The sequence below is a fragment of the Mesorhizobium sp. WSM4845 genome (assembly GCF_055811455.1).
The window spans coordinates 97,058-208,178 of the sequence record NZ_JBVVQA010000004.1; the positions used below are offsets into that span (position 1 = coordinate 97,058).

Sequence of the window (111,121 nt, forward strand, 5' to 3'; positions counted from 1 at the left end):
GCCTAGCAGCTCGACACAACGATTTTGAGGGGCCGGAAGCCGGGCGGACGTCGACCGCCACAGGGTCAGCCCAGGAACCTGGCGATGATCGCGTCGCCCATCTCAGCGGTGCCGACCTCGGTCATGCCAGGGGAAAGAATATCCCTGGTGCGCAAGCCCTGGTCGAGCACGGCGGCGATGGCGCTTTCCAGGCGGTCGGCCTCGGCCACCATGCCGAAGGAATAACGCATGCACATTGCGAAGGAGGCGATCATGGCGATCGGGTTGGCGATGCCCTTGCCCGCGATGTCGGGCGCCGAACCGTGCACCGGCTCGTAAAGCGCCTTGCGCTTTTTCGTCTTGACATCCGGCGCGCCGAGCGACGCCGAGGGCAGCATGCCGATCGAGCCGGTCAGCATGGCGGCGATGTCGGACAGCATATCGCCGAACAGATTGTCGGTGACGATGACATCGAATTGTTTCGGCCAGCGCACCAACTGCATGCCGCCCGCATCGGCCAGCATGTGGTCGAGCTTGACGTCGCCATATCTGGCCTTGTGCGTCTGCGTGACGACGTCGTTCCACAACACGCCCGACTTCATCACATTGCGCTTTTCCATCGAGGTGACGTGGTTCTGGCGGGTGCGTGCCAGCTCGAAGGCGACGCCCGAGATGCGCTCGATCTCGAACGTGTCGTAGACCTGGGTGTCGATGCCGCGCTTCTGGCCGTTGCCGAGATCGATGATCTGCTTCGGCTCGCCGAAATAGACGCCGCCGGTGAGCTCGCGCACGATTAGAATGTCGAGCCCCTCGACCACTTCCTGCTTGAGCGAGGAGGAGGCCGCCAGCGCCGGATAGCAGATGGCCGGCCTGAGATTGGCGAACAGCTCCATGTCCTTGCGCAGCCGCAGCAGTCCGGCTTCCGGGCGCACCTCATACGGCACCGCATCCCATTTCGGCCCGCCGACGGCGCCGAACAGCACCGCGTCGGCGGCCATCGCCTTGGCCATGTCGGCATCGGAAATCGCCGCGCCATGCGCGTCATAGGCGCAGCCGCCGACCAGCCCCTCATCGGTGACAAAACCGCTGTCGAGCTTGACGTTCATGGCGGCGATCAGCTTCTTCACTTCGGCCATCGCCTCGGGGCCGATGCCATCGCCGGCGAGCAGGAGAAGATTTTTCGAAGCCATCCTGAACCATCCTAACAGTGGCGCATGAAATCGGAATCGATTTCGCAAAGCATCATGCGCAGAAACAAAATTCTACAGCGTCCTTTGCGCGTCTAAAGGATGCGCGGCGCTGTCGTGAGCCGCGGCCTTGCTAAACGCCAAGTGGACTATGCGCAAGCCTTTGGCATGTTTGTTGATGATCGCGCCTCGACAAGGTCGCGCAAGCTCCTGCACCGTCGCCGAACTCAGCGCTTCAGTGCCGTCACTTCGATCTCGATCTTCATTTCCGGCTTGTTGAGCTGACAGACGATCATCGTCGCCGCCGGCCTGATGTCGCCAAAAGCCTCGCCGAGGAGCGGAAAGACGATGTCGACGAAAGCCGCGTCGGTGATGTAGTAATGCGCCCGCACCACATCGGCCATCTCAAAACCGCCGTCCTGCAACGCCTTGGCAATCGTCGCCAGGCAATTGCGCGTCTGCGCCTCGACCGTCTCCGGCATCGACATGGTCGCATAGTCGTAGCCGGTCGTTCCGGAAACGAAACACCAGTCGCCCTGCACCACGGCGCGCGAATAACCGGCGGCCTTCTCGAAGGGCGAGCCGGTGGAGATCAGTTTCCGCATGGTTCCCTCGCATTTTCCTTAGGAAGGTTGAGCCGAAGAAGTGCCTTCCCGCCATAGGCCAGACAGGGCGGATCGACGGGACAAAAAACCTTTGATGTGAAACGACGGTAGAGACATCGAGCACAATGCGCGTAGCCAGCGCCTGACCCGTCACTTACCCTTAATGACCTTCCAAATCTCGGTCGGTTGATTGAGCTGCAGGCTGTTGATGTCGGACGCGGTAATTCGGCCACTGAGCACCGCATCGCGCAGGCGCTGACAGAAGAGGCTTGGCATGCGTTCCTGGGACACACCCATGAAGGCGGAGGTCTCATGTTTGAGCGTAATGCTCCATACAGCGACAGCGGCGATGCAGCGGTTGTACCCAGCCTCGGGATTCTTCTTCGCGGTGTCCTGCCCAGTCTGGCAACCTGCCAGCGCGCCGACCATCGCCGGCAAAATCAAAAACCTCAATCTCATAGCAAATTCCCCTGCCCATTGCGAAAGCAGTTGGACAAGATCGCCGAGAGGTCAAGCGAGAAAGCATCTGGTCTAGTCTTTTGATGTCGGTATATTAGGGGATACAAATAAGGAACCCGGCTTTCACCGGGTTCTACATGTCCTATTCTGGTTAGCTCTTTCGGCCCCGCGCCGCCAGCGTCCGCAACCTCAGCGCGTTGAGGCGGATAAAACCTTCGGCGTCCTTCTGGTCGTAGGCGCCGCGGTCATCCTCGAAGGTGACCAGCGCGTCGGAATAGAGCGTCTTTTTCGACTTGCGGCCGGTGACGATGACGTTGCCCTTGTAGAGTTTCAGCCGCACCGTGCCTTCGACATCTTCCTGGCTCTTGTCGATCATCGCCTGCAGCATCAGGCGCTCGGGCGCGAACCAGAAGCCGTTGTAGATCAGCTCGGCGTAGCGCGGCATGAACTCGTCCTTGAGGTGGGCGGCGCCACGATCGAGCGTGATCGATTCGATCGCCCGGTGGGCTGATATCAGGATGGTGCCGCCGGGGGTCTCGTAGACGCCGCGCGATTTCATGCCAACGAAACGGTTCTCGACAAGATCGAGCCGACCGATGCCGTTGTCGCGGCCGAGATCGTTGAGCGCCGCCAGCATCGTCGCCGGCGACAGTTTTTTGCCGTCGAGCGCGATCGGATCGCCCTTCAGGAATTCGATTTCGATCTCGGTGACCTTGTCCGGCGCGTCCATCGGCGAGATGGTGCGCTGGTGGACGAATTCCGGCGGCTCGCTCCACGGGTCTTCCAGCACTTTGCCTTCGGAGGACGAATGCAGAAGATTGGCGTCGACCGAAAAAGGCGCGTCGCCCTTCTTGTCCTTCGGCACCGGGATCTGGTGCTGCTCGGCGAAGTTGATCAGGTCGGTGCGCGACTTGAACGACCAGTCGCGCCATGGCGCGATGACCTTGATGTCGGGATTGAGCGCATAGGCCGAAAGCTCGAAACGGACCTGATCGTTGCCCTTGCCGGTGGCGCCATGCGCAATCGCATCGGCGCCGGTTTCTTTTGCGATCTCGACCAGGTGCTTGGAGATCAGCGGGCGGGCGATCGAGGTGCCGAGCAAATAGGTGCCTTCATAGACGGCGTTGGCGCGGAACATCGGGAAGACAAAGTCGGAGACGAACTCCTCGCGCACGTCGACGATGCGGATATCCTTGATGCCCATCATCTCGGCCTTGCGCCGCGCCGGCTCCAGCTCGCCGCCCTGGCCGAGATCGGCGGTGAAGGTGACCACCTCGGCGCCAAGCTCGGTTTGCAGCCATTTCAGGATGATGGAGGTGTCGAGGCCGCCGGAATAGGCGAGCACGACCTTCTTGACGGCTTTTGCTTTCGACATTTGGCTGTTCCGCGACAGAGGTTCTCGTCGGGCGAGGTATCACGGCCTTTCCGGGCTGCGCAAGAGACGAACGGTGATCAGGCCGCCGGTGCAGCTGCCGATCTCTCCCCACAAGGGGAGATCGGATGTCCCTGCGCCTTCGCCAACTCCAAGGCGCCGTGCTGGCGAGCAGCTGGCGTCTATAAGGCACCTGCGCTATAGGCTGCGCTTTCTTTATCCAGGGGCCCGCAGATGTCCTTCATTCCCGACACCACCACGCTGATCCAATTCGCCATCGCCACCGTGATCCTGGCGATCACGCCAGGCCCCGACATGACGCTGTTCGTGTCGCGCACGCTGAGCCATGGCCGCGCCACCGGCTTTGCCTCGATGGCCGGCGCGCTGTTCGGCACGCTGATCCACACCACGCTTGTGGTGGTCGGCATCTCGGCGTTGATCGTCGCCTCGCCAGCGGCCTTTTTTGTCCTGAAGATTCTCGGCGCTGCCTATCTCGTCTTCCTGGCCTGGCAAGCGATCACCAAGGGATCGGCGTTTTCACCCGAGAAGAAGAGCGGGCCGGAGATTTCACTGTTCCGTGCGTGGGCGGCAGGGCTCGGCGTCAATCTGCTCAACCCGAAGATCATATTGTTCTTCATGACCTTCCTGCCGCAGTTCGTCTCGGCCCATGATCCCAACGCGCCCGGAAAACTGTTCTTCCTCGGCGCGATGTTCGTCGTTTTGTCGATCCCGGTAACAGCGCCGATGGTCTTTGCGGCAGAAAAATTCTCGGCCGCGATGAAAGCAAGCCCGCGGGTGACGCGCGCCGTCGACTATCTGTTCGCCGGGGTGTTTTCGGCCTTCGCGCTCAAGATCCTGACCGCCCAGGCGAAGTAGACCTTCCGGCTTGGCGCCAGCTTCCGGCCGAGCGCCCGGCGCTCAGCCAGTAGAAAATGCCGCCGACCATGCCGCTGCCGATCACGGCAGCGACGACGCGCGGGTCGGTGATCTCGAAATCGGCGTCGGCGGTCTGGTGGGCGAAGCCGAGGAAGACCGCCGCGACCACCGCGCCCGCCAGCGCATAGAACAGCCAGTCGCGCCGTCCGAGGATTTCCGAGACGAGAATCGCCACCGCTGCCGGCATAAAGGCGAAATAGGCGACGAACAGCGCAACGAAGGGGATTGAAAAAAACAGCGAGGCCGTCGCCGCCGGCTGCACATGCTCCGGCGTAAAGCCCAGCGACGCCAGGAACATGACGTTGAGGAAAGCGCCGGCCGCCAGCGCGGCAACGCCATAACCGATCAGGATGATGGCGAAGCGGATGAAGTAGGCGACAAGGCGGGTCACGCCTCGCCGTGCCCCGCGATCATCATTGCTTCCAGTGCGAGCCGATCGACCTTGCGCATGCGCTCGGATTCCGACTTGAGCTGGCCGCAGGCGGCGAGGATATCGCGGCCGCGCGGCGTGCGGATCGGCGAGGCATAGCCGGCATTGTTGATGTAGTCGGCGAATTTCTCGATCGTCTCCCAGTCCGAGCACTGGTAGTTGGTGCCCGGCCACGGATTGAACGGGATCAGATTGATCTTGGCCGGAATGCCTTTGAGCAGCTTGATCAGTCCCTTGGCGTCCTCGATCGAATCGTTGACGTCCTTCAGCATCACATATTCGAAGGTGATGCGGCGGGCGTTCGACAGGCCGGGATAGGCGCGGCAGGCGGCGATCAGCTCTTTCAAGGGATATTTTTTGTTGATCGGCACCAAAAGGTCGCGCAGATCGTCATTGGTGGCGTGCAGCGAGATCGCCAGCATGACACCGATCTCGTCGCCGGTGCGGAAGATCTCCGGCACGACGCCGGAAGTCGACAGCGTGATGCGTCTCTTCGACAGGGAAAGCCCGTCGCCGTCGGACGCGATCAGCAGCGCCTTCTTCACCGCCTCGAAATTGTAGAGCGGCTCGCCCATGCCCATCATGACGATGTTGGACACTTTCCGGCCCTCGGCCGGAACGACGGCGCCATCGGGCGTGTCGCGGTCGGGGAAATCGCCGAGCCGGTCGCGGGCGGTCAGAAGCTGGGCGAGGATTTCCTCCGCGGTCAGGTTGCGCACCAGCTTCTGCGTGCCGGTGTGGCAAAAGGAGCAGGTCAGCGTGCAACCGACCTGTGAGGAGATGCAGAGCGTGCCGCGGCCTTCTTCGGGAATGTAGACGGTCTCGATCTCGACCGGCCGGCCGGCGCCGCGCGGCGGAAAGCGAAACAGCCATTTGCGCGTGCCGTCGGAGGAAATCTGCTCCTCGACGATCTCGGGCCTGGCGACGGTAAAATGCTTGTCGAGCTCGGCGCGCAGATCCTTGGAGATGTTGAACATACCGGCAAAGTCGGAGACGCCGCGCACATACATCCAGTGCCAGAGCTGCTGGGCGCGCATCCTGGCCTGGCGCTCCGGCACGATGCCTGATGCAACGAGCGCAGCGCCAAGCTCGGCGCGGGTCAGGCCGATCAGCGACGGTTTTTCCGCCGGCGCGGCGCGGGCACGCAACGCGTCACGGGCGCCTTCAGTGGTAAGGTCGAATGAGAGGGTCATTGTTGCGCCAATATAAGCGATTTACGGCCGATTACAGCATCGTGCCCGAAATGAAGCGCGGCGCATAGCACAGCTTGACGGCGGAGTCATGCAGGGGCGATCTTTACCCTCTTCCCACAAGGGGGGAAGGGAGAGCCGTGCCAGGCCCGGACCCGGCCGCTCACTCAAACCCGGCTTTGGCTATTTGCACTTGGCGATGGACGACAGCGCCGCCGAAATGCCTTTCAGCGAAAAGACATAGGTGGTGGTGTTGCCGCGGCCGGACTTCGCCTGCACCTTCATGTCGCTGCCGGTTTTCATCGCGGCGATCAGCACCGGCTCCTCGGCGGCGTTTTCGACCCAGGCCGACTTGCCGCGGGTGAACATCGAAAAGCTCTTGCCGTCGATGATGACGGTGGCCTTGGAGTTTTCCTGGAAATTGTAGCCGGCGATGAATTGCGGCTCGTAAGACACTTGCTGTCCCGGCCGCTGGCTGACGAAGAAGAACATGTCGCCATGGTCAAGCGTCGGCGGCTGCTTGTCGGTCGGCACGGTCAACACATAGCAAACCTTGCCGCCCGACGCCTGGTAGCTGTAGGTGCCCCAGGCATTGTGCTGGCCGATTTTGGTTGCCGACTGCGCCAGAGCCGGCGCTGTCATGGCCACCAGTGCCAGGCTCGAAATTGTAGCAATCAATCCGCGCATCGCTTTTCCCATATATGGTGCGGAGGCAGGCCGGCTCGGCGTCCTGCCCGTCGCTTCATTTTGATTTAATCTGGGTTACCAAACGGTGAAGTTCCCTCAGGAAAAGGACATCCACCCCAGGAAACCGCCGCCATCCTTGCGCCCGTCGCTCGAAAGCGGCAGTTGCAACGTCCCTTTCGCGACTTGGATGCCACGAAAGCGGCAAGAGTTTGACTTTTCTGCCTTATCGCCGGCTCAGCCGTTGTCGGCAATCGCCTGTTTGGCGGCGAGCCGATGCGCCGATGTGATGTGGGCTTTGACGGTGGTGATCGCGGCGGTCAGCACGGCGATGTCGTCGGTAAAGCCCAGTCCGAGGACGAAGTCGGGGATGACGTCAGCCGGCAGCACGAAATAGCCCAGCGCCGCCACCAGGATGCCCTTGGCGCGCAGCGGCGTGTTCTTGTCCATGGCGCAGTAGTAGGCGGCGACCAGTTCCTCCATGAACGGGATCTGCCGGGCAGCCCGTTTGGCCGTGCGCCAGAATTTCTCGCGCACTTCGCTCTCGTCGCCCGGCTTGCCGCCAAAGCCGAAGAAATCAAAACCTGATTTTTGCGCCATCAGTCTCTCCTAACGAGGCTGCGCATGGCGTTCCACGCGCGCCTGCCAGCGGAAAATGTGGTGAAAGCGCCAGTCCACTACAAGAGCCCGGTTCCGCGGCCTGAAAAATCAGGCTACGGCGTCGACAGATCTCCAACGACCTGACCGAAATAGCGGCTCATCGTTCTGGCCAGTTCGAAGTCGAGCGCGGTCAGGCCGCCGGCATCATGGGTGTTCAGCGTCACGTTCACGGTGTTGTAGACGTTCGACCAGTCGGGGTGATGGTCGATCGTCTCCGCCGCCAAGGCGACGCGGGTCATGAAGGCGAAGGCTTCGGAAAAATCGCTGAAGGTGAAGCTGCGCGTGATCGAGCCGCCATCCTCGGCCAGCGACCAGCCGTCGAGCCCGGCCAGCGCCTCGGCGACCGCCTCCCTGCCCAGTTTCTCTCTCGCCATGGTCGCTTCCCGTGCTATCTGGATTTGCAGTCTTCAGCATAGTGCCGGATCGATGAGCGCCAAGCCGATAAAATCCATTCTCTTTGTCTGTCTCGGCAATATCTGCCGCTCGCCACTGGCGGAGGGCGTGTTGCGCGCCGTCCTGGCAGAGCGCGGCCTCGATCGGGATATCCTGCTCGATTCGGCCGGGACCAGCGACTGGGAAGCCGGTTCGGCACCCGACCCGCGCTCGATCTCGATCGCCAAGCGGCACGGCGTCGATATTTCCGGACAGACGGCGCGCAAGCTGGCGTCGGACGATTTTTCGCGTTTCGACCTCATTCTCGCCATGGACCGATCGAATCTCCGGGATCTTAAAGCGCTGGTGCCTGCCGCCATGCGCGACCGTGTCCATCTGTTCCTTCAGTTCGCCGAGGGAAAGGTGGGCGACGTGCCGGACCCCTATCATCAGGGGCCGGAGGCATTTGCCTCGGTCTACCGCATGATCCGCGAAGCGTCGGAGGCGCTGGCGACGCGGCTCGAGGCACGGCTGTCGGCGCCCGACAGCGGCCAGGCCTCCTCGACGATGTAGGGTCCGCCGCCGACCGAATCGCGCGACGACATCAGGACGAAGCGGCCGACACGGAAGGGCAGCGTCGAAAAATTGCCGCGCGCCGAGAGATACTGGGCGACGTCGAGCGGGCTCGAATTGCGCAATCTGGCCAGCGTCACATGCGGCATGAATTTGCGCGGGTCGGCGGGGATGCCGAGGCGCTGGCAGATGCGCTCGATCTCGGCTTGCAGCGCCGCAAGATCGGGCGAGAAGGAGACGCCGGCCCACACCGCGTGCGGTTTTTTCTGGCCGAAGGCGCCGACGCCGGACAGTGTCAGCGCGAAGGATGGGCGGTGGACACGGTCGAGCGCGTTGGCGATCTCGTCGGCGACATGGCCCTCGACATCGCCAATGAAGCGCAGCGTCATATGGTAGTTCTCGACGTCGATCCAACGGGCTCCGGGCAGGCCGCCCCGGAGCAGGGACAGCGAAAGGGCGGCATCACGCGGTATTTCGAGGGCGGTGAAAAGACGCGGCATGGCAAGCCTCCTGTCCTCGAATCGAACTCTGCCCCTAGCGAATCATCGAAAATCGAGCGGGGCAAGCGGTTTGTTGGTTGCACCTGGCCTAAAATCAAATCGTGCGGGGAATGCGTGGCATCATCGAATCCGGTCCCTTCAAGAGTTGCCCTTAACCACGGCAATGGCTTTCTCGACATCCGGCAGTATGCGCTCGACCATGCGGTCGATGCCCTTGGCATTGGGGTGCAGGCCGTCCTCAAGTTGCATGGCTGGTTCGCCGGCGACGCCGTCGAGAAAGAATGGATAGAGCGGGACGCCGTGTTTTTCCGCCAGTTTCGGGAAGATCGCGTCAAAGCCGTTCTGGTAGTCGGCGCCGAGATTGGCGGCGGCGCGCATGCCGGCCAGCAGCACGGCGATGTTGCGCTGCTTCAGCTTCGCCAGCATGGCGTCGAGATTTTTTTGGGTGATATCGGGAGAAACGCCGCGCAGCATGTCGTTGGCACCGAGTTCGAGAATGACAAGCTGCGTGCCGTCCGGCACCGACCAGTCGAGCCGCGACAGGCCGCCACTCGACGTATCGCCGGATACGCCGGCATTGGCGACGGTCACATCGTGGCCCTTGGCGCGGAGTGCTGCCTCAAGTTTCCGGGTGAAGCCTTCGTCCGGTCCGAGGCCAAAGCCTGCCATCAGGCTGTCGCCGAAGCCGACGATCTTGAACGGCTCGGCGCGCGCCGAAGAAATGGCGCCGCAAATTCCGAGGAAAAGGACGAAGGCTGCGGCAAGTCGGTGTTTGAAAGCCATGCGGCAGGGCCCCATATGACCGAGAACATTATACTGGCGGTAGGCGGAATTCTGCCCTCCCTTTCCCATATAGGACGATTTTATTTTGACAGAAGCCGTCATCGCGCTGAAAAACGTATCGCTGACGCTCGGCGAAGGAGCGTCTTCCGTCCATGTCCTGAAAGGCGTCAGCCTCGACGTAGCAAATGGCGAGGCGACCGGCATCGTCGGGCCGTCGGGCTCGGGAAAGTCGACGCTGCTGATGGTTTTGTCCGGTTTGGAAAGGGTCGATTCGGGTACGGTACGAATTGCCGGCGAACTGCTGAACGGCAAGAGCGAAGACCGGATCGCATCGTTTCGTGGGCGAAACATTGGCATCGTTTTCCAGTCCTTCCACCTCATTCCCAATATGACGGCGCTCGAAAATGTCGCAGTGCCGCTGGAACTAGCCGGCCATGCCGATCCGTTCGGGGTGGCGGCGCGGGAGCTTGAGGCGGTGGGCTTGAGCGACCGCGTTACTCACTATCCCGGCGAATTGTCCGGCGGCGAACAGCAGCGTGTGGCGATCGCCCGGGCACTGGCGCCTTCGCCGCGCATCCTGATCGCCGACGAGCCGACCGGCAACCTGGACCAGGCGACGGGACGGCAGGTCGCCGATCTTCTGTTCGCCAAAGCGGCCGAGCGCGGCATGACGCTGGTGCTGGTCACCCACGATCCGGCGCTCGCCGCACGCTGCTCCCGGCAGGTGTCGATGCGGTCGGGCCGGATCGAGGATGCGCCAGAATCAGCTCCAAAGCCTGGCAAGGTGCCGGCCTGATGCCGCTGTCGCGCACGCTGAAGCTCGCCTTCCGCTTCTCGCTGCGCGAGATGCGCGGCGGGTTGTCCGGCTTCCTGATCTTCCTTGCCTGCATTGCGCTTGGCGTCGCGGCGATCGGCGGTGTCAATTCGGTGGCCCGGGCGATTACCGCCGGTGTCGCCAACGAAGGCCAGTCGCTGCTCGGCGGCGATCTTCGTTTTCAGCTCAATCAGCGCGCCGCGACACAAGCCGAGCACGTCTTTCTTGACGGGCTGGGCACGGTCTCGCACAGCGCCAATATGCGCTCGATGGCGCGGCTCGATGACGGCTCCGACCAGGCGCTGGTCGAAGCCAAGGCGGTCGACGGCGCTTATCCGCTCTATGGCGCGCTGCAGACCGAGCCGGTGCTGTCGAAGCAGGAATTGTTCGGCGAGAAATCCGGTGTTTTCGGCGCCGCCGCACCCGACCTTTTGTTCGAGCGGCTGAACCTTCGGATCGGCGACCGGCTGAAGCTGGGCAGCGCCACCTTCGAACTGCGCGCCCGGCTCGTCAACGAGCCGGACGCGGTATCCGACGGCTTCGGCTTTGCGCCGCGGCTGATGATCTCGACGGACGGGCTTGCCGCTTCCGGTTTGATCCAGCCCGGCAGCCTGGTCGAGAACGCCTACAAGGTCCGCCTGCCCGGCGGCACCGGCGAGACGCGCATAAAAGCCATTCAGGATCAGGCGGCGGAGGAGTTTCCCGAGTCCGGCTGGTCGATCCGCACGCGCAGCAATGCAGCACCGGCGTTGTCCGCCAATATCGAACGGTTTTCGCAGTTCCTGACGCTGGTCGGGCTGACGGCGCTGGTGGTCGGCGGCGTCGGCGTCGCCAATGCGGTGCGCGCCTATCTCGACGGCAAGCGCGGCGTCATCGCCACCTTCAAGAGCCTGGGGGCTTCGGGCGGTTTCGTCTTTGCCGTCTACCTGGTGCAGATCCTGATGATCGCCGTGCTTGGCATCACGCTCGGCGTCGTGCTTGGCGCGCTGATGCCGTTCGCGGCGAGCGCGGCGCTCCAGTCGATCATTCCGGTGCCGGCGGAAGGCGGATTCTATCCCGGCGCGCTCGGCATGGCGGCGCTGTTCGGGCTGCTGGTGACGCTGGCTTTCGCCTTGCTGCCGCTCGGCCGGGCGCGCGACGTGCCGGCGACGGCGCTGTTTCGTGAAATGGGTTTTGAGGGCCGCGGTTTTCCGCGCCCGCTCTACACGGCGGCGGCGCTCGGCATCGCGCTGCTGCTGGCGGCGCTGGCCATTCTGTTTTCCGGCGACCGCTACATCGCCTCGATCTTCGTCGGCGCCACCATTTTTGCTTTTTTGGTGCTGCGCCTTGTCGGCGCGCTGGTGCAGTGGGCCGCCAAAAGGAGCCCGCGCGTTGGCTCGACGGTGCTCAGGCTCGCCCTCGGCAACATCCATCGGCCGGGCGCCTTGACGCCCTCGGTGGTGCTGTCGCTGGGACTGGGGCTGACGCTTCTGGTGACGCTGGCGCTGATCGACGGCAATCTCAGGCGGCAGATTTCCGGCAGCCTGCCGGAGCGGGCGCCGAACTTCTTCTTCGTCGATATCCAGAGCAGCGATGTCGATGCGTTCTCGGCGCTGGTCGGCAGGGAGGCGCCGCAAGGCACGCTGGTCAAGGTGCCGATGCTGCGCGGCCGGGTGATGGCGCTGAACGGCGTCGACGTCGACAAGGTCAAGGTCCCGGCGGAAGGGGCCTGGGTGCTGCGCGGCGATCGCGGGCTGACCTACGAGGCCAGAATTCCTGCGAATGCGACGCTGACCGAAGGCACATGGTGGCCGGACAACTATGCCGGCGAGCCGCTGGTGTCGTTCTCGGCCGAAGAAGGCAAAGAGATCGGACTGAAACTCGGCGATACCGTCACCGTCAACGTGCTCGGCCGCAACGTGACGGCGAAGATCGCCAATTTCCGCCAGGTGGAGTGGGAGACGATGGGCATCAATTTCGTCATGGTGTTCTCGCCCAGCACATTTGCCGGCGCGCCGCACAGCTGGCTGGCGACGCTGACCGAAAAGGGCGCGTCGCCGGCCGACGATGCCCGTCTTCTCAACGCCGTCACGCGTGCCTTTCCCGCGGTGACGACGGTCAGGGTCAAGGACGCGCTCGACATCGTCAACCGGCTGGTGGCGCAACTCGGCACCGCGATCAGGGCCGCGGCCGGCGTGGCGCTGATCGCCTCGGTGCTGGTGCTGGCCGGCGCGTTGGCGGCCGGCAACCGCGCCCGCATCCACGATGCGGTGGTGCTGAAAACGCTTGGCGCGACCAGGAAGACGCTGATCGCGGCCTTTTCGCTGGAATACATGCTGATCGGCCTCGCCACTGCGATCTTCGCGCTGGCGGCAGGCGGCATTGCGGCGTGGTTCGTTGTCGCGCGCGTCATGACACTGCCGTCGCATTTCATGCCCGACGTGGCGGTGGCAACCATCGTCTTTGCCTTGCTGGTCACGGTCGGCATCGGCCTCGCCGGCACCTGGCGGGTGCTGGGCCACAAGGCGGCGCCGGTCCTGCGCAATCTCTGATCTGCAAGGATCGGCAAGCTCAACGCGACCGGGATTCGGTTAAATCTTGTTAATGTTGGGCTTCGGACGGCCGATAAATCCGGATTTTTGCTACTTCACGAAGCATTACGCGCGGTTACGGTCTTGTTCTTGACGCCAATAACCATCATATTTCGCGGCAGGCATGCTGGAGCCCCGCCAGCGGCGCCTCGGTCCAAATCGACCGGACACCGGACGGGGCAGAAGCAATATGAGGATTTCCATGGCTGAACCCGTTCGCAATTATCAGACGCGTGCCGTGCCCGGCGTCGGCGTCGATGCTGCTATCGACCAGGGCCTGCGCGCTTATATGATCAAGGTCTACAATCTGATGGGGCTTGGCCTCCTCATCACCGGCCTCGTCGCGGTCGGAACGATCATGCTGGCCACCACCACCGATCCGGCTTCGGCGGTCGCTACGCTGCCGAACGGCGATATGCTGACATCCTTCGGCTACGCGATCTTCGGCTCGCCGCTGAAATGGCTGGTGATCTTTGCCCCCCTGGCAGCGGTGCTGTTCCTGTCGTTTCGCGTCCAGTCGATGAGCGTTTCGGCCGCGCAGACGACGTTCTGGGTCTATGCCGGCCTCGTCGGCCTGTCACTGTCGTCGATCTTCCTGGTCTACACCACCGCCAGCATCTCGCAGACCTTCTTCGCCACCGCCGCCGCCTTTGGCGGACTGTCGCTCTACGGCTACACGACCAAGCGCGATCTTTCCGGGCTCGGTTCGTTCCTGATCATGGGCCTGGTCGGTCTGATCATCGCAAGTGTGATCAACATCTTCCTGCAGTCGTCGGCGCTTTCCTTCGCCGTTTCGGCGATCGGCGTGCTGATCTTCGCAGGGCTGACCGCCTACGACACGCAGAACATCAAGGAGATGTATTTCGAGGGCGACGAGACTGATGTCGCCGGCCGCAAGGCTATCATGGGCGCTCTGAGGCTCTATCTCGACTTCATCAACCTGTTCATGTTCCTGCTGCAGTTCATGGGCGATCGCCGTTAACAACGGCCCCTTGAGTCTGTGGACCAGCGAATTTGGAAAGGGCGGCCCAACGGCCGCCCTTTCCTTCTGTGCCGGCCTTTGCTGTTATAGAAGGCAGATGAACGGCTTGCATAAATTATGAGCACCATCACGATACGCGGCGCGACAGCGGCCGATCTCGACCGGATCACCGCCATCTATGCCGATGCGGTGATCCACGGCACGGCGAGCTACGAACTGGAGCCGCCTGATCGTGCCGAGATGGGCGAGCGCTTCGACAGTTTGATAGCGGGCGGCTTTCCCTATCTGGTGGCGGAAAAAGCCGGCATCGTGCTCGGTTATGCCTATGCCGGCGCTTTCCGGGCGCGGCCTGCGTACCGGTTTATCGTCGAAGATTCTGTCTATGTCGCGCCCGAGGCCAAGGGCCATGGCATCGGGCTGAAGCTGATGCAAGGGCTGATCGCGGCGGCCGAGGCGGCGGGCTTCCGCCAGATCATCGCGGTGATCGGCGACGGTCGGCCGGACAGTGCCTCGGTCCGGCTGCATGAAAAGCTCGGCTTTCGCCATTCGGGCCGTCTGGAAGCCTCCGGCTACAAGCTCGGACGCTGGCTCGACACGGTGTTCATGCAACTGCCGATCAATGGCGGGTCTCAGGTTCCGCCCGATCCCAACTCACTGCCGGAACGGAGATTCCGGAAGCACAACAAGTAGTTAGGCCTCGACAAGTTTCATCGTGCGGTCGAACACGCCAAGCACGCGGCCAAGCTCCTGGCCGCGCTTAAGGATGCGGCCGCCGGCGGCGATGACGGCGAAAGCCCCTTGCCGGCGCGCCAGCTTCGGATCCTTGACGATCTGGAACAGCGGCACCTCGCTGGTGCGACGGAAGACGGAAAAGACGGCGCGGTCGGCAAGATGGTCGATGGCGTAGTCGCGCCATTCATTGGCGGCGACCATGCGCCCGTAAAGCCTCAGGATCTGGTCCAATTCACGCCGGTCGAACCGCACCGGCTGGTCGAGGCGTTCACGTCTTGCCTCATGCAGCGGGATCAGTATTGCGGATGCGTCCCCATCCTCCGTGCCACTGCCGTGATCAGTCATGCCTCGATCCCTTCGAATGAATCTTACATTAATCAAAGTTGGCGCTTTCGCCATGGAATTGCAAGCCCGGCTGGGAAAAGGCTGGCGGCGCAACGTTTCCGCGGTGTCCAGTCACGTTTATAAAAACGCCCGTTGAAATTGGTGATGCTTTGCCACAATCCCGCCTTCTTTTAACCGCGCTAAAGCCCCAATCTCCGACGAATTTACGGATGTTGCCTGAGACGGTTCGGTCCGGCACTGGCTCGTAAACCCCAAGCCCCCCGCCCACGGGTCTGCGTCGGATCGAACCAACCTCGGTTTCTCCCTTGGAGAAATCGAGTGCGACGATCCCAAAACCTAAATGACCGGCGTCAGAAGCAAGCTGACGTCGGTTTTTTATTTTATTGGCCGAGTGAATGCGCGGCCTTCCCTTCTCCCCTGTGGGAGAAGGTGTCGCCGATGGCGACGGATGAAGGATGTTGCAGCTTGGCAATTTGCTTGAAATCGCCGCTGCCTCATTCCTTCGACGTTGCGCGCCGATCCACCACCCGGGGCGAGTCGTGGGCCTCGCCCGCCCTTCGGGCCTCACAAGGGGAGAAGGAGAGGGCGTTCAGGGCTTGTGGATCAGGGCGGCGCCCAGGATGGGACCCGGCATGCCGTCTTTGCCCACCGATTGCAGCAGCACGGCGCAGCCGCCTTTCTTGGCAATCACGCTCATCGGCAATTCGTAGCGCTGCGCCTTGCCGTGCCACATGCCGGCGGTCTGGATGCCGGAGACGGCGTTCCAATAAGTCATGCTGCGGCCGGTGTTCTCGCCCTTGCCGATCTTGATGGTCTGCGGCGGGTCGAAATAGACGATGACGACATGGGCATCGCTGGGGCCGCTGCCGGCATCGCCGGCGTCGATGATGACGCGGTCGCTGGTCCGGCTGACGTCGATGGGGACCCGCATGCCCTCGCCGGATATTTTCATGCGGGCGAGCGCGCCGTCGACTTCCTCGCGGCGGGCGCCGTTGACATGGCTGCGGCCATTGATGACGGCCTGCGGCGTATAGACCGAGCGGCTGCCGAAGGCACGCATATATTCATACTGCCGCTCGGTGTTCTCCTTGCGGCTCAGCGTGTCCTTCCAACCGAGATAATCCCAGTAGTCGACGTGATAGGCGAGCGCGACGATGTTCTCCTTGGCGGCAAGCTCGGCGAAAAATGCATCGGCCGGCAGGCAGGAACTGCAGCCTTGGCTGGTGAAGAGCTCGACCACGCCCAAGGGCTGGCCGACCAGGGATTTATCTGTCTGGGAGCGGTCGGCCTCGCCGGCAAGCGCATTGGCGGCAAGTCCAGCTCCGGCAAGCACCGAGAGGGCCAGCGCAAACGCCGCAAGCCGCAATGGTCTTCGAGGTGTCATGGCCGTTTCGACTCCCGCCGGTGATGGCCGGCTTTGTTCTGGTTGGCGAAATATGTGGCAGAAGCGGCAGTCAACGGGAAGTCACGTTGCGGTGAAATTCTACCGTTGCGACAAACTGCAAGGGCGCAACAGGATGGGCTACACTTCAAGGTAGTTACCGATTCGGGCGACAATCAGCATGTGGCAAACTCTCCTGACGCCGGTCGACCTGTACTGCGAGCGGGTCGGGCCAGAGTTCTGGGCCGAGCCGGTCAACGCACTGACCAATCTGGCTTTTCTTGTCGCCGGGCTGTGGGGTGTCCGGGAGGTGCGCCGGCGTGGCACAGGCATCTTCGCCGAAATGCTGGCCTGGTGGGTGGTGGCGATCGGCATCGGCTCGGCGCTTTTCCACACCTTTGCCAACCATGCCACGGTCTGGGCCGACGTGCTGCCGATCGCCGGGTTCACGCTGGCCTACACGCTGTTCAACCTGCGCCGTTTCCTCGCTATGCAATGGGGCAAGGCGATCGCCATCTTCTTCGCCTTCTATGCCGTCACCGGGTTGTTGACTTGGGCCGTGCCGGACTGGCTGCGCCAGGCATCGAACGGCACGACCGGCTACCTGCCGCCCTTCCTGGCGCTCGCCTCCTTCGGCGCCTGGGTGGCAGCGAGCGGCAACCGCGCCGGCTGGTACAATCTGGCGGGCTCGGCGATCTTCGTCGTGTCGGTCATCTTCAGGACGATCGATCCGCTGGTCTGCGGCAGCTTCCCGCTCGGCACGCATTTCCTGTGGCACTTCCTCAACGGGCTGATGCTCGGCGTGCTGCTGGCGGCGGCGGCGCGGTTCGGAGGGCCGAAATTAGGGCAGTATGGCAGTAGGGCAGTAGGGCAGTAGGAGTAGGGAATAGGACGAGGCAGCGGAGGCGACTTTTCCCCTGCTGCTTACTGCCCTACTCCCCTATTCCCTTCACATTATGCGGCCAGATCGCGCAGCACATATTGCAGGATGCCGCCGTTCTTGAAGTAGTCGAGTTCGTCCAGCGTATCGATGCGGCAGATGATCGGAATGTTCTTCACCGTGCCGTCGCCATAAGTGATCTTCGCGATCATCTTCTGACGCGGCTTGATGGCGCTCAGTCCGTCGATTTCGACCAGTTCGTCGCCCTTGAGGTTGAGCGAGGCCCATGAGGTGCCTTCCTCGAAGACGAAGGGGATGACCCCCATGCCGACCAGGTTCGAGCGGTGGATGCGCTCGAAGGACTGAGCGATGACGGCGCGAACACCCAACAGGTTGGTGCCTTTGGCCGCCCAGTCGCGCGACGAGCCGTTGCCGTATTCGACACCGGCGAAGATGACCAGCGGCACGCCTTCCTTCTTGTACTCCATGGCGGCGTCGTAGATCGATTTCTCTTCCTTCGACGGATAGTGGATCGTGTAGCCGCCCTCGCGGCCGTTCTCACCCAGCATGTGGTTGCGGATGCGGATATTGGCGAAGGTGCCGCGCATCATCACCTCGTGATTGCCGCGCCGTGTGCCGTATTGATTGAAGTCGGCAACGCCGACGCCATGATCGATGAGGTACTTGCCGGCCGGCGAGGCCGCCTTGATCGAGCCGGCCGGTGAGATGTGGTCGGTGGTGATCTTGTCGCCGAACAGGCCGAGCACGCGGGCGCCCTTGATGTCGCCGATCGTGCCGAAGCCCGATGTCATGCCAGCGAAGTAGGGCGGGTTCTGCACATAGGTCGAATTGTTGTCCCAGGAATAGGTCTGGCCTTCCGGCACCCTGACGTTCTGCCAGTATTCGTCGCCCTTGAAGACGTCGGCATATTTGCGGGCGAACAGTTCGCGCGTCACGTTCCTCTCGATGAACTCCTGGATCTCGACCGAGCTCGGCCAGATGTCCCTAAGGTAGACCGGGTTGCCGTCGCGGTCCTCGCCGAGCGGTTCGGTGGTCAGATCCTTGGTCACGGTCCCGGCCAGTGCGTGGGCGACGACCAGCGGCGGCGAAGCGAGGTAGTTCGCCTGCACGTCGGGCGAGACGCGGCCTTCGAAATTGCGGTTGCCGGAAAGCACCGCGGCAGCAATCAAGCCCTTGTCGTTGATGGTTCTGGAGATCGGCGCCGGCAACGGGCCGGAATTGCCGATGCAGGTGGTGCAGCCGAAGCCGACCAGATTGAAGCCGATCTGGTCCAGTTCCTTCTGCAGGCCGGATTTCTCCAGATATTCGGCGACGACCTGGCTGCCCGGCGCCAGCGATGTCTTGACCCACGGCTTCTGCTTGAGTCCGAGCCGGTTGGCGTTGCGTGCCAGCAACCCGGCGCAGATCAGCACGCTCGGGTTCGACGTGTTGGTGCAGGAGGTGATGGCGGCAATGACGACGTCGCCATGGCCAAGGTCGTAGTCGGTGCCCTCGACGGCATAGCGCTTGTCGATTTCGACCGCCTTCTTGTATTCGGTTTCCATCGCCTTGACAAAGCCGGCCGGAATGCCTTCGAGCGCGACCCGGCCCTCTGGACGCTTGGGGCCGGCCATCGACGGCACGACACTGCCGAGATCGAGCTCGAGCAGGTCGGTGAAGACCGGATCGGCCGACCCGGTATCGCGCCACATGCCTTGCGCCTTGGCGTATGCCTCGACCAGCGCGATGCGGTTTTCCTCGCGGCCGGACATGGTGAGGTAGCGGATGGTTTCGCCATCGACCGGAAAGAAGCCGCAGGTCGCGCCATATTCGGGCGCCATATTGCCGATGGTGGCGCGGTCGGCCAGCGTCATGTTGGACAGACCCGGACCGAAGAATTCGACGAACTTGCCGACGACGCCCTTCTTGCGCAGCATCTGGGTGACGGTGAGCACGAGATCGGTGGCGGTGACGCCTTCCCTGAGCCTGCCGGTGAGCCGGAAGCCGATGACTTCGGGCAACAGCATGGAGACGGGCTGGCCAAGCATCGCGGCCTCGGCCTCGATGCCGCCAACGCCCCAGCCGAGCACGCCAAGGCCGTTGATCATGGTGGTGTGCGAATCGGTGCCGACGCAAGTGTCGGGGTAGGCGGTGGTTTCGCCGCCTTCGGAGTTGGTCCACACGACCTGACCGAGATATTCGAGATTGACCTGGTGGCAGATGCCGGTGCCGGGCGGCACGACGCGGAAATTGCGGAAGGCCTGCTGGCCCCATTTCAGGAATTTGTAGCGTTCCTCGTTGCGCTCGTATTCAAGCTCGACATTCCGGGCGAAAGCCAGCGGCGTGCCGAACTCATCGACGATGACCGAGTGGTCGATGACCAGGTCGACCGGCACCAGCGGATTGATCTTTTGCGGGTCGCCGCCGAGCGAGGCCATGGCATCGCGCATGGCGGCCAGGTCGACCACGGCCGGAACGCCGGTGAAATCCTGCATCAGCACGCGGGCCGGGCGATAGGCGATCTCGACCCCGGCGGTGCCCCTGTCGGTCAGCCAGCCGGCGACCGCCTGGATGCTCTCCTTGGTGACGGAACGGCCGTCCTCGTTGCGCAACAGGTTCTCCAGCAGCACCTTCATCGAATAGGGCAGTTGGGCGATGCCGGTGAGGCCGTTCTTCTCGGCCTCGACGAGGTCGTAGTAAACATAATCGGAGCCGCCCGCGGTAAGCGTGCGGCGGCAATTGAAACTATCGAGGGATTTTGACACGTGCGATCCGTCCTTGTCTGTTCAGCCTGAAAGGGAACGGACGCCGATGGCATGCAATCACGCGCAAAGGTGCGGGTACGGCCATTTCCGCTGTCCGTTCCCAGCCAACCCGAGCCGTTCAAGGCGGCGCGTGCGCTGGTTCGGCGCTAATTCGCTTCCCGTGCCGACCGCTGGCACGGATGCCCCGCATATAGAGAATTTCCTGGAATAGTTCTAGACAGTCGAACGGCTATTTTGTGCGATGCGGCAGCTGCCGTGGCGCGATGTTTTCGGGACGGGCATGGAATGCGGCTGATCGCCGAAAATCTGGGCGGCGAACGCGGCGGCGAGGCGGTTTTTTCCGGCCTCGACTTTGCCCTTGGCAAAGGCCAGGCGCTGATCGTCACCGGGCCGAACGGCGCGGGAAAATCGACACTGCTCAGGGTCGTTGCCGGGTTGCTGCCGGTGGTGGCAGGCCGTTTGCTTCTCGAAGGTGGCGGTGAGGATTTTCCGTCGGTCGCCTCGGCCTGCCACTATCTCGGCCACCAGAACGCGATGAAGACGGCGCTGAGCGTGGCGGAGAATCTGCGCTTCTGGCGCGATTTTTCGGGCGCGGATTTCTTGAGCGCCGAAGAGGCGCTGGCAATGGTCGGGCTTGACGGTATCGGCCATCTGCCGTTCGGCTATCTCTCCACCGGACAACGCCGCCGCGCGGCGATCGCAAAACTGCTGGTCAGCCGGCGGCCGCTGTGGCTGCTCGACGAGCCGACGGCCGGATTGGACAAGGCTTCGGAAGAGCGATTCGGCCGGCTCATGCGGGAGCATCTGGACGAGGGCGGAATCATTATTGCGGCGACGCATCTGCCACTGGGGTTGGAGGGGGCACAGGAATTGAGGATGGGGGAAACTCGGTAATGTCGGCGTTCCCGCCCACCCCCCTCTGTCCTGACAGCCAATCTCCCCCCTTGCGGGGGAGATGTCCGGCAGGACAGAGGGGGGTGCGAAGGATCACTGCGGGCGAGCATATTCTTTCTGGACGGGAGCTTTCATCTGTTCGGCTTTCTTCGCATCACCCACCCCAGCCTTCGCCCATGCCTCCGATCGCGGCCACGTCCTGCTTCTGCCCACCGGCTACTACGTCGCCGGCGGCGCGTTCGCGGTCGCAGCCAGTTTTCTTGTCCTGGCGCTGCTGCCCTCAGACTTTCCTGCCCGCTTCTGGCGGCGGCGCCTGCCGCTGTTCGCATTCGGCGACCGCGCGCGGGCGGTCGTCAGCTTGATATCCTTTGCCGGCTTTGTAATTCTGATTGCGGCCGGCCTGTTTGGCAGCCGTGATCCGCTCTCCAACCCGCTGCCGCTGGCGATCTGGACGCTGCTCTGGGTTGGCCTGGTGTTACTGCAGGGGCTGTTCGGCAATCTCTGGTCATGGCTCAACCCGTGGTACGGGCCCTGGCGTGTCATTTCGCGCCTGTTCGGCAATCGCAAGGTCGTCAATCGCAAGACATGGCGACCGCCTGCGTGGCTCGGCTGCTGGCCGGCTTTCGCGCTGTTCTTCGCCTTCGCCTGGTTCGAGTTGATCGACCCGGCGCCCGACGACCCGGCGCGGCTCGCCTGGGCCGCCGGCCTTTATTGGCTGCTGAGTTTTGCCGCCATGCTGGTGTTCGGCTACCGCGACTGGACCCGGCGCGGTGAGTTCCTGACCGTCTTCCTCGCCATGGTTGCGCGCTTCGCCCTGCTTGAGCGCGACGAAGGCAAGCGCAATGAAGGCGGGCGCAATGAAGGCGGGCGCAATGAAGTCGAGCGCAAGGAAGGCGGTCGGCTCAGTCTGTGCTGGCCGGGCGCCAAGCTCGGCGATGCCGCGCCGCTGTCGCTCAGCGGCATTGCTTTCCTGCTGCTGGCGCTGTCGTCGGTGTCGTTCGACGGCCTGTCGAAAACCTTCTTCTGGCTCGGCCTGTTCGGCATCAATCCGCTGGAAGTCCCGGGCCGCACGGCGGTGATCGGCATCGGCAGCTTCGGGCTCGTGCTGACGTTCGTCTTGCTTGCAGCCGCGTTCATCATTGCCATTGTCCTTGGCCAGCATCTTGCCGGCAGCCCGAATTCCCTCAGTCAGGCCGCAGGGCTGCTGGTCTGGTCGATCGTGCCGATCGCGCTCGCCTATCATGTCGCGCACTATCTGACCGCGCTGCTTGTCGATGGCCAATATGCGCTGGCTGCGCTTTCCGACCCGTTCACGCTTGGCTGGAACCTGTTCGGCACCGCCGACATGCCGATCGAAGCCGGCGTCGCTGCCGGCGCCGGCTCGGCATGGTGGCTGTGGAATTTCCAGGCCGGCGTCATCATCATTGGCCACATGCTCGCCGTGCTCGTCGCGCATGGCCTCGCCTGGCGATTGCATCCGCGTCCCGCGGGCGCCGCGCTCAGCCAGTTTCCGCTCACCGTGCTGATGATCGCCTATACGGTCTTCGGCCTGTGGTTGCTTGCCACGCCTTCGGTCGGGTGAGACAAAACCCGGCTTCGATGACGTCGATCAGTCCCCGGGGGGAAAGCTCGCTTGCCACGTCAGGGCTTTGATGATTTAGTTTGTACACATGCAATTTCGGCGCTCTCACCAAGAGTGGCCCGTCTCGCTACAGCCATTGGTCAAACTCAAAAACAAGGGGAACTGCCGTGACTGACAAGAATGGGTTTTTCGATCTCTCCAAAACCGGTCTCACCCGCCGCACCGCGCTCAAGGGATTGGCCGCGGGCGCCGGCCTTGCCGTCGCGCCTGGGTTCGTGCGCTACAGCCAGGCGCAAAGCTCGGCGCCGATAAAGATTGGCTTCCAGTGCCACCGCACCGGCATCGGCGCCGCCTATGGCCGCTGGTACGAGCGGACCACCGCAGCCGCGGTCAAGGCGATCAACGAAGCCGGCGGCATCAACGGCCGGCCGGTCGAGGTGATCATCGAGGATGACGGCACCGATCCCGGCCGCGGCGCCGAAGTGGTCGGTAAGTTCGCCACCCAGCACAAGACCGACATCGTCTACGGCACGCTGTTTTCGCATGTCGTCATCGGCTCGGCGCCGGCCGTCGGCGAGGCCAAGATGCCCTATTTTGTCGTCAGCGAAGGCCACCACGTCGCCTCGACCAAGCTCAACCGCTACGTCTTCCAGCCCGGCATCACCGACGTGAAGAGCCAGATCCAGGCGATGGCGCCGTGGATCGCGGCGAATGCCGGCAAGAAGGTGACGCAGATTTTCCCCGATTTCGCCTTCGGCTACGACCATCGCGACTACCTGCCGCCGGCGCTGAAGGCGCAGGGCGCCGAGGTCATCGCCCAGATCGCCATCCCGCCGACGGAATCGTCCTTCACCAAATATTTTCCGCAGATCCCGGCCGAGACCGAGGTGATCTACCACGTCATGGTCGGCCCGGCGGTGCTCACCTTCGTCAAGGAACTCGGCGAATTCTACGGCTCCAGCCGGCCGCAGCTGTTCGGCTTCATCGATTCGCTCGAAGCCACCGACATCAACAGCCCCGGCCTCGAATTCCTCGACGGCAGCCATTTCTGGGAAGGCTCGCCGCGCTACGCGCAGCCAGATGATTCCCCCGCGCAGAAGGCCTATCGCGCCGCCGTCGGCATCGACGACAATGGCGCCGCCGTCGGCGATCCGAAGGACGTCTCCACCGCCGCGCACATGTTCGGCTGCTGGGAAACGCTCTATGTCGTCAAGAAGGCGATGGAGGATGCCGGCTACAAGGGCCCGGAAGACCGTGCCAAGCTGGTCGAGGCGACCGAGGCCTTGACCGAGTTCGCCGAGGGCCCCGAGCATCCGCAAGGGCCGAAGACCTTCAACGGCAAGATCCACCAGTGTTTTGGCATCCAGAACATCTCCAAGGTCGAAGGCGGCCGGCTGAACGTCGTCCACAAGACCAAGATCGAGGACGGCCTCTACGAGCCGGAAGGGGATTACACGACGCAGGCGCTGTGAGCTTGCACCCCGCCAGCGTATAGCCGATGCACTTCGGACCTCATCTTCTTCTCGCTGCCCTCGAAGGCCTCGTCACCTCCGCCGTGCTGGCGCTGACGGCGCTTGGCCTGTCGCTGGTGTTCGGCGTCATGCGCGTCGTCAATGTCGCCCATGGCGAGTTCTTCATGCTCGGCGCGGTGCTTGCCTGGGCGATCTCCACGGCGATATCAGGCCATCCGGCGCTCGGCTTCCTCGCAGCCCTGGTGCTGGCGCCGCTGATCGTCGGCCTGATCGCGCTGGTCTCCGAACGGCTGGTGCTGCGCCGGCTGAATTACAATCCGGAAGCCACCATCGTCGCCACCATCGGCATGCTCTACATCATCCAGCAATTGGCGCTGACCTTTTATGGTCCGGAGGCACGGCCAGTGGAGCCGCCCTTCAGCTACCGCATCCTTTTGCCGTGGTTCGGCTACTCCGGCTACAAGCTGTCGATCATCGCCGCATCCGCGCTTCTGCTGGTGGCGACCTGGTTCGTGCTGACGCGTACGAGAATCGGCCTCGTCATGCGCGCCACGCAATATGACAGCGAAACGGCGCAGGCCTTTGGCATTCCGGTCGACCGCGTCTATGCCGGCGTCTTCGCGCTCGGCGCCATGCTGGCGGCGGTGGCCGCGGTGCTGATCGTGCCGATCAGCCAGGCGCATTACCTGATGGGACAGGACCCGCTGCTGCTGTCCTTCATAGTCGTCATCATCGGCGGCCTCGGCTCGCTGCGCGGAACCGTGGTCGCCGCCGTGCTCATCGGCCTGTCGGACGGCATCATCTCGGTGTTCTTCTCGCCGACGCTGGCCAAGATCATCGCCACGCTGCTGGTGGCCATGGTGCTGGTGTTCCGGCCGCAAGGCCTGTTCGGGACGGCATCGCGATGAAGGAGGCTTCACCGTCAAAGGCCTATGCGTTGCATCTGGGCGTCATCGTCCTGCTGTTCGCCCTAAGCTTCGTCCTGCCGGAATATCACCACGGGCTGCTCGCCCGCATCATGGTGCTGGCGGTTTTCGCCATGGGCTACAACCTGCTGTTCGGCTATGTCGGGTTGCTCAGCCTCGGCCACGCCATGTTCTTTTCGGCTGGGCTCTATGGCGCAGGCCTTGCCGTCATCCACCTCGGCTGGAGTGTGCCGGCCGCCTTCGCCGCCGGCCTTGCCTGCGGCGCGCTTCTCGCGCTGGTGATCGGGTTGCTGGCGCTGCGCACTTCCGGTGTCGCCTTCATGATCGTCACCATGATGTTCGCGCAGGTGTTCTATCTGATAATCCTCTATCTCGCGGCCTGGACCGGCGGCGATCAGGGCCTGGTGGTGCCGCAGTCGGCGCGTGTGCTTGTTTTGGGCGACACCTCGCTCGGCCTCACCAATCCGACCGTGCGCTACATGAGCGCGCTGGTCCTGTTCTCGATCGTGCTGCTGGTGACGCTCGGCATAGTCCGCTCCAGGTATGGCCGTGTGCTGGTCGCCATCCGCGAAAACGAGGAGCGGACCAAAATGCTTGGCTACGACATTTTTTCCAACAAGCTTGCCGCGGTCGTCGTCTCCGGCACCATCTGCGCGGCATCGGGCGCCGCCTACGCGCTGCTGTTCGGTTATGTCGGCTCGACCTTCGCCTCGGTGCAATATTCCATCCTGCCGTTGCTCTGGGTGCTGCTCGGCGGTGCTGCGACCACGCTCGGTCCGCTGATCGGCACTCTGTTCATGTACTATGTCGTCGACGTCACCAGCGGCTACACCTCGGCCTATCTGCTGATCGTCGGCATCGCCCTCATCGCGCTGGTGCTGTTCTTCCCCAGGGGCATTCTCGGCACCGTCCGTCAGCGCTGGCTCGGATGGCTGCCATGATGCCGCTGCTGACGACCAAAGGCCTGTCCCGCAATTTCGGCGGCCTGCGCGCTGTCGATGGTGTCGATTTCGCCCTCATGCCGGGCGAGATCCGCGCCGTCATCGGCCCCAATGGCGCCGGCAAAACCACCTTCGTCAGCCTGATCAGCGGCCGCATCCAGCCGTCATCGGGCATTATCGTCTTCGACGGCGCCGACATTACCAACCTGCCGGCCTACGCCAGGGTCCGCCTTGGCATCGCCTACACCTTCCAGATCACCAGCGTCTTCGCCAACCTCACCGCCTACGACAATGTCGCGCTGCCGGTGCAGCGCACGCTGACCGACGGCCGCTCGAAAGGTGCTGTGCATGCCGGCGTCATGGCGGCGCTGGAGCGCACCGGCCTTGCCGACCGCGCCCATATGCCGGCCGGGCAATTGTCCTATGGCCATCAGCGCCTGCTCGAAGTGGCGATGGGGCTGGCGCTGAAACCGCGCCTGCTGATCCTCGACGAGCCGACGCAGGGGCTGGCCGACAGCGAGATCGACAATTTCATCGGGCTGGTGTGCGAGATCGCCAAAAGCGCCACCGTGCTGCTGATCGAGCACAACATGCCGGTGGTCATGCAGCTTGCCGACCGCATCACCGTCTTCAACGCCGGCAAGATCCTGGCCGAAGGCACGCCCGAGCAGGTCCGCGCCAATACGCAAGTGCAGGACGCCTATTTGGGGACGACCCCATGACGCAACCGCGGGCTGAAGCACTGACCATTTCCGGGCTCGACTGCTTATACGGCGAGGTCCAGGTCCTCTACGGCCTCGACCTCGTGCTGAACAAGGGCGAGGTGCTTTGCCTGTTCGGCCGCAACGGCGCCGGCAAGACGACGACGCTGAAGGCGATCATGGGACTCGTTCCCACACGCGCCGGCTCGATCAGGCTCGACGGCAGGGAATTGACCGGCCTGCCGGCGCACGACGTGCCGAAGGCCGGCGTCGCCTATGTGCCGCAGGGCCGGCGGCTGTTTGCCGAGATGACGGTGGCCGAAAACATCGAGATCGGCCTGATGGCCCGCGGTAAGGGCAAGGTGACGCGCGAAAACGTGCTCGACCTTTTCCCGCTGCTGCGCCAGCGGCTGAGACAACGCTCCGGCACGCTGTCGGGCGGCGAGCAGCAAATGCTGGCTATGGCACGTGCCCTGTGTCTCGAACCGCAGGTGCTTCTGCTCGACGAGCCGACCGAAGGGCTGATGCCGTCGATGATCGCAAAAATTCGCGAGACGGTAGCGAAGCTGCGTGTATCAGGCGTCTCGACGATCCTGGTCGAGCAGCGCGTCGATGCCGTGCTGTCCGTCGCCGACCGGGTCTCGTTCATCGAAAACGGCCGCAACCGCGAGACCGTCGATGTCGAGGAGCTTCGCGCCGATCCGTCGGCGGTTCGCCGCTATGTCGGCGTCGGCTGATCAGCGAAAGAACAGAAAACCCGCGATCAGGAATATCGGGACCAGCACCGCGCCCGACCATGCCATGTAGCCGAAGAAGCCCGGCATTTTTACGCCGCGATGCCTGGCAATGGCGTAAACCATGAAATTCGGCGCATTGCCGATATAGGTGTTGGCGCCCATGAACACCGCGCCGGCCGAGATCGCCGCCAGCGTCGAGGCGAAGGTGGTCATCAGATGCTGCGGATCGCCGCCGGCGAGCTCGAAGAACACCAGATAGGTCGGCGCATTGTCGAGGAAGGAAGACAGCGCTCCGGTCATCCAGAAATAGGCCAGGTCGTTGGGCTCGCCCGTTGGCGAACTGACCAGCGAGACCAGCGGCGCCAGCGCGCCGTCGGCACCGGCCCTGAGAATGGCGATGACCGGAACGATGCAGATGAAGATGCCGGCGAACAATTTTGCCACTTCGGCGATCGGCTCCCAGTGGAAGTTGTTCGCCCGCCTGTGGCTCTTGCTTGAGACAGCGAGCGAAAGCAAGGCGAGGGCCAGGATGATGGCGTCGCGCACAAGGTTCTGCAATTCAAGGCTCACGCCCTGGACGGAGAACGCCACGCCCGGCTTCCAGGTCGCGGAAAGCAGGATCGCGCCGATCACCCCGGCCAGCAGCGGGAAGTTGGCCAGGCCTCGGATGCGCACCTTGGTGTCCGGTGTCGGATCCTTGATCTTCGGCGCACCGGCCTCGCGGCGATGCAGGATGATGTCCATGGCCAGGAAGACGGCCAGCACCAGGCCGCCAACGAACAGTGTCTCCTGATAGAGATTGGTGGTGGTCCAGAAGAAATCGACGCCGCGCAGGAAGCCGACGAACAGCGGCGGATCACCGAGCGGCGTCAGCGAGCCGCCGATGTTGGACACCAGGAAAATGAAGAAGATGACGACATGGGCGTTGAACGGCCGGTTGTCGTTGGCGCGCAGGATCGGCCTGATCAGGATCATCGAGGCGCCGGTCGTGCCGATAACCGAGGCGAGAATCGCCCCGATCAGCAGCAGTCCGGCATTCACCAGCGGCGTGCCGTGGATGTTGCCGGCGACGAGGATGCCGCCCGAAATGGTGAACAGCGCAAACAGAAGAATGATGAACGACATGTATTCGGTGAGCAGCGCATGCAGCACCGCCTCTGCAGCCGAAGCCATGCCGAACGCCAGCGCCAGCGGCACGACCGCAAGCGCCGCCCAGAACAAGGTGATCTTGCCGTAGTGATGCTCCCAGACATGGTGGAAGAGCAATGGCCCGGTGGCGATCGACAGAAGCAGGCCGGCAAAGGGCAGCGCCCACCACAGCGACATTGTTTCGCCCGGCAGTTCGTGGACCTCGGCTGCAAGCACTGTTCCCGGAAACAGGGTTGCGACTGCCACCACAGCGCCCGCCGTCAAAGCCGCCGCAAACCGCATAATGCCCCCTCTGGAATTGTGTCGAATGCGATTGGTGATGTTCAAGCCAGCGTCACGCCGGCATCGCGCATTCGGTTCAGCATCGTCTCGAGTGAGCCATTGAGATCGATGCCGCGGCAGGCGTCGAGCCGCACTGTCGTGTGAAAGCCGTGCTTGACCGCGTCGAGCGCCGAGAAGGCGACGCAATAATCGGTCGCCAGGCCGACCAGGGTCAGCGTGTCGATGCCGCGCTCCTTGAGATAGCCGGCAAGGCCGGTCGGCGTCGCATGGTCGTTCTCGAAGAAAGCCGAATAGCTGTCGATCTCCGGGCGGAAACCCTTGCGGATCACCAGTTCGGCCCTGGTCCAGGCAAGGCCCGAATGGAAATCCGAACCCAGGCTGCCCTGGATGCAGTGGTCGGGCCACAGCGTCTGCGGGCCGTAGGGCATCTCGATCGTTTCGAACGGCTGCTTGCCGGGATGATTGGAGGCAAAACTCGAATGTCCGGCGGGATGCCAGTCCTGCGTCAGCACGACATGTTCGGTCCGCCGGATCAGGTCGTTGACCAGGGGCACGATCTCGTCGCCGCCGGCCACCGCCAGCGCGCCGCCCGGACAGAAATCGTTCTGCAGGTCGATGATGACAAGCGCTTCGTCGGCCATGGAGCCTCCCTCTTGTTTGTCCCGGAGGCATGAAGTCTGCCGAAACGTGGAATCCGGTGTTCGAACCCGCCGAAAATGCCGCTGACGCAACGGATGCAGAAACTTGACCAGATGGCCGGCTGCGTCAACTCCAACGGCATAACAAATGCGTGCCGTCGCGCCGATGCGGATAGCGGCTCGAAACTCTGGCTTTGACAATTCCTGCCGGCTTGATATCATTTGCATACGAATGAATTTGACCGGCCCGAATGCCGGAAGGACTCCCTATTTTTGGGAAGGCCCATTTTTTGGGAAGGCGGGCGTGATCCGTTACGCGAAACCCACCACGGTCGACGAGGCGCTCGCTCTGCTTGGCGAGGCTCCGTGGCGCATCCTTGCCGGCGGCACCGATTTCTATCCGGCACAAGGAGCCAAGCCTTTCCGCGAAAACGTCCTCGACATCAACGGCCTGGCGACGCTGCGTGGTATTGCTGAGACCGACAGCCATTGGCGCATCGGCGCGCGCACGACCTGGACCGATCTTGTCCGTCATCCGCTGCCGGCGGCCTTCGACGCGCTGAAGCAGGCGGCGCGGGAAGTCGGCTCCGTCCAGATCCAGAACGTCGCCTCCATCGCCGGCAATCTCTGCAACGCCTCCCCGGCGGCCGACGGCGTGCCGGCGCTGCTCGTCCTCGACGCCGAGGTCGAGTTGCGCGCGGTGGCGATGGTCCGCCATCTGCCGCTGGAAAAATTCATCCTGGGGAACCGCCGCACGGAACTGCAGCCGGGCGAAATGGTCACCGCCATCCGCGTGCCGAAAAACGCGGCCACCGGCACGTCGGCTTTCGAAAAACTCGGCGCGCGCCGCTATCTCGTCATTTCCATAGCCATGGCGGCGGCTCGCTTGACCATTGAGGATGGCATCGTCGCCAACGCCGCCGTCGCCGTCGGCTCCTGTTCGGCGGTCGCCAGCCGTCTTGCAAGTGTCGAAGCAGCTTTGCGCGGCGTCCCGGTCAACAACGCTCTCGTCGCTGCGATCCAGTCCGCACCGATGGACGAGCTTTCGCCGATCGACGACGTGCGCGGCAGCGCCGAATACCGGCTGGACGCCGCGCGCGAGATTGTCGCCCGCGCCGTTCTCGGTGCCGCGGGTCACGCGTCGGTCGAGAAGGTAGCGGCGGCATGAGCCAAGCTCAACCTGGCATGACCAAAACTCAGCCTGGCATGAGCGGAGCTCAGCCTGGCATGAGCGGAGCTCAGCCTGGCATGAGCGGAGCTCAGCCTGGCATGAGCAGGGAGCGCGCCGACATCGCCTTCGAGGTCAACGGCGCCGCCGTCTCTGTCTGCGTGCCGCCGGTTCGCCGTCTCTCTTCGGTGCTGCGTGACGAATTGCGGCTGACCGGCACCAAGGTCGGCTGCGACGCCGGCGACTGCGGCGCCTGCACGGTGCTTGTAGACGGCGAACCTGTCTGCGCCTGCCTGATGTCTGCGGCTTCTGCCGCTGGCACCGTGGTGACCACGGTCGAGGGTCTCGCCAACGGCAAATTGTCGGCGCTGCAGGCCTCGTTCCTCGACCATGGCGCGGCGCAATGCGGCATCTGCACACCCGGCCTGCTCATCGCGGCGACAGCGCTTCTGGACAGCAACCCCAATCCAACCGAGGCCGAAACCCTGGATGCCCTGGGCGGCGTCCTCTGCCGCTGCACCGGCTATCGCAAGATCATAGCTGCGGTGATGGATGCGTCGCGCCATGCAGATGACCTCGACCATCGCATGCCACAGTCCGGCCACGCCGTTGGTTCATCCCCGATCAGGCTCGACGGCCCGCCGAAAGTCACCGGCGGCGAAAAATTCGGCGGCGATTCCTTTCCGGCCGAAGCGCTGGCGGTGCTGGTGATTCGCTCGCCGCATTATCACGCCCGCTTCGCCTTCGGCGACCTCGACGCCTGGGTGAAAGTCCATCCCGGCATCGTCGGCGTCTTCACCGCTGCCGATATTCCGGGAAAGAACTGCTTCGGCGTCATTGCGCCTTTTGCCGACCAGCCGGCGCTGGCCGAAAATTTTTCGCGCTTTCGTGGCGAGGCGGTGGCGCTGGTTGCCGGCGAGCGCGAGGCCATCCTCGATCTCGACCTTGCGGATTTTCCTGCTCGTTGGACCGAGTTGCCGCATGTCCTGCAGCCAGCCGAGGCGCAAGCCGGCGGTGCGCAGCTGATCCACGAGAACCGGCCGGCAAACCTGCTCACATCAGGCTTTGTCGAGCGTGGTGACCCCGACGCCGCCCTTGCCGGCGCCGCCTTCACTGTTTCCGGCGCCATGGACACGTCCTATGTCGAACACGCCTATATCGAGCCCGAGGCCGGCTATGCCTATATGGACGGCGACACGCTGGTCGTCGTCGCCTGCACGCAGGCGCCCTATATGGACCGCGACGACGTCGCAAAAGTGCTTGGCCTTGCCGTCGACAAGGTGCGGATCGTGCCGACCGCCACCGGCGGCGGCTTCGGCTCCAAGCTTGACGTTTCGTTGCAGCCGCTGATCGGTCTGGTCGCCATGAAAACCGGGCGGCCGGCAGCACTTGCCTACACCCGCAATGAATCGATGATCTCGACCACCAAGCGTCATCCCGCCGAGATGAAGGCGACGATCGGCGCCGATGCCGATGGTCGCGTCACCGGCATGGTCTTCGCAGGCGATTTCAACACCGGCGCCTATGCGAGCTGGGGACCGACCGTCGCCAACCGCGTACCGGTGCATGCCTCCGGTCCCTATGCGACGCCGAATTATCGGGCCGAGGGCCGCGCCATCCATACGAATGGCCCGATCTCCGGCGCCTTCCGCGGTTTCGGCGTGCCGCAGGCGACGATCATGCAGGAGACGCTCTATGACGAGCTTGCCGCAAAGCTTCGGCTGGACCGGCTCGATTTTCGCCTCCAAAACTGCCTTCGTAACGGATCCGAAACCGTCACCGGCCAGAGGCTGGAATCGGGCGTCGGCATCGCCGAGTGCCTCGAAGCGCTGCGTCCGCATTGGATGCGTGCGCTTGTCGATGCCGATGCGTTCAACAGTGCCAATGACAGCACGAAACGCGGCGTCGGTGTCGCCTCCTGCTGGTACGGCTGCGGCAACACCTCGCTGCCCAATCCGTCGACCATCAGGGTCGGCATTTCGGCTGAAGGCGATGTCGTCCTGCATCAGGGCGCCGTCGATATCGGGCAAGGTTCGAACACGGTCATTGCGCAGATCTGCGCCGACGCGGTCGGCCTGCCGCTCGAAAAATTCCGCTTGAAAAGCGGCGACACGGCGATCACGCCGGACGCCGGCAAGACGTCCGCCTCGCGTCAGACCTTCGTGACCGGCAAGGCCGCCGAAAAGGCCGGCCGTGCATTGCGCGAGACGATGCTGCGCTTCGCCAATGTGTCGGAGAGAGCGGCGATCGCTCTGGATGGCGCAAGCCTGGTCATCCGCGAGGGCGAAGCGACACGGCATATCGATTTGTCCACGCTGAAGGCCGACGCCGATGGCTTGGTCTTTCGCGCCGAGGAAAGCTATGACCCGCCGACCCTGCCGCTCGACGCCAAGGGCCAAGGCAAGCCTTATGCCGTCTATGGCTACGGCGCGCAGATCGCCGAACTGGAGGTCGACCTCAAGCTCGGCACGGTCAAGCTGATCAAGATCACCGCCGCGCATGATGTCGGCAAGGCGATCAATCCGCTGCTTGCCGAAGGCCAGATCGAGGGCGGCATCGCGCAAGGCATCGGCATGGCGCTGATGGAGGAATACATCCCCGGCCGCACCGAGAATCTGCACGACTACCTGATCCCGACGATCGGCGACGTGCCGCCGATCGAGACCATCCTGATCGAAGTTCCGGATCCGGAAGGACCCTTTGGCGCCAAGGGCCTGGGCGAGCATGTGCTGATCCCGACGGCACCGGCGATCCTCAATGCCATCCGCCATGCCACCGGTGTCCTGGTCAGCAAAATTCCGGCGACGCCGAGCCGCATCCGCGCCGCGATCCGCGACAAGGAGGCACGCCGATGAGCGAGCTTGCCGAACGTTTCGAGACGCATGATCCCGGCGAGAAGCAGGTGGCGGAAAAGATCCGCTGCGATGCCTGCCCGGTCATGTGCTACATAGCAGACGGCCGCACCGGCGCCTGCGACCGCTACGGCAATGTCGGCGGCAGGATCGTGCGGATGGATCCGCTGACCATCCTCGACCACGCGACCGAGGCCGGCGGCGCGGTCGTGCCGTTTGTCGCTGAGGGCGAAGAATGGGACGGCGAACTGGTCAACACCGGCCGCCGCTTCGTCACCGCGATCGGCGCCGGCACCACCTATCCCGACTACAAGCCGGCGCCTTTCATCGTCAGCCAGGAGGTCGAAGGCGTCGATCTCGTCACCGTCGTCACCGAGGCCATCTTCTCCTACTGCGGCGTCAAGGTGAAGATCGACACCGACCGGCATATCGGCCCCGAAACGGCGACGGTCCGCGCGGCGGGCGAGGCGATCGGCCATGTCACGACAGGCGAATACGGCTCGCAGATGCTGTCGCTGGGCGGCGTGCATCATCTGACCGGCGGCTCGAAAGCCGAAGGTCGTGCCACCTGCGATGCGCTGCTCAATCTGTGCAACCGCAAGCCGGTCGAGCTCACCATCGACGGCGGCGCTGTGGTCATCGTCGAAGCCGGCAAGCCGCCGGTCATCGACGGCAAGCTCGAGCAGCGTATGCGCGTCGGCTGCGGATCTGCCACCATCGGCATGTTCGCCACCCAGTGGCGCGGCCTGGTCGACGAGGTGGTGGTGGTCGACGATCACATCACCGGCGTCGTCTCCGAGCATCAGGCAGGCAAGGTGCTCGGCTGGCAGGACACCGGCATAAAAATCATCGGCCGCCGTTCGACGCCGGGCCGCTATTTCAAGGTGTCGGAGCCCGGCCTCGGCTGGGGCGGCACCAGCATTTCCGATCCGCTGTCGATCCTTGGTGAGTGGAATGCAAAGAAGGGCGCGCGTCCCGGCCTGTCGCTGCTGATGGTTTCGACCACTGGCGAGCAGTTCGCCTATTACGAGCTCAACGAGGAGTTGAAGCCGGTGCAGAAACCGTTCCCCGAGCGGCTGCAGAAATCCGTCGGCCTGATCGAGGACAATTGCGAGCCGGCGCTGTGCACCGTGCTGTTCGTCGGCGGCGCCGGCGGCTCGCTGCGCGCCGGCGTCACCGAGAACCCGGTCAATCTGACCCGCTCGGTGCAGGGCCTGACGACCTATGTGACGGTCGGCGGTGCACCGGTCTATGTCTGGCCGGGCGGCGGCATCACGCTGATGGTCGATGTCGCCCGCGTGCCGGAAGGCGCCTTCGGCTATGTGCCGACGCCGGCGCTGGTGGCGCCGATCGAGTTCACCCTGCGCCGCGACGATTATATCAGGCTCGGCGGCTACGAAGCCGAGATCCGCAGCGTTGACGACATTCTCGCCAAGGGCGGCGAGTATCTCAACCCGCGCCGCGGCACTGGCGCGGCAGCCAGCAATCCGTGGCCGCCGCTGGCACAGTTGCGGCGTGCAGCGGCAGACGGGGCCAAGTGATGAACGGCCCGCAGGCACATTGGCTTGAGGACGGCAGCCGGCTGCATCTCAATCATGGCCCGATCGACCTGATCGTCGAGGCATTTGGCGAAGCGGACGAACGCCGCGCCGCCTATGGCCAGGCGGTGGCGCGGTTTCAAACAATCCTGCAGGAGCTCGCCGACGAACTGCCAGAACTGCGCCGGCCGGCCTCGTCGCGACCACGTGCTTTCGCTGGCCCGACGGCCCGACGCATGGAAGCAGCGATTGTTCCGCTGGCGAAACAATTCATCACGCCGATGGCTGCGGTCGCCGGTTCGGTAGCCGACGAAATGCTTGGCGCGCTGCTGGCCGGGCGCCGGCTCGATCGCGCTTACGTCAACAATGGTGGCGACAGCGCGATCCATCTCGGCAATGGCCGGTCCATGACGCTTGCCATCGCCGGGACAGGCCATGGACTGGCAGACCGTATCACGATCCGTGCCGAAGACGGGATCCGCGGCATCGCGACCAGCGGCTGGCGCGGCCGTTCCTTTTCGCTCGGCATCGCCGACGCAGTTACCGTGCTGGCGCGGACCGGTGCTGAAGCCGATGCCGCCGCGACCCTGATCGCCAACGCCGTCGACCTGCCCGGTCATGGCGCCATCGAGCGCATGCCGGCGCGCGATCTGGCGCCCGACAGCGACCTTGGCGATCGCCTGGTCACCCAGGGCGTCGGCGCGCTTTCTGCCAGCGAAATCGCCGCCGCGCTGGACCGAGGGCTCGCCGCCGCCGAAGATTTTCGGCGACATGGCCTGATTGCCGCTTCAGCCTTGTTCCTTGCCGGTCAGGCACGGATCGCCGGTCCCATGGCGCTCATTGCGCCCAACGAGAAATCGAGGAAGGAAATTGCCCATGCCTGAGTTTGCGATCCGCAAGGTTGCGGTGCTGAACGAGGAGATATTTCATGAGGGCGGGCCGGTGGCGAAGGTGCCGCGCCGCCGCGCCGCTGCCATGGCGGTGGTCAACAACCCATTCGCTGGCCGTTACGTAGAAGACCTGCAGAGCGCCATGGACGATCTGAAGCCGCTCGGGCTGCTGCTCTCCGACAAGCTGATCGCCGCATTGGGTGGCGACTTGAAACAGATCGACGGCTACGGCAAGGGCGCCATCGTCGGTATCGCCGGCGAACTGGAGCATGGCGCGCTGTGGCATGTGCCTGGCGGCTATGCCATGCGCGAGCGGCTCGGTGACACCAAGGCGATCGTGCCGTCGGCAAAGAAGGTCGGCGCCTTCGGCGCGCGGCTCGACGTGCCGCTCGGCCATATCAACGCCGCCTATGTGCGCAGTCATTTCGATGCCATGGAGGTCGGCATCAGCGACGGGCCTCGTCCCGACGAGATCCTGTTCTGCCTCGCCATGACCTGCGGCCCGCGCGTGCACGACCGCATGGGCGGTCTCGCGGCAAAGGACATCAAGGCATGGGACGGACTGCGGTGAGCGCCGAAGACATCAAGCTCAAGCTGGTCGAGGCCGAGGAGCCCGACGAGAACGATTACCGCCTGCAGGAGCAGGTCGGCTTCATCCTGCGCAAGGCGCACCAGCGCCATGTCTCGATCTTCGCCGCGCACATCGCCGACCTGACGCCGCCGCAATTCGCCGCGCTGGCCAAGTTGCACGATGTCGGCGAGACCTCGCAGAACCAGCTTGGCAGCCTGATCGCCATGGACGCGGCGACGGTGAAAGGCGTCATCGACCGGCTCAAGGCGCGCGGCCTGGTCGAGCTTTCCAAGCATGAGGTCGACAAAAGGCGCCTGCTGGTCAATCTGACCGCTGAAGGCCGCAAGGCCGTCGAGCGGCTGATCCCGATCGCCCGCGAGATCACCGAGGAAACGCTGGCGCCGCTTTCATCCAAGGAGGCGGCGATTTTCATGAGGCTTTTGGCCAAGCTGGCGTGAGCGCGGCCTTGGTCAGTGCTGCCCCTCACCTGCCTGCCGGCATCCTCTCCCCGTAGAACGGGGAGAGGGGCGCCGTCATCGACGACTTCGTCTCAGAGCCCGTGCTCCTTCAGGATCTGGGCGGCATTCTCCTTGGTGATCTTCTGCGTCGGCAGCGTGATGGTCTTTTCGACCTTCTCGCCGTTCAGGAACTTGATCGCCTGCCGCAGCCCTTCGGCACCCGGCGTCACATAGGTGAACGTTGCCGTCAGCTCGCCATTGGCAACAAGCTGCACGCCTTCATTGGGCAGGCCGTCGATGCCGATGAACTTGATGTCCTTCTCGCGGCCGACATCCTTGGCGGCAAGATAGGCGCCGTAGGCCATCGGGTCGTTATGACCATAGACGAGGTCGATCTTCTCGTTGTTGCGCAGCGCCGTGGCCATGATGTTGTAGGCCTGGTCCTGTTTCCAGTCGCCCGACTGCTGGTCGAGCAAATATTTTATGCCCGGTTCCTTGTCGGTGAATTCATGGAAGCCGTCATGGCGGTCATGTGCCGGCTGGGTGCCCATGCCGCCCCAGATCTCGACGACATTGCCTGATGCCTTGCCCTTGCCGCCGAGCAATTCGACGGCGTATTCACCGGCAGCCCGCCCGATCAGCTTGTTGTCGCCGCCGACGAACTGCGTGTAGTCCTTGGTTTCGACATTGCGGTCGAGCACGAAGACCGGGATCTTGGCGTCGATCGCCTGCTGCACGACGCCGGTCAACCCGGCGGATTCCTTCGGTGACACCAGCAGCGCATCGACTTCCTGGCGGATCAGGTTCTCGACATCGGCGACCTGCTTTTCCGTCTTGTCCTCGCCGTCGGTGACGATCAGCTCGACTTCCGGATGCTTGGCGGCCTCGGCCAGGATGTCCTTGTTGAACTGGGCGCGCCACGGCTCGATGGTCGTCACCTGCGAGAAGCCGATCTTCCACTTCTTGTCCTGCGCGTAGGCGTTGCCGCTGGCCAAAAGCGCGGTCGTGGTCAGCAGTGCCGCGGTGACAGCGGCAAGCTTCAACAATTCACGTCGTTTCATTTCTTGTTTCCTCCAAGATTTAGAGACGGGGTCTCTTTTGACGGCCGCTTTGCTGCGGTCGTTTCCTTTTGCGCCGTTTTTCCAAAGGGCAGGCGCAGATAGTAGAGAAGATCACCGGCATTGCGTTCCTGGACGAGCACGGTGCCGATGATGATCATCCCCTTCAGCACGAGCTGAAGGTTCGAATTGATGTTGTGCAATTGCAGGATGTTCGAGAGCAGTCCGAAGATCAGCACGCCGCAGAATGTGCCGATCAGGCTGCCGCGTCCGCCCGTCAGGCTGGTGCCGCCGATGACCACGGCGGCGATGGCATCGAGCTCCAGCCCGGCGCCGGCATCCGGCTTGCCTTGCCTGTATTGCGCGACATAGAGCACTGCCGCCACGCCGGCCAGCAGCCCGGATACCGCGTAGGTGGCGATCTTGACGCGGCCGGCGGCGATGCCCGACAGCCGCGCCGCCTCTTCATTGCCGCCGATGGCGTAGACGTAGCGGCCGAACGGGGTGAAGCGCAGCACCGCGCCGTAGATCAGGATCGCTCCGAGGAAGAACAGGCCCGGCATCGGGATCACGCCGAACACCAGCGAGCGCAGCATTTCGAAATCGGCGGTGGCGTTCGACCCGGTGTAGACCGGCAGCACTGCATTGTTCTGGCCGGCGGTCAGCCGGGCGATGCCGAGCGCCGTCACCATCATCGCCAGCGTGACGATGAAAGGCTGCAGCCGCCCAGCAACGATGATGAAGCCGTTGAGCGCGCCGAACAGCAAGCCGACGCAAGGCGCCACCAGCAACACGCCGAGCACGCCGAATTTCGAGCCGACCTGCGGCAGCAGGAACCACAGCACTAGACTGCAGAGGATCACCCCGACAATGCCGGGCGTGACCAGCCCACGAACGCTGTCCAGCCTGATGGCGTGGGTGGCCTGCGGGCCGGCGCGCGATTTTTCGATGTTCAGGAAGATGAAGCGGGTGACCAGAATGCCGAGGCAAAGGGCGACCACGGCAACTGTCGGCACCCCCAGCACCGCCGCCGGCGTGACGCCCGGAACCGTCAGCAGCATGGCGCAGACCACGGTGCAGATCGCCATCAGCGAGCCGACGGAAAGATCGATGCCGCCGGTGATTATCACCGCCGTCATGCCGGTGGCTATCAGGCCGGTGGTCGACACCTGACGCAGCACATCGAGCAGATTGCCGTAGGACAGGAAGATGTTGTTGCCCTTGGAGCTGATCGGCGAGCCCAGCACGCCGATCAGGAAGATGGCGATCAGGCCCCAATAGAGCTTCGTCCGGGACAGGATGTTCAAGATGCTCATGCTGCGGGTCTCGTCATGGTCCGGCGCGGCGCCGCGAGCCGCATGATGGCCTCCTCGCTGGCTTGCGCGCGCGACACGATCCCCGTCTGGCGACCATCGGCCATGACCAGGATGCGATCGGAAAGAAGCAGCAGCTCCGGCAATTCCGAGCTGATGACGGCGATGGCGAGCCCGTCTCGCGCCAGCTTGAAGATCAGGTCGTAGATCTCCCGCTTGGCGCCGACATCGATGCCGCGTGTCGGCTCGTCCAGCAGCAGCACCCGCGGCCGCGTCGCCAGCCACTTGCCGATGACGACCTTCTGCTGGTTGCCGCCGGACAGGGTGCCGGCCGGCTGCTCGATGGTCCCGCAGCGAATGCCGAGCGCCTTGACCGCCTGCCGCGCCAGGCCTTGCTCGGCGGCCCGCGAGCGAAGCCCGAACCGCGCCAGCGTGCCGACCAGCGGCAGCGCGACATTGTCGGTGATCGACGCCTGAAGATGCAGGCCCTGCGTCTTGCGGTCCTCCGTCACCAGGGCGATGCCGAGCCGGCGGGCGTCGCGCGGCGAACGAATTTCCACCGGCTCGCTGTCGAGCCGGATTTCGCCGCCGGCGCGGCCGCCGCTGGAGCCGAAGATGGTCTCCAGGATTTCGGTGCGTCCCGAGCCGAGCAGTCCGCCTATCCCCAGAATTTCGCCTTCGGCAAGATCGAAGGCGACGCCGTCGAGCGCGGTGCGCCAGCCGTGGCGGTCTGGTTTCGACAGCGATAGGCCGCCTACGGAGAGAACGACCTTGCCGCTGGGACCACGCTCTTCCTGGGAAGAGGCAAGCAGGTTGCGCCCGACCATCGCCGATATGATGGTATCTTCGTCGAGCTTTGCCATCGCCTCGGTCAGCACGCGGCGTCCATCGCGAAACACGGTGACCCGGCTGGCCAGATGCATGACCTCGTCGATGCGGTGCGAGATGTAGATGATCGCCACGCCGTTGTCGGCGAGCTGGCGGATGATCCGGAACAGCCTCTGGCATTCGGCCGGCGAAAGCGCGGAGGTCGGCTCGTCCATGATCAGGATGCGCGCCGACATCGACAATGCCTTGGCGATCTCGACCAGCTGCTGCTCGCCGACACGCAGGCTGCCGACCCGCGCTTCCGGGTTGAGCTCGATGCCGAGCCTCTGCAGCAGGGCGCCTGCGGCATGGCTGCTTGCCTTGCGGTCGACGATAAGTCCGGCGATCAGCTTCTCGCGCCCGAGGAAGATATTATCGGCAACGCTGAGCTCGGGAACGAGATTGAGCTCCTGGTGGATGATGGCGATGCCGGCATGCTCGGCGTCGCGCACCCCGGCGAAACGGACCGGATGGGCATCGACATTCACCGTTCCGTCGTAATCCGTATAGATGCCGGAGAGGATTTTCATCAGCGTCGACTTGCCGGCGCCGTTTTCCCCCATCAGCGCATGGATCTCGCCGCGCCGCAGCTCGAAGCCGACGTCGACAAGTGCGGCGATGCCACCGAAGGTCTTGGAGATGTGCTCGGCGCTCAGAACGACAGCCGAGCGGCCGGCGGCCGCATCATCTCCGGACGTGATGGAATTGCCATGCTCCATGACAAGAACGGCCTCCCTTCCGTTGTCGTCGAACATCTCAAACGCTAATCTAAACGTTTCGAACATGTCAAGTCGCTATCTAATGAGGCGGGATTGATGCATTTCAATTCTTGCACAAATCCGCAGGATTCCTTAGGTATTGCAGCCAGAGGGCGATGAAACGTTTCGAAAATGATGGCGTCAGGACGAAAAAAGCAGCGAAAGTCCACGGCCCCCACCATGCTGCACGTGGCTGAAGTGGCGCGTGTTTCGGTCGCCACCGTCTCGGCGCTGATCAACGGCACCGCGACCGTCAGTCCCGAGCTCAGCCAGCGCATCGAACAGGCGATCCGCGACATCGGCTACAAGCGCAACGCGATCGCCCGCAGCCTGAAGATGGGCACGACCCGCACCATCGGGCTAACCGTTCCCCACATCACCAATCCGTTCTTCACCGATGTCGTTTCGGTCATCCAGCAGGCATTCGACCGCGCCGGCTATGCGGTCATGCTGTGCTGCACGGACGAGGACCTGAACACGCAGGACGACCAGATCAGGCTGCTGCTCGACCGAATGGTCGACGGACTGATTGTTGCGCGCGTCGGCGACGGCGCGATCCTGAAGAGAATTGTCGACGACGCCAACGTGCCGGTGGTGCTGCTCGACCGCGTTTGCGAAGGCGTCGATACCGACGCGGTCGTTCTCGACAACCAGCGCGCGGTGTGCGACGCCATCACCTATCTGATCGATCTCGGCCACCGGCGGATCGGCTACATCTCCGGCTCGTTCGACATCTCGCCCATGCATGATCGCATGACGGGATATCGCGAGGCGCTCCAGGCTGCCGGCCTGCCGGTCGAGAGCGAGCTTGTCCGCTTCGGCAATTTCCATGAAGTCGACGGCTACAACGCGACAATGCAGCTGCTTTCGCTGCACGACCGCCCGAGCGCGATCTTCTCGGCCAACAACCCGATGGTGATCGGCACCATGAAGGCGATCCGCGATATCGGGCTGTCCTGCCCCGAGGACATTTCGGTCGCCTGCTTCGACGATTTTCCGTGGTCGGACGTGTTCCAGCCGCAACTGACCACGGTCGCACAACCGGTCAAGGCGATCGGTGAGCAGGCGGCCAATCTGCTGCTCGACCGGCTCGCCGGAAACAGGGACGCGCCGCCGCGCAAGCTGACGCTCAAGGGACGCCTGATGATCCGCAATTCATGCCGGCCCCTTGGCGCGCCGCTGGGGGCGATCGCACAAAGCGTCAGCGCCTAACGCGCCTTCGCAGCCTCGCAAAAAAGTCAGGCAGCTTCCGACAGCGATTTGTGGACGTCGGCCAAGATCTCGAAGGATCGCACCCGCGCTGCGTGGTCGAAAATCTGCGCGGTGACCATCAGCTCGTCGGCGCCGGTGCGCTGCACGAACGCCTCGATGCCTTGCCTGACCGTTTCCGGGGCGCCGACGACGGCGCAGGACAGCGCTTGGCCGAGCATGGTTTTGGCCATCGGGTCGAGGTCGCGCTCATATCCGTCGACCGGCGGCGGCAAGCGGCCGGGCCGGCCTGTGCGCAGATTGACGAAGGCCTGCTGCAGCGAGGTGAACAACAGCCGCGCTTCGGCGTCGGAGGGTGCAGCGAACACGTTGAGGCCGAGCATGACCTAGGGCTTGTCGAGCTGTTTCGACGCCTGGAAGCGCGAGCGATAGATCTCCAGTGCGTGGTCGAGTTCGGCCGGCGCGAAATGCGAGGCGAAGGCGTAGGGCAGGCCGAGCATGGCTGCGAGCTGCGCACCATAGAGGCTCGAGCCCAGAATCCAGATCGGCACCTGCTCGCCCTCGCCGGGCACGGCGCGGATACGCTGACCGTCTTCGGCCGGCTGGAAATAGCCCATCAGTTCGATGACATCCTGCGGGAAACTGTCGGCGCCGGCGTCGAGGTTGCGGCGCAGCGCACGCGCCGTGTCCATGTCGGTGCCCGGCGCCCGGCCGAGGCCGAGGTCGATGCGGCCTGGATGCAACGCGTTAAGTGTGCCGAACTGCTCGGCAATGACCAGCGGCGAATGGTTGGGCAGCATGATGCCGCCGGCTCCGACGCGTATCGTTGTGGTGCCGCCGGCGACATGGGCAATGACGACGGAGGTGGCGGCGCTGGCGATGCCCGGCATATTGTGATGCTCGGCCAGCCAATAGCGCCTGTACCCCAGCCGCTCGGCATGGCGGGCGAGATCGAGCGAATTGGTGAGCGATTGCGAAGCGTTGCTGCCTTCGACGATCGGCGACAGGTCGAGAACCGAAAGTGCGGTCATGGGCGGGGATCCTGTGGACGGGAGGGATGTAGGAACCTACCGCGACGGCCGCAAATTCAAAAAATTGAACTGACGCCCATGAGTCCACTCAAGCAAAAAGGGACGCTCTGGAATTTAGTATCCACGGCTGCCTGCCGCAGCTTATCCCGCTTCTCGGATCATGCGCCCGCAGCCGTGTCGGTTTCTGAAATCTCTTCGTCCTCAACCGCCGTATGTTGCGCCGCCAAGAAATTGCCGACATGGCTGAGCTCGTCGAAATGATCGCAGAACACCTTGATGACGACCAGCAGCGGCACCGCCATCAGCGCGCCGACGAAACCCCACAGCCAGGACCAGAAGGCAATGGCGATGAGGATCGCCACGGCGTTGATCTCTAGGCGCCGGCCAACCACCGTCGGCGTCACGAATTGGCCCTCGACGGTATCGCACAACAGCACGAAGGCCGGCGCCAGCAGCGCGTAGGAGATGCTGTCGAAGCTGATCAGCGCGATGATCGTGACAAGCGTGATTGTAATCAGCGCCCCGATATAGGGCAGGAAATTGAGCAGAGCCGCTGCTGCGCCCCAGACCTGCGGGTTGGGCATGCCGAGTGCCCATAGGCCGAGTCCGATGACCACGCCCAGGCATGTATTGATGATGGCGACGGTAAGCAGATAGTGCGAGATTTCACGTTCGACGTCATAGACGACGCGCAGTGCCCGCTTCTTTTCGCTGAGACTGGGGAAGGATTCGACGATCTTCTCATAGAACATCGTGCCGGACGCGAGCAGGAACAGCGACAGGACGAAGACGATGATGAGGCTGGTGCCCGCCGACAGCAAATTGCCGGCGGCTTGCGAGAGGATGCCCGATTGCGCCATGGCTACCCTCTGGACGCCCGGCCCTTGGGAGGTCTGCGTCAGTCCCTCTATCTGCCGCGAAATGTCCATGATCCTTTCGAAAGGACGCCGCAGTTGCGCGAGACGTTCGGTCAGCTGCTGGCCAATCACCGAGGTGTTGTTGATGAGGTCGATGACCGGGCCGCTAAGCAGATAGCCGGCCACGGCAAGGATGCTGACCGACAGCACCACCAGCAGTGTCGCCGATATCACATCGGGCATGCCGTGTTTGCGCAGGAAGCGGACGATCGGCGTCAGCGTCAGCGCCAGCAGGAAAGCCAGGATGACCGGCATGAAGAAGGCGCGGGCGAAGGAGAGCGCGTAGATCGCCATAAGGAAGAAGATGCCGACTAGCAGCGAACGTATCAGGTGCATGTCCGCACGCGCCTCGACGCGCGGATCGGGGCTCTCGGCAGCACCCGAAGCGGCGGGTTCGGCTTTCATTCTGGCCCTCGGCGGCACACTGCGATTGGTGTACGCTGTTGGCGGAAACGCCTTTGCGGCTTCAAGGTTCCGCTGGAGCGACGTGCGTCCACTTGGACGCTCAAAGTACGCTCTAATGCTTTGAATTTACCATCGGCCCCGAAAATCGATTCCGATTTGCGGCCGATGCGCTTAGCCGGCGCTGACGATGACCTTGGCCCTACGATCTAGCCGGCGAATCAAGCGACCGGCGCGGCCGCAGCAGGGATCGCCTTCGCCGTCTCCTTGCGCACGATCGGTGCCACCTTGGTGCCGTAGAGTTCGATCGCCTTCATGATCTTGGCGTGCGCCATGGTGCCGATCGCCATTTGCAGCAGGAAGCGGTCGTTGCCGAATATCCTGTGCTGGGCAACGATCTTTTCGGCCACCTGTTCGGGGTTGCCGACGAACAGCGCGCCGTTCGGGCCGCGCGACTGGTCGAAATGTGCTCTCGACGTCGGACCCCAGCCGCGCTCGCGACCGATGCGGTTCATCACCTCGGCCTGCGGCCCATAAAAATCGTCGGCCGCCTGGTCGGTGGTCGCGGCAATGAAGCCGTGCACGTTGAGGCTGGTGGCCAGATCAGCCGGATCGTTGCCGGCCCGTTTGGCCGCTTCCCTGTAAATATCGAACAGCGGCGCGAACCGCGCCGGCTCGCCGCCGATGATGGCCAGCGCCAGCGGCAGGCCGAGCGCACCGGCCCGCGCGGCGGATTGCGGCGTGCCGCCGATCGCGATCCAGATCGGCAATCTGTCCTGGAACGGGCGGGGGTAGACGCCGCGATCGTTGATCGGAGCGCGCAGCCTGCCCGACCAGCTCACCTTGACATGATCGCGGACGGCAAGCAGCAGATCGAGCTTTTCGGCAAAGAGCTCGTCATAGTCCTCAAGATCGTAGCCGAACAGCGGAAAGGATTCGATGAACGAGCCGCGCCCAGCCATAATCTCGGCCCGGCCGCTGGATAGAAGGTCGAGCGTTGCAAACTGCTGGAAGACACGGACCGGATCGTCGGAGGACAGTACAGTGACCGCGCTGGTCAGCTTTATGCGCCTGGTGCGTTCGGCCGCCGCGGCCAGGGCCACGACTGGCGCTGAAGCCGCATAATCGGGACGGTGATGCTCGCCCAACCCAAACACGTCGAGGCCGACCTGGTCGGCCAGCTCGATCTCCTCGATCAGGTTGCGCAGCCGCTCATGCGCACCGATGGCGCCTGGGCCTGATTCCGGGCTGACGTCGGCGAAGGTGTAGAGACCGAGTTCCATCATCTGTCATCCTGGTGTTTTGTTCTGGTGTTTTGTTTTTCGCGCTACAGGTAGCGACCAGTCCGCCGCGCCGCCAGAGGGTCGGATGGTGAACAGTGCATGTCCGTTTCAGCCGAATTCAGCCGAAAAGGCGTCTCCCGGCTGCAACAGCTCAGAATTTCATGGCTGGCATACCGTTTTGGCGCTTGAACTCTGGGTTTTCCCGCGTATGTAAGCCTCGCAAATTGACTCCAGGGAAGTGGACTTGGCTATCTATAGGGAAAAAGACGTTTTCGAGCGGCGCAATGCCGCAAACGAGGCAAAGAAGGCGCTTCTCGAGCGCTTCAAGGCAAAGCCGGCAGCGGACGATCCAGCGGTGCTGGCACGACAGGCCGAACGCAAGGCGATCCTCGAAGCCCGTGCGATACGCGAGGCCGAAAAGGCCAGGCTGAAGCAGGAGAAGCTGGCGCGCGAAGCGGCCGAAAAGGCCGAGCGCGAAGCTGCTGCCGAAGCCGCGCGGATTGCTGCGGAAGAAGCGGCGCAGGCGGAAGCGAAGATCCGGGAAGCCGAAGAGAACGAGCGCATCGCTCGTTTGCTTGCCGACGAGGCCGAGCGCAAAGCCAAGCGCGACGCGCGCTATGCGGCGCGCAAGCAGCGCACCGGCAGGACGCCTCCGGGCTTTTCCGCTCGCTAGCGCTCCAAGCGCGATTCACCAATCAAATTTAGGGCCGCCTTGCAGCGGCCCTAAAGGCGTTTGTGCTGCTGCCTTGCAGCAAGAACTAGGTCGCGAGTTTCAATCCCATGATGCCGCAGACGATGAGTGCGATGCAGGCCAGCCTGATCGCGGTCGCAGGCTCACCGAGCAGCCAGATGCCAAGCAGCGCCGTGCCGACGGTGCCGATGCCGGTCCACACCGCGTAAGCCGTGCCGACCGGCAGCGTCTTCAGCGCCAGTCCGAGCAAGGCGAGACTGACGACCATCGAGGCAACCGTCAGGACGGTCGGAAGCGGCTTCGAAAAACCGTCAGTGTATTTGAGGCCGATCGCCCAGGCGATCTCGAACAGGCCAGCGAAGAAGAGAAGAATCCACGACATCGGAACGCTCCATTGGATTGCGGGTCGTCCCGGTCTTTTCGGAAAGCGCGAAGTCGTCTTCGCGGCATTGATTTAGAAATGCCCAATCAACAGCAGCGCCGACAGCACTTCAGGACCAGTCGCTGAATGTCGATGGTCCTGGAATGCCGTCGGTCATGACTGCGCCGAAACGCCGAGGCTTACTTGTCCTTGAGTTTGGTCGCCTTGACGGGCGGCGCTTTCAGGGTCGGGGCAGCGGCAGGTTTCTTCGCGTCCTTCTTCGGCTTGCGGGCTTCCTTGCCCGCCTTCATCGCACCTTTAGCCATGATTCGTTTCCTCCAATTGTGGCACGCGAAATGAACCAAGAGAAACGCTCGACCGCAAGAGGCATAATCTGGCGCCGGCGCCAGCCGTCGGCTGTCAACCGTTTCTAAATCGCTCGTAAACCGCGCTGGTCCGTGCGATGATCTTTTTTGCGCTGCAGCAACGGCCCGTGCCTTCGCCGGGTGGTGATCCGGCAGGACGGTCAGGACGATAATGCGAATCCATATCGGCTGCGAGATGAGCTTCGACTTTCCGCAGGAAACGCCGCTGATCGCGATGCTCAACGTTCACTATTCCCGCGCGTCCGATCTCGAGCGGCCGGATTTCCTGACTTCGAACCCACCGGTGCCGATCGAGAGCTACCGCGACAGTTTCGGCAATTGGTGCAACCGCCTTGTCGCCCCTCCCGGTCGCTTCACCTTCGGCACGGACGCGGTGATCCGCGATCCCGGAAGTTTTGAGATGGGCGATCTGCTGGCGTGGCAGCACGAGGTGCGCGACCTGCCGTCGGAGACGCTGCTGTTCCTGCTGCCGAGCCGCTATTGCGAGAGCGACGTGCTGGCGAACGAGGCGTGGCGGCTGTTCGGCCACTCACCGCTCGGTATTCCACGCGTGCAGGCGGTCTGCGATTTCGTCCACAACCACATCATCTTCAACTACGGCAACGCGCGGCCGACGCGCACGGCAGCAGAGGCCTATCGTGAGCAAAGCGGCGTTTGCCGCGACTTTGCCCATCTCGCCGTCGCCTTCTGCCGCGCCTTGAACATCCCGACGCGCTATTGCACCGGCTACATCAGCGACATCGGCCTGCCGAAGCCTTGGTCGGACATGGACTTCGCCGCCTGGATGGAGGTCTACCTCGGCGGTCGCTGGCATGCCTTCGATCCGCGCAACAATGCGCCGCGCATCGGCCGCATCCTGATCGCCTCCGGCCGCGACGCAGCCGATGTGCCGCTGACCCATATTTTCGGGCCGGGCACGCTGGCCGGTTTCAAGGTCTGGACGGAAGAAGTCATCGAACAGGCGTCGACGCAGCAGCCTTGAACCAGCGGATGGTTTGCCGCGTTGTGAATGCCTGTGTGGAGCTTCGGCGGCTGCGCCGTTAAGCTCCAACACGTCGAGGCGCGGCTGAAGGGAGGAACGAAGATGAAAATCGACGGCGGGTGCCATTGCGGCGCCATTACCTACGAGGCGGAGGTCGATCCGGACAACACCAGTATTTGTCACTGCATCGATTGTCAGCAGCTGACCGGAACAGCGTTTCGGGTGACCGTGCCGGCGCCGGAGCAGCGCTACCGGATCACCAAGGGCACGCCGAAGATCTACATCAAGACCGCAGCGAGCGGCGCCAGGCGCGCCCAGGCCTTTTGCGGCGAGTGCGGTACGCACCTCTATGCCACGTCGGTTGGCGACGGGCCGAAAGTCTATGGCATCAGGGTCGGCACGGCGCGGCAGCGCGAACAACTGATCCCGAGAAAGCAGATCTGGCACCGCTCGGCGCTGCATTGGCTGCCGGAGTTCGAAGGCACAATGATCGTCGAGGAGCAGTAGCCTCTCAGTCGTCGCCTTCGACCACCCTTAGCCTCAATTGGCCGGTCTTGGAGTCGGCGACGCGCGCACCCGCTTCGGTCTTCGCGTTGGCCGCCGATCCGGCGTCGCCTTCCGCCGGCTGCGCGCCGAACTCCAGCGCCTCGATCTTTTGGCCGCGCTTGGTCACCTTCGACGTCGAGACGAGAATATCGTCGATATCCTTGGCCGACTGGCCGAAATGGCTCTGCAGCTTGCGCACCCGCTCGTCGAGGCGCGAGACATCCTCCATCAGCCGGATGACTTCGCCCTGGATCAAATGCGCCTGCTCGCGCATGCGGGCGTCCTTGAGAATCGCCTGGATGACCTGAATCGACAGCATCAGCAGCGACGGCGAGACGATGACGATGCGGGCGCGGTGCGCCTTGTGGAAAATCCCCTCGAAATTCTCGTGGATCTCGGCGAATACCGATTCCGACGGCACGAACATGAAGGCGGTGTCCTGCGTCTCGCCCTGGATCAGGTATTTGTCGGAAATATCGCGGACATGCACCTCGATATCACGCCGAAACGCTTGTGCGGCGACCTTCTGCAAATCGACGCCTTCGGCGGCACGGATGGCATTCCAGGCTTCCAGCGGAAACTTGGCATCGATGGCGAGTGCGGGCGCGCCGTTCGGCATCTTCACCAGGCAGTCGGGCCGGCTGCCGTTCGACAGGGTCGCCTGGAATTCATAGGCGCCGTGCGGCAGGCCGTCGGCGACGATCGCCTCCATGCGCGACTGGCCGAAGGCGCCGCGCGTCTGTTTGTTGGAGAGGATTGCCTGAAGTTGCACGACCTGGCTGGCGAGCGACTGGATGTTGCCTTGCGCTGTATCGATAACCGCCAACCGCTCCTGCAGTTTGGCGAGGCTTTCATGCGTCGATTTCGTCTGCTCGGTCATGGTCTGGCCGAGACGGCCGGTCATCGCGTCGAGACGCTGGCCGATCGACTGCGTGAGTTCGGCCTGCCGCGCCCCGAACACTTCGGCGATGGCGCCCATGCGGCCCTGCATCTCGGCCTGGCTTGCCAGGATGCCGGCCATCCGCGCCTCGGCGTCGCGGGCGTGGTCGGCGGCTTCCGCGGCAGCCACCGCACGCGCCTTGGCCGAGCGCCAGAGCGCGACGACGAGCGCCACGAACAGGCCCAGGAACAGGACCGCGCCGAATGCCAGCGCGTGGCCGAGCGTGATCGTGGTGGCGCCGAGCCGGGCGATCGGTTCGGACAGGATGGTGGTCAGGTCGTTCATATCGGACAGCATAGATGATTCGGCCTGACGACACAGATCAAAACGTGAACGCCGCTGCAAATGCCCCGGTTGACGCTTTTCGTGCGAGGTCTTAGGTGAGACGCCATGTCGATCAAGCCGCTCATCATCCTTCCCGATCCCGTCCTGCGCCAGGTTTCGAAACCGGTCGAGCGCGTCGACGGCGCCTTGCGCAAACTGGCCGACGATATGCTGGACACGATGTATGATGCGCCGGGCATTGGTCTGGCGGCGGTCCAGATCGGCGAACCGCTGCGCATGCTGGTGATCGACCTCGCCAAGGAAGACGAGCCGCCGGCGCCGCATGTCTTCATCAATCCCGAGATTCTTGAGAGCGCCGATCAGCGCTCGGTCTACGAGGAGGGGTGCCTGTCGATCCCGGATTACTATGCCGAGGTCGAGCGCCCTGCCGCCGTGCGGGTGAAATATCTCGATCGCGACGGCAAGCTGCAGGAGATCGAGGCCGAAGGGCTGATGGCGACTTGCCTGCAGCACGAAATCGACCATCTCAACGGTGTTCTGTTCATCGACCACATCTCGAAGCTGAAGCGCGACATGGTGGTGAAGAAGTTCAAGAAGCTCGCCAGGGACAAACCATCAGGCAGCAAGGCGCCGGGCAAGTTAGTGGGATAGGGCGATACTCGCGCAGTTTGATGCTGAACCTTTCGAAGATGTTGGCGGGACAGCGCCCCTCTACCCTGTTCCAGATTAGGAAATGGAGACGCCGATGAGCGACATGCTGATCAGAAATATTCCCGAACCCTTGAAGCGGGAAATCGAGCAGGCGGCGCGTAAGAGCGGCCAGAGCCTGTCGGGCAAGGCGATAGCTCTTCTGCGCGAAGGCATGGTCGCCGAAAGGCAAGCCAGGCTGGAGCCGGGTCTTTCGGCATGGGACGCTATTCGCGCGACTTTCGCTGCTGAAAACGCAATTGGCGATGAATTCGCCAAGATCATGAACGAAATCGAAGCAGAAAGGAAACGCGACTTCGGTCGCCGACCCGCAAAGTTCGCGACTTCGACTGAGCCGACTTAACGGCCAGACGAAGACCGGACCCGGAACAAAATGCCCTTGCGCGTCATCTTCATGGGTACGCCCGAATTCTCGGTGCCGACGCTGCGGGCGATCGCGGATGCCGGACATGAGATTGGAGCCGTCTACACTCAGCCGCCGCGCGCCGCCGGTCGCCGGGGGCTGGAACTGACGCCGTCGCCGGTGCAGCGCGAGGCCGAGCGGCTGGGCCTCGAGGTGCGGACGCCGGTGTCGCTGAAGAACGAGACCGAGCAGCAGGCGTTCCGCGCCTTGCGGGCCGATGTCGCCGTCGTCGTCGCCTATGGATTGCTGTTGCCCAAACCCATTCTCGAGGCGCCGCGGCTCGGCTGCCTCAATGGTCACGCGTCGCTGTTGCCACGCTGGCGCGGCGCCGCCCCTATCCAGCGCGCCATCATGGCCGGCGATACCGAGACAGGCATGATGGTGATGCGGATGGAAGAGGGCCTGGACACCGGCCCGGTGGCGATGGCCGAAAAATGCGCCATCGGCCCCGATATGACGGCCGGCGAACTGCATGATCGGTTGATGCACATTGGCGCCGCGCTGATGGCGGAAGCGCTGGCTCGTCTGGAACGGGATGCCCTGACTTTTACCGCACAGGCGACGGAGGGGGTGACCTATGCCAAAAAGATCGATAAAGCGGAGACGCGCGTGGACTGGACGCGGCCTGCTGGCGAAGTCCACGATCATATTCGCGGCCTGTCGCCCTTTCCCGGCGCATGGTGCGAGATCGAAATTGCCGGCCGCCTGGATCGGCTGAAACTGCTTCGCTCGACGCTTTCGCAAGGCGCCGGCGAGCCGGGAGGAATTCTCGACGACCGGCTGACGGTCGCCTGCGGGTCAGGCGCGATGAGGTTGGTCGAAGTTCAACGTGCGGGCGGAAGGCCCATTGCCGCGCAGGAATTTCTGCGCGGGGCCAAGCTCGAAAAAGGAATGAAATTCTCATGAGCATGATGTCGATACGCGCGGCGACGCCGCGGGACCGCGAGGCGATCCGCCTGGTCGAGGAACACGCATTCGGCCAGCAGGCGGAGGCCGGACTGGTCGACGCGCTGGTCAGCGGCGGCGATGCCGTCGTCGAACTGGTGGCGGAAGAAGATGGACAGGTGGTCGGCCATATTCTGTTTTCGCGGCTTTACGTGCAGAACGGCGGCAAGAGCTTTCCGGCAGTGGCGCTGGCGCCTCTGGCGGTCGAGCCGTCATTCCATGGCACCGGCATCGGCGGTGCGCTGGTCCGCGAGGCGCATATCCGCCTGAAGGATGCCGGCGAGGTGCTGGCGGTGGTGCTTGGCGATCCCGCATATTATGGCCGCTTCGGCTACAGTCACGCGCGCGCCGAAAAATTCGAAAGCGAGTTCCAGGGCGAAGCGATGCAGGCGCTGGTCTGGGGCGAAGCGCCTGAGACCGGCAAGCTGGTCTACGCTTCGGCTTTCGGCACCGCGCTCGCCGCCTAACCTCATCCTTCTTAGGAATGCCGCGTTTTCGCCTCGACATCGAATATGACGGCAGCCTCTATGCCGGCTGGCAGCGCCAGGCAGACCAGCCTTCGGTGCAGCAGGCGATCGAACAGGCGATCGAGAAATTCTGCGGCGAACAGGTCTCGCTGCGCGGCGCCGGCCGCACCGATGCCGGCGTCCACGCGACCGGTCAGGTGGCGCATGTCGATCTCGTCAGGGCGTGGCCTGATGACAAGGTTCGCGATGCCGTCAACGCCCACCTGCAAACGGCCAAGGCGCGCATCGCCATCCTCAAGGCGGCTGTGGTGCCGGATAGCTTCGATGCGCGTTTCTCGGCGATCGGCCGCCACTATCTCTACCGCATCGTCAACCGGCGCGCGCCGGCGGCGCTCGACAAGGGCAAGATCTGGTGGGTGCCGAAGCGGCTCGACGCCGAGGCCATGCACGAAGCGGCAAAGGTGCTGCTGGGGCGGCATGATTTCACCACGTTCCGCTCGACCCAGTGCCAGGCCGACAACCCGGTCCGGACGCTCGACCGACTGGATGTCAGTCGGCTGGGTGACATGATCGAAGTGCGAGCCTCGGCGCGCTCGTTCCTGCACAATCAGGTGCGCTCGATGGTCGGCTCGCTGAAGCGCGTCGGCGAAGGCGGCTGGACAATTGCCGATCTGAAGGCGGCGCTCGACGCGCGCGACCGTGCAGCCTGTGGCCAGGTGGCGCCGCCCGATGGGCTTTTTCTCGTTGGGGTAGATTATCCGAAGGCGTCCGGATGACGCGGCTAGATGTGCCGATCAGTCAGCGTCACTAGGCTAGGTCGTCCTGCCAATCGGCCCAGCCGTAGAACACGCGCACAATCACCACGCGCTCGGACTCTACAATGAAGGCGATGGTGACGCGGCGTGTGAATCCGATGATCCGAAGCTATTCAAGTCCCGGTTCCGCTCGGCGCACCGATGCCGAGCAGCGCCTGCAGCGCGAACAGAACGACCAGCGACGCCACGAACATTCCGGCGAAGACAGCGCTGCCGACAGCCGCGCCCCTGCCGATGGCAACGTTTGTCATCCGCCAGGTCAGGATCATCGACAGCGCGAACAAAAGCAGCGACGCCAGTACGGCGAACTCGTTGGTGGACGGCAGGAAAAGCCTGATCAACGCCGCTGGCAGCATCATCCAGGCGATGATCGCCGACGCCCAGTTGCTGGCGACGACATAGTGGACGAAGCGCCCGCCGATGCCGGCGCGCGGCGCGACGAGGGCAAGGCCGACAAGCGGCAACACCCAGACGCCGATGTCGACTGTCGCCAGACGGATCAGCATGCTGAAGCGTCCGGCGAATGCATTCGGATCGCCGATCTCGTTGGCGAGGCCGACCCAACCGACGATCAGCGCCGGTGCCGCGACGACGATGGCGAAGAAGGAATTCCAGAAACCGTCGGCCGAAAGGTCGAACTGGCGCAGCCCATCGGCCTTGCCGAGCATCAGTCGCCAGGCGCCGTTGAGCGAAGCATAGGTTTCATCCGACGAAAGCATGATTACGATGCGCCTTGCTCGAACCAGTCTTCGATGAAGCGCAGATAAATCTGCGTCAGCGTCTCGAGGTCGGCAAGTGCGACGCGTTCATCGACCATGTGCATGGTCTTGCCGACCAGCCCGAACTCGACCACCGGACAATAATCCTTGATGAAGCGTGCGTCGGAGGTGCCGCCGGAGGTGGAAAGCGCCGGCTTCCTGCCGATCACCGCCTTGACCGAACCGCTGAGCGCTTCGATCAGCCGCTCGTCGCGGGTGAGGAAGACGTGGCTCGGCCGGTCGCGCCAGACGAGTTCGTAATCGACCGGTGTCGTCTTGCCGGCCCGGTATTTCTTTGGCTTCGCCGCCTTGTCGAGACGGTTGTGGATTTCCGCCTGGATGGTCTCGGCGGTCCATGTGTCGTTGAAGCGGATGTTGAAGGCGGCGGTCGCCTTTGCCGGAATAACATTGGTGGCCGGATTGCCGACGTCGATCGAGGTTACCTCCAGATTGGTCGGCTGGAAGTCCTTGGTGCCCTTGTCGAAGACTGGGTGCAGCAAGGCTTCGACCAGCGTCATCAGGCCGCGCACCGGATTGTCGGCAAGCTGCGGATAGGCGGCGTGGCCTTGGCGGCCGTTGACGATGATGCTGCCGGACAAAGAGCCGCGCCGGCCGATCTTGATCATGTCGCCCAGCGCATCGGGATTGGTCGGCTCGCCGACGATCGACGCATCCCATTTCTCGCCCTTGGCGACCGCCCATTCGAGCAGCTTTGTCGTGCCGTTGATGGCCGGCCCTTCTTCGTCGCCGGTGATCAGCAGCGAGACCGAGCCTTTCAGGCCGCCTTTCGACTCGAGATGGCGCGCCACGGCGGCGATGAAACAGGCGATGCCCCCCTTCATGTCGACGGCACCGCGACCGAACATCTCGCCCTTGGCGATCTCGGCAGCGAAAGGCGGATGCGTCCATGAGGTCTCGTCGCCGACCGGCACCACGTCGGTATGCCCGGCGAACATCAGGTGCGGACCGTTGCCGGAGCGCCGCGCATAGAGATTTTCGATATCGGGCGTGCCGTCCTCCGAGAACACCGGGCGCTCGACGGAAAAGCCGAGTGGTTTCAGCATTGTTTCCAGCGTGCTCAGTGCCCCGCCCTCGATGGGTGTCACGGAGGGGCAGCGGATGAGGGCGGCGAGATTTCCAGCGGGATCGGTCGGCAACGTCATGGGCAAAAGCGTTAGTCGAAAGCGCAAGGCCTGTCACGGCCAGACATAAGGGCCAGCCATCCCGCCGACACTATGGTTTTCGTGGCGTATTGTCGCAGGCCTGATGCATGTCGCCCAAAGGCATGGCCTCGGGCTCGACCCGTGCGGGCGCAGCGGTTTTGGGCAAATGCGCATAAACAAACAAAGGCTTAAAGTGCGTCGCAGGAGTCGCTTCAGACGCGACGCACTTAGGCGGGATACGGGATATTGCATGGACTGAGCGACAAAAGGCCCAATAATCGCTGTGGTCAGTTCGCGGCCCGCACATGCGCCCGGTAACGGCCCTTTCCGGTGCGTTTGGCTTCATAGAGCGCGTGATCGGAGCAGGTGAGAAGAAGTTCCGGCTCGCCGCCGTCGGCAGGCGCGAAGGCACTTCCAATGCTCAACCCGATGCGTATTGCGGTGCCCACGCCAAGGTCGAAAGGTACCGAGATCTTCTCAATGGCGCGCTTTGCCAGGAGGGTGCCTTCGATCTCGGATGTGTCCGGCAGCAGGATCACGAATTCGTCACCGCCGATGCGAAAGACCATATCCCCCGGTCGGAAAGCGCGCTTCAATCGTTCGGCCACCTTGCGCAGCAGCATGTCGCCGACCGCGTGGCCGAAGCGGTCATTGACGTGTTTGAAGCCGTCGAGGTCCATGCTGAGAACGGCAAACGGCCTGCCGCCGTTTGCCGCCGGCGCCGCAAGCTCGCTGCACATGCCGCGCAGTTTCTCCTGAAGGAAGATGCGGTTGGGCAGGCCGGTCAGCGCGTCCTTGATCGCCAGATCGCGATTGTCCAGTTCGGCGCGGATCATGCGGGCGTTGATCGCATGATTTTGAAGCAGCACGATGATGACGCCGGCCACATAGAAAGGCACTTGAAATCCGACGATCGACATTCCTGGCGCCGGAGATAACAGCGCGCCAACCAGGAAAGGCAGGCTTACGGCCAGCATGACGAATATGGCGTAGCGCGGGGTCGCTGCGTTGCGCGACGACACCACGCCGACGACGCCTGCAACGTTCAAGGCAGCCAGCACGGCGAGCGCCATATCCCCTCTGACGACGCAGCCATAGCAGCCGAGGCCGAAAATCACCGACCATGACCCACCGGCGGCCATGAGGCCTGCCAGCGGCCCCGTTCCCCCGCGTGTGCGGGCCCGCTCACATTCCCGCATCAGCAGGAAGCGGACAGCAAACAGGATGAGGTCGGCCGCCATCCAGGCGTAGGGCCACCGGTCGCCGGTGACGACCGCGGCGCCGACTGCCAGCACCAGGACACTGATGGTGCCGAACAGGACAGCGAATTTGCGCTCGAACGTGGTGTCGAGAAGCCGCGCGCGGACAGCTTCCGGTTCCGCTCTGATCGGTGAAGAAAACCAGGCGAACAGCCGCGCGCCGGCGCTTCGCTTTCCGCGCGTTTTCGGGTTGGCCAGGGGTTCGTCGTGTGCCAGTCGAGTGCTCCGTGCCGGTCGACACAGTCTTCACAGGCATGCTGGACCAAGGTGATTAAGATTAGCTTAGGTAATTGGACGAGCCGACCGCAATGGACCGTCGATCAGCGTGATCTTTTGCCAGATCTTTCGCGACAGATTGGAGCCCAGGGACTCGATGTCGTTGACGCCATCGACGACCACATCGTCGTTGACCGATTGCGCGAACAGCGCGGCGATCTTGCCGGTGATCGACAGCATTTCGGAGCAATAGTCGAGGTAGCGCGCGAGATCGGCACGGTCGGTTATGCGTGCCGGTGAATGCGATGTCGGCTTGAAATCGGTTGAAAGCGCTGCCGGATCCTTGGTCAGCTGATGCATGTCGATGACATGGATCAGCGATCGCAAGCCATGAAGCTTGCGAAACACCTGCTTGCGCTTGATGCGCTCTTCGGTCCGGATCAAGGCCAGGAAGCCGAGCATCGCGAGGATGATCATGTTGATCAAGGATTCGATGCCTTGCACCGACTGGATGGCGTCGTGGGTTCCCGAGATGCGGCCGAGCGGAAGGATGGTGCCGACGAACAGGAACATCAGCGCGCCGGCGGCAATGGTGACGATGACGACGCCGCGCAGCCACCAGATCGGCGCTTCCAGCGCCTTCGCCGCCTTGGCCAGATCACGCGACAGCGACACAAGTTCTATGGCGACGCCACGCAAGCCGGTATCGGGAAACCGCTCCGCGACGCGTTTTTCCAGTCGCTCGGCAGTTTCGATGATCAGTTTCGCATCAAGCGTGCGGTAGCGCATGGCTAGGGACCCGCCCGGCGCTCAGGATTCGGCCGGCGCATTGGTGCGTTTGCCGTAGCGGTTGGGTCCGGGATCACTTTTGAAAAAGGCCAGAATGACAAGGAGAATGGCGCCGACGATGAGAGAGATCAATGCGTAGTAGGTAGGCTTGCCGAAATCATGGAACCGCTTCGCCGTTAGCGCAAAGGTCGACCATGTCGAGACGACCACAGCGATCCACCAGGCGAGCGCCCAGTACTGACTTGCAGCAGTGCCCAACGGCGTTCGCGAGAACTGGTAGAGCAGGAAAAGCTGAGTGAGGAGCGGCAACAGACCCGCCAAAACATACGCGCTGGGGTTCACTCGCCCGGAAAGGCTGAAGAAAAGCCATAGAAATCGAGGTCTGTCGAGCAAGCGGGTAGGTCCGTTTTTTTGAAAAGATCAATCGCGAAGCAGTTCATTGATCGAGGTTTTGGAACGGGTCCTGGCATCGACCCGCTTGACGATGACGGCGCAGTAGAGGCTGGGACCCCAGTTTTCGCCTGGCACGTTCTTGCCCGGCATCGTGCCCGCCACCACCACTGAATTGGCTGGCACTTCGCCGTAGAAAACCTCGCCGGTGGCACGGTCGACGATCTTGGTCGACTGGCCGATGAAGACGCCCATGCCGAGTACCGAGCCTTCGCGCACGACGCACCCTTCAACCACTTCGGAGCGTGCGCCGATGAAGCAGTTGTCCTCGATGATGGTCGGGCCGGCCTGCATCGGCTCCAGCACGCCGCCGATGCCGACGCCGCCCGACAGATGCACATTCTTGCCGATCTGGGCACAGGAGCCGACCGAGGCCCATGTGTCGACCATGGTGCCGCTGTCGACATAGGCGCCGACATTGACGAAGGACGGCATCAGCACGGCACCTGGCGCGACGTAGGCGGAGCGCCGCACGATCGATGACGGCACGGCACGGAAACCTGCCTTCTCAAAGTCGATGGCGCTCCAGCCGTCGAATTTCGACGGCACCTTGTCCCACCACACGGCCTGGCCCGGACCACCCTTGATGATCTCCATCGGGTTGAGTCGGAACGACAGCAGCACAGCTTTCTTCAGCCACTGGTTGACATGCCATGTGCCGTCGGCCTGGCGCTCAGCAACGCGGACAACACCCCGGTCGAGCAGGTCGAGCGCCGCCTGGATGGCGTCGCGCGCTGCGCCGCGGGTTGCCGTCGAAATCGTCTCGCGTTCCTCGAAGGCGGTTTCGATGGTCTTTTCGAGGCTCGCCAGATCGGGCTTTGACATGAATTCGCTCCATTACCAAGCTGTTAAGGGGCCGCACCTTAACCTGTTTTGAAAGTCGCCGGACCCTATGTGAAGGCTTGGTGAGGGTCAATCGCGGCTGCGTCGCGGGACGGCGCAACTGAATAATTGGACGGGTAGGTAATATGACTCCTATGGAAAAGGCGGGGTGGACGCCGCTGCCGCATTCGGACGAGGATCTGGAGCGGTCGAAAAGCGTGCCGGACACGCCGCAGACGCGTGCCGAGACCTACCGGTTGGCATGGAACGATCCCGACTTCATGACACGGCGCGAATTGCGCGCGGTCAGGCTGCAGCTCGAACTGTTGAAGCCGGAGATGATCCTGGCCGAGCGCGGCATCGGCTCGACCGTCATCCTGTTCGGCGGGGCGCGCATACCCGAGCCGGGCGGTGAAGCCTGGGCGGCCAAGAACGAGACGCAGAAGGAAAACCTCGAGAAAAACAGCAAATATTACGAGGAAGCGCGAAAATTCGCCCGGCTCTGCTCGCAGCAGTCGGCCACCTCCTATTATCGCGAATTCGTCGTGGTGACAGGCGGCGGACCCGGCGTGATGGAAGCCGGCAACCGCGGCGCCGACGATGTCGGCGCCCCGTCGATCGGCCTCAACATCGTGTTGCCGCACGAGCAGGCGCCGAATGCCTATGTGACGCCGGAGCTCTGTTTCAACTTCCACTATTTCGCGATCCGCAAGATGCATTTCGTCATGCGCGCCAAGGCTGTCGCGGTGTTTCCCGGCGGCTTCGGCACGATGGACGAATTCTTCGAAACGCTGACCCTGATCCAGACCGGCCGCATGGAGCGCGTGCCGGTGATCCTGTTCGGCAAGGCTTTCTGGAAACGGGCGATCGATCTCGATTTCCTCGCCGAGCAAGGCACGATCACCCCTGGCGACCAGGACATCATCGATTTCGTCGACACCGCCGACGAAGCCTGGGGGATCATCAGCCGCTTCTATCAGCTTTAGGCCGCGGGCTTCGATCCGGCTTTACCAAGCAACGGCTCAAGCGGTGATGTCGACGATCGCGGTGAGGAATTCGGCAAGATCGTCGGTGACGAAATCCACATCGTCCTCGTGGCCCGGGTCACGTTCCCAGATTTCCGAGAAGGTCGGCTCGAAGTTGCGCGGCACAACCAGCACCGTGGTCATGCCCAGCGATTTCGGCACGGACAGGTTGCGGGCCAGATCCTCGAACATCACCGCATTGTGGCCGGTGACCGCGTGGAGTTCCGCGAACTTCTCGTAGGTCTGGCGGGCCGGCTTGGGGTTCAGCCCGGCAGCGACGATATCGAAGATGTCGTCGAAATGATCGAGGATGCCGAGTTGGCGCGCGGTGCGTTCGGCATGCCTGCGGTCGCCATTGGTGAAGATGAACTTGCGGCCGGGAAGCTGGCGGATGGCGGTGCCGAGAACGGGATCGGGAACCAGCCAGGAATAGTCGATGTCATGGACCTTCTCGAGAAAGTCGTCGGGATCGATGCCGTGGCGCGCCATCAGACCGTTCAGCGTCGTGCCATATTCCCGGTAGAGTTCCTTCTGCAGCTTGCGGGCATCGTCGCGTGGCAGCGTCAGCAGTTCTCCGACATAGGCGGTCATCTTTACGTCGATCTGCGAGAACAGGTTCGAATGGTGCGGATAGAGGGTGTTGTCGAGGTCGAACACCCAGTCGGTGACATGGGCAAAGCGGGCGGGGTCCGGGAGCGTGGTCATGCAACCCCTTATGGCACGAAACAATGCTTTTGGCAGAGGCTTTATCCACAACTTATGCGCGTCATGGGTGGCGAAAATGGCCCGACGATTCAAATTTTAGGCATCGCCGAAAGGTGCCATTCAGGGCTTGCTGGCACACAGACGGTCCAGGGGGAACCAGCGATGAGCCGCATATTTCTGAAGTCTGCCGCCGTCGCTTTCGCCTCCCTCGCAGTCTCGCTGTTGTTGACGCTGATCGTCGTTCCGGCAATAGGCTTTCCGATCAACCGCACGATCTGGCTGACGTCCACGGTCTGCCCGCTGGTGCTCGCCTGGATCGCCAGCGCCTACACGTTCTGGCAGGGCGAGAGGTTGAAAGGCGCTCATCGCGACCTCGCCCGCGCTCATGCCCAGCTCGCCGCTGCGCATCGGCGCCTGTCGGAGAAGGCAAGCCGCGACGACATGACCGGCATGCTCAACCGCGAGAGCTTCTTCGCCGCCCTCGAGGCCACCCGGCGTAAATCCGATCGCGGTGCGTTGCTGATCATCGACGCCGATCACTTCAAGCTCATCAACGACAGCTACGGCCATCTGACCGGCGACGATGCGCTGCTCCTGATTGCAAGCGCGATCGAGCGCGGCGTGCGCAGCGGCGACGTGATCGGCCGCATCGGCGGCGAGGAATTCGGTGCGTTTCTGGTCGGCGCCACCGAACAGGAAGCCAAACGCGTCGCTGAACGCATTCGCCGTGAAGTCGAGCTGATCCGCTTCCGTCCCGTCGATGAGCGGGTCATACCCCTCACCGTCAGCATCGGCGGTGTCACCTGCGGCGAGGATGCCGGCGTATCGGATCTGATGCGTGTCGCCGACCGCCGCCTTTACCAGGCCAAGGATCGCGGCCGCAATCTGACCATCCTGGACAGGGACGTTTCCGAAGCGGCCTGAACGGTCCCATCTTCTCGGCTTCCGGCCTGCCGATGGATCGTCATTCCAGCGCGCCACCAATAACGCCCGCGCCGATCGGCTGCGGGCGTCCGCGTCTGGCCAGCGTCTAAAGTTTTGCCGGGTCGAGGGCCGGCTTGCCCTTGTGGCGTCCGATGATCGCTGCCATGTCGGCGACGTTGTGGAAGGCATCGCGCAAAACGTCGAAGGACGGCAGCACGAAATATGCGCGCTGGAACTTGTCGATCTCATAGCTGGTGCGCATTACCGTTTCCAGATCGAAGGGAACATGATGCGCGTCCTTGCTTTCAACCGCGAATTGAAGTTCGGCAAAGGACGACATCAGCCCGGCGCCGAAAGCCTTCAACGGTTGGCCGGCCTCCTGGATCAGCCCGTACTCGACAGTGTACCAGTAGAGGCGGCTGATCATCTCGTCGCCGCCGAGCGCGATCAGATGCTCGGCCTTCTCGCCATACATCTGCATGAAATCGGCAAAGACCGGCTGGGTCAGCACCGGCACATGGCCGAAGAAGTCGTGGAACATATCCGGCTCGACGATGTAGTCGAGCTCTTGTTTCGTCCGCAGCCAGTTGGTCACCGGGAAGCGCCGGGCGGCCAGGTGGACGAAGAAGGCCGGTGCGGGAATGAGGCCCGGCACGGCGACGATTTCCCAACCGGTAAGCTTGCGCAGCTTCTCGCTGACCACACCGAAATCCGGAATCCTGTCGAGCAGGCCCAGCGTGGCGACGCCGTCGAGATAGGACCGGTGTGCCAGCTTTTTGGTCAGCTTCGTCTGGCGGTCGCACAAAGTACGCCACACTGCCTGCTCGTCAGCTGTGTAGTTGTAGCTCTGCTCAACGGTGAAATCGGCACGGCAGACCGAATAGTCGCCGCGAAGGCCTTGCGCCGCGCATTCGCGGGCGTAATCGGCAACGTTCATCGTCATGGCTGTTCTCCCTGGAAATCACGACTAACATCTTGAAAGTTTAGCCGGATCCGGTGAGGCAAATCCGCTTTGATGATGGCTCGAACAGGCGATTTGAGGTAAAAGCCACCACAGCAGAGCTGCAGGAGAGTGAAAGTGCCTCAGTTTGACGATTTTGAGATCAAGATGCTCGATATCTTGCAGCGCGATGGGCGCAAGCCTGTGTCCGAACTGGCCCAGGAAATCGGGCTTTCGACGACGCCATGCGCGCGCCGCTTCGAGGCTCTTCAGAGCGCCGGCATCATCAAGCGCTTTGCCGCTGTGCTCAGCCGCCGCGCCATCGGCCTGATGGTCGAAGTGTTCATTCAGGTGCGCCTGGTGACCCACAGCGACGGGTCGCCCGAAACCTTTATCGCCGCCGTGCAGCGCATGGACGAGGTGTCGTCGTGCTGGACGATGACTGGCGACTACGATTTCCTGCTGCATGTGATGGTGCCGTCGGTCGACGAGCTCAACGCCTTTGTCATGCACCGGCTGATGCGGCTCGACGGCGTGCGCGATGTCCACACGCAGCTCGTGCTGCAGAACATCAAGGGGCCGGGCCACGTGCCGCTTGGGCACCTCAGGCGATAAGTTCGCCCCGACGCCTGCTCAACCCTGGATTTCTGGCCGACAAGTTGCAGCCTGGGCTTACCGCACGATCAGTGTGCCGGCGCCGTGTTCGGTAAACAGTTCGAGCAGCACCGAATGCGGCGTCTTGCCATTGAGGATGACGACGCCTTCGACGCCGCGCTCGATCGCCTCGATGCAGGTCTCGACCTTGGGGATCATGCCGCCCGACACCGTGCCGTCCTTGATCAAGGCCTTTGCCTCGGCGACGGTCAGTTCGTCGATGAGCTTCTTGTTCCTGTCGAGCACGCCGGGCACGTCGGTGAGGAACAGAAGGCGTGTCGCCTGGCAGGCGCCGGCGATGGCGCCGGCGAAGGTGTCGGCATTGATGTTGTAGGTGTGGCCGTCACGGCCCGGCGCCACCGGCGCCAGCACCGGGATCATTTCGGACCGCGCCAGAAGGTCGAGCAGGGTGCGGTCGACCTCGACCGGCTCACCGACGAAGCCGAGATCGAGCACACGCTCGATGTTGGAGTCGGGGTCGATCATGGTCTTGCGCGCCTTTTCGGCGAAAACCATGTTGCCGTCCTTGCCGCACAGGCCGATGGCCCATTCGCCCTCGGCATTGATCAGCGCGACGATCTCCTTGTTGATCGAGCCGGCCAGCACCATCTCGACGATCTCGACCGTCTTCTGGTCGGTGACGCGCAATCCGCCCTCGAACTTCGATTCGATGCCCATCTTGCTCAGCATGGCGCCGATCTGCGGCCCGCCGCCATGCACGACGATCGGGTTGACGCCGGATTGTTTGAGCAGCGCGATGTCGCGGGCAAAGGCCTTGCCGAGCGCGATGTCGCCCATGGCGTGGCCGCCATACTTCACCACGACCGTCTTGTTCTCGTAGCGCTGCATATAGGGCAGCGCCCTCGAAAGCAGCGCGGCCTGCATTTCGGCGGTGGCGGCGAGGTCCGTCATTCGGCTTGGTTCCCAGCTTGGCATGAACGGCGGCGTCTTAGCGGGAATTGGAGCAGGGGGCAAACGGCTTTGCTCTCACGTCAGGTGAAATCGGCCTGCTTTCATCCCGGGCACCTGCAGTGGCGCCCGCCGCGTCAGCCATCCCGAAATCTTTTCCATTTGCGCGGCGAGGGACAACAAGGTCTCCTCGTCGCCGGGGCGGCCGGCGGCCTGGATGCCGAGCGGCAGGCCGGCATCGGTGACATGAACAGGCAGCGCGATCGACGGCTGGCCGCTGACGTTCTGGATTGCCGGCCAGTGGGTGAACCACAGGCTCTTGTCCATCAACTGGCCGAACAGCGGCTTGAATTTCAGCAGGCGGGCAAGCCGCAGCCTGTCGAGCATTTCTTCCAGGAACGCATCTGCGCCTTTTGGATCCATCGCGCCGCAGGCGAGCGGCGGATGCGCGATGACAGGCATCAGCACGGCATCGTACCGCGCGGTCTCGATGATCAGCCGGCGCGACGTGGCATGCAGCCGCTGCAGGCTGGCATAGATCTCGCCGGCCGAAAGAACTTCGCCGAAGGCGCTCATCACCCGCGTGGTGCGTTCGATATCACCCGAAATGGAGCGGCCGACGCGCAAGACCTCGCCGCGCATCGTGCCGGCCACCGCCGCGGCGACGGTTCTGGCGAAATCAGCGATGAAATCGCGATCGATATAGGGCAGGTCGATCTCCTCCATCGTATGGCCGCCTTCGCGCGCCAAAGCTATCGCAGTGTCCAGCGCCGCCAGCGTCTCGGTCGATATCGGCAGGCCGAGCGGCGATTTTCGGTAGACCGCCAGTTTCAGCTTGCCGGGGTCACGCACTGCTGCGGCGGCGAAAGTTCCTTTCGGCGTCGGCGCCGCATACGGCGACAGCGGATCGGGCCCATGCGTCAGGTCGAGCAGAAGGGCCGAATCACGGACCGAGCGGGAAACGGCGTGGTCGATGACCAGGCCGTACCAGCTTTCGCTGACCAGCGGCGTCAGCGGCACGCGGCCGCGCGAGGTTTTCAGCCCGACCAGCCCGGTGCAGGCGGCGGGAACGCGGATCGAGCCGCCGCCGTCCGAAGCATGTGCCACCGGTACGACGCCGGCCGCGACCAGCGCCGCCGCACCTCCAGACGAGCCGCCGCTGGTATGGGCTGTATTCCACGGATTGCGGGTGATGCCGAAAGCGGCGGATTCGGTCATTAGCCTCAGCCCATGTTCGGGCGAGGTGCTGGTGGCGATCGGGACGAGGCCGGCGGCCAGATGGCGTTCGGTCATCACCGAGTCGAAATCGGCAACGAAAGCCGGAATGCGGCTGCCGCCGTGCGTCGGCACGCCTTTCATGGCGATGCCGAGATCCTTCAGCGCGAAGGGCACACCGGCCAGCGGCAGCTTGCGGTCGATGGTTTTCGCCCGCGTCCGCGCCGCCTCGTAAAGCGGCTCGGCGATGGCATTGATATCCGGGCGAGTGGCCTCGGCCCGCGCAATCGCCGCGTCGACGAGCTCCTGCGGCGAGATTTCTCCTTTGCGAACCAAGCCGGCCAGGCCGGTAGCGTCATGTTCCCACAGGGCCCGTTCGACCGACATTCTTGCTCCCCCAACTATCGGCAAGCTAGAGCATCGGATGCAAAAGTGGAAACCCGGTTTTGGGAAAATCCGATGCTCAAAAAGGTCGGCTCTTTCTCGTCAATGGAAGCCGACGGCGCTCCCGGTGCACAGGAACGCTTCCGCCGGTGCAATACATTGCAGTGGAATGATCTGGGGCAATTGCCTAATTTGGGCAATTGCTTAATTTGGCAGCCGATGACGCCGCAGGACATCAGCGACCTGATCGTCCGGACTTCGATGAAGGACCGGGCTGCGTTCGATCTGCTCTACCGGCAGACCAGCGCGAAACTTTTCGGCGTCTGCCTTCGTGTATTGAAGGACCGGGGAGAGGCAGAAGAGGCGCTGCAGGAGGTCTTCGTCAAGATATGGACGAAGGCCGACCGTTTCGCCGTCTCGGAGCTAAGCCCGATTTCCTGGCTGGTGGCCATTGCGCGCAATCACGCGATCGATCGGATAAGGGCGCGGCGAGAGCCTGTCGCCTATATCGACGCTGCGCTCGGCGTCGCCGATCCGGCGCCGGGACCGGAGGCTGCGGCTGTTGCGGTCGGTGAATCCGGGCGCATCTATCGTTGTCTCGACGAATTGGAAAAGGACCGGGCGGCGGCCGTCCGGGGCGCTTATCTGGACGGCGAAAGCTATGCCGAACTGGCGGCGCGCCATGACGTGCCGCTGAACACGATGAGAACCTGGCTGCGGCGCAGCCTGTTGAAGCTCAGAGAGTGTCTTGAAAGATGACGCTGGCAGAGGATGACGGACCGGAATCTGGGGGCGACGACCTGTTTGCCGCCGAATACGTTCTTGGCGTCCTGGCCGCGGACGAGCGCGAGATTGCGTCACGCCGCATCGACGCGGACGCCGCTTTCGCGCACCTTGTCGATGTCTGGGAGGCGCGTCTTTCGCCGATGGCCGACGCCTATCCGGAGACAGAGCCGCCGATCAGGGTCAAGGAGGCATTGGATCGCCGGCTGTTCGTCGCAGAGCCTCGCGCCGGCCTCTGGTCAAGCCTTGCCTTCTGGCGCGGGCTTGCAGCCGCTTCCGTCGCGGCGTTGGCGATCTATATCGCCGAGCCTTACGTCAACCCGCCGGCCGAGCCGCCGCGGCTCATCGCCTCGCTGGCTGCCGATGGCAGCGACGTCAGATACCTCGCCGTCTATGATGCCGCCCGTCGCGAGGTCGGCCTGTCGCATGTCTCCGGCGAGCGCGCCGCCGGCAAGGATTTCGAGCTTTGGATGATCGAGGGCAAGAATGCGCCGGTCTCTATGGGCGTCATCCCGGCCGGCCAGACCGCGCGTATGACCATCTCCCCGGCCGTGCAGGAAAAACTTGCGCAAGGCGCCGTGCTTGCGGTCAGCCTTGAACCGACCGGCGGTTCGCCGACCGGCCAGCCGACCGGCCCTGTGGTCGCTGCGGGCGATCTGAAGAGCATCTGATCGCCCCTGTCTGCTAATCACCCCTATCTGCCGATTTTTCGAGAAGATTTTAAATCTATCACCTGTGGTGACTTTGGCGGGGAAGCATGCAGGCTGTAAGAGTCCTGCCCTGAAAATCATGCTCGCCGTTATAAAAAATAAAATTTTCTCCTGAATGGGCGAAACTCGGGCATTTATCCCCCGTATCTCCTTGCGCCCCAAAGAGGGGAAAAAATAAACTGAGGAGATAGAAATAATGCGTAAGTTCGCCACCCTTTTGCTTGCCGGAACGGTCGCCGTCTCCGCGCTTGCCACCGCCGCCTATGCCGAAAATCCGATGGTCGGCGGCGCCGCCATGTATGCCACCAGGAACATCGTCGAGAACGCCGTCAATTCGAAGGATCACACGACGCTGGTCGCGGCCGTCAAGACCGGCGGTCTCGTCGACACGCTGCAGAGTGCCGGTCCCTTCACCGTGTTCGCGCCGACCAACGAGGCCTTTGCCGCCCTTCCGGCCGGCACCGTCGATACATTGCTCAAGCACGAAAACAAGGACAGGCTGGTCAAGATCCTGACCTGCCACGTCATCGGTGCCAAGGCGATGTCAGCCGACGTCGCCAAGATGGCCATGGACGATGGTGGCGCGCACAAGGTCAAGACGGTTGGCGGCTGCGAGCTGACGCTCAAGGCCGAAAACGGCAAGGTCACCGCGACCGACGAGAACGGCAATGTCGCCAATGTGACCGTCGCCGATGTCGAGCAGGCGAACGGCGTCATCCACGTCATCGACAAGGTTCTCCTGCCGAAGATGTAACGAAGCGCCCGTCGCCAGCGAACATATGGCTGAGGCTCCATGCCGAGTGCGCGGGTTTCCGCTTGCGTGACCCGCGCAATCGACAGGCGTACACTCCGCACCGTCCGCTGTAAGCGTGGGGCAGGTGCGGAGTGCCCGGTGTCGGGAGCTGGCGTCACCGGCTTTTGATTTCCATGTGACGGTCGAATTTGGCAAACGGAAAGAGGAGGAATGGTGATGATCCGGCGCGACTTTCTTTGGAGCGGTGCCGCTGTGGCATTGCTGGCAGGCACGGCGGCAGCGCTGCGCATTGACCGGCCGCAGGATGCACACGCGGCCGAAACCTTCGAGGTCACCAAGACCGAGGCCGAGTGGCGCGCCATCCTGTCCGATGCGGCTTTCAATGTGCTGCGCAAGGAAGGCACCGAATATCCCGGCACCAGCCCGCTGCTCAACGAACACCGCAAGGGCATCTTCGCCTGCGCCGGCTGCGACCTGCCGCTCTATTCCTCCGATACGAAGTTCGATTCCGGCACCGGCTGGCCAAGCTTCTGGCAGGAGATTCCCAACGCCGTCGGCATGACCGCGGACAGGTCCCTCGGAATGACCCGAACCGAAGTCCACTGCCGCCGCTGCGGCGGTCATCTCGGCCATGTCTTCGACGACGGCCCGCCGCCGACCGGCCTGCGTCATTGCATCAACGGCGTCGCCTTGACCTTCAAGCCGGCCACGGCCTGACCTAAAGCGCTCGCGTTTGACCGGCCTCACGCGACGCGCTTTAGGTTGTTGTCTTATGCATGTCGTTATCGCAAAACCGCTGCGCACTTTTGCGCGACATGCATGAGAGCGCCGCGTCCTTTGGGCGCGCAAAGTTGCTCAATCAGTGTCCGCCGCCTCCGCCCGCCGGCTCGGCCGGCTTGCGGATGACCATGGTGAAGATCGCCAGCGTCGCGAACAGCGCCGTCAACAGATAGAACACGTCCATGAAGGACAGCAGCGAAGCCTGCTGCTGGACCATGCCGGACAGTTTCGAGATCGCCGCCTTGGAGGCGTCGAGGCCGGCATTCTGCTGGAAGTCGAGCGTCATGTTCTGCAGCCTGGTCTGCGTCTCGGCGCTGCCCCATTGCACATGCTCGGCCAGCCTTGCGTAGTGGAAGGCGCTGCGGTCGATCAGCACGGTGTTGATGACGGCAAGGCCGACGGCGCCACCGAGATTGCGGGTGAGGTTGAACAGACCGGATGCATTCTTAAGCCGGTCAGGCGGCAGCGTTCCAAGCGCAATGTTGTTGATGGGCACCATGCACAGCATCATCGAGGCGCCGCGCAGGATCTGCGGCAGCAAAAGCTCCCAGAAATCCCAGTCTGCGGTCAGATAGGTCATCCGCCAGGTGCCGGCAGCGAAGCCGAAGAAGCCGATCATCATCATCAGCCGCGGATCCATCTTGCGCGACAGGATGCCGGAAATCGGCGCTGTGACGAACATCGCCAGGCCGCTGACGAACAGCGCCTCGCCGATCATCAGGGAGTCGTAGCCGCGGATGCGCCCCAGATACACCGGATAGAGATAGGTCAGGCCGTAGAGGCCGATGCCGATGACGAAGGAGAACAGCGAGCCGAAAGCGAAGTTGACGTTGGCGAAGGCCTTCAGGTCGACGATCGGCTCCTCGGCAGTGGAGGCGCGCCAGAAGAACAGCACCGCGCCGGCCGTCATCAGGATGGCGCAGATGAACACGGCCCGGTCCTGAAGCCAGTCGTTGCTGGGACCTTCCTCGAGCACAAATTCCAGCGAGCCGAGGAAAGCCGCCATGCCGGCGAGGCCCCACCAGTCGAACTTGCGGAACAGGCTGAGATTGGGCTTGTCGAAGTCGATCAGCGACCATGCGGCTGCGGTCACCATGATGCCGGGCACCACATTGATCAGGAACAGCCAGTGCCAGGACATGGCATGGCTGATATAGCCGCCGACAGTCGGGCCGATGGTCGGCGCCAGCGTCGCCACCAGGCCGATCATCGGCGACACCATGGCACGGCGCGACGGCGGGAAGATGGTGAAGGCGGCAGCGAACACGCTTGGGATCATGCCGCCGCCGATAAAACCCTGGACGGCGCGGTAGACGATCATCTGGTCGATGTTGGTGGCGGTCGCCGCCAGCGCGCTCGCGGCGGTGAAGCCGGCCGCGGAGACGGTGAACAGCACACGGGTCGACAGCATCCGGCTGAGAAAACCGGACAGCGGGATCATGATGACTTCGGCGATGAGATAGGCGGTCTGCACCCACGGAATTTCGTCGGAGCTGGCGCTCAAGCCGGCCTGAATCTCGGCCAGCGAGGCCGAAACGATCTGGATGTCGAGGATCGCCATGAACATCCCGAACACCATCGCCAGGAAGGCGATGATGCGGCGTGTGGGAATGGTATCAGGCGTAGCCGGCCTCGCCGGCGGCGATCCTGCTGTCGAGGTTGCGGTTGCCACGGCATTGCTCCCAAGCGGCCGCTCAGTTCGACGCCGAAGGTGCGGTGCGGCTGTCGACGGCGACGACGACGCTGAGGCCGGCGCGCAGCTTGCCTGTCTTCAGCACATCCGCCGGCACGTCGATGCGAACCGGGACGCGCTGCACGACCTTGGTGAAGTTGCCGGTGGCGTTTTCCGGCGGCAGCAGCGAGAACACCGCGCCGGATGCCGGCGCCAGCGACGAGACGGTGCCTTCGAAATCCTGGCCGTCGATCGCGTCGACCGAAATCCTGACCTTTTCACCAGGCACCAGCCGGGCAAGCTGGGTCTCCTTGAAATTGGCGACGATATAGAGCTTGTCCATCGGCACGATGACGGCGAGCTTCTGTCCGGGGCTGATCAGGTCGCCCTGCTCGACCGAGCGGTTGCCGACGACACCGTCATAGGGCGCGCGCAGCACGGTGAAGGACAGGTCGCGTGCGGCCTTGTCCCTGGCAAGCTGCAGCGACGCCAGCGTGCTTGCCGTCTCCGCGCGCTGCGCTTGGAGCACACCGATATTGGCCTCAGCCGCCGCGATCTGGGCGTCGGCACCGACAAGGGCGGCATTGGCCTGCTCGACCGCGGTCTGGGCATCGTCCAGTTGGGCCTGGGTGCCGACATGTGTCTTGAGCAATTGGGCGGCGCGCGCTTGGACACGCGCCGCATTGGCGGCGGCGGCCTGGTCGGCGGTCTTCTGCGCCTGCGCCTGCTCGAGCGAGGCGCGCGCCGCCTCGGTCTGGGCGTCGATACGATCGAGCGTCTTGCTCAAGGTGGCGATCTGCGCCTCGGCCTGGGCGACCGCTATTTTGTAGTCGCCATTGTCGACGACCAGCAGCGGGTCGCCGGCCTTGACCTGCTGGTTCTCGGTCACCTTGACCTGATCGACATAGCCGGAAATTTTCGGCGAAATGAACGCCATGTCGGCCTGGACATAGGCGTCGTCGGTGGAGATCATGAAACGCCCGTCGGTCAAGTAATCATAGCCATACCAGGCGCCTGCGCCCAGCAAGCCAAGCGCAATGATCGGCAACAGAAAGGAGCGTGCCGAGCGTTTCCTTTTGGCCGGCGCCTCGGCCGGAGGACTTTTTGCGGGCTCAGTCGGTGGGTTCGGCGCTTCGATTGCCGGCGCTACCTTGGCGTTGGGGAAGGGACGGACTTCGGCGGTTGGGGTCGCGTTCGAGGACATGGCATCTCTCTTGGCATCGCTAGAAACCGGGCATCAGACTGAACCGTTCGGTTCGATGCTGACGTTGACTTAGCGCGGTCAGAGGCCCATATCAAGGGTGATCGAACCGATCGGTTCGAAATTTTTCGAGGTGTGACGTTATGACCGAGCCCGACAAGGACCAGTGCGATCCGCTGGATGGCCCGCGTCGCGGCCGCCCGGCGGCGGGACAGGACCCTGTCAAGCGCAGCCAGATCATCGAGGGCGCGCGTCGTGTCTTCATCGACAAGGGCTTCGAAGCGGCGTCGATGAACGACATCACCCGCGAGGCCGGCGTTTCCAAGGGCACGATCTATGTCTACTTCGCCAACAAGGAAGAGCTGTTCGAGGCGCTGATCGAGGAAGAGCGCGGCACGATCTTCAAGAACATGTACGATCTGCTCGACCGCGCCGACGACCTTCGCGAGACGCTGGTGAAGTTCGGCAAGGTCCTGTCCCTCAAGATCACCTCGGCCAAGGTCGTCCAGGCGCAGCGCACCGTGATCGGCGCGTCCGACAGGATGCCCGAACTTGGCGCGCGTTTTTACGAACGCGGCCCGAAACGCGGCCACGACAAGGTCGTTGCTTTTCTCAATGCCGCCATCGAGCGCGGCCTGCTCGAGATCGACGATGTCGATCTTGCCGCCTATCAGTTTACCGAACTGTGCCTGGCGGGCCTTTTCCGTCAGTGCATATTCGCCTACCGCACCAAGGCCCCGAGCCAGGCTGAAATCGACCACATCGTCAGGTCGGGCGTCGGCATGTTCCTGAAGGCTTACGGCACCGAAAGGCTTGCCACGGAAGAAAGCACCCAGACGATCGCCCTGGAGGCAAAGTCCTAGAGCATTTGCAGCCAAGTGGAATCACTTTGCGTCGCAGAAATGCGGCTAAAAACAAATAGATAGAGCGGGATGCCAGTTCAATTTGAACGCATCCCGCTCTAGTCTAGCCGCCATTGGCCGCCAGCACGATCGCCGCGCGCAATTCCTCGAGGCCCTCGCTCTTTTCCGAAGACGTGGCGAGAACGAACGGAAACGCGGCGGGCCGCTTCTTGATCTTCTGCAGTGTCTCTTCGAGCAATCGCGGCACGCCGGCTGCCTTGATCTTGTCGGTCTTGGTCAGCACGATCTGATAGGACACCGCCGCCTTGTCGAGCAGCGACAGCACTTCGTCGTCCTTGGCCTTGATGCCGTGGCGGGCGTCGATCAGCACGTAGACGCGCTTCAGCGTGACGCGGCCCTTGAGATAGTCGAAGACGAGTTTCGTCCAGTCGTCGACCTTTTCCTTGGGCGCGGTGGCGTAGCCGTAGCCCGGCATGTCGACCAGCGCCATCGGCGGCAGGTCGGCGCCTTCGCCGGAAAACCCGCCCGGAACGAAATAGTTGAGTTCCTGCGTCCGCCCTGGCGTATTGGACGTGCGCGCCAGTCCCTTCTGATTGACCAGCGCGTTGATCAGCGACGATTTGCCGACATTCGAGCGGCCGGCAAAGGCGATCTCCGGCGGTCCTTCCGGCGGCAGGAATTTCATCGCCGGCACGCCGCGGATGAAGATCCACGGCCGCGTGAACAGCTCGATGCCGATCACGGACTTGTTCAACGCGTTCAAACCGCTGCCTCCAGAACAGAAATATCGGCGCCACGAATGGCATTGAGGTTGCGGCTGATCTTTTCCACCGGCCAATCCCACCACGCCGCCGCCAAAAGCCGCCGGATGGTCCTGTCGTCGAAACGCATTTTCACCACCTTGGCCGCATTGCCGGCGACGATCGCATAGGGCGCCACGTCATGCGTCACCACCGACTTTGCCGCAACGATGGCCCCATCGCCGATCGCCACGCCGGGCAGGATCGCCGCTTCCATGCCGATCCATACATCATTGCCGATCACTGTGTCGCCGCGCAATTCCTTCGACCAGGTCGCCGGATCGAAACCCTCTTCCCAGCCATGACCGAAGATGTTGAACGGATAGGTCGAAAAGCCGGACATGGCATGATTGGCGCCGTTCATGATGAAGCGCGCGCCCTCGGCGATGGCGCAGAACTTGCCGATGATCAGCCGGTCGCCGATGAATGGATAGTGATGCAGCACGCATTGCTCGGCGAATTTGTCCGGCCCGTTCGGATCGTCATAATAGGTGAAGTCGCCGATCTCGATGTTCGGCGCCGTGACCAGCCCCTTCAGAAAGCCGACGCGGCTATGCATCGGGATCGGGTGCTTGATGTTGGGGTTAGGTCCGATCATGGTCTGGCTCCATCGGCGAAACAACAGGTCAAAATAGCGCGATCCGCCCGGCAGCACCAACCGCGTGCGCAGCGGATCATCCTTACCTGTTCATCGACGGAGCGCTCCTGAAACGACAGCGGAGCTTATAGGTCGCGGCGACGTCTACCGCCGCGCCGGGCTTTCCTGGATTCGACAATAGGGGGGCGCCGACTATTCCGCCGGCGACGGTTTCTTCCGGAACAGCGCGACCAGATTGTCCCACAATTCGATCTTGGCGCCCTGCCGCTTCATGATCACGCCTTGCTGGATGATCGAAAGCAGATTGTTCCAGGCCCAGTAAATGACGAGGCCGGCCGGAAAACCCGCCATCATGAACGTAAAGACCACCGGCATCCAGGTGAAGATCATCGCCTGCGTCGGGTCCGGCGGCGTCGGGTTCATGCGCATCTGCAGGAACATGGTCAGGCCCATGATCAGCGGCCAGACGCCGATCATCAACATATCCGGCAGAGCGATCGGAATGAGGCCGAACAGGTTGAAGATCGAGGTCGGATCGGGCGCCGCCAGATCCTGAATCCAGCCGAAGAACGGTGCGTGCCGCATCTCGATGGTGATGTAGAGCACCTTGTAGAGCGCGAAGAAGACCGGGATCTGCAGCGCCACCGGCCAGCAGCCGGCGAGCGGATTGATCTTCTCGGTCTTGTAGAGCTCCATCATCGCCTGTTGCTGCTTCATCTTGTCGTCCGCGTATTTCTCGCGGATCTCGAGCATCTTGGGCTGCACCTTCTTCATGTTCGCCATCGACGCGTAGGACTTGTTGGCGAGCGGATAGAAGGCGGCCTTGACGACGACGGTGGTGGCCAGGATGGCCAGGCCGAAATTGCCGAAGAATTTGTACATCGTGTCGATCAGATAGAACATCGGCTTGGTGATCCAGATGAACCATCCCCAGTCGATCAAGCGGTCGAACAGCCTGATGTTGCGGTCTTCGGCATAGGCGTTGACCTTGGCCACTTCCTTGGCGCCGGCGAAGATTTCGCTCTCGACTGTCGCCGACTGGCCGGCATCGACGGTGATCGGATCGGTGAGGAAGTCGGCCTGGTAGCGGGGGCGGCCGTCCTCGAAATAGGCGTAACTCGGCTGGAACTGCTGCTTCTCGGTCGGCACCAGCGTCACCGCCCAGTATTTGTCGGTGATGCCCAGCCAGCCATCGGTCGACTTGCTCGGCGTGAACTGCTTGTCCTCCTCGATCGACGAATATGTGTGTTCCTGCAGGCCCTCCGTGCCGGTGACGCCGATCAGCCCCTCATGCAGCACATAGATGCTGGCAACGGCAGGCTTGTCGAAGCGGGTGACACGGCCGTAATTCGACAGGGTAACGGCGGCCGACCCCGAATTCTGCACCGTGTCCGAGACGGTGAACATGTAGTCGCCGTCGACGGAGAAGGTGCGCTTGAAGGTGAGGCCCTTGTCGTTGGTGAAGGTCAGCGTGACCGGAGTCGCCGGCGTCAGCGTCGCATTGCCGTCGACGGTCCACACGGTTTCCGGGCCCGGCACCGTGCCGGTCTTGTCGCTGCCGATAAAGCCGATCTCGGCATAGTAGCCCGTAGGCAGCGCTGCCGGGTTGAGCAGTTCGATCTCGGGCGAGTTCTTGTCGACCGTCAGCCTGTAGTGCTTGAGCTTGAGGTCGTCGAGACGGGCGCCGGTGAGATTGATCGAACCCTCCAGGCTCGGCGTGTCGATCCTGACGCGCTTCGTCGACGCCAGCGCCTGCTCGCGGCTGGCCAGCGTCGTGCCGTCGGTTCCAGGTGCATTGGGTGCATTAGGAATGGCGCCTTGCTGCGGCACCGGCGTTTCGCTGCCGCCCGGACTGGCGGCTTGCGCCGCCTTCTTCTGCTCCGCTAGCCGCTGCTCTTCGATACGGGCCGCCTCGCGTTGCGCCTCGCTGTGCGGCAGCACGTAAAAATACTGCCAAAGCGACAGGATCAGCACCGACAGCGCGATGGTGATGAAGAAGTTCCGGTTGTTTTCCATCGAAAGCCTTGGCCTATCGTGTTCCGCGCAGTCGGCGTGAGAGTTCGGCCTTCAACTGACCGAACGGAATGGCAAGCACATCTTCGCGCCCGACGATGACATAGTCATTGCCTGGCTTCATGTCATCCGCGGCATGCGTACGCACGGCTTCTCTCAGCCGCCGCCGGATGCGGTTGCGGACGACTGCGTTGCCGACCTTCTTGGTGACCGTGTAGCCGACGCGAGGCGCCGCTGCGTCGCTGCGGTCGAGAACCTCGACGAGAAAAAGCCGCCCGCGGCGCTTTTCGCCACGCCGGACGGCCAGGAATTCCGCGCGCTTCAGAAGCCGCTTGGGATGTGTTCCCACTGGCTTGCCGGTTGCGGGCAACGATCTCGTCTTCCGTTCAGGCGCTGAGCCGCTTGCGGCCGCGGTTGCGGCGGGCTGCGACGACGCCGCGACCACCCTTGGTGGCCATGCGGGCACGAAAACCGTGCCGGCGTTTGCGGACGAGTTTGGACGGTTGGTAGGTACGCTTCATTTGTTTTAATACCGCGGGGTGCGGCCCTTCTTGATTCTGTCACTCTGTAACAGGAGCTTTGCCCGGCCGGCTTTGGCGCGATCGAAACCGCGCCGGGACGAATGGCCCGAGCGTGAGCGGGCTTATAGAAAGAAGGGTTTTGGAAGTCAATCCGGCCCCGACATTCCGGCGCCTCGGGCCAACGGCGGGCGTGATGGCCGAAGTCTGGGCGGTCTTATCGCGTATTGGGCCGAAGGATGAAATTGGCAAAAAAGCCGCAATGGCCTAATCTTGGCCGATCAAGTGATCGTGAAGAAAAAGCAGTATGAGTGAAATCCCATCCGCGGACGAAAGCACCGATCGGGCGACCGCAGCCGCCCGCAGGGTGCCGTTGTCGCGTGGATTGTCGACAAAGCTCCTGCTGCTCACCATCGTCTTCGTGCTCCTGGCCGAGGTCCTCATCTTTCTGCCCTGGATCGCCAGCTACCGGCTGAGCTGGCTGAAGGAGAGGCTGAGCACCGCCGCGGCCGTCTCGATCGTGCTGGTGCAGGGAGAGCCCGCCTCGCTGTCGCGCGCCGCCCAGAACGATGTGCTGATGGCGATCGGGGCCAAGGCGATCGCCGTGCGCGACGGCGGTGTCTCGCGGCTTCTGGTGGTGGCTGAGATGCCGCCGCACGTCGACGAGCATGTCGACATTGCCAATGTCGGCCTGATCGAGGGCATGACCGGCGCCTTGGACACGCTGTTGTTCGGCGGCGAGCGGATGCTGCGCGTTTTCGGGCCGGTCGGCGACAGCGACAAGGAATTCGAGCTGATCATGCCCGACTACAGCCTGCGCAATGCCATGCTCATCTACTCGCGCAACGTCGCCTTTGTCTCGCTGCTGATCTCGCTGTTCACCGCCATGCTGGTCTATGCCGCCATAGACCTGATCATGATCGGCCCGATACGGACGATGACGCGCTCGATGCTGGCCTTCTCCGAGGCTCCCGACGACCCCGGGCGGATCATCCGCCCTGCTGCCCGCGCCGACGAAATCGGCGTTGCCGAGCGCGAGCTCTCGCAGATGCAGGAGCGGCTGCAAAAGATGCTCTCCGAGCAGAAGCATCTCGCCGACCTTGGCCTCGCTGTGTCGAAGATCAATCATGACATGCGCAATATCCTGGCGTCGGCGCAGCTGATGTCGGACCGTCTGCGCCAGGTCAAGGACCCGACCGTGCAGGCCTTCGCGCCAAAACTGCTGCGCGCGCTCGATCGTGCCGTATCCTATTCGGAAGGTGTGCTTGCCTATGGCCGCACCCAGGAGCCGCCGCCCTCGCGCCGCAGGCTCAGGCTGCGCCAGCTGGTCGACGACGTCCACGGCCTGCTCGACACCGAAGGCGGCATAGAATTCGTCAATGCCGTCGATCTGGCTTTCGAGGTGGATGCCGATTCCGATCAGCTTTTTCGCGTGCTCACCAATCTTTGCCGCAACGCCGTCCAGGCGATGGCGGCGGACGCGGAAAGCGCGGTGGTGCGCCGGCTGGAGGTGTCGGCCGAGCGCGTCGGCAGCGTCAGCCGCATCACCGTCACCGACACCGGCCCCGGCCTGCCGCCGAAGGCGCGCGAGAACCTGTTCGCGGCGTTCCGCGGCTCGGCCCGCAGTGGTGGCACCGGCCTTGGCCTGGCCATCGCCCATGAACTGATCCGCGCCCATGGCGGCACGGTGGAGCTCGTCGAAAGCAGAGGCGGCCGCACCACATTCGCGGTCACCATTCCCGACCAGCCGGTCCGGCTCGACCAGGCCCGCAACGGCCTGCGCCGTCCCGCCTGATCCTCGCCCGCCCGGTCCCCGTCAAGGCACAACAGCAAAACTTTTGCCGGATCGGCTTGCTTTTCGGAAATTCAGTCGCTAGGGAACACGTCACATCGCGGCCGGTCGTCAAGGATCGGATCGCGGGCCATTCAAAGCATGGCCTGTTGCGCGCCCGTAGCTCAGCTGGATAGAGCACCAGACTACGAATCTGGGGGTCAGGAGTTCGAATCTCTTCGGGCGCGCCAATAATCTCAATCAGTTAGCGGCGCGACACGTTTCAAATCGGTTTTTGAAACGGTTTGAACGGCCGGATGCTTTTTCGTGTGATTTCGCGCGAGTGGCAGCGTCAGGAACCCGACGCTGGCGCGGCGGAGGCGGACGCATCCGAGGCGACGTTCAACTGCTTCGTCCGGCATGACCTTCGCGCATCATGAAAGCGACCACGGTACCGGACAGGAAAGTGAGGGCGGCGATCGAGGCAATCGCCCACGCCAGGCCGAAGAAGTCGGCGATCAGTCCCGCCGACAGCGCACCGATCGCGTAGCCGAGATCGCGCCAGAAGCGGTAGACGCTGAGCGAGCGGGCGCGCCATGAAGGATGCGACGCATCTGACACTGCGGCGATCAGGCTCGGATAGACCATCGCCGTGCCCAGGCCAAGCAGGAGGCTCGCCACCAGCCACCAGCCAAAATTCGAGGTCAGCGCCGTGAGAAAGAGCGCCGACGCTTGCACCCACATGCCGGCGACGATCAGGCCCTTGCGGCCCCAACGGTCGCTGAGCGGTCCCGTCACGACCTGCAGCACGCCCCAGGTGACGGGATAGACCGCCTTCAGAATGCCGATGCGTTCCACACCGAGCCCGCCGGCTGCGAAGAAGAGCGGAAAGATGCCCCAGCTCATGCCGTCATTGAGGTTGTTCACCAACCCGGCCTGCGAAGCGGCAAAGAGGTTGCGATCCCGAAAGGAGGTCAACGCAAAGACCTCGCGGAAGGAAAGGGGTGATGCCCCGCGCGGATGGTTCGCCAGTTCCGCACGCACATGATCGCGCGTGTCGCGCACGAGCAGGATCGAGAGCACCGTGCCCAGCACTGCGTAGCCGACGCCGAGATAGATCGGGATTGGTCGCAGACCGTAGCGACTGGCGAGATAGCCGGTGAGAAAGGCGGTGATCCCGACTGCGAGGTAACCGGCAAACTCGTTGAGCCCTACGGCGAGGCCACGCCCCTTCGGGCCGACAAGGTCGACCTTCATGATGACGGTCATCGACCAGGCGAAGCCCTGGCTGATGCCAAGCAGTGCGTTGGCGGCGATGACCCAGTTCCAGTCTGGCGCCCAAATGATCATGAAGGGAACCGGCAGGCCGAACAGCCAGCCGAGAACCAGCACGCGCTTGCGCCCCCATTTGTCGGCGAGCTGTCCGGAGACAAGGTTGGCCAGCGCCTTGACGACGCCGAAGCTGACGATGAAGGAGACGACCAGCGTGGTCGAGGCGAGCCCGAATTCCTCTGAGCCGATCAACGGCACGACGGTGCGTTCGATGCCGACCATGCCGCCGACGAATGCATTGATAAGCACAAGCAGCGCGAACTGCCGCCAGTTGGCCTTGAGACCGAGGCTCACTGCTGGCGCCGCGATCGTTGTCATGCTGCACCGGCATTGATGGCTCGGGTGCGTGCGGCCATCACTACATCAATCCCGTTCGGGAGCCGTCAGAGCCGGAGCCAAGGCTGCTAAGCGATTGAAGGGGCTTCTCGGCCACGGACTTGTCTCCTCGGGGGCCGTGTGATACGCATCATTCAATAATTATGTTGAATGAACTAGCGTGGCTGCTACCCTGATGTCAATCCGCAATCCGAAGCAGGCACTTTACGAGCAGTTCGCGGTTGTCGCGAAGGCTCTGGGCAATCCGCAGAGGCTGGAACTGATCGAGCAACTCGCGCAGGGTCCGCGCAGCGTAGAAGCCTTGGCCGCCAAGCTTGCGCGTCCGGTGGCGAATGTCTCGCAGCATCTCCAGGCGATGCGCCGCGCCGGACTCGTGACGTCAGAGCGCGATGGCAAGTTCGTCAACTACCGGCTCGCAGATGAAAGCGTACTTGCCGCCTTCGCCTCCATTCGAGTCGTTGCCGAGCGGCATTCGGCCGAGGTCGAACGCATCGTGAGGGCCTATTTCGACCGGCGCGACGATATGGAGCCCGTGTCCCGGGAAGAACTGGCCGCGCGAATGAAAGACGGGCTCGTTACAGTCATCGACGTCCGACCGCACGATGAGTTTGCGCTCGGACATCTGCCGGGCGCGATCAACGTCCCCCTCGGCCAACTGGAGCAGCGGTTGCCCGAACTCGAGGCGAAGCCCGAGATCGTCGCCTACTGCCGCGGACCGTGGTGCGTGATGTCGTTCGAGGCGGTCGCCCTGCTGCGTGAGCACGGCTTCCGCGCACGCCGCATGGAAGATGGCCTGCCCGAATGGCGTGACACGGGCTTAGCTGTCGAGGCTTGATCGACTTCAACTTCAAAGTCCCCTCACTCAGTCCTTTTTGCCGTAGCAAGGTTGACTCATCACGTTAGTCCGTGCTAACGCGTTAGTGGTGACTAACGTGTACAACAGCTGGACCGCCCTGGGCGACCCCACCAGGCGCACGATCTTCGAACTCTTGGTCGAGCATCCGCGTTCGGTTACCGAGTTGGCGCGTGCCCTGCCGGTGACCCGGTCGGCGGTCTCGCAGCATCTGAAGGTGTTGAAAGAGGCAGGGCTCGTGGCTGACACGCCGGACGGCAAGCACCGCATCTACCGCGTCGAACCCGACGGGCTGGCGGCGCTTCGCACGGAGCTGGATCGGTTCTGGGTAAAGACGCTCGCTGCCTACAAGCAAGCTGTCGAACAACCGCGAAAGGAGTGAACTATGAACACGCAAACAGCAGACACCTCGGTTAGGCACTCGATCGTGGTCGAGGCATCGATCGAACGCGCCTTCAAGGTCTTCACCGAGGATTTTGGCAAGTGCAAACCCAGGGAGCATAATCTGCTCGCCGTGCCGATCGCCGAGACCGTGTTCGAGCCGCGCGTCGGCGGCCATATTTATGATCGTGGCGTCGACGGCAGCGAGTGCCGCTGGGCGCGCGTGCTGGCTTATGAGCCGCCGCACCGTGTGCTGCTAAGTTGGGACATCAGCCCGCAATGGCGGTTGGAGACCGATCCGAACAAGGCCAGCGAGTGGGAAGTCCGCTTCACTGCCGAAACGGCTAATCGGACCCGCCTCGATCTCGAGCATCGCAAACTGGAGCGCCACGGCGCCGGCTGGGAAAGCGTGCGCGATGGTGTCGCCGCCGATCAAGGCTGGCCGCTCTACCTGCAGCGATACGCCGACCTGTTCGGGCGTCGGGCCTGACGGCCACATCCGCAAGCATCAGATCGAATCCGGCCTCGCGGCCTGCAATCCCGTAAGCTCAGGAGTTATTCGCGGTGGCGACACTGCCGCCGCGAATAACGTCCCTTGCCTACCCGGAGCCCGACAAGCGTAGGCGCAATAATTGCCTGACCAGCATGCCCAACGCCGCTTCGGATGCGGGGACGGCTCCGCGCGAACGGATGATGGCTGACGAAGGTCAGAACGGTATAGGCCACAATGGTCACGCATTTGTGAGCTGTATGATAAGCCTATTCGGGATTATGGGTCTAATCTTGAAGCGTGCGTCGTCTTAAGTGTCACTAGTAATAGTCCCTGCAGGGCCGCCGCTCAGGAATAATGCTGATGGAACGCAAGCTCGCGGCAATCATGGCCGCCGATATCGTCGGCTACAGCCTGCTGATGGCTGAAAACGAGGCTTCCACCTACGCGAAGCTGCGCGCTGTTTTTGATGAGCTCATTGACCCGACCATTGCCCGCCATGGCGGGCGCATCGTCAAGACGGCAGGAGACGGCTTTCTCGCCATGTTTCCCAGTGTCAACGAAGCGGTTGATGCGGCGCTGGCCATACAGGAGGGCTTCGACAAGAGCCCGTTCGAGCTGCGCATCGGCATCAATCTTGGCGATGTCATCGAAGATGACGGCGACGTATACGGCGACGGCGTCAACGTGGCCGCCCGTCTTGAGACCATGTGCGATCCGGGGCAGATATTCGTCAGCGGCGCCGTGGTGATGGCGGCCGACCGCAACAGCGCGGACAGGTTCGTCCGAATCGGCCGCAGGCGGGCCAAGAACATTCCCGAACTTCTCAACGTCTACCGCGTAAGGCGCGCGGGCTCTGCGTGGTCGCCATGGCGGCAGCTGCCGCAGGTGCTGCGCAGCACTGCCGCCCGCTGGTCTTATGTCGCGGCCGCCATAGCCCTCATCCTCATCGGCACCCAAATCCAGCCGCTCCCCCTGGCAGCCATGGTCAGCCGCATCCCGGCGGTCTTGTCGATGGACCAGAGCCGCGACGACCCCCGGCCGTCAGTGGCGGTCATGCCTTTTGCCGCGATGAGCGGCAGCGGCGAGCAATCGTATTTCGCGGACGGACTGGCCGAGGATGTCACGACAGCCCTTGCCCGCAATTCAGAGCTGCAGGTGATCGCGCGCGATTCCACCTACGCCGTGCACGGGCAGGATACGGACGTGCGCAAGCTCGGGGCGAAGCTCGGCGTTGATTATGTGGTTGAAGGCAGCGCCCGCCGTGAAGGCGACCAGCTTCGCGTGTCGGCGCAGCTGATCGACGTAAAGACAGGCGCGCATCTGTGGTCGCGCAGTTTTGACCGGCAGGTCGCCGACGTGTTCACCGTCCAGAGCGAGCTGACCACTGAAATCGTCGCGCAGATCGCGCCCTATATCGGCAGGAGCGAGGCGGCGGCGGCGGCGGAACGCCCGACCGACAATCTGCAGGCCTATGACCTCGTGCTGCAGGCCCGCAACCGCTACCGGCACGGCGCCGATGACCCGCAGGACATTCTGGAGGCGCGGGGCCTCTACCAGCGCGCCCTTGAAATGGACCCGTCCTATGCGGCCGCCCGCGCAGGCCTCGCGCTGACCTTTATCGCCAGCGTGGCGCAGAGCGGTGGCGGCCGGGCAAACGCGCCGGAACTCCATCTTGGGCTTAGCGAAGCCCGGCAGGCGGTCCGTCTCGATCCCAATCTTGGCCTTGGCTATCAGGTCATCAGCTTCGGGCTTGCCCTGCAGGGCGACTATTCAGGCGGCTTGCAGGCCGCACGGCGCGCCGTGGAGCTCAACCCTAATGATCCCGACAGCATGATGGCGCTTGCAAAGGCGCAGGTTCGCTTCGGGCAATATGATGATGCCGTCGCCAACGCAGAGCGGGCCCGCCGCCTTCATCCTATGGCGCCCGAGTACTACGCCTATGTGCACGGGCAGGCGCTCTACGCGGCTGACCGCCGCGACGAGGCTTCCGCCGTCATAGAAGAATGCCTGATCCGGGCGCCGCGCGATGCAAACTGCCTTCTGATTCAGGCGGCTTTGCAGGCCGGGGGCGGCGAGGTCGAGGCAGCCCAGCAGACGATGGCAAAGCTGGTCGAGGCGCATCCGGCATTCTCGCTGGAAGCAGAGCGCGCTTACCGCCGCTTCGGTGACAGGCCGCTGATGGAAGAGTTCCTGCAGGACCTCGCAAAGGCCAAGGCTCCTGAATCCGCCTGACAGTTTTTACAGAGCGACTTCAATCATATAGCGGTGCCCAGTTTCATCCATTTCGGCGCGCCAATTTTTGCCATTCCACGACGCCAACACCGAAAATCGCCGCTGGAACTACGTCCGCCGCTAACGGTGGTAAGAGTCGGTCGGAGCCGGTACGTTGGCGGGTGAAGGAAGTTACGAGCAGCCTATGACCGACGCAGCACGTCCTGCCATTCGAGATGACGGTCGATCTGCGCTTTTGCGAACGGACAAAGCGGAATGATGGCGACCCCTTCGCGCCGCGCATCCTCGACCGCCTGGCGTACCAGTCGCTCGCCGACCTTGCGGCCACGCAACGCCGCTGGAACTTCGGTATGGTCGATGATGATCAACCCTTCGCCGGCCCGGCTATAGGTCATCTCAGCTTCGATGCCGTCGACGAGCATCCGGTAGCGTCCCTTCGATGCGGTATCCTCCCGCTCGACCTTTTCGACGGTCAAGGGAGAGGCAGGGCCCGGCTGCTCGGCGTCATGCGGCCGCACCTGACCGCGCCGCCCCGGCATGCAATCCAGTAGGTCGCGGTCCCATCTTCCGAGATCGGCCGCAGCGTCGTAGGTCGAGACGAGAAACTCCATAAGCGCCGCGTCGGGATTTGCAGCCGACTGAACGGCATCGTACGGCAGGATGAATTCCGATAGGCCCTCATGCCAGAACGCGCCCTCGGGCCGGACCGACGCGCCCCTGAAGCCACTCGGCGCCGGATAGGCGTAGGCATAGAACGCGGGGTAATCGATGCCGCCACCGCCGGGCCAGAAACCGGCCGAAGAGACCTCGCGGTCGTAGGCTTCCTGTGCCACTTCGTTGGGCAATGAAGGAATGCCGCCGGGATGGAGAGGCGCGCGCCGCCCTGAAAAGCGGGTGACGGCCAGGTCAAAACTGCCCCAGAACAGGTGAACGGGACTGGACTTGCCAAGAAAGGAGGTCCGGAACCGACTGAATACCCTGTCGACCGCCACCGATGCATGATGGAAGCGCTAAACGGCTTCCCGGTCATAGGCCCGGTCGCGATGATCTCCGGTGAACGGCACGGGGTTGGGCACCTCGTTCGGATTGCCGTTAAAGGTCGGCGTGCCTCCAAGTTCGGAAATCAACTGCACGAAATTGGCGTGGAACGCCGCGACTGTGGATGGCCCGAGCGCAAACGATGCCTTGCGGCCATTGCCGCTCGTGCCGACAACCGTATGGTCCCGAAGGTCGAAGAGGATCTCAATGCCTGGGCCGTCGGGGATCGGCGAGGAGGTCAGGCCGCGCGGCGTGACATAGAAGGTCGCGTTCCAGGAATGGTTGAGCCACGGGGTATGAGCAAGGCGATATTTCCCGGCGATCTGCAAATGGAGATGCAGGGCCGAACACGTCTCGCGCCAGCCGAGGTAGTCCAGGTGGGGCCACTTGTTGCTCATTCTGCTTTCTCCATCCAGAACACACCCGGCACGCGACGCGTCATCTCGTCTGAACCGCCCGGGTCCGTGCCCAGGCGACCTCCTTCTTAGCGCCGTCAGTCAGGTACGGGAATGTGCTCATCTCGGTCATCGATCGGGAGATCGAAACGTCCCTTGCCCCAGTCCTCGGCGCGCCATTCGGCCTTCGCTTCTTCGATGCGGTCCTTCGAGGAGGCGACGAGTTCCACCAGATATAGCGCGGTCCGCTGAGCGTTGCGCCGCCGCCCGGTTCGATTGCTGGGTTCCAACTCATGCGCGTCATCCTCACTTAGGCCGTCCAGACAGCCTCGCCCTTGCCGATGCGAATGCCCGATTTCGACCAATCCGAACCGCGAGCGGGAAGAGCGCTTTCGGCCCGACAAAATGCCTAAACTGGCGAGCGACCGCCTCCCCAACTAGTCCTGTGATACGTCAAGCTGTGTCGCAGTAAGTGGAACGTGCGGGCAATGTCGTCGAGCTCAGCGGCTCGCAGAGAGCGACCGTCGAACGCAATTCTTTAATAAGGCTTCGCCCCGTTCGTGTTTTGACGGTCGAGACCCCAAACGTCCGGATTTCGTGCGAAGTACTCGATCAGCATCTCGGTGAGGACCCGGACTTTCCGTGTCGGGTGCTTACCCGGCGGTCGGACGACATACGCGCCTGCCGAAGGTGGGGGATAGCGTGTCATAATCGGAATGAGCGCTCCGGAGGTCACATAGCCATATGTGATGCAATCAGGGAGCCAAGCGATGCCGAGACCTGCCACTGCGGCGGCGGCAAGCGCCGCAGCGTTATCTGCCTTGAATCTGCCCTGCGGCTGAACTGTGACGATCTTGTCGCCATCCATGAACTGCCAGGCTTCCGTCCCTTGCATGAGGGCCTGATGGACGACGAGCTCATCTGGCGTCTGAGGTGAACCGCTTGCTTTGATATAATCCGGACTTGCGACGAGTTTTCCATAGATCGGTCCGATGCGCTTCGCGATCAGGTTGGAGTCGTGAAGGTAGCCGACCCGGATCGCGCAGTCGAAACCCTCTGCGATCAGATCGACGAAGCGATCGCTGTAGGAGGTATGGATGTGGAGCTGGGGGTGCTGATGCGCCATTTCCGCAAGCACGGGGGCGAAGTGGGTCGGGCCGAAAGTAAGTGGCATGGCAACTCTCAGGCGGCCGCGCAGCTCACCGGTTGGGAGGATCGTTTCCCTGGCCGTATCGATCTCGGCGCTGGCCCGGGCCGCATGGTCTCTGAACGTGATTCCCGCTTCTGTGAGCGCGGCGCCGCGGGTCGTTCGGGCAAGAAGCTGGACGCCAAGCTCCGCCTCAACCCGAAAGAGCCGCCGACTGACGATTGACTTGGAGACGCCGAGCCGGCGCGCGGCGGCCGATACGCCCCCTGCGTCGGCCACTGCGACGAATGTCTGCAGATCTTCGATGTCCAATTCGGCGTTCCTCGTTTCGCGACACAGCTTGCCTGACTATGGCACTACCGCATCACCCAAAGGAACAGCAAATTGCGGCAAGGCAACGTCGCTCGGCGGCGCATGTCTCCCCGTGAACCCATTGCCGTCCACAACGGCAGAGAAAGGAAGTCTTGATGACCCCCCGTAACGGCCTTGATTCGCTTCTTCGTCCCGAAGACTCGGTACTCGTTCTGATCGACCACCAGCCTTACCAGCTCACGAACCTGAACAGCCACGACCCGCATATGGCGGTCAACAATGCTACGGGTCTGGCGAAGGCCGCCAAGGCATTTAGCGTACCGACGATCCTCACGAGCGTGCTCGCTGACCGAGGCGGGCTCATCTTTCCGCAGATCACCGACGTCTTCCCCGGCCAGGAGGTGATCGACCGGATGCTTATCAACACCTGGGAAGACCAGAAGGTCGTCGACGCGGTCAAGAAGACCGGCCGCAAGCAGTTGATCATCGCCGGTCTGTTCACGGAGATCTGCGTCGCGATGCCGGCGATCCAGGCTGCCGGCGAAGGGTGGGACGTCACGGTCATCACGGACGCCTGCGGCGGCGTCTCGGTTGAAGCCCATGAGGTGGCGATCCAGCGCATGATCGCGGCCGGCTGCAACATGATGACGTGGATGGCGCTCGCGTGCGAATGGCAGCGCGACTACACAAGGGCCGAGACCCTGCCTGCATTGATCGAGTTCCTCAAGGATCACATGGCCGGCAGCGGCATGGCGTACCTGTGGGAGCAGCAGCTGCTCAACACACCCGTGCCGAGCGAAGGCTGATCCGGGCCGGGATGGCGAGCTTTTCGGTGAGCGTCGGGCCGCGGCCTGGGGTTGCGCCGATGCCGATAAGCGCTCGAATTTTAAAATGTCGAATACCGACGCGTCGTAAGTCAGGCGACACAGCACTTCAGCAACCATCGGCTCTCGCCGCTTCGGAAAGGCATCAGTTCGCAAACTGTCATCGAGGCAGCCTGTTGAACTCACAGCGAGATTTGATCCGGGATCGCTACCATTGCGCCAGAATTTGGTAATCAGAACGTCAAAAAATCTGGCAGCGGGAGCCTGTTTTGCTCACACCCGAAATTCGGCGGTCCCGATCAGCCGATGAGTCGCCTTGAGTCAGTGCTGCGATAAGCAGAGAACAATCCAATTCCTCAGGGAATGAAAACCTTAGGTCACTCTGAGTCGCCATACGAAGCGATTTCAATCTGGCTGTCTTCGCGGCGCGTTCGGCACGCTCAGCCTCAGCCATCACCTTCGCTGAGCGAGTAATTTGCCTATTTTCCAGCCAACACATCTGTTCGATCCCGCAAAAAATTTCTTCTCGGACGCTTGCCGTAGTTTCCGGGCGGATTTGCGCGACCACCAAGGCCAGTTCGGATCCGATTCCGCCTTTCCTCTTGCCAGGCCCTTTTTCGCGCCGGTACGCCTTAATGCCCTGACTCAATTGCGCTTGTCGCCCTTCATTGTGATGAAGTCGGTTCGATCGTTGACGCTAAGATTCGCGTTGCCGCCAGGCGCGGGCCGATCGCCTTGGCAATAGCCGTTGGCTTGGCGCGCGGCGCCAAAGCGCGAGTAGCCCGAGCCGTGCAAATCATACTGCTTACGCTCGATGTGGCTGCGCTCTGGCCGGCGCCTATCAGGGGCCATCACCAAGATCGCCGCGGCAAATGACTAGCGGAACAGATACTTTGATAGCTCTGGATCGCCTCGTCTCCACATAATGTTATCCAGAAAGTAGTGATGCACGTTGATGAATATCCACGCTATGAAGAGGATCAGCGACGAGCCGAACACCTCTTTGTTGTACGGAACCAAAACGGACAACGCGATCGGGACCAGCCAGAAACCGAGAATCCCCAGAATTCCACCAACAATGATAAACCCAGCACCCGCAGCCTGTACATCGGGCCAAGAACGGACAGGACCTTGAATTCGGATTCTGTAGCGGCATTGTGCTGCTCATCACCTCAGCACTGGCGTCTGGCGCGAGCCGCTTGAGAACATAGACGCCCGAGATGTACAGCCAGGCAGTTGCTGCAGTCCTGTCCTCTCAGATCGCCGGGCCAGCATGGGGCATCAAGGTGACGTAGATCATGAACCCTATCGTGCAGATCGCTGCGAGCGAGATCGGCACGCCAAACGGCACAACGCCTTTGCGGTCCAGGTGCTGAACGTAGAGGCGGAAAGCGCCTGCGGGCAGCATGAACGGATTTTTGACGATCAACGCTGTGGCGAGCGCGAAAACCAGCAGCAGTACGGAGAACACAAGGAGGCCGCTGCCGCCGATCAGCAACGGCACCACCGCCATCAGCTTGACGTCGCCGGCCCCGACCTTGCGCAAAGCCCAGAACGGAAACAGCGCAACGAACAATAAAAGGCCGGCGATTGCGCTCAGGCCCATGTCCCACCACGACCCGGATTGCACCGACAGGAGCTGCAGCGAGCCCAGACCCAGGCAAAGCAGCAGCAGCACATTCTGGTTGGATATCTTCTGGGTGGTGAAGTCGAGCCAGGCAATCCTTGCCAGCAAAGGAATAGCTAGCCCCTTCAGCAGCAGCGATGCGGCGAGCAACATGCTATCGCCTTACCGCTCGAGATTCTTTACGCTGGACGACAGGAGCTTCAGATTGTTGGCCACGGTCGGATCGTTGGGCGCCAGCTCATAGGCCTTGAGGAAACTGCTGCGCGCGTCCTGCAGCTTGCCGCGCAGCAGGTAGGAATAGCCGACATTGTTGTAATATTCGGGCGTCCCGCCGACCAGCCGGTAGGCTTGGCGATAGGCGTGGTCGGAGAGGTCGAAGCGGCGGATGCGATCGCTGGAGGCGGCCAAGCCCATCCAGGCACCGCCATCGTTGGGCGCCAGTTGCGTCGCCTTGTAGAACAGGGCGCCGGCATTGCCGTAGTTTTCCGCGCGGAACTGGTTCTTGGCTTCGGCAACAGCCTGGTCGGAGGCATAGTACTCGACGTCGCTGACCGTCTTCAGACCGTCGAAAGCATCGCCAAAGGCTGTCACATCACCTTTCGAGGGCTCGTTGGTGCGGACGACGCCGCTATCAGCCGTCTGACAGCCGGAAAGCACGATGAGCAGCAAACCGGCTACGGCCGCGAGGCGCATTGGCCCTGTCATTTCGTCCCCCAAAAGAGTTCTCTCCGACTCTGTATTTCGACCAAAGCACAGACGTGCCTAGAAGAAAACACCCCTCATGCGAATGATCACCGGCAACATGATGATCATCATCACCACCGGGAAGATGCACAGTCCCAAGGGGATCATCATTTTGACCGGCAGCGAATTGGCACGCTCCTCGGCACTCAGAATTCTCTGGCTGCGCATTTCGTCGCTATAGACGCGCAGAGCCTCGGTCAGGCTGGTGCCGAGTTCTTCCGATTGCCGAAACAGCACTGCCAAAGCCCGCGCTTCCTCAAGTCCGACGCGGTCAGCGAGTTCGCGCAGTGCTTCCCGCAACGGCTTGCCGGCCCGCAGTTGCAGCGTCATGATCGACAGTTGAATGCCTAGCCATTTGTGCGTGCCGGCCAGTTCCTGGCTCACGCGCTCGACCGCCGCCTCCAGGCTCATGCCTGCGTCGGCACAGGTTATCATCATGTCCATGAAATCAGGAAAACCGCGGCGGTAGACCTGCTTTTGTCGTTTCTCGAAGCGATCGAGCATGACGCTTGGAACCACGAGACAGGCGAGCCCGAACAAGGCGGAACCGATCAACGGTACCAAACTGGGGAGTTGCGCTGGGAGCACCCGCGATAACAGCGCATAGGCGGCCAGAAAGCCGACACAGACCGCGCCAAGCCGCGACAAAGTATAAATGAGCGGAGCGCTCGATTGATAAAAGCCGGCGCGGAAGAGCTTCGCGTCCAAGGCGCTGGGTTGGTCCCGCTCCTTTTCGATTGATCGAAAATATGCATCGACTGGCCGCTGCGCTGCGAGCTTGGCAAGCTGTTCCTGTCCAACGAGCGAACGGCGATCGGCAATACCTTCAGCCATCAGGCTTTGTGCGACCAGCTTCCGCGTCTGCAGTGCCGGCAAAAAGACGAGGGAGCCGAACAGGAATAGGGCCACCGCCGCCACGAAGACGGCAATGGAGACCAGAACGCTGAGATCCTGAATAGCCGAAAACAAGATTATGTCTCGCACCTGTCAGAAGTCGAAATTGACCATTCGATACATGATAAAGTCACCAAACAGCGCCCACGTCCCGAAAATCAGGAACACAGGAAAGATGATCGGATCGCCCCAGACGGTGCCGTAGTAGGCCGGGGCAACAAGCTGGAGCGTCAGGAACATCACGATCGGGAACAGCGAGATGATCCATGCCGATACACGGCCTTCGGCCGAAAGCGCCCTGATCTTCATCCTGAGTTTCTGCCTTTCGCGCAGCACTGACGAAAGATTGGACAGGATCCCAGTCAAATTGCCGCCGGTCTTGGCCTGGATCGACAGCGATACCGACAATAGATGAAGGCCCTCGAAGCCGACACGCTGCGAAAGTTTCCGCACCGCCTGTTCCATGCTGAGGCCAAAGGTAATCTCGTCGGAAACGATGCCGAATTCGGTACCGAGCGGATCGGGCATTTCGCGGGCGACGAGACCAACCGCCACGGAAGCTGGATGTCCGGCGCGCAGCGAACGAACGATCATGTCGAGTGCGTCAGGGAGTTGCTTCGCGAATTTCTGTATCCGCTTGTTGCGAGCGCGGCGAAGAACCAGAAGCGGCAGCACAAATCCGACAACTACAAAAACAATGGACGACACCAAGGTCGAGAAGCCTAGAAAGATCGAGAGCAGCAACGCCGGTGCCAGCCCTGCTAGAAGGAACTTCGCGGCGAAAGACAGCGGATTCCCGGTAATGCCAGACTGGGTATAGAGCCTGTTCAGCCAGATCAGGCCAAAGAGAAAGTCGCCCGAGGCTGTCAGCCCGCGCTCGCGCAGCAATCCTTGCAGGGTCCGTTCGGCCGGAACGTCATCAGCAAGCCGCCTCAGCCGATGGTTGATCGCGCCAATCCGTGACCGGCTCTTGGCAAAGGAAAGATACATGGCCTCGCCGGCGAGAATAACCGATGCCGCCGCAAGCACGTAAATAAAGTAGAGCAAAGTCTGACCGGTAGGCATCAGAGGGCAACCTGCGGATTGAAAGCATCCTTGGCGAAGTGGTGGCCCAACGTTGCTGCCTCCGGGGCAAAGCGTGGACGGACGCCAGTAGCGCGAAAATCGCCGATGATCTTTCCTTCCGGCGTCACCTCCCGGCGAACAAAATGGTAAATTTCCTGAAGCTGGACGACATTGCCTTCCATGCCGGTCAGTTCGGAGATGGAAACGACACGCCTGCCACCGTCCGCAAGACGCTGCGTCTGCACGATGATGTCGATGGCCGACGCGATCTGCGCTCGAATGGACTCATGGGTCATCGGCATGCCGGCCATGCCGACCATCTGTTCCAGCCGCGATATTGCATCGCGCGGCGTGTTGGCATGGATTGTGGTCATCGAACCTTCATGGCCGGTGTTCATCGCCTGCAGCATGTCGAAGGCTTCCTCGCCGCGAACCTCGCCGACGATGATGCGGTCGGGCCGCATGCGCAGCGCGTTCTTAAGCAGTTCGCGCTGGCGGACCTCGCCTTTTCCCTCGACATTGGGCGGACGCGTCTCCAGCCGGCCGACATGCGGCTGCTGCAGTTGCAGTTCCGCGGCGTCCTCGATGGTGATCAGGCGCTCCCTGGCCGGGATATAGCTCGACAGCGCGTTGAGCAGGGTGGTCTTGCCGCTGCCGGTGCCGCCTGAAACCAGGATCGACTTGCGTGCCTGCACGGCAATGCGCAGAAGATCGATCATCGGCTGGCGGATTGAATTGAACACCATCAGACGTTCGAGCGAATAGGGATTCTTCGAGAATTTGCGGATCGACACCAATGGGCCGTCGACCGAGATCGGCCGCACCGCGATGTTGACACGCGAGCCGTCTTCCAGTCGCGCGTCGACCATCGGCGCCGATTCATCGACGCGCCTGCCGATGGCCGAAACGATCTTGTTGATGACGCGCAGCAGGTGCGCCTCGTCGCGAAAGCGGATTTCGGTCTCCTCGATCATGCCGCGCCGCTCGATGAAGACGCGCTTATGGGTATTGATTAATATGTCGGTGATCGAGTCGTCCTTGAGCAGCGGCTCGATCGGCCCCAGCCCAAGCATCTCGTCGGCGGTCTCGCTGGTCAGCCGATCGAGTTCGCGAGCATTCAGCGGCACGGCGCGAGCGCGCACGAATTCGCGCACGATCGGCCGGATCTCGTTAAGGATTTCGTCCTTCGATGCGGTTTCAAGTGTGGCAAGATTGAACCGGTCGATCAGGTGACTGTGCAGTTCAACCTTGAGCGTCAGGAAATGGTCGCCATTCGATTCGGTGTCGGCTGCAGGGGAAAGCGCCGGCGCAACAGGCAATACCGCAATCGGCTCAAGCTTTGGCTCAATCCGCGGTTCGCCTGGCCCTTTTGTGAATCGACCCAGCATGACGCTTCCCCCGTTTAGTCCCCACGCTGAAACTAAGCGTTAACCAAGCTTGGCACAAGCGCCAGCCGCACCATGCAACTTAATACTTCAGACATAGTTAAGATCAAGCATCAGAAAACGCGACGTTTATTTGGTCAGCGCCGCTGTCCTAGGGAAAACGAGGACTCGCATTTCAATGCACAGTGTTTTTCTGCCACAAAGGCGTCATGGAGCCCACCTAAGGCCTTAGATATAAAGGGATATGCAGCATCGCTAATGCTGCCCCACTTCCGCCATACCACGGCCAAATTGTGAACGAATGGTTAAGACGGGTTGAAAAACGAGCCGAATCAATGTTTTGGTCCGCCTGAGGTCGGGCAATATTCTTGCCAAATCATGTATAGGAAAGTTAAGCAATCGTTAATCCCATTTGACTCTGATTTTCGTCGGGACTTAGATCGAGATGACGGGGGATGCTTGGGTATGGATTTCATCCTTGGCTCGTCTCGTCGGGTTCAAACCTCCAAAGGGAGAAATTGGCATGAAGAAGCTCATGACGATGACCCGGCAGTTCCGCGACGACGAAAACGGCGCTGCTATGGTCGAATATTCCATCCTTCTCGGCATCATCGCTGTTGCGGTCGTTCTGACCGTTATTGCCATCGGCGGCTGGGTCACGGGTCGTTTCGCGGGTCTCTGCACCGCGCTCGACGGCACGAGTGTTGGCACCTGCAACGCGGCTGCGGGCACAGGAAGCTGACCGCCTAATCACACTTCAGGCCCGGATCGTCCGATCCGGGCCTGAATTCAATCTCGGCAGACGAATTCCCGCACTGTGGGCTTGGGGCTTGGGTCTATGCGCGCCAATACAGTTATCATGATCGTTCTCGCCGGCGTGTTCGGCGTTCTGGCGGTGGTGCTTGCCAATATCTGGCTGGCCAGCCAGCGCAGCGCCATGGCGAAGGGAGATGTCCAACGCGACACGGTCGTCGTGGCTGCCGTCGCGCTGAAATTCGGAGACACGCTCACCGCCGATAAGTTGCGCGAAATTGCATGGCCGGCGGGTGCGGTTCCGGCCGGCGCGTTCAAGACGACCAAAGAAGCCCTGGCCGGCGACGGCACAAAACAGGCGCTGCAAGCGATCGGCACTAACGAGCCCATTCTCGCAACCAAGATCACCGGTCCCGGCCAGCGCGCCACGCTTTCGGCGGTGCTCGGCGAAGGTATGAAAGCTGTTTCTATCAGGGTCAACGATGTGCTCGGCGTCGCCGGATTTGTCTTCCCCGGCGACCGGGTCGACGTGCTTTTGACGCGCACGGCGCGTGGCGAAGGCGGCGCGGACAGAAGTTTTGTCGACGTGCTGCTGCAGAGCATGAAGGTGCTCGCCGTCGACCAGGTCGCCGACGAGAGCACGGAGAGCCCGACTGTGGTGAAATCGGTGACGCTCGAGGCCAGCACCAGGGACGCCCAGAAGCTTACCCTGGCCGCCGGTGCCGGCCAGTTGTCGCTAGCGCTTCGCCAGGCCGCCGCCAGCAGCGGCGAAACGACCGAACGCGTCACGCTTTCCGACCTGACCGGCGACACGCCGGCCGACGTCGCCGCAAGGCAGGCCGAACTCGCCAAACAGGCAATAGCCGAGGCTGAAGCCGCAGCAGAACGTAAGCGCGCGGACGACAAGATCAATGGGCTGACCCAGGCCGTGGAACGGGTGGGAAGCAGGCTCGACCTGTTGAGCAGCGCAAAACCCGTTCCGGCAGTGGCCTCAGCACCCCAGGTGCAAGAAGTGGTTAAGGAAGTGATCAAATATGTGCAGCCGGAGCCGCCGGCGCGTGCGACAATCGGCGTCTTCAGGGGTGTGAAGCTCGAATCCTACGACGTGCCGCGACAAAAATAACGCTAGGGTATTGCCGAACGAATCGGCAAGGGGGGTAGTCTAGATGCGCATGTTCCGGGGACCACTGGCGGCTGCCGCGCTGGCCTGTTCGGTCATGTTACTGCCGATCGATCTTGCTGCTCATGCAGCCGATCGCAAGATCGATGTATCGAACCCCAGCGTCCACCGCATTTTCCTGCCCATGTCGCAGTCGGTGACGATCCAGGTGAACGCCACGCTGGGCGACATCGTCGTCGGCGACGAGAAGATCGCCGACGCCCAGCCAATGACCGACCGGACGCTCTATGTCATCGGCAAGACCGCCGGCACCACCACCGTCAACCTCTTTTCAGAAGACAAGCGCTCGCTTGGCGTGATCCAGATCGAGGTCGGCGTCGACGTGAGCGACATGGCGCAAGCGATCCGGCAGGTGGCGCCCAGGTCGCGCATCGATATCGGTTCTATCAACGGCAAGGTCAGGCTTGGCGGCCATGTCAAGGACGGCGCCACGCTGGCGGCGATCATGGAGGTCGCCCAGCAATATGGCCCCGACGCGATCATAAACGCAGTGACCGTCGACGACAGCCAGCAAGTAAACCTCGAAGTGCGGGTGCTGGAGGCCAAGCGCAATGCCGGCCGTGATCTTGGCGTCTCGATCAGGAGCACCAATGGCAGCGGCACGACCCGCACCGGGACGGGGATTGCCGCCGTCGATGAGGACAATGTGGTGCTGGGGCCGGGCGGTCTGCTTACCGGCCTTCTTTCGAACACCAACCCGTTCGCGGCGCTGATCACCCGCGTCATCGACAGCAACATCAAGGTCGACCTGATCATCGAGGCGCTCGAGGCCAAGGGCGTGGTGCGCACCCTAGCCGAACCCAACCTCACCACTCTTTCCGGTGAGGTTGCCAGCTTCAATGCCGGCGGCGAAGTACCTATCCGCGTCGACGACGGTGATGGCGAGATCAGCATCGAATACAAGCAGTTCGGCGTCAATCTGCTGTTCACGCCGGTCGTGCTCGCCAACGACAAGATCAACATCAGGTTGGCTCCGGAAGTCAGCGACCTCACCGGCTTCACCACCGCCGGTGACCCGATCTTCACCAACCGCAAGCTGTCTACCGTCGTCGAGTTGCGCGACGGCCAGAGCTTCGCGGTCGGCGGTCTTTTGTCCAGCAAGAACACCAAGATCCAGCGGCAGGTGCCGTGGCTCGGCCAGGTCCCGATCGTCGGGACGCTGTTCCGGAATTCAAGCAACCAGAAGGAAGAGACCGAACTGGTCGTGATCGTGACGCCGCGTATTGTGCGGCCGGTAAAGCCCGGGGAACAACTGGCGACGCCGTTCGACAAGACGCGGCCCGCCAACGACCCGGAACTCTTCATCCTCGGTCAGCTCGAAGTGACCAAGGACATGGTTCGCAAATATGAACTGGGCGAAGGCGTGGTCGGCCCCTATGGCCACATGCTCGACCTGAAATCCAAGGACAAGATGATCTATGTCAAAAAGAAATAGCGCCTTGATCCTGCTTTTGTGCGCCGGCGGGCTGACGGGCTGCGCCGCCGACTACCTGAACAATTACGAAACGGTGACACTGGCTGCCGGCGACACGCAGAAATACAATTCGCTGCTGCAGACGGTCGATCCGCTCAATCCGGCCTCCAGGAACACGGCGATCGAAGGCGACGGCGCGCGCGCTGCCGCTGTTGCCCAGAGTTACAAATTTCCACCACCACCACCGCCGCCGCCGGCCATAACGGTCAACGTCGGCAACACCGGGGTTGAATAGAAGGGTGCGGGTTTAGCGTCAGGCAAAGCGACTGGCGTCAGGGGAGCAAGGGCCATGCTGCGGATTGTTCGCGCGTTCTGGCACGATCAGAGGGGAATAGCGCTGATACTGGTCAGCATCACGCTGCCGGCGATCATCGGCTTTTCCCTGCTGGCGATCGATATGAGCCGGGTCAACAACCTTCACAACGATCTTCAGAAGGGGGCGGATGCGTTTGCGCTCGCGGCGGCAGCGGAACTGGACGGAAGCAGCGGTTCCTGGGCGCGGGCCGAACGCGCTATGGCGACACTCGTAGACAATGAAAGCAATTTCTCCACGGCAGGCAGGTTCACCCTTACCTCCGGTCAGCCGGGGGGCACACAGCCCTGCACCAATGCTGGCAACATTTCCTGGTGCTTCCTCAAGGCGATCCCTGCCAACGACGGAACTAGGATTACAGCGGCCAATCAGGCCAACTATCTTGCGGATGCCATCCAGGCTGTCGGAGAGGCGGAAACACGGTTCATCCAGGTGACAGTCGCTCCCCAAGGGTTTGCCGCGATCTTTCCCGCCTCATTTGTGACATCCGGCGCCAGCGACAGCTTCAATGTCGGGGCAGTCGCGGTAGCGGGCTTCACCTCCGGCGTCTGCGATTTCACACCGGTCTTCATGTGCAACCCCTATGAGATGGTGAACGGGACAAACAATGCCGGCGGCTATACGCTTGAGCAGGCCGTTGCCAATCCGGCCGTCCGTCGCAGGCTGATCGAACTGCGGAAGGTCGGAAACGGGGCTGCCGCTGGTCCAGGCAACTTTGGCTTCCTCGAGCCCCCGCAAGGCGTCGGAAACGGAGCTCAAGCGCTGGCCCAGACGATCGCGACGTCAACCCCGGTCGGCTGCTACAATGCCGAGAACGTAACGACGAAGACCGGTCAGAATGCCGGCCCGGTGCAAGATGCCTTCAACGTTCGTTTCGGGATTGGAGCCAACGGTAACCACTTCGACAGCCCCGAGTACGGTCCGGCCGCCAATGTCCGAAAGGGGGCGATACAGACCACCGGCAGCACTAATCAATGCCCTTCCATGAACAAACTTTCATTCACCGAAGCCGGAACGATGGGCCTTCCGCGCGACGCGACCACTCCGTATCTGGGCGGCCGGATGGGCGACGGAAATTGGAATTTCTCTGGCTATTGGAGCACCAACTTCGGTTCAGCTAGCTATCCATCTTCATGGAATACGACCAAGCCGACGCGCTATGAGGTGTACCGTTACGAGATATCGGCCGGGTTGGTGGGCACCGCATCGACCGGTGGAGAGATTGGGACACCGTCGGCAGCTTGCCAACCGCCTGTCACCACAGTTGATCGTCGGCTGCTTTATGGCGCGATCCTGAACTGCAATGCGCTCGAAGCAGCGGGCCACGATCTGTCCGGTCACAGCACTAATCTGCCCGTCGAAGCCTTTGCCAGCTTCTTCCTCACTGAACCTGTTCCCTCGGCGTCTGAGGACGCGTCGGTGATGGTCGAACTGGTCGACGTAACCGGCGGTGCCGGCCAGGGCACGCTCGACAGTTTCCTCCGCGACGAAGCTCAGCTTTACCGGTGATTGCGATGATCGGAGGGCTGTACCATCATCTCCACAGATTTCGACGCGAGCAGCGCGGCACGGCTCTCGTAGAAATGGCGCTGATCGCACCACTGATGCTGGCGTTGTCGGCGGGCGTGTTCGAGTTCGGCAATCTGATCCACAAAAAGCTGCTGATGGAGGCTGGCCTGTCGGACGCGGCGCGCTTTGCCGCGCGCTGCAACAGCCAGCTGTACACCAAGGCCGGGCTAGCGGCGATCAACTGCGCAGATATCGCCACCAACATCGCGGTATTCGGCGATGCCGCGGGGACAGGGAGTGCGCGCATTGCCGGCTGGCAGAAGGCGAATGTGACAGTGACCATTGCCGCCTCAGGCTCATGCCATGACGCGGTGGTCGCAGGTGTCACCCGATATCGCGCTACAACTGCACAGGTCTGCATCGTCAGGGCGGCGGGGACGTTGGCCTATAGCGGCATCGGAATGCTGTCGCTGGTCGGCATCGGGCCGATGACCCTCAATGGCTTTCACGAGGAGCGGTTGATCCGGTTCTGATCATGATCAGGCGTTTCGCAAAATCGGAAGACGGCGCGACGATGGTGGAGATGGCCATCGTATCTACACTGCTGTTTACTGTTGTCCTCGGCTTCGTCGATTTCGGTTACGCCCTCTATCAGTGGAACGCCGCCAACAAGGCCGTCCAGTTAGGCGCGCGCCTGGCGTCTATTTCCGACCCGGTTGCCACCGCGCTTGCGACGGCCGCACCGACGACGACACCGGGCGCTCCGGTCATCGCTGCGGCCTACGGACCATTCACCTGCACTTATACTGCTGGCACAGGGGCTTGCAGTAATGGCGGCACCTTCAATGCCGCCAATTTCAGCCGTATCTTTCGGGGCGACACGACAGTCACCAATGACGATGCCTGTCCGATCATCACCCCAGCCCAGCAACCCACTACGCGGCCTGGAATGTGTCATTTCTTTCCTGGCTTGCGGCGCGACAATGTTGTCATCGCGTATTCCGCCACCGGCTTGGGCTACCAGACCCGGATGGGCGGTCCGGTGCCGACAATCACCGTCCGCCTGCAGAACCGGACCTTCCAGTTCTTCTTCCTCGGCGGCCTGCTCGGGTTCGGAAATCTCACCATGCCCTCCATGCTGAGCACGGTTACAGGCGAAGACCTGAGGAGCACATCGCCATGAACGCCATCAACACCAAGGTGTCCCCGACCAAACGAAAGCAGGTGGCCCTGTTTTCGTCGGATCCGCAGTTCAAGCGCGAGGTGGCGACGCGGCTCGATGCGCTGGCCATCTACGATGTCAGGATTTCCGAGACGGCTGACTTCCTCAAGGGCCCGCCCCCCGAGACGCGCCCGGGCATCGTCATCCTCGACCTGGCCAATGGCGAGTTGCTCGGCGAGCCCGGCATCGTCGCGGCGCGCGCCTTGTGGGCGACCGTGCCGCTGATCGCGGTCTCCGACGAATTGACCTCCGAACAGACGCGCATCCTGGTTCGCATGAACGCCTCGGACTGGCTGCACAAGCCGCTCGACGCCAAAGAACTGCTGAACGCGGTCACCTTCCACGACACCGGCAACCAGGGTACAAAGAGCCGCATCATCACTTTCATCAGCGCCAGCGGCGGCGCCGGCGCCACGACGATCGCTCTGTCGGCGGCGGAATACCTGGCCTCGAAATCCACCGAACGGGCGGCTTCGACCTGCCTCGTCGACCTCGATTTCCAGAGCGCCAATTGCGGCGCCTATCTCAACCTGTTCAACCAGTTCGACCTGGCCGGCATTATCGGCCAGCCGGAAAGGCTCGATGTCGAACTGATGGACGTCATCAAGCTCGCTCGCCCGTCCGGCCTGACCCTCTATTCATTCGAGAGGCCGCAACTGCCGTTTGAGCCGCAGGGCGCCGATTTCGTGTTCCGGCTGCTGGACCTCGTCGCCTACCGGTTCGACGACATCGTCATTGACCTGCCGAATATCGAAACCCCCTGGCAGAATTCCGTGCTTTCGACGAGCGACGAGATCTTCATCGTCTTCGAGCTCAATGTCGCCTCGCTGCGGCAAGGCAAGCGGCTCTACACGAAGATCCGCGAACTGCGCGGCAATTCGGTGAGCATCACGCTGGTCGCCAACAAGCATAAGCGCAAATGGTTCGGCAACCACTTTTCGCGCAGCGAACTCGAGAAGATCTTCAAGGCGCCGCACATCAAGTCGGTCGGCCTGGACAATGCGCTGCTGACCGACGCGCTGAACCGGGCCATCCTGCCTTCCGAAGTGGACGGGCGGGCGCGTTTCAACAAGGACCTGAAGCGGATATTCAAAGAGCGGCTCGATGACGCAGCCCGGTAGATACCGCATCGTCCCGAGGCTTGCCGGCGCCTGCATCATCGGACTGGCCTTGGGGATGCCGGCCTGGGAATTCGCCCAAGCCCGATCCGCGCTGTCCGACCGGCCGCCGCTGCCGGCAATGGGTCCCAGCCTGCGCAAGGCGGTTGCTCTCCAAACGGCCGAACGGCCCGGCACGATCATCATCCGCAAGGACGAGAAGGCGCTTTATCTGGTGACCCGGCAGGGCCGGGCGCTGCGCTACCAGATCAGCGTCGGGCGCGACGGCTTTGGCTGGACCGGCATCGTCAAGGTCGGGGCGAAAACGGAATGGCCGGAATGGCGCCCGCCCAGGGAAATGCGCGCCCGCCAGCCGGAGCTGCCGGAAATGGTGCCCGCCGGTCCCTACAATCCGCTCGGCGCCAGGGCACTCTATCTGCTGCGGGACGGGCGCGACACGCTCTACCGCATCCACGGCACCAACGATCCCAAGGGCATCGGCTTCGACGGAACATCGGGGTGCTTCCGTCTTACCAACACTGATGTGATCGATCTTTTCAAGCGCGTCTCGGTCGGCGCAAAGGTGGTGGTCCAATGACGATGATCAGCGACCTGGATATGCCGGCAATCGACATTGGGCCGGCAACCCACACTGAAGATCAAGCTGCAGTGGGGAAACCGAGCAATGCAAGGATGATCGGCGTTGTCGCCGCCGGCGCCTTGCTGATCACGGCGGTGAACGTAACGGCCGCGGTCTATTTCTACCGCGGCATCAACGATCTGCGCCTTGTCGAACGGCGGCTGGAACAGCTCGGATCGTTCGAGCAACGGATCGCAGCCCGGCTCGATACGGTCAACAACGGCTTTCAAAGCCGGTTCGAAAAACTGGACAGTCAACTGCAGGGCAGCTTCAACGAAGTCAAGGGCAGCATTGCCCGGCTTGAACAGGAGCTGCCCCTGGACAGTGACGACGACATGTCGAGCATCGCGGAGCCTTCCGTGATCACGACCAGTACCATGGCGGAAGCAGCCACCGATCTCGAAGAAGCGACCGAACCCAGTGTCATCGAAGCGCCGCGCCCGCCCAAAAAGAGGATCGCCGCGTCGCCCCCTCCCCCAAACTCGTCCTACCAGCGCATAGTGCAACCTGACGGCAAGGTCCACTACAAGAAAATCAACTAGTTCCTCTGCACCGAGGATTTGGTTCTTAGCCTGAAAGGGACTGTCGACGGTCGCTGCGGCGGACCAGGATAAAAGCTGATCTGTAGTGATCCTTCGCGCCCCCCTCTGTCCTGCCGCCCACTTGGCATCTCCCCACTTGGGGGGAGATCGGCCTTCATCCCTGATTCGCCAACCACCAGCCTTGCAAAAAGGACGGTGTCCGCGAAGCTGCCAATCTCCCCCCAAGTGGGGGAGATGTCCGGCAGGACAGAGGGGGGCGCCTCGCTCCGCCATCAAAGATTCTGCAGCGTCGTGACGCTCTGAGGTAACGGCATGGATCCCAGGGTCTGCGCCGCGTCGCTTCGCTCCTTGCTCCGCCCTGGGATGATGAAGCGCTTGGGATGAACCCGTTCAGATGCGACGCGCCTTAGAAATCCCGCTGCAGAGCAAAAAGCCGTACGGCGAGCGCTTCGGAACGCTGTCGCGCCTCGCCGAGAAAGGCAAAATGACAGTAGGCGCAGGCTGCAGTGCCCAGACCCAGCACCAGGCTGTTCCGCCATGTGAAGTCGAGGATCAGCGAGAATGGCTGGCCGCTCGGTGCGGTGAATGCCGCAATCGTGCTCGCTGTTTCAGAATGGCTGCTGGAAGCCATCATCAACCCGGCGAAAAGCAGAGCGGCGTGGTTGGCAACGAAGAAGAACGCGGCCGATTTTCTCGTCCGGCAAGCCATCCAGCAGAGGATCGATGCGGCGGTCAGGATGGCGGCATCAAGGACCATTGAACCGCTGAGATAGAGGTCGACCTGCTGCCAGAACATCGTCGCCAAAGGGCGCAACTCGAGCCAGATCCGCCACAGGGCAGGGCTGGCCGGATAGGTTCCGAGCAGGAACGTCGCTGCTCGCTCCCCTGCAAGAATCAAAAGAATGAGAGCCGGGAAGGCAAAAAGCAGTAGCGGCTTGCGCGTCATGTTCCCTCGCCAATCGACAAGCAGAATAGACAGCAAAGATTGCGCGAGGCTTAAGGAAAGCGCCGCGAACAGCATTGATCACAGGCGCAGGCGCTTGCCGCAACCGCAGCGAGCGCCCGTTTTATGTGCCATTTTTGCTACATTCCCGAAACTTATGGCCCGAATTCGGTTCTTGGCCGGCCCTAGATCAATAAACACTCACGTATTCGAAGAATTTATCGGATAATTTTTCAAAGCTTCGGTGAGAAGGCTTGGCCATCTAAAAAGTACCGGGCAGAAGCGTGGGTGGGGGTAGAAACGAATACGATAATCAAAGTGGCCATTGGCAAGCGCCTTGGCCTCCTCATCACATTTTCGATTTCGACGATCGAACGGGATGGCAAGGCTTATCCGATCATCCCGGGCGTGACCTGCTCTCGACATCGAGACCGGACGCAAGACGATCCTGAGTTTCCTTTTGAAGCCGATCAACAAGGCGCGTCAGGAGGCCATGAGTGAACGCTAGCTTCTCTCCCCCCAGCAATCCCGATCCGCTACTCCTGCCGCTCGCCAAGGAGGATTTTGGCCTGGAATTTCGAGTTGTGGCGCGTGGCGGAACACGCCGCGGGATCCGTCTGGAGCGGGCTTTTTGGATATCGCTGAAGCAAATGGCTGAGAGCCGGAAGTGCACGATCGGCATGCTCATAGATGAGATAGCCGGAGTTCAGCCACAGAGTAGCAATCTGACATCCGCGATCCGGGTAGCCTGCATACGCGGACAGGCGAAGGAAAACGTGACGTTGAGTAAGCTCGCGTCAATAACGACAATCAACGCCATACTGGTTGCCTGCCCCTCGCCTGCATTTGCCTTGACGTCATCGAAGAAGATCCTGACTTTCAATGTTCCGTTCCAGCAACTGGTGAAGCGCCAACTGCCTTCCGGACCAAACGACGATGCGCGGCACGACCTCAAGCTGGCGTTGGACCTCAACGTCGCCGACATTTTTGCACGCCTCGACATCAACGGTGAAACGCCGGTCACCAGCGGATTTGTCCTCGGCACGGGCGAACGTCGGTACCGTGGTCAATTGAACGTCGTGCGGGCGCCGGTGATCGAGCCGGAGCTGCTGATGGCGTTCGTCTTCGGCTGACCGGTTCCGGCGGTACTGAACGGTCAATCCTGGCCGAAGACGCTTCGCACTGCATGGCCTCAACCCGAGAAGCGGAGCGTATCGACGAGCAGGGCGAAAGCCGGCGACGCTTGACGGCGGCTGGGATAGTAGAGGTGATATCCCGGCCAGGGCGGGGACCACTCATCCAGCACCCGCATCAGGCGGCCGCTTTCCAGATGACGCTCCGCGACATCCTCCGGCAGATAGGCGAGGCCGAAACCAGCCAGCGCCGCCTCGAGAATGTCGAGGGTGCCATTGAGGACAATCTGGCCGTCCACCCGCACCTTCAGTTCGCGACCGTCGCGCTCGAAATCCCAGGCCCAAAGCCCGCCATTGATGGAAAAGCGCTGGTTGATGCAAACGTGGTCGGTCAGTTCCTGCGGCGTCGTTGGCGGCGGCCGCCTGGCGAAATACGACTTGGTCCCGACGACGGCGAAGCGGATGTCTGGTCCGATGCGCACCGCGATCATGTCTTTCGCAACACGCTCTCCCATTCGCACGCCCGCGTCGAACCGTCCGGCAGCAATATCGGTCAATGCGTTGTCGAGGAAGACCTCGACGGTGACGTCGGGATAGTCGGGCAGGAGCTTTGCCAGCTTCGGCCAGATGACGGCGTTGAACGCGTGATCGCTTGCCGTGAGCCGAATGGTGCCGGCGGGCTTCTCCCGCAATTCGCTCAACGCCTCGACCTCGGCCTCGATCTCCTCAAAGCGCGGGCCGATATTGCGCAGCAGCCGCTCGCCGGCCTCTGTAGTCGAAACGCTTCGGGTCGTTCTCGTCAGCAGCCGAATGCCCAGCCGCTCTTCCAGATCGCGGACCGTGTGGCTGAGCGTGGACTGCGAAATTCCGAGCTGCGCAGCGGCGCGCGTGAAGCTGCCCTCCCGCGCAACCGCCAGAAAGGCCAGAAGCATATCGAGTCGTCCGCGCTGCATTTATGGTTCCGCCCCATAAGTTTGGGCGGATTATACGGACTAATCGAGGGAACTGCACACACTCAATCGATCGCGATTGCCGAGAGCACCGCAAATTTCCCGGACGGTGGCGCGAACCCGTCTGAGCAATGACGATGAAGGAAGAACCGGCGGCAGTTCATTCGCGTCGCTGCCATTCATGGCCCCGACCGATAGGTCCTATCGGGGAGCGGGCGCTAATCAAGGCGCCTCAAGCGCCCTAAGCTTTTAGCGTCGCACACGCACCCAGCGTGTCTTCGGGCCGGGGGCCATCCATATCTTGGGCCGCGAATTTGGCGGATCATCACGGAAGCGACAATCGACATGTCTGATAGCCAAAGAACTTCGACAGCCAGTTCGGACATAACGCGCCGGGAGCTCATGCAAGCGGCTGCTGTGACTGGCGGTGCTCTTTTAGGAGAACAATTCGTGCCCGGAGCTATATCTCCGGCGCTGGCACAGGCTGCCGGCGCCGCGACGGCGCCGCTCGATGTGTCGCTGCGCATCAACGGGACGGAGCACCGGCTTTCGCTCGACCCGCGCACGACGCTGCTGGATGCGCTGCGCGAGCACCTGCATCTGACGGGCTCGAAGAAGGGCTGCGGCCTCGGCCAATGCGGCGCCTGCACGGTGTTGATGGATGGCATGCGCGTGAAGGCGTGCCTCTCGCTCGCGGCGCTCGCTCAGGGCCGCGACATCAAAACCATCGAAGGATTGGCGCAGGGCGATGAGCTCCACCCGTTGCAGGCGTCCTTCATCGAGCGCGATGCCTTCCAGTGCGGCTATTGCACGTCGGGGCAGATCATGGCCGGCGTCGCCTGCATCAGCGAAGGCCATGCCGGGTCGCCGCAGGAGATCCGCGAATGGATGAGCGGCAATCTGTGCCGTTGCGGCGCCTACGACCATATCGTCGCGGCCATCCAGGACGCGGCTGCCGTGTCCAACTCGACGCAGGAGGGCTGAGCCATGCATCCCTTTGTGCTCGAACGTCCGCGGGATCTCTCTGCCGCACTCAGCTTCGGCGCTCAAGCCGGCCGCAATGATGCGCCGGTCGAATACATCGCCGGCGGCACCGATATGGTGCAGCTTCTGCAGGAGAATGTCCGCCGACCGGATCGGCTTGTGAGCCTCGCGGGAGTTCTCGACGACGGCATCGAGATCGGTCCGCAAGGCCTGAGGCTTGGCGCCGCCGCCACGATGGCGGAGGTGGCCGCCCATCAAGCTGTGGTCGAGCAGTTCCCTCTGATATCCCAGGCGCTGCTGAATTCGGCGAGCCCGCAGGTCCGCAACCAGGCGACCATGGGCGGCAATCTGCTTCAGCGCACACGCTGTCCCTACTTTCGCGATGTCGGCTACGAGGCATGCAACAAGCGCGTGCCTGGCTCCGGCTGCGCCGCCCTGGACGGCGAGAACCGCTGGCACGCAGTGCTCGGCACGAGCGACAACTGTATCGCCGTTCACCCGTCGGACCTCGCGGTTGCCCTGGTGGCGCTCGATGCGTCGGTCGAGCTCCGAGGAGCTGGCGGTGACCGTTCCGTGCCGCTCTCCGATCTCCATCGCCTTCCCCGCGATACGCCGCACCTCGAAACCGTCCTGAAACCGGGCGAAGTGATCACCGCGATCACGGTCCCGGCCAGGGCGGCAGGACTGCGGTCTCACTATCTCAAAGTACGCGATCGCGCCTCCTTCGAGTTCGCCGTGGTCTCGGCCGCAGTCGCAATCGAGACGGACGGCGCTCGCATCCGGCAGACCCGCGTAGCGCTCGGCGGCGTTGGAACGAAACCCTGGCGCCTGTCGAACGTCGAGACCGCTCTCGCCGGCGCCGACTTCGAGCCAGCGGTGCTCCGCCAGGCGGCGGCCCTCGCAGCAGACGGCACACGGGGTCGCGGCCACAACGGTTTCAAGATCGAACTCATGCAGCGCGCCATCGTGCGTGCGGTCGAAATCGCGGGAGCACGCGCATGACTGCTGCCTTGATCGGAAAATCCGTCAGCCGCGTCGATGGCCGCCTGAAAGTTACCGGCGCCGCGACCTATGCCGCCGAGTTTGAGGTACCCAACCTCGCCCATGCCGCCGTCGTCAGGAGCATTGTCGCGAACGGCCGCATTGCATCCATCGACACGGCGGAGGCCGAACGGGCGCCCGGCGTAATCGCGGTTGTGACGCACAGCAACGCGCCCAGGCTCGCCTACCAGCCGCATAAGGGCCTCCCGGACGCAGCCGTTGGCGAGCGCCTGCATGTGCTGCAGGACGACCGAGTGACTCACCAGGGCCAGCCGATCGCGCTGGTGGTCGCCGAGACGCTTGAACAGGCGGCTTACGCGGCGGAGGTCGTGCGGGTTACCTACCGGCACGAAGCGGCGGCCACCGACATGGAAAGCGTCGATCCAGTTCTGCCTACCGGGAAACCGGCGGAGTGGGAGATACGGCGAGGCGAACCCGACAGCGCCTTCGAACAAGCGGAATTCCGGGTCGACCAGACCTATGTGATCCCGCGCGAGAACCACAATCCGATAGAGATGTTCGCCACCATTGCCTCATGGCAGGGCAAGAGCTTGACCCTGTGGGACAAGACACAATGGGTGCACAACGTTGCCGAGGAGATCGCCGCCGTGTTCGGCATCGCTGCTGAGAACGTGCGTGTCATCTCGCCCTTCGTCGGCGGCGCGTTCGGCTCGGGCCTGCGCTGCTGGCCGCATGTCACGCTCGCCGCGCTGGGCGCCCGTGTAGCCGGACGGCCGGTCAAGCTGGTGCTGTCGCGGCGCGAAATGTATTATGGCGTCGGCTACCGTCCGCACACGGTGCAGCGGGCCGCACTTGGCGCCTCCCGTAACGGCCAGCTCCAGGGCATCCGGCACGAGGGCCACCAAGAGACCTCGACCTACGAGGAATTCACCGAAGCGCTGCTCAGCGCGACCCGGTTCCTGCACTCCTGCCCGAACGTCCACACGCGCCATCGCATCGCGCCCATGAACGTCCACACGCCGACCTACATGCGCGCGCCCGGCGAGGCGAGCGGCATGTATGCCCTGGAATCGGCCATGGACGAGTTGGCGGTCGCGCTGAACATGGATCCCGTCGAACTGCGGCTGCGCAACGAGCCGGACCGGGACGAATTTAGGGATCTCCCGTTCTCGAGCCGATCGACCAGGGAATGCTACCGGGCCGCCGCCGAGCGTTTCGGGTGGGCCCAAAGGAACGCCGCGCCGCGCTCCATGCGCGATGGGCGCTCGCTGATCGGCTGGGGCATGGCCAGCGCCACCTATCCGATGAACTATGCACCCGCCTCGGCCATGGCCCGGCTCTTGCCGGACGGCACTGCCGAAGTGATGAGCGCAGCCAGTGACATGGGACCCGGCACATGGACATCGATGACGCAGGTCGCGGCGGACACGCTGGGCCTGCCGATCGAGCGGGTCAAGTTCACACTTGGCGACACCCGCCTGCCGCGCGCCCCTATCCACGGCGGTTCCATGACCATGGCGAGCGTCGGCAGTGCGGTGCAGGCGGCTTGCCGCAAGGCGCGCGACGACGCGCTGGCACGCGCCGGCTCCAACGATCTTGAAGAGGCCATGGAGCGTCTCGGCCAAGTGATCGAAGCAACGGCCGACGTCGCTCCCGGAGATGAGACGAAGCGGTTTTCCATGCACGCCTTTGGCGCCGTGTTCGTGGAGGTTGCCGTCGATCCCGATCTCGGCGAGACGCGCGTGCGGCGCATGGTCGGCGCCTATGGCGCCGGCCGCGTCGTCAACCCGAAGATCGCGCGCAGCCAGTGCATCGGCGGCATGATCGGCGGCATCGGCATGGCCCTCATGGAGCACTCGGTTGTCGACCCCCGCAACGGGCGCGTCACCAATGCCAATCTCGCCGAATACGCCGTGCCGGTGCACGCCGACGCGCCGCCGGTCATGGACGTGATCTTCGTCGACGAGCACGACCCGCACGTGAACCCGCTCGGCGTGAAGGGCCTCGGCGAGATCGCGCTGGTCGGCGTCGCGCCAGCGATCGCCAATGCCATTTTCCACGCTACCGGAAAGCGCGTCCGCGAACTGCCGATCACGCCGGACAAGCTGCTCTGACCCACCTCGTCGAAAACGGAGGGGCTTGAGACATGATCATCACCCGCAGAGACGTCCTCGCCGCGGCAAGCTCTTTCGCTGCCTTGGCTGCAGCAGGCCAGGTTGGCGCAGCTTCTGTTCAAGGAAGGAATGAGACAATGAAGATCACGCGAGTTGGATCACAGCCGTCCGGCCCCGGGCCGGCCGATTCCTTTACCGGAGCCGTGCGCATCGATCCGCTCTTCCAGGCGCCCGAGCCGGCGCGCGTCGGTGGCGCCAGCGTCACGTTCGAGCCTGGCGCCCGCACCGCGTGGCACACGCACCCACTCGGCCAGACGCTGATCGTCACGGCCGGTCTCGGCTGGGTCCAACGCGAAGGCGCGCCAGTCGAAGAAATCCGGCCAGGTGACGTCGTCTGGATTCCGCCTGGCGTGAAGCATTGGCACGGCGCGTCTGCGACGACGGCGATGACGCATCTCGCTATCCAGGAATCCCTTCATGGCAAGCCGGTCGAATGGCTGGAGAAAGTCAGCGACGAACAATACCGCAGCTGAACGCTGGCGGCACCCGGCGTCAGCACCTCTTCCCTTCTCCCCTTGTGGGAGAAGGTGGCCGAGCGAAGCTCGGTCGGATGAGGAGTGTTCCAGCTTGGCACCGCCGCACTCCGTCCAACACCCCTCAACCGTCTTGGCGCTGCGCGCCAATCCACCTTCTCCCACAAGGGAAGAAGGGAAGATCACGCCTCGAGCCAGACCTATCGTGTCGGCATCGATCCACGCAATGAACGCTTGACCTCAAGTTAACTTGAGCTTGTAGCATTGGCTTGCACGGATGGAAGGAGCATCGGCAATGCTGACGAATATGGATTTCCACGGTCTTCGCGTAGCGGTCACGGGTGGCACGTCCGGCCTCGGGCTGGCGCTTGTGCGGCAGCTCGCCGCGCACGGTGCGAGCGTTGCCTTCGTCGCACGCACTGCCGCGGACGTCGAGCGCATCGCTGACGAGACGGGCGCACACGGCATTGTCGGCGACCTCGGTAAGAAGCACGACATCTACCCGATCGCGTTGCAGGTCACCGCGAGCCTCGGCGGGCTCGACGTTCTGATCAATAATGCATCGAGCCTCGGGCCGGTCCCCCTTGCGCTGCTTGCCGACACCGAGTGCGAGGATCTGGAAAAAGCGCTTGCGGTCAATCTCGTCGGCGCGTTTCGGCTGACCAAAGCGCTGTTCGGTGCGCTTGCCACGTCGGCGCGCGAGGGCCGTGGCGCGCTAGTGATCAACATCTCCAGTGACGCGGCGGTGAACGCCTATCCCGGCTGGGGTGCGTATGGTGCGAGCAAGGCCGCTCTTGCCCATCTGACGGCGATCTGGGACGAGGAGGCGAAAGACGATGGCATAAGGTTCCTCGCGCTCGACCCCGGCGATATGGACACCCCGCTGCACGCGCTGGCGCTTCCTGACGCCGATCCGGCCACCTTGAAGCACCCCGATCTGGCAGCTGCCGAGATCATCGAAAAGCTGCTTGACGCGTTGCCGGCTGGCGCAGCGCCCCGCGCCGTGGCACGTGGATGATTGCCGCCGACCATCCGGATCGGCGCTCCGCCAGGCTGTTGGTCGTCATGGCGGACGGCGCGATGACCGACCTGCCGCGCGCTGACCTCGCGAAGCTGTTCGAGCCCGACGACCTGGTCGTCGCCAATGACGCCGCGACCTTGCCTGCCAGCTTGCACGGCACGCATGTCCCCAGCAGTGAAGCGATCGAGATCCGCCTGGCGGGCTGGCTGTCACTTGCCGATCCAACGCGTTTCGTGGCGATTGCCTTCGGCGCGGGCGATCACCGCACGCGCACCGAAGATCGGCTGCCTGCGCCTCCACTGTCACCGGGCAATCGCCTCCGGCTCGGCCCGCTTGAAGCCGTTGTGGAGCGCCTTCTCGACCATCCCCGCCTTCTCGAGCTGCGCTTCTTGGGCAACCGCGCAGCTGTGCTTGCAGGACTGGCGCAGCACGGCCGGCCGATCCAATACGCGCATGTTCCCGAGCCGTTGGCACTTTGGGATGTTTGGACGAAGATTGCCGCCCGGCCGATCGCGTTCGAGGCGCCATCGGCAGGCTTTGCGCTCGACTCGCGCACGCTTCAAAGCTGGCGGCGGCACGAAATCGGCTTCGCAACACTCACGCATGCCACGG

113 protein-coding genes, 1 tRNA gene and 4 pseudogenes (2 of these 118 cut by a window edge) are annotated in these 111,121 nt (G+C 62.9%); 63 read left to right on the forward strand and 55 right to left on the reverse strand.

The features are described 5' to 3' along the window. On the forward strand, window positions 1–6 hold the 3' end of the coding sequence (locus tag AC0L2C_RS06405) for a DUF805 domain-containing protein (protein WP_473522994.1). Its footprint begins 678 nt before the window's first position; only the last 6 of its 684 coding nucleotides appear in the window; its start codon lies beyond the left edge, outside the window; its stop codon occupies window positions 4–6. A 59-nt stretch (window positions 7–65) separates the two neighbouring features. Here AC0L2C_RS06405 and leuB read toward each other — a convergent pair whose 3' ends face one another. The 4 genes from leuB to AC0L2C_RS06425 form a co-directional block, all read right to left on the reverse strand. Beyond that, window positions 66–1,169 (reverse strand): 3-isopropylmalate dehydrogenase, encoded by a 1,104-nt coding sequence (gene leuB, locus AC0L2C_RS06410; protein WP_473522995.1) that lies wholly within the window; start codon window positions 1,167–1,169, stop codon window positions 66–68. 224 nt (window positions 1,170–1,393) lie between these two features. Beyond that, window positions 1,394–1,771, reverse strand: a complete 378-nt coding sequence (locus AC0L2C_RS06415) for a RidA family protein (RefSeq protein ID WP_091592449.1) — start codon at window positions 1,769–1,771, stop codon at window positions 1,394–1,396. A gap of 150 nt (window positions 1,772–1,921) precedes the next feature. After that, complete coding sequence (locus AC0L2C_RS06420; RefSeq protein WP_091592153.1) at window positions 1,922–2,230, reverse strand: hypothetical protein; 309 nt, start codon at window positions 2,228–2,230, stop codon at window positions 1,922–1,924. Window positions 2,231–2,381: 151 nt separating this feature from the next. Then, the gene (locus AC0L2C_RS06425; protein ID WP_287121033.1) at window positions 2,382–3,605 is read right to left on the reverse strand and encodes an argininosuccinate synthase; all 1,224 of its coding nucleotides are present in this window, start codon (window positions 3,603–3,605) and stop codon (window positions 2,382–2,384) included. Window positions 3,606–3,836: 231 nt separating this feature from the next. Between AC0L2C_RS06425 and AC0L2C_RS06430 the strand changes: the two genes are divergently transcribed. After that, the gene (locus AC0L2C_RS06430; RefSeq protein ID WP_287173053.1) at window positions 3,837–4,478 is read left to right on the forward strand and encodes a LysE family translocator; all 642 of its coding nucleotides are present in this window, start codon (window positions 3,837–3,839) and stop codon (window positions 4,476–4,478) included. Here the strand turns inward: AC0L2C_RS06430 and AC0L2C_RS06435 are convergent. The 5 genes from AC0L2C_RS06435 to AC0L2C_RS06455 all read right to left on the reverse strand — a co-directional run bounded on the left by AC0L2C_RS06435 (window position 4,450) and on the right by AC0L2C_RS06455 (window position 7,876). Further along, on the reverse strand, window positions 4,450–4,929 hold the full coding sequence (locus tag AC0L2C_RS06435; RefSeq protein WP_473522996.1) for a hypothetical protein: 480 nt from the start codon (window positions 4,927–4,929) through the stop codon (window positions 4,450–4,452). The two genes, AC0L2C_RS06430 and AC0L2C_RS06435, sit on opposite strands and share 29 nt — an antisense overlap. After that, complete coding sequence (gene rlmN / locus AC0L2C_RS06440; RefSeq protein WP_027153688.1) at window positions 4,926–6,161, reverse strand: dual-specificity RNA methyltransferase RlmN; 1,236 nt, start codon at window positions 6,159–6,161, stop codon at window positions 4,926–4,928. Before rlmN ends, AC0L2C_RS06435 begins: the two co-directional genes overlap by 4 nt. A 180-nt stretch (window positions 6,162–6,341) precedes the next feature. Next, window positions 6,342–6,845 carry an invasion associated locus B family protein gene (locus AC0L2C_RS06445; RefSeq protein ID WP_473522997.1) on the reverse strand — a complete coding sequence of 168 codons (504 nt, stop codon included), beginning with the start codon at window positions 6,843–6,845 and terminating at the stop codon, window positions 6,342–6,344. Between the two features lie 234 nt (window positions 6,846–7,079). Then, window positions 7,080–7,442: a YkvA family protein gene (locus AC0L2C_RS06450; RefSeq protein WP_023803329.1), complete on the reverse strand. Its 363-nt coding sequence runs from the start codon at window positions 7,440–7,442 to the stop codon at window positions 7,080–7,082. A 113-nt stretch (window positions 7,443–7,555) separates the two neighbouring features. Next, a complete protein-coding gene (locus AC0L2C_RS06455) occupies window positions 7,556–7,876 on the reverse strand; it encodes a 4a-hydroxytetrahydrobiopterin dehydratase (protein WP_473522998.1) in 321 nt (106 codons plus the stop codon). Between the two features lie 52 nt (window positions 7,877–7,928). On the opposite strand from AC0L2C_RS06455, the gene AC0L2C_RS06460 reads away from it, so the two are divergent. Further along, entirely contained in the window at window positions 7,929–8,447 is a 519-nt protein-coding gene (locus AC0L2C_RS06460) for a low molecular weight protein-tyrosine-phosphatase (RefSeq protein WP_128188233.1), read from the forward strand. Here the strand turns inward: AC0L2C_RS06460 and thpR are convergent. Continuing rightward, complete coding sequence (thpR, locus tag AC0L2C_RS06465; protein ID WP_027153691.1) at window positions 8,351–8,947, reverse strand: RNA 2',3'-cyclic phosphodiesterase; 597 nt, start codon at window positions 8,945–8,947, stop codon at window positions 8,351–8,353. The two genes, AC0L2C_RS06460 and thpR, sit on opposite strands and share 97 nt — an antisense overlap. 138 nt (window positions 8,948–9,085) lie before the next feature. Beyond that, window positions 9,086–9,730, reverse strand: coding sequence for an arylesterase (locus AC0L2C_RS06470; protein ID WP_473522999.1), 645 nt, complete (start codon window positions 9,728–9,730; stop codon window positions 9,086–9,088). An 85-nt stretch (window positions 9,731–9,815) separates the two neighbouring features. Here AC0L2C_RS06470 and AC0L2C_RS06475 point away from each other — a divergent pair, with 85 nt between their 5' ends. The 4 genes from AC0L2C_RS06475 (at window position 9,816) to AC0L2C_RS06490 (ending at window position 14,786) form a co-directional block, all read left to right on the forward strand. After that, entirely contained in the window at window positions 9,816–10,526 is a 711-nt protein-coding gene (locus tag AC0L2C_RS06475; protein WP_473523000.1) for an ABC transporter ATP-binding protein, read from the forward strand. Continuing rightward, window positions 10,526–13,075, forward strand: a complete 2,550-nt coding sequence (locus AC0L2C_RS06480; protein ID WP_473523001.1) for an ABC transporter permease — start codon at window positions 10,526–10,528, stop codon at window positions 13,073–13,075. The genes AC0L2C_RS06475 and AC0L2C_RS06480 overlap by 1 nt, the downstream gene beginning before the upstream one ends. 241 nt (window positions 13,076–13,316) lie before the next feature. Then, window positions 13,317–14,096, forward strand: coding sequence for a Bax inhibitor-1/YccA family protein (locus AC0L2C_RS06485; RefSeq protein WP_473523002.1), 780 nt, complete (start codon window positions 13,317–13,319; stop codon window positions 14,094–14,096). A 117-nt stretch (window positions 14,097–14,213) separates the two neighbouring features. Beyond that, a complete protein-coding gene (locus AC0L2C_RS06490; RefSeq protein ID WP_128170074.1) occupies window positions 14,214–14,786 on the forward strand; it encodes a GNAT family N-acetyltransferase in 573 nt (190 codons plus the stop codon). Here the strand turns inward: AC0L2C_RS06490 and AC0L2C_RS06495 are convergent, their stop codons facing one another. After that, window positions 14,787–15,173: a DUF2794 domain-containing protein gene (locus tag AC0L2C_RS06495; protein WP_473523003.1), complete on the reverse strand. Its 387-nt coding sequence runs from the start codon at window positions 15,171–15,173 to the stop codon at window positions 14,787–14,789. 589 nt (window positions 15,174–15,762) lie between these two features. Beyond that, window positions 15,763–16,557 carry a DUF1223 domain-containing protein gene (locus AC0L2C_RS06500; RefSeq protein ID WP_473523004.1) on the reverse strand — a complete coding sequence of 265 codons (795 nt, stop codon included), beginning with the start codon at window positions 16,555–16,557 and terminating at the stop codon, window positions 15,763–15,765. A gap of 178 nt (window positions 16,558–16,735) precedes the next feature. On the opposite strand from AC0L2C_RS06500, the gene AC0L2C_RS06505 reads away from it, so the two are divergent. Beyond that, on the forward strand, window positions 16,736–17,431 hold the full coding sequence (locus tag AC0L2C_RS06505) for a ceramidase domain-containing protein (RefSeq protein ID WP_473523005.1): 696 nt from the start codon (window positions 16,736–16,738) through the stop codon (window positions 17,429–17,431). A gap of 77 nt (window positions 17,432–17,508) precedes the next feature. Here AC0L2C_RS06505 and acnA read toward each other — a convergent pair whose 3' ends face one another. Then, complete coding sequence (gene acnA / locus AC0L2C_RS06510; RefSeq protein ID WP_473523006.1) at window positions 17,509–20,199, reverse strand: aconitate hydratase AcnA; 2,691 nt, start codon at window positions 20,197–20,199, stop codon at window positions 17,509–17,511. Between the two features lie 285 nt (window positions 20,200–20,484). Between acnA and ccmA the strand changes: the two genes are divergently transcribed. The 7 genes from ccmA (at window position 20,485) to AC0L2C_RS06545 (ending at window position 27,452) form a co-directional block, all read left to right on the forward strand. After that, window positions 20,485–21,093 (forward strand): heme ABC exporter ATP-binding protein CcmA, encoded by a 609-nt coding sequence (gene ccmA / locus AC0L2C_RS06515; protein WP_128171123.1) that lies wholly within the window; start codon window positions 20,485–20,487, stop codon window positions 21,091–21,093. A gap of 61 nt (window positions 21,094–21,154) precedes the next feature. Next, on the forward strand, window positions 21,155–22,675 hold the full coding sequence (locus AC0L2C_RS06520; protein ID WP_473523007.1) for a hypothetical protein: 1,521 nt from the start codon (window positions 21,155–21,157) through the stop codon (window positions 22,673–22,675). Between the two features lie 167 nt (window positions 22,676–22,842). Next, window positions 22,843–24,147: an ABC transporter substrate-binding protein gene (locus AC0L2C_RS06525; RefSeq protein ID WP_473523008.1), complete on the forward strand. Its 1,305-nt coding sequence runs from the start codon at window positions 22,843–22,845 to the stop codon at window positions 24,145–24,147. A gap of 26 nt (window positions 24,148–24,173) precedes the next feature. Continuing rightward, window positions 24,174–25,055, forward strand: coding sequence for a branched-chain amino acid ABC transporter permease (locus AC0L2C_RS06530; protein ID WP_091596321.1), 882 nt, complete (start codon window positions 24,174–24,176; stop codon window positions 25,053–25,055). Next, window positions 25,052–26,014, forward strand: a complete 963-nt coding sequence (locus AC0L2C_RS06535) for a branched-chain amino acid ABC transporter permease (RefSeq protein ID WP_473523009.1) — start codon at window positions 25,052–25,054, stop codon at window positions 26,012–26,014. The genes AC0L2C_RS06530 and AC0L2C_RS06535 overlap by 4 nt, the downstream gene beginning before the upstream one ends. Next, window positions 26,011–26,736, forward strand: coding sequence for an ABC transporter ATP-binding protein (locus tag AC0L2C_RS06540; RefSeq protein ID WP_287238335.1), 726 nt, complete (start codon window positions 26,011–26,013; stop codon window positions 26,734–26,736). Before AC0L2C_RS06535 ends, AC0L2C_RS06540 begins: the two co-directional genes overlap by 4 nt. Next, window positions 26,733–27,452 carry an ABC transporter ATP-binding protein gene (locus tag AC0L2C_RS06545; protein WP_473523010.1) on the forward strand — a complete coding sequence of 240 codons (720 nt, stop codon included), beginning with the start codon at window positions 26,733–26,735 and terminating at the stop codon, window positions 27,450–27,452. Before AC0L2C_RS06540 ends, AC0L2C_RS06545 begins: the two co-directional genes overlap by 4 nt. On the opposite strand, the gene AC0L2C_RS06550 is transcribed toward AC0L2C_RS06545, so the two are convergent. Both AC0L2C_RS06550 and pncA read right to left on the reverse strand, forming a co-directional pair. After that, window positions 27,453–28,883, reverse strand: a complete 1,431-nt coding sequence (locus tag AC0L2C_RS06550) for a sodium:proton antiporter (protein WP_287238337.1) — start codon at window positions 28,881–28,883, stop codon at window positions 27,453–27,455. It abuts the gene before it with no gap. Between the two features lie 41 nt (window positions 28,884–28,924). Next, a complete protein-coding gene (gene pncA, locus AC0L2C_RS06555; protein ID WP_091596328.1) occupies window positions 28,925–29,524 on the reverse strand; it encodes a bifunctional nicotinamidase/pyrazinamidase in 600 nt (199 codons plus the stop codon). A gap of 301 nt (window positions 29,525–29,825) precedes the next feature. Between pncA and AC0L2C_RS06560 the strand changes: the two genes are divergently transcribed. The 6 genes from AC0L2C_RS06560 (at window position 29,826) to AC0L2C_RS06585 (ending at window position 36,998) form a co-directional block, all read left to right on the forward strand. Then, window positions 29,826–30,689: an FAD binding domain-containing protein gene (locus AC0L2C_RS06560; protein ID WP_287238339.1), complete on the forward strand. Its 864-nt coding sequence runs from the start codon at window positions 29,826–29,828 to the stop codon at window positions 30,687–30,689. Between the two features lie 101 nt (window positions 30,690–30,790). Further along, the gene (locus AC0L2C_RS06565) at window positions 30,791–33,544 is read left to right on the forward strand and encodes a molybdopterin-dependent oxidoreductase (RefSeq protein ID WP_473523011.1); all 2,754 of its coding nucleotides are present in this window, start codon (window positions 30,791–30,793) and stop codon (window positions 33,542–33,544) included. Further along, the gene (locus tag AC0L2C_RS06570; RefSeq protein WP_287173260.1) at window positions 33,541–35,082 is read left to right on the forward strand and encodes a 6-hydroxynicotinate reductase; all 1,542 of its coding nucleotides are present in this window, start codon (window positions 33,541–33,543) and stop codon (window positions 35,080–35,082) included. The genes AC0L2C_RS06565 and AC0L2C_RS06570 overlap by 4 nt, the downstream gene beginning before the upstream one ends. After that, window positions 35,082–35,963, forward strand: coding sequence for a UPF0280 family protein (locus AC0L2C_RS06575; protein WP_287173262.1), 882 nt, complete (start codon window positions 35,082–35,084; stop codon window positions 35,961–35,963). The genes AC0L2C_RS06570 and AC0L2C_RS06575 overlap by 1 nt, the downstream gene beginning before the upstream one ends. Further along, window positions 35,956–36,540, forward strand: a complete 585-nt coding sequence (locus AC0L2C_RS06580; protein ID WP_473523012.1) for an amino acid synthesis family protein — start codon at window positions 35,956–35,958, stop codon at window positions 36,538–36,540. Before AC0L2C_RS06575 ends, AC0L2C_RS06580 begins: the two co-directional genes overlap by 8 nt. Beyond that, on the forward strand, window positions 36,537–36,998 hold the full coding sequence (locus AC0L2C_RS06585; protein ID WP_091596340.1) for a MarR family winged helix-turn-helix transcriptional regulator: 462 nt from the start codon (window positions 36,537–36,539) through the stop codon (window positions 36,996–36,998). Before AC0L2C_RS06580 ends, AC0L2C_RS06585 begins: the two co-directional genes overlap by 4 nt. Before the next feature lie 92 nt (window positions 36,999–37,090). Here the strand turns inward: AC0L2C_RS06585 and AC0L2C_RS06590 are convergent, their stop codons facing one another. The 3 genes from AC0L2C_RS06590 to AC0L2C_RS06600 are packed head-to-tail and all read right to left on the reverse strand — an operon-like array spanning window position 37,091 to window position 40,955. Further along, on the reverse strand, window positions 37,091–38,059 hold the full coding sequence (locus AC0L2C_RS06590) for a substrate-binding domain-containing protein (RefSeq protein ID WP_128175728.1): 969 nt from the start codon (window positions 38,057–38,059) through the stop codon (window positions 37,091–37,093). Beyond that, window positions 38,056–39,372 carry an ABC transporter permease gene (locus AC0L2C_RS06595; RefSeq protein ID WP_473523013.1) on the reverse strand — a complete coding sequence of 439 codons (1,317 nt, stop codon included), beginning with the start codon at window positions 39,370–39,372 and terminating at the stop codon, window positions 38,056–38,058. Before AC0L2C_RS06595 ends, AC0L2C_RS06590 begins: the two co-directional genes overlap by 4 nt. Continuing rightward, entirely contained in the window at window positions 39,369–40,955 is a 1,587-nt protein-coding gene (locus tag AC0L2C_RS06600; RefSeq protein ID WP_473523088.1) for a sugar ABC transporter ATP-binding protein, read from the reverse strand. Before AC0L2C_RS06600 ends, AC0L2C_RS06595 begins: the two co-directional genes overlap by 4 nt. Window positions 40,956–41,174: 219 nt before the next feature. Between AC0L2C_RS06600 and AC0L2C_RS06605 the strand changes: the two genes are divergently transcribed. After that, window positions 41,175–42,206, forward strand: a complete 1,032-nt coding sequence (locus tag AC0L2C_RS06605; protein WP_473523014.1) for a LacI family DNA-binding transcriptional regulator — start codon at window positions 41,175–41,177, stop codon at window positions 42,204–42,206. Window positions 42,207–42,232: 26 nt separating this feature from the next. On the opposite strand, the pseudogene AC0L2C_RS06610 reads toward AC0L2C_RS06605, so the two are convergent. From AC0L2C_RS06610 to AC0L2C_RS06620, 3 genes and pseudogenes are all read right to left on the reverse strand, one after another. Further along, a pseudogene (locus AC0L2C_RS06610) lies at window positions 42,233–43,234 on the reverse strand (LLM class flavin-dependent oxidoreductase). A gap of 158 nt (window positions 43,235–43,392) precedes the next feature. Then, window positions 43,393–44,556, reverse strand: a complete 1,164-nt coding sequence (locus tag AC0L2C_RS06615; RefSeq protein ID WP_473523015.1) for an AI-2E family transporter — start codon at window positions 44,554–44,556, stop codon at window positions 43,393–43,395. A gap of 218 nt (window positions 44,557–44,774) precedes the next feature. Beyond that, window positions 44,775–45,836, reverse strand: a complete 1,062-nt coding sequence (locus AC0L2C_RS06620) for an LLM class flavin-dependent oxidoreductase (protein ID WP_473523089.1) — start codon at window positions 45,834–45,836, stop codon at window positions 44,775–44,777. Window positions 45,837–46,080: 244 nt separating this feature from the next. Here AC0L2C_RS06620 and AC0L2C_RS06625 point away from each other — a divergent pair, with 244 nt between their 5' ends. Further along, window positions 46,081–46,509: a DUF6481 family protein gene (locus AC0L2C_RS06625; protein ID WP_023801556.1), complete on the forward strand. Its 429-nt coding sequence runs from the start codon at window positions 46,081–46,083 to the stop codon at window positions 46,507–46,509. A gap of 85 nt (window positions 46,510–46,594) precedes the next feature. Here AC0L2C_RS06625 and sugE read toward each other — a convergent pair whose 3' ends face one another. Continuing rightward, window positions 46,595–46,909 carry a quaternary ammonium compound efflux SMR transporter SugE gene (gene sugE / locus AC0L2C_RS06630; protein WP_473481096.1) on the reverse strand — a complete coding sequence of 105 codons (315 nt, stop codon included), beginning with the start codon at window positions 46,907–46,909 and terminating at the stop codon, window positions 46,595–46,597. 179 nt (window positions 46,910–47,088) lie between these two features. Next, entirely contained in the window at window positions 47,089–47,214 is a 126-nt protein-coding gene (locus AC0L2C_RS06635) for a hypothetical protein (RefSeq protein WP_023801558.1), read from the reverse strand. Between the two features lie 211 nt (window positions 47,215–47,425). On the opposite strand from AC0L2C_RS06635, the gene AC0L2C_RS06640 reads away from it, so the two are divergent. After that, window positions 47,426–48,256: a transglutaminase-like domain-containing protein gene (locus AC0L2C_RS06640; protein ID WP_287298832.1), complete on the forward strand. Its 831-nt coding sequence runs from the start codon at window positions 47,426–47,428 to the stop codon at window positions 48,254–48,256. Between the two features lie 102 nt (window positions 48,257–48,358). Beyond that, window positions 48,359–48,763: a GFA family protein gene (locus AC0L2C_RS06645; protein ID WP_128175739.1), complete on the forward strand. Its 405-nt coding sequence runs from the start codon at window positions 48,359–48,361 to the stop codon at window positions 48,761–48,763. Window positions 48,764–48,767: 4 nt separating this feature from the next. On the opposite strand, the gene AC0L2C_RS06650 is transcribed toward AC0L2C_RS06645, so the two are convergent. Continuing rightward, window positions 48,768–50,027, reverse strand: a complete 1,260-nt coding sequence (locus AC0L2C_RS06650; protein WP_473523016.1) for a DNA recombination protein RmuC — start codon at window positions 50,025–50,027, stop codon at window positions 48,768–48,770. Window positions 50,028–50,132: 105 nt separating this feature from the next. Here AC0L2C_RS06650 and def point away from each other — a divergent pair, with 105 nt between their 5' ends. The 5 genes from def (at window position 50,133) to truA (ending at window position 53,326) form a co-directional block, all read left to right on the forward strand. Continuing rightward, window positions 50,133–50,678, forward strand: coding sequence for a peptide deformylase (gene def / locus AC0L2C_RS06655; protein ID WP_128244659.1), 546 nt, complete (start codon window positions 50,133–50,135; stop codon window positions 50,676–50,678). A 94-nt stretch (window positions 50,679–50,772) separates the two neighbouring features. Then, window positions 50,773–51,078 (forward strand): hypothetical protein, encoded by a 306-nt coding sequence (locus AC0L2C_RS06660; protein WP_023801563.1) that lies wholly within the window; start codon window positions 50,773–50,775, stop codon window positions 51,076–51,078. A 30-nt stretch (window positions 51,079–51,108) separates the two neighbouring features. Beyond that, window positions 51,109–52,044: a methionyl-tRNA formyltransferase gene (gene fmt / locus AC0L2C_RS06665; protein ID WP_473523017.1), complete on the forward strand. Its 936-nt coding sequence runs from the start codon at window positions 51,109–51,111 to the stop codon at window positions 52,042–52,044. Then, entirely contained in the window at window positions 52,041–52,550 is a 510-nt protein-coding gene (locus tag AC0L2C_RS06670) for a GNAT family N-acetyltransferase (protein ID WP_027152137.1), read from the forward strand. The genes fmt and AC0L2C_RS06670 overlap by 4 nt, the downstream gene beginning before the upstream one ends. A 17-nt stretch (window positions 52,551–52,567) precedes the next feature. Then, window positions 52,568–53,326 carry a tRNA pseudouridine(38-40) synthase TruA gene (gene truA, locus AC0L2C_RS06675; RefSeq protein ID WP_128175759.1) on the forward strand — a complete coding sequence of 253 codons (759 nt, stop codon included), beginning with the start codon at window positions 52,568–52,570 and terminating at the stop codon, window positions 53,324–53,326. 152 nt (window positions 53,327–53,478) lie between these two features. Here the strand turns inward: truA and AC0L2C_RS06680 are convergent, their stop codons facing one another. The 6 genes from AC0L2C_RS06680 to dapD all read right to left on the reverse strand — a co-directional run bounded on the left by AC0L2C_RS06680 (window position 53,479) and on the right by dapD (window position 58,825). After that, window positions 53,479–54,084, reverse strand: coding sequence for a hypothetical protein (locus tag AC0L2C_RS06680; RefSeq protein WP_027152135.1), 606 nt, complete (start codon window positions 54,082–54,084; stop codon window positions 53,479–53,481). 2 nt (window positions 54,085–54,086) lie between these two features. Further along, a complete protein-coding gene (dapE, locus tag AC0L2C_RS06685; RefSeq protein WP_473523018.1) occupies window positions 54,087–55,286 on the reverse strand; it encodes a succinyl-diaminopimelate desuccinylase in 1,200 nt (399 codons plus the stop codon). 287 nt (window positions 55,287–55,573) lie between these two features. Next, complete coding sequence (locus AC0L2C_RS06690) at window positions 55,574–56,581, reverse strand: GGDEF domain-containing protein (RefSeq protein ID WP_287345583.1); 1,008 nt, start codon at window positions 56,579–56,581, stop codon at window positions 55,574–55,576. A gap of 246 nt (window positions 56,582–56,827) precedes the next feature. Next, on the reverse strand, window positions 56,828–57,550 hold the full coding sequence (locus AC0L2C_RS06695; protein WP_473495109.1) for a hypothetical protein: 723 nt from the start codon (window positions 57,548–57,550) through the stop codon (window positions 56,828–56,830). Window positions 57,551–57,571: 21 nt separating this feature from the next. Next, a complete protein-coding gene (locus AC0L2C_RS06700; protein WP_027152133.1) occupies window positions 57,572–57,943 on the reverse strand; it encodes a DUF805 domain-containing protein in 372 nt (123 codons plus the stop codon). Between the two features lie 27 nt (window positions 57,944–57,970). Beyond that, window positions 57,971–58,825 (reverse strand): 2,3,4,5-tetrahydropyridine-2,6-dicarboxylate N-succinyltransferase, encoded by an 855-nt coding sequence (gene dapD / locus AC0L2C_RS06705; RefSeq protein WP_287345581.1) that lies wholly within the window; start codon window positions 58,823–58,825, stop codon window positions 57,971–57,973. 143 nt (window positions 58,826–58,968) lie between these two features. On the opposite strand from dapD, the gene AC0L2C_RS06710 reads away from it, so the two are divergent. Next, window positions 58,969–59,808 (forward strand): LOG family protein, encoded by an 840-nt coding sequence (locus tag AC0L2C_RS06710; RefSeq protein ID WP_287345580.1) that lies wholly within the window; start codon window positions 58,969–58,971, stop codon window positions 59,806–59,808. Between the two features lie 36 nt (window positions 59,809–59,844). On the opposite strand, the gene AC0L2C_RS06715 is transcribed toward AC0L2C_RS06710, so the two are convergent. Beyond that, window positions 59,845–60,552, reverse strand: a complete 708-nt coding sequence (locus AC0L2C_RS06715) for a pyrimidine 5'-nucleotidase (RefSeq protein ID WP_023801574.1) — start codon at window positions 60,550–60,552, stop codon at window positions 59,845–59,847. Between the two features lie 162 nt (window positions 60,553–60,714). On the opposite strand from AC0L2C_RS06715, the gene AC0L2C_RS06720 reads away from it, so the two are divergent. Then, on the forward strand, window positions 60,715–61,476 hold the full coding sequence (locus AC0L2C_RS06720) for a GGDEF domain-containing protein (RefSeq protein WP_473523019.1): 762 nt from the start codon (window positions 60,715–60,717) through the stop codon (window positions 61,474–61,476). 106 nt (window positions 61,477–61,582) lie between these two features. On the opposite strand, the gene phhA is transcribed toward AC0L2C_RS06720, so the two are convergent. Then, window positions 61,583–62,419: a phenylalanine 4-monooxygenase gene (gene phhA / locus AC0L2C_RS06725; protein ID WP_128175770.1), complete on the reverse strand. Its 837-nt coding sequence runs from the start codon at window positions 62,417–62,419 to the stop codon at window positions 61,583–61,585. 135 nt (window positions 62,420–62,554) lie between these two features. Between phhA and AC0L2C_RS06730 the strand changes: the two genes are divergently transcribed. Next, window positions 62,555–63,031 (forward strand): Lrp/AsnC family transcriptional regulator, encoded by a 477-nt coding sequence (locus AC0L2C_RS06730; RefSeq protein ID WP_023801577.1) that lies wholly within the window; start codon window positions 62,555–62,557, stop codon window positions 63,029–63,031. Between the two features lie 57 nt (window positions 63,032–63,088). Here the strand turns inward: AC0L2C_RS06730 and argB are convergent, their stop codons facing one another. Both argB and AC0L2C_RS06740 read right to left on the reverse strand, forming a co-directional pair. Then, window positions 63,089–63,982: an acetylglutamate kinase gene (gene argB / locus AC0L2C_RS06735; RefSeq protein WP_077374521.1), complete on the reverse strand. Its 894-nt coding sequence runs from the start codon at window positions 63,980–63,982 to the stop codon at window positions 63,089–63,091. 75 nt (window positions 63,983–64,057) lie between these two features. Then, the gene (locus AC0L2C_RS06740; protein ID WP_473523020.1) at window positions 64,058–65,581 is read right to left on the reverse strand and encodes an amidase; all 1,524 of its coding nucleotides are present in this window, start codon (window positions 65,579–65,581) and stop codon (window positions 64,058–64,060) included. A 216-nt stretch (window positions 65,582–65,797) separates the two neighbouring features. On the opposite strand from AC0L2C_RS06740, the gene AC0L2C_RS06745 reads away from it, so the two are divergent. From AC0L2C_RS06745 to msrB, 4 genes are all read left to right on the forward strand, one after another. Beyond that, window positions 65,798–66,337, forward strand: coding sequence for a sigma-70 family RNA polymerase sigma factor (locus AC0L2C_RS06745; protein ID WP_473523090.1), 540 nt, complete (start codon window positions 65,798–65,800; stop codon window positions 66,335–66,337). Further along, window positions 66,334–67,032, forward strand: coding sequence for an anti-sigma factor (locus tag AC0L2C_RS06750; protein ID WP_473523021.1), 699 nt, complete (start codon window positions 66,334–66,336; stop codon window positions 67,030–67,032). The genes AC0L2C_RS06745 and AC0L2C_RS06750 overlap by 4 nt, the downstream gene beginning before the upstream one ends. A 235-nt stretch (window positions 67,033–67,267) precedes the next feature. After that, entirely contained in the window at window positions 67,268–67,825 is a 558-nt protein-coding gene (locus tag AC0L2C_RS06755; RefSeq protein WP_473523022.1) for a fasciclin domain-containing protein, read from the forward strand. Window positions 67,826–68,041: 216 nt separating this feature from the next. Then, the gene (gene msrB / locus AC0L2C_RS06760) at window positions 68,042–68,542 is read left to right on the forward strand and encodes a peptide-methionine (R)-S-oxide reductase MsrB (RefSeq protein ID WP_473523023.1); all 501 of its coding nucleotides are present in this window, start codon (window positions 68,042–68,044) and stop codon (window positions 68,540–68,542) included. Window positions 68,543–68,684: 142 nt separating this feature from the next. Here the strand turns inward: msrB and AC0L2C_RS06765 are convergent, their stop codons facing one another. Continuing rightward, window positions 68,685–70,217, reverse strand: a complete 1,533-nt coding sequence (locus tag AC0L2C_RS06765) for a DHA2 family efflux MFS transporter permease subunit (protein WP_473523091.1) — start codon at window positions 70,215–70,217, stop codon at window positions 68,685–68,687. An 82-nt stretch (window positions 70,218–70,299) separates the two neighbouring features. Further along, window positions 70,300–71,481, reverse strand: coding sequence for an HlyD family secretion protein (locus AC0L2C_RS06770; RefSeq protein ID WP_287065928.1), 1,182 nt, complete (start codon window positions 71,479–71,481; stop codon window positions 70,300–70,302). A 140-nt stretch (window positions 71,482–71,621) separates the two neighbouring features. Between AC0L2C_RS06770 and AC0L2C_RS06775 the strand changes: the two genes are divergently transcribed. Next, a complete protein-coding gene (locus AC0L2C_RS06775; RefSeq protein WP_287065930.1) occupies window positions 71,622–72,341 on the forward strand; it encodes a TetR/AcrR family transcriptional regulator in 720 nt (239 codons plus the stop codon). Between the two features lie 103 nt (window positions 72,342–72,444). Here AC0L2C_RS06775 and yihA read toward each other — a convergent pair whose 3' ends face one another. From yihA to rpmH, 5 genes are all read right to left on the reverse strand, one after another. After that, window positions 72,445–73,104, reverse strand: coding sequence for a ribosome biogenesis GTP-binding protein YihA/YsxC (gene yihA / locus AC0L2C_RS06780; protein WP_473523024.1), 660 nt, complete (start codon window positions 73,102–73,104; stop codon window positions 72,445–72,447). Then, a complete protein-coding gene (locus AC0L2C_RS06785; RefSeq protein ID WP_473523025.1) occupies window positions 73,101–73,739 on the reverse strand; it encodes a CatB-related O-acetyltransferase in 639 nt (212 codons plus the stop codon). Before AC0L2C_RS06785 ends, yihA begins: the two co-directional genes overlap by 4 nt. 192 nt (window positions 73,740–73,931) lie before the next feature. Further along, window positions 73,932–75,755 (reverse strand): membrane protein insertase YidC, encoded by a 1,824-nt coding sequence (yidC, locus tag AC0L2C_RS06790; RefSeq protein ID WP_473523026.1) that lies wholly within the window; start codon window positions 75,753–75,755, stop codon window positions 73,932–73,934. A 13-nt stretch (window positions 75,756–75,768) separates the two neighbouring features. Further along, window positions 75,769–76,122, reverse strand: coding sequence for a ribonuclease P protein component (gene rnpA, locus AC0L2C_RS06795; RefSeq protein ID WP_287065937.1), 354 nt, complete (start codon window positions 76,120–76,122; stop codon window positions 75,769–75,771). A gap of 16 nt (window positions 76,123–76,138) precedes the next feature. Beyond that, entirely contained in the window at window positions 76,139–76,273 is a 135-nt protein-coding gene (rpmH, locus tag AC0L2C_RS06800; protein ID WP_008833937.1) for a 50S ribosomal protein L34, read from the reverse strand. Window positions 76,274–76,577: 304 nt separating this feature from the next. On the opposite strand from rpmH, the gene AC0L2C_RS06805 reads away from it, so the two are divergent. Then, the gene (locus AC0L2C_RS06805; protein ID WP_128185010.1) at window positions 76,578–78,065 is read left to right on the forward strand and encodes an ATP-binding protein; all 1,488 of its coding nucleotides are present in this window, start codon (window positions 76,578–76,580) and stop codon (window positions 78,063–78,065) included. Window positions 78,066–78,215: 150 nt separating this feature from the next. Further along, window positions 78,216–78,292, forward strand: a tRNA-Arg gene (locus AC0L2C_RS06810). A 151-nt stretch (window positions 78,293–78,443) separates the two neighbouring features. Here AC0L2C_RS06810 and AC0L2C_RS06815 read toward each other — a convergent pair. Next, window positions 78,444–79,691, reverse strand: coding sequence for an MFS transporter (locus AC0L2C_RS06815; RefSeq protein WP_287065940.1), 1,248 nt, complete (start codon window positions 79,689–79,691; stop codon window positions 78,444–78,446). Between the two features lie 193 nt (window positions 79,692–79,884). On the opposite strand from AC0L2C_RS06815, the gene AC0L2C_RS06820 reads away from it, so the two are divergent. The 4 genes from AC0L2C_RS06820 (at window position 79,885) to AC0L2C_RS06835 (ending at window position 83,668) form a co-directional block, all read left to right on the forward strand. Further along, window positions 79,885–80,544: an ArsR/SmtB family transcription factor gene (locus AC0L2C_RS06820; RefSeq protein ID WP_473523027.1), complete on the forward strand. Its 660-nt coding sequence runs from the start codon at window positions 79,885–79,887 to the stop codon at window positions 80,542–80,544. 88 nt (window positions 80,545–80,632) lie between these two features. Further along, the gene (locus tag AC0L2C_RS06825; RefSeq protein ID WP_287051194.1) at window positions 80,633–80,944 is read left to right on the forward strand and encodes an ArsR/SmtB family transcription factor; all 312 of its coding nucleotides are present in this window, start codon (window positions 80,633–80,635) and stop codon (window positions 80,942–80,944) included. A gap of 3 nt (window positions 80,945–80,947) precedes the next feature. Then, on the forward strand, window positions 80,948–81,433 hold the full coding sequence (locus tag AC0L2C_RS06830; protein ID WP_287238369.1) for an SRPBCC family protein: 486 nt from the start codon (window positions 80,948–80,950) through the stop codon (window positions 81,431–81,433). 363 nt (window positions 81,434–81,796) lie between these two features. Beyond that, a complete protein-coding gene (locus AC0L2C_RS06835) occupies window positions 81,797–83,668 on the forward strand; it encodes a tetratricopeptide repeat protein (RefSeq protein WP_287238370.1) in 1,872 nt (623 codons plus the stop codon). A gap of 182 nt (window positions 83,669–83,850) precedes the next feature. On the opposite strand, the gene AC0L2C_RS06840 is transcribed toward AC0L2C_RS06835, so the two are convergent. From AC0L2C_RS06840 to AC0L2C_RS06855, 4 genes and pseudogenes are all read right to left on the reverse strand, one after another. Further along, entirely contained in the window at window positions 83,851–84,207 is a 357-nt protein-coding gene (locus AC0L2C_RS06840) for a GNAT family N-acetyltransferase (RefSeq protein ID WP_473523092.1), read from the reverse strand. A 12-nt stretch (window positions 84,208–84,219) separates the two neighbouring features. Then, window positions 84,220–85,104 (reverse strand): annotated as a pseudogene (locus AC0L2C_RS06845) (DUF5996 family protein); the annotation flags it as partial. Between the two features lie 95 nt (window positions 85,105–85,199). Continuing rightward, window positions 85,200–85,366 (reverse strand): annotated as a pseudogene (locus tag AC0L2C_RS06850) (pirin-like C-terminal cupin domain-containing protein); the annotation flags it as partial. A 273-nt stretch (window positions 85,367–85,639) separates the two neighbouring features. Then, a complete protein-coding gene (locus AC0L2C_RS06855; RefSeq protein ID WP_287363513.1) occupies window positions 85,640–86,560 on the reverse strand; it encodes a LysR family transcriptional regulator in 921 nt (306 codons plus the stop codon). A gap of 155 nt (window positions 86,561–86,715) precedes the next feature. Between AC0L2C_RS06855 and AC0L2C_RS06860 the strand changes: the two genes are divergently transcribed. Continuing rightward, window positions 86,716–87,366 (forward strand): hydrolase, encoded by a 651-nt coding sequence (locus AC0L2C_RS06860; RefSeq protein WP_473523028.1) that lies wholly within the window; start codon window positions 86,716–86,718, stop codon window positions 87,364–87,366. A gap of 663 nt (window positions 87,367–88,029) precedes the next feature. Here the strand turns inward: AC0L2C_RS06860 and AC0L2C_RS06865 are convergent. From AC0L2C_RS06865 to AC0L2C_RS06890, 6 genes are all read right to left on the reverse strand, one after another. Continuing rightward, window positions 88,030–88,236 carry a hypothetical protein gene (locus AC0L2C_RS06865; protein ID WP_287120178.1) on the reverse strand — a complete coding sequence of 69 codons (207 nt, stop codon included), beginning with the start codon at window positions 88,234–88,236 and terminating at the stop codon, window positions 88,030–88,032. Between the two features lie 403 nt (window positions 88,237–88,639). Next, complete coding sequence (locus tag AC0L2C_RS06870; protein WP_287238377.1) at window positions 88,640–89,164, reverse strand: prepilin peptidase; 525 nt, start codon at window positions 89,162–89,164, stop codon at window positions 88,640–88,642. 9 nt (window positions 89,165–89,173) lie between these two features. After that, window positions 89,174–89,716: a tetratricopeptide repeat protein gene (locus AC0L2C_RS06875; protein ID WP_473495972.1), complete on the reverse strand. Its 543-nt coding sequence runs from the start codon at window positions 89,714–89,716 to the stop codon at window positions 89,174–89,176. Window positions 89,717–89,773: 57 nt separating this feature from the next. Continuing rightward, window positions 89,774–90,724 carry a type II secretion system F family protein gene (locus AC0L2C_RS06880; protein ID WP_473523029.1) on the reverse strand — a complete coding sequence of 317 codons (951 nt, stop codon included), beginning with the start codon at window positions 90,722–90,724 and terminating at the stop codon, window positions 89,774–89,776. Window positions 90,725–90,742: 18 nt separating this feature from the next. After that, window positions 90,743–91,714, reverse strand: a complete 972-nt coding sequence (locus AC0L2C_RS06885) for a type II secretion system F family protein (RefSeq protein WP_287238381.1) — start codon at window positions 91,712–91,714, stop codon at window positions 90,743–90,745. Then, a complete protein-coding gene (locus tag AC0L2C_RS06890) occupies window positions 91,714–93,102 on the reverse strand; it encodes a CpaF family protein (RefSeq protein ID WP_287238382.1) in 1,389 nt (462 codons plus the stop codon). Before AC0L2C_RS06890 ends, AC0L2C_RS06885 begins: the two co-directional genes overlap by 1 nt. Window positions 93,103–93,622: 520 nt before the next feature. Between AC0L2C_RS06890 and AC0L2C_RS06895 the strand changes: the two genes are divergently transcribed. The 10 genes from AC0L2C_RS06895 to AC0L2C_RS06940 all read left to right on the forward strand — a co-directional run bounded on the left by AC0L2C_RS06895 (window position 93,623) and on the right by AC0L2C_RS06940 (window position 101,829). Continuing rightward, a complete protein-coding gene (locus AC0L2C_RS06895; RefSeq protein WP_287238383.1) occupies window positions 93,623–93,841 on the forward strand; it encodes a Flp family type IVb pilin in 219 nt (72 codons plus the stop codon). A 96-nt stretch (window positions 93,842–93,937) separates the two neighbouring features. Beyond that, on the forward strand, window positions 93,938–94,975 hold the full coding sequence (gene cpaB / locus AC0L2C_RS06900; RefSeq protein ID WP_287246808.1) for a Flp pilus assembly protein CpaB: 1,038 nt from the start codon (window positions 93,938–93,940) through the stop codon (window positions 94,973–94,975). Window positions 94,976–95,018: 43 nt separating this feature from the next. After that, the gene (locus AC0L2C_RS06905) at window positions 95,019–96,467 is read left to right on the forward strand and encodes a type II and III secretion system protein family protein (protein WP_287238387.1); all 1,449 of its coding nucleotides are present in this window, start codon (window positions 95,019–95,021) and stop codon (window positions 96,465–96,467) included. Next, entirely contained in the window at window positions 96,451–96,741 is a 291-nt protein-coding gene (locus AC0L2C_RS06910) for a hypothetical protein (protein WP_287064117.1), read from the forward strand. The genes AC0L2C_RS06905 and AC0L2C_RS06910 overlap by 17 nt, the downstream gene beginning before the upstream one ends. Window positions 96,742–96,795: 54 nt before the next feature. Then, entirely contained in the window at window positions 96,796–98,328 is a 1,533-nt protein-coding gene (locus AC0L2C_RS06915; protein ID WP_287238389.1) for a TadE/TadG family type IV pilus assembly protein, read from the forward strand. A gap of 5 nt (window positions 98,329–98,333) precedes the next feature. Continuing rightward, the gene (locus AC0L2C_RS06920; RefSeq protein ID WP_287246806.1) at window positions 98,334–98,861 is read left to right on the forward strand and encodes a TadE/TadG family type IV pilus assembly protein; all 528 of its coding nucleotides are present in this window, start codon (window positions 98,334–98,336) and stop codon (window positions 98,859–98,861) included. Window positions 98,862–98,902: 41 nt separating this feature from the next. Next, on the forward strand, window positions 98,903–99,511 hold the full coding sequence (locus AC0L2C_RS06925; protein WP_473523030.1) for a TadE family protein: 609 nt from the start codon (window positions 98,903–98,905) through the stop codon (window positions 99,509–99,511). Then, window positions 99,508–100,671, forward strand: a complete 1,164-nt coding sequence (locus AC0L2C_RS06930) for a CpaE/TadZ family protein (protein WP_287238394.1) — start codon at window positions 99,508–99,510, stop codon at window positions 100,669–100,671. The genes AC0L2C_RS06925 and AC0L2C_RS06930 overlap by 4 nt, the downstream gene beginning before the upstream one ends. Then, the gene (locus tag AC0L2C_RS06935; RefSeq protein WP_287238396.1) at window positions 100,655–101,245 is read left to right on the forward strand and encodes a L,D-transpeptidase; all 591 of its coding nucleotides are present in this window, start codon (window positions 100,655–100,657) and stop codon (window positions 101,243–101,245) included. The genes AC0L2C_RS06930 and AC0L2C_RS06935 overlap by 17 nt, the downstream gene beginning before the upstream one ends. Next, window positions 101,242–101,829: a hypothetical protein gene (locus tag AC0L2C_RS06940; RefSeq protein ID WP_287238397.1), complete on the forward strand. Its 588-nt coding sequence runs from the start codon at window positions 101,242–101,244 to the stop codon at window positions 101,827–101,829. The genes AC0L2C_RS06935 and AC0L2C_RS06940 overlap by 4 nt, the downstream gene beginning before the upstream one ends. 406 nt (window positions 101,830–102,235) lie before the next feature. Here AC0L2C_RS06940 and AC0L2C_RS06945 read toward each other — a convergent pair whose 3' ends face one another. After that, window positions 102,236–102,775, reverse strand: coding sequence for a hypothetical protein (locus AC0L2C_RS06945; protein ID WP_473523031.1), 540 nt, complete (start codon window positions 102,773–102,775; stop codon window positions 102,236–102,238). Window positions 102,776–103,135: 360 nt separating this feature from the next. Between AC0L2C_RS06945 and AC0L2C_RS06950 the strand changes: the two are divergent. Both AC0L2C_RS06950 and AC0L2C_RS06955 read left to right on the forward strand, forming a co-directional pair. Next, window positions 103,136–103,280 (forward strand): annotated as a pseudogene (locus AC0L2C_RS06950) (HlyD family type I secretion periplasmic adaptor subunit); the annotation flags it as partial. Continuing rightward, window positions 103,270–103,905: a ribbon-helix-helix domain-containing protein gene (locus AC0L2C_RS06955; RefSeq protein WP_287238402.1), complete on the forward strand. Its 636-nt coding sequence runs from the start codon at window positions 103,270–103,272 to the stop codon at window positions 103,903–103,905. The pseudogene AC0L2C_RS06950 and the gene AC0L2C_RS06955, both read left to right, overlap by 11 nt. A 59-nt stretch (window positions 103,906–103,964) precedes the next feature. On the opposite strand, the gene AC0L2C_RS06960 is transcribed toward AC0L2C_RS06955, so the two are convergent. Further along, window positions 103,965–104,858, reverse strand: a complete 894-nt coding sequence (locus AC0L2C_RS06960; protein ID WP_473523032.1) for a LysR family transcriptional regulator — start codon at window positions 104,856–104,858, stop codon at window positions 103,965–103,967. 342 nt (window positions 104,859–105,200) lie between these two features. On the opposite strand from AC0L2C_RS06960, the gene AC0L2C_RS06965 reads away from it, so the two are divergent. The 6 genes from AC0L2C_RS06965 to AC0L2C_RS06990 form a co-directional block, all read left to right on the forward strand. Next, a complete protein-coding gene (locus AC0L2C_RS06965) occupies window positions 105,201–105,839 on the forward strand; it encodes a (2Fe-2S)-binding protein (RefSeq protein WP_473523033.1) in 639 nt (212 codons plus the stop codon). A gap of 3 nt (window positions 105,840–105,842) precedes the next feature. Beyond that, window positions 105,843–106,841, forward strand: coding sequence for an FAD binding domain-containing protein (locus tag AC0L2C_RS06970; RefSeq protein WP_473523034.1), 999 nt, complete (start codon window positions 105,843–105,845; stop codon window positions 106,839–106,841). Beyond that, window positions 106,838–108,955, forward strand: coding sequence for a xanthine dehydrogenase family protein molybdopterin-binding subunit (locus AC0L2C_RS06975; protein ID WP_473523035.1), 2,118 nt, complete (start codon window positions 106,838–106,840; stop codon window positions 108,953–108,955). Before AC0L2C_RS06970 ends, AC0L2C_RS06975 begins: the two co-directional genes overlap by 4 nt. A gap of 137 nt (window positions 108,956–109,092) precedes the next feature. Continuing rightward, entirely contained in the window at window positions 109,093–109,488 is a 396-nt protein-coding gene (locus AC0L2C_RS06980) for a (R)-mandelonitrile lyase (RefSeq protein WP_287238409.1), read from the forward strand. Between the two features lie 295 nt (window positions 109,489–109,783). After that, window positions 109,784–110,506 (forward strand): SDR family NAD(P)-dependent oxidoreductase, encoded by a 723-nt coding sequence (locus AC0L2C_RS06985; protein WP_473523036.1) that lies wholly within the window; start codon window positions 109,784–109,786, stop codon window positions 110,504–110,506. After that, window positions 110,503–111,121 carry the 5' portion of an S-adenosylmethionine:tRNA ribosyltransferase-isomerase gene (locus AC0L2C_RS06990; RefSeq protein ID WP_473523037.1) on the forward strand. The gene runs 506 nt beyond the window's last position, so 619 of the gene's 1,125 nt are visible here — the first part of the coding sequence; its start codon is at window positions 110,503–110,505; its stop codon lies off the right edge, out of view. Before AC0L2C_RS06985 ends, AC0L2C_RS06990 begins: the two co-directional genes overlap by 4 nt.

Coding starts and splice junctions, on each gene's coding strand:
- AC0L2C_RS06910 (WP_287064117.1), top strand. CDS start 96,451: ATGTCAAAAAGAAATAGCGCCTTGATCCTGCTTTTGTGCGCCGGCGGG.
- AC0L2C_RS06715 (WP_023801574.1), bottom strand. CDS start 60,552: ATGACCACGCTCCCGGACCCCGCCCGCTTTGCCCATGTCACCGACTGG.
- leuB (WP_473522995.1), bottom strand. CDS start 1,169: ATGGCTTCGAAAAATCTTCTCCTGCTCGCCGGCGATGGCATCGGCCCC.
- AC0L2C_RS06985 (WP_473523036.1), top strand. CDS start 109,784: ATGCTGACGAATATGGATTTCCACGGTCTTCGCGTAGCGGTCACGGGT.
- AC0L2C_RS06930 (WP_287238394.1), top strand. CDS start 99,508: ATGAACGCCATCAACACCAAGGTGTCCCCGACCAAACGAAAGCAGGTG.
- AC0L2C_RS06890 (WP_287238382.1), bottom strand. CDS start 93,102: ATGCTGGGTCGATTCACAAAAGGGCCAGGCGAACCGCGGATTGAGCCA.
- ccmA (WP_128171123.1), top strand. CDS start 20,485: ATGCGGCTGATCGCCGAAAATCTGGGCGGCGAACGCGGCGGCGAGGCG.
- AC0L2C_RS06680 (WP_027152135.1), bottom strand. CDS start 54,084: ATGCTTTCGTCGGATGAAACCTATGCTTCGCTCAACGGCGCCTGGCGA.
- AC0L2C_RS06550 (WP_287238337.1), bottom strand. CDS start 28,883: ATGCGGTTTGCGGCGGCTTTGACGGCGGGCGCTGTGGTGGCAGTCGCA.
- AC0L2C_RS06745 (WP_473523090.1), top strand. CDS start 65,798: ATGACGCCGCAGGACATCAGCGACCTGATCGTCCGGACTTCGATGAAG.
- rlmN (WP_027153688.1), bottom strand. CDS start 6,161: ATGACCCTCTCATTCGACCTTACCACTGAAGGCGCCCGTGACGCGTTG.
- dapD (WP_287345581.1), bottom strand. CDS start 58,825: ATGTCAAAGCCCGATCTGGCGAGCCTCGAAAAGACCATCGAAACCGCC.
- AC0L2C_RS06645 (WP_128175739.1), top strand. CDS start 48,359: ATGAAAATCGACGGCGGGTGCCATTGCGGCGCCATTACCTACGAGGCG.
- AC0L2C_RS06960 (WP_473523032.1), bottom strand. CDS start 104,858: ATGCAGCGCGGACGACTCGATATGCTTCTGGCCTTTCTGGCGGTTGCG.
- AC0L2C_RS06480 (WP_473523001.1), top strand. CDS start 10,526: ATGCCGCTGTCGCGCACGCTGAAGCTCGCCTTCCGCTTCTCGCTGCGC.
- AC0L2C_RS06605 (WP_473523014.1), top strand. CDS start 41,175: ATGCTGCACGTGGCTGAAGTGGCGCGTGTTTCGGTCGCCACCGTCTCG.
- AC0L2C_RS06885 (WP_287238381.1), bottom strand. CDS start 91,714: ATGCCTACCGGTCAGACTTTGCTCTACTTTATTTACGTGCTTGCGGCG.
- AC0L2C_RS06970 (WP_473523034.1), top strand. CDS start 105,843: ATGCATCCCTTTGTGCTCGAACGTCCGCGGGATCTCTCTGCCGCACTC.
- AC0L2C_RS06840 (WP_473523092.1), bottom strand. CDS start 84,207: ATGCCGGGGCGGCGCGGTCAGGTGCGGCCGCATGACGCCGAGCAGCCG.
- AC0L2C_RS06710 (WP_287345580.1), top strand. CDS start 58,969: ATGACTCCTATGGAAAAGGCGGGGTGGACGCCGCTGCCGCATTCGGAC.
- AC0L2C_RS06590 (WP_128175728.1), bottom strand. CDS start 38,059: ATGAAACGACGTGAATTGTTGAAGCTTGCCGCTGTCACCGCGGCACTG.
- AC0L2C_RS06570 (WP_287173260.1), top strand. CDS start 33,541: ATGAGCGAGCTTGCCGAACGTTTCGAGACGCATGATCCCGGCGAGAAG.
- phhA (WP_128175770.1), bottom strand. CDS start 62,419: ATGACGATGAACGTTGCCGATTACGCCCGCGAATGCGCGGCGCAAGGC.
- AC0L2C_RS06640 (WP_287298832.1), top strand. CDS start 47,426: ATGCGAATCCATATCGGCTGCGAGATGAGCTTCGACTTTCCGCAGGAA.
- AC0L2C_RS06595 (WP_473523013.1), bottom strand. CDS start 39,372: ATGAGCATCTTGAACATCCTGTCCCGGACGAAGCTCTATTGGGGCCTG.
- AC0L2C_RS06805 (WP_128185010.1), top strand. CDS start 76,578: ATGAGTGAAATCCCATCCGCGGACGAAAGCACCGATCGGGCGACCGCA.
- AC0L2C_RS06820 (WP_473523027.1), top strand. CDS start 79,885: ATGTCAATCCGCAATCCGAAGCAGGCACTTTACGAGCAGTTCGCGGTT.
- AC0L2C_RS06660 (WP_023801563.1), top strand. CDS start 50,773: ATGAGCGACATGCTGATCAGAAATATTCCCGAACCCTTGAAGCGGGAA.
- AC0L2C_RS06540 (WP_287238335.1), top strand. CDS start 26,011: ATGATGCCGCTGCTGACGACCAAAGGCCTGTCCCGCAATTTCGGCGGC.
- AC0L2C_RS06925 (WP_473523030.1), top strand. CDS start 98,903: ATGGTGGAGATGGCCATCGTATCTACACTGCTGTTTACTGTTGTCCTC.
- AC0L2C_RS06750 (WP_473523021.1), top strand. CDS start 66,334: ATGACGCTGGCAGAGGATGACGGACCGGAATCTGGGGGCGACGACCTG.
- AC0L2C_RS06500 (WP_473523004.1), bottom strand. CDS start 16,557: ATGACACCTCGAAGACCATTGCGGCTTGCGGCGTTTGCGCTGGCCCTC.
- AC0L2C_RS06635 (WP_023801558.1), bottom strand. CDS start 47,214: ATGGCTAAAGGTGCGATGAAGGCGGGCAAGGAAGCCCGCAAGCCGAAG.
- AC0L2C_RS06980 (WP_287238409.1), top strand. CDS start 109,093: ATGAAGATCACGCGAGTTGGATCACAGCCGTCCGGCCCCGGGCCGGCC.
- AC0L2C_RS06830 (WP_287238369.1), top strand. CDS start 80,948: ATGAACACGCAAACAGCAGACACCTCGGTTAGGCACTCGATCGTGGTC.
- AC0L2C_RS06940 (WP_287238397.1), top strand. CDS start 101,242: ATGACGATGATCAGCGACCTGGATATGCCGGCAATCGACATTGGGCCG.
- dapE (WP_473523018.1), bottom strand. CDS start 55,286: ATGACGTTGCCGACCGATCCCGCTGGAAATCTCGCCGCCCTCATCCGC.
- AC0L2C_RS06620 (WP_473523089.1), bottom strand. CDS start 45,836: ATGGAACTCGGTCTCTACACCTTCGCCGACGTCAGCCCGGAATCAGGC.
- truA (WP_128175759.1), top strand. CDS start 52,568: ATGCCGCGTTTTCGCCTCGACATCGAATATGACGGCAGCCTCTATGCC.
- AC0L2C_RS06920 (WP_287246806.1), top strand. CDS start 98,334: ATGATCGGAGGGCTGTACCATCATCTCCACAGATTTCGACGCGAGCAG.
- AC0L2C_RS06895 (WP_287238383.1), top strand. CDS start 93,623: ATGAAGAAGCTCATGACGATGACCCGGCAGTTCCGCGACGACGAAAAC.
- rpmH (WP_008833937.1), bottom strand. CDS start 76,273: ATGAAGCGTACCTACCAACCGTCCAAACTCGTCCGCAAACGCCGGCAC.
- thpR (WP_027153691.1), bottom strand. CDS start 8,947: ATGCCGCGTCTTTTCACCGCCCTCGAAATACCGCGTGATGCCGCCCTT.
- AC0L2C_RS06490 (WP_128170074.1), top strand. CDS start 14,214: ATGAGCACCATCACGATACGCGGCGCGACAGCGGCCGATCTCGACCGG.
- AC0L2C_RS06975 (WP_473523035.1), top strand. CDS start 106,838: ATGACTGCTGCCTTGATCGGAAAATCCGTCAGCCGCGTCGATGGCCGC.
- AC0L2C_RS06775 (WP_287065930.1), top strand. CDS start 71,622: ATGACCGAGCCCGACAAGGACCAGTGCGATCCGCTGGATGGCCCGCGT.
- AC0L2C_RS06545 (WP_473523010.1), top strand. CDS start 26,733: ATGACGCAACCGCGGGCTGAAGCACTGACCATTTCCGGGCTCGACTGC.
- AC0L2C_RS06580 (WP_473523012.1), top strand. CDS start 35,956: ATGCCTGAGTTTGCGATCCGCAAGGTTGCGGTGCTGAACGAGGAGATA.
- AC0L2C_RS06485 (WP_473523002.1), top strand. CDS start 13,317: ATGGCTGAACCCGTTCGCAATTATCAGACGCGTGCCGTGCCCGGCGTC.
- AC0L2C_RS06505 (WP_473523005.1), top strand. CDS start 16,736: ATGTGGCAAACTCTCCTGACGCCGGTCGACCTGTACTGCGAGCGGGTC.
- AC0L2C_RS06470 (WP_473522999.1), bottom strand. CDS start 9,730: ATGGCTTTCAAACACCGACTTGCCGCAGCCTTCGTCCTTTTCCTCGGA.
- AC0L2C_RS06415 (WP_091592449.1), bottom strand. CDS start 1,771: ATGCGGAAACTGATCTCCACCGGCTCGCCCTTCGAGAAGGCCGCCGGT.
- AC0L2C_RS06455 (WP_473522998.1), bottom strand. CDS start 7,876: ATGGCGAGAGAGAAACTGGGCAGGGAGGCGGTCGCCGAGGCGCTGGCC.
- sugE (WP_473481096.1), bottom strand. CDS start 46,909: ATGTCGTGGATTCTTCTCTTCTTCGCTGGCCTGTTCGAGATCGCCTGG.
- AC0L2C_RS06445 (WP_473522997.1), bottom strand. CDS start 6,845: ATGCGCGGATTGATTGCTACAATTTCGAGCCTGGCACTGGTGGCCATG.
- AC0L2C_RS06860 (WP_473523028.1), top strand. CDS start 86,716: ATGACCCCCCGTAACGGCCTTGATTCGCTTCTTCGTCCCGAAGACTCG.
- AC0L2C_RS06430 (WP_287173053.1), top strand. CDS start 3,837: ATGTCCTTCATTCCCGACACCACCACGCTGATCCAATTCGCCATCGCC.
- AC0L2C_RS06615 (WP_473523015.1), bottom strand. CDS start 44,556: ATGAAAGCCGAACCCGCCGCTTCGGGTGCTGCCGAGAGCCCCGATCCG.
- AC0L2C_RS06600 (WP_473523088.1), bottom strand. CDS start 40,955: ATGGAGCATGGCAATTCCATCACGTCCGGAGATGATGCGGCCGCCGGC.
- argB (WP_077374521.1), bottom strand. CDS start 63,982: ATGACGGACCTCGCCGCCACCGCCGAAATGCAGGCCGCGCTGCTTTCG.
- AC0L2C_RS06770 (WP_287065928.1), bottom strand. CDS start 71,481: ATGTCCTCGAACGCGACCCCAACCGCCGAAGTCCGTCCCTTCCCCAAC.
- AC0L2C_RS06670 (WP_027152137.1), top strand. CDS start 52,041: ATGAGCATGATGTCGATACGCGCGGCGACGCCGCGGGACCGCGAGGCG.
- AC0L2C_RS06935 (WP_287238396.1), top strand. CDS start 100,655: ATGACGCAGCCCGGTAGATACCGCATCGTCCCGAGGCTTGCCGGCGCC.
- AC0L2C_RS06915 (WP_287238389.1), top strand. CDS start 96,796: ATGCTGCGGATTGTTCGCGCGTTCTGGCACGATCAGAGGGGAATAGCG.
- AC0L2C_RS06495 (WP_473523003.1), bottom strand. CDS start 15,173: ATGACTGATCACGGCAGTGGCACGGAGGATGGGGACGCATCCGCAATA.
- AC0L2C_RS06870 (WP_287238377.1), bottom strand. CDS start 89,164: ATGTTGCTCGCCGCATCGCTGCTGCTGAAGGGGCTAGCTATTCCTTTG.
- AC0L2C_RS06875 (WP_473495972.1), bottom strand. CDS start 89,716: ATGACAGGGCCAATGCGCCTCGCGGCCGTAGCCGGTTTGCTGCTCATC.
- pncA (WP_091596328.1), bottom strand. CDS start 29,524: ATGGCCGACGAAGCGCTTGTCATCATCGACCTGCAGAACGATTTCTGT.
- AC0L2C_RS06575 (WP_287173262.1), top strand. CDS start 35,082: ATGAACGGCCCGCAGGCACATTGGCTTGAGGACGGCAGCCGGCTGCAT.
- yidC (WP_473523026.1), bottom strand. CDS start 75,755: ATGGAAAACAACCGGAACTTCTTCATCACCATCGCGCTGTCGGTGCTG.
- AC0L2C_RS06530 (WP_091596321.1), top strand. CDS start 24,174: ATGCACTTCGGACCTCATCTTCTTCTCGCTGCCCTCGAAGGCCTCGTC.
- cpaB (WP_287246808.1), top strand. CDS start 93,938: ATGCGCGCCAATACAGTTATCATGATCGTTCTCGCCGGCGTGTTCGGC.
- AC0L2C_RS06520 (WP_473523007.1), top strand. CDS start 21,155: ATGTCCGGCAGGACAGAGGGGGGTGCGAAGGATCACTGCGGGCGAGCA.
- AC0L2C_RS06535 (WP_473523009.1), top strand. CDS start 25,052: ATGAAGGAGGCTTCACCGTCAAAGGCCTATGCGTTGCATCTGGGCGTC.
- AC0L2C_RS06815 (WP_287065940.1), bottom strand. CDS start 79,691: ATGACAACGATCGCGGCGCCAGCAGTGAGCCTCGGTCTCAAGGCCAAC.
- def (WP_128244659.1), top strand. CDS start 50,133: ATGTCGATCAAGCCGCTCATCATCCTTCCCGATCCCGTCCTGCGCCAG.
- AC0L2C_RS06650 (WP_473523016.1), bottom strand. CDS start 50,027: ATGAACGACCTGACCACCATCCTGTCCGAACCGATCGCCCGGCTCGGC.
- AC0L2C_RS06905 (WP_287238387.1), top strand. CDS start 95,019: ATGCGCATGTTCCGGGGACCACTGGCGGCTGCCGCGCTGGCCTGTTCG.
- AC0L2C_RS06695 (WP_473495109.1), bottom strand. CDS start 57,550: ATGCGCTACCGCACGCTTGATGCGAAACTGATCATCGAAACTGCCGAG.
- AC0L2C_RS06945 (WP_473523031.1), bottom strand. CDS start 102,775: ATGACGCGCAAGCCGCTACTGCTTTTTGCCTTCCCGGCTCTCATTCTT.
- AC0L2C_RS06740 (WP_473523020.1), bottom strand. CDS start 65,581: ATGTCGGTCGAACGGGCCCTGTGGGAACATGACGCTACCGGCCTGGCC.
- AC0L2C_RS06965 (WP_473523033.1), top strand. CDS start 105,201: ATGTCTGATAGCCAAAGAACTTCGACAGCCAGTTCGGACATAACGCGC.
- AC0L2C_RS06835 (WP_287238370.1), top strand. CDS start 81,797: ATGGAACGCAAGCTCGCGGCAATCATGGCCGCCGATATCGTCGGCTAC.
- AC0L2C_RS06565 (WP_473523011.1), top strand. CDS start 30,791: ATGAGCAGGGAGCGCGCCGACATCGCCTTCGAGGTCAACGGCGCCGCC.
- fmt (WP_473523017.1), top strand. CDS start 51,109: ATGCCCTTGCGCGTCATCTTCATGGGTACGCCCGAATTCTCGGTGCCG.
- AC0L2C_RS06450 (WP_023803329.1), bottom strand. CDS start 7,442: ATGGCGCAAAAATCAGGTTTTGATTTCTTCGGCTTTGGCGGCAAGCCG.
- AC0L2C_RS06785 (WP_473523025.1), bottom strand. CDS start 73,739: ATGATCGGACCTAACCCCAACATCAAGCACCCGATCCCGATGCATAGC.
- AC0L2C_RS06425 (WP_287121033.1), bottom strand. CDS start 3,605: ATGTCGAAAGCAAAAGCCGTCAAGAAGGTCGTGCTCGCCTATTCCGGC.
- AC0L2C_RS06720 (WP_473523019.1), top strand. CDS start 60,715: ATGAGCCGCATATTTCTGAAGTCTGCCGCCGTCGCTTTCGCCTCCCTC.
- AC0L2C_RS06755 (WP_473523022.1), top strand. CDS start 67,268: ATGCGTAAGTTCGCCACCCTTTTGCTTGCCGGAACGGTCGCCGTCTCC.
- msrB (WP_473523023.1), top strand. CDS start 68,042: ATGATCCGGCGCGACTTTCTTTGGAGCGGTGCCGCTGTGGCATTGCTG.
- AC0L2C_RS06460 (WP_128188233.1), top strand. CDS start 7,929: ATGAGCGCCAAGCCGATAAAATCCATTCTCTTTGTCTGTCTCGGCAAT.
- AC0L2C_RS06420 (WP_091592153.1), bottom strand. CDS start 2,230: ATGAGATTGAGGTTTTTGATTTTGCCGGCGATGGTCGGCGCGCTGGCA.
- AC0L2C_RS06865 (WP_287120178.1), bottom strand. CDS start 88,236: ATGGCCCCTGATAGGCGCCGGCCAGAGCGCAGCCACATCGAGCGTAAG.